Raw genomic sequence first — 115,343 nt, 5'->3', positions numbered from 1 at the left:
TGGTGCTGTCGCTGGCATTCCAGACCACTCCCACGCGGGGGCTGAGCTGGCCCTCGGTGTGGCCAAAGGCCTTGTAGCGATCTCCGCGCAGGCCGTAGTTGACGGTCCAGTCGTCGCCGATCTTCCATTCATCCTGCACGTACAGCGCCAGCGTGCTGGCATGGAAGGCACTGCGGTCAGGTATCAGCAGCGGTGTGGTGCTGGACTGCTGGCCGGCGTCATCGACCGGAAACACCCAGCTGCTGTTGCTGGCCCGCGCATTCTCGTAGTTGCCGTACAGGCCATAGCGCAGCGTGTGGTCGTTGCCCAGTGGGGTGGAGAAATCGGCCTGCAGCGTGTTGGCGCGGTTGCTGCGTTGCACCTGCGAGGCGACGCCACTGAACACCAGGTCGCCGACGACATCCGGATGGAATGCCACATCGCTGTAGCGCTGCCCGGCCGAGAGCTGATATGCGGTGCTGCCCAACGTGCCCTGCAGCACCAGCATGCCGAAGCGGGTGGCCTCGCGCTGGGTTTCATCCAGCTGGCTGGAGTCGAAGGTGGTGGTATCGAGGTAACCGAACTGCGGCGTCTGCCCGGGGTTGACCGGGATCTGGAAGCGATTGTTGGCAAAGCCGGCGAACACGCTCAGGCGGGTGTTCTCGTTGACGAGGTAGGTAAGGTCAGCGAACGCTTTGCCCTGGTGGGTGTCGTCGTGCAGCGGCTTGCGCGAGCGGGTCGGGTTCTCCAGGCCAACCTCGTTCTGGTCGTAGTTGCCAGTCAGGAACCAGCTCCAGCGCCCCTGGTTGCCCCACCACGAGGCGTTGGGATTGATCTTGCCGAACGAGCCTGCGGTCAGCCCGGCGCTGCCGCCGTTGCCGAGCTCGGCGCCGCTGCGGGTGGTGATGTCGACCACTGCAGCGGTGCGCTCGCCGAACTGCGCCGGCAGCGCGCCATCCATCAGGCGGATGCTCTTGATGGTGCGTGCATCCAGCGTCTGGCCGAAGCCCGAGATCGATTCGGGCAGCAGCACGCCGTTGATGCGGTACTGCAGATTGGCGTGGTCGCCGCGCACGTGCACGCCGCCGTAGGAATCCTGGACCACGCCGGGCGCCTGCAGCAGCACCTGGCTGAGCGGCGCGGAGGCGCCCAGCGGCTGCTTCTGGATGTCCTCGGCGGTGATCTGGTACTGGCTGCTGCCGATGTCCGGCGACAGCGTGTTGCGGGCCTGGTCGAGCTGGGCGTGGACGGTGACCGCGTCGAGGTCCTTCACGGGAGCGGCGGCATCGGCGGCCACGGCGAGGGAAGGCAGGCTGGCCAGGGTGAGGGCGAAGGTGATGCCGGTAGCAAGCAGGGAGGGCTTCATGGCGGATAGGCTGTGGAAGGGGCCATTGGGGATTGAGTGTTACTTCGTAACAGTGCGTGGCGAATCATGCGCCTGACCGGCTGGCCGTGGGCATGCCGCTTTTGGCTAATCGCGATGCCCTTTCCCCGGCGTTCAGTCATGTGCAGACGCCGTTCGGCCCTTTGCGACAGCGGTCGGCTCTGCGACCATGAACGTCCCCCACCTCCGGAAGCCTGCAATGAGCCTGTCCGCCGTTTCGCCTGTCCCCGATCCCGTCGCAGCCGCCACCGGCGCTGCCTGGTCGCCGGAGAGCTGGCGTGGCAAGACCGCGCTGCAGATGCCGACCTACCCGGACCCGGTGGCGCTGGACGCTGCCCTGCACGAGCTGAAGCGGCTGCCGCCGCTGGTCACCTCGTGGGAGATCCTGGCCCTGAAGCAGCAGTTGGCGGAGGCCCAGGAGGGCAAGCGCTTCCTGCTGCAGGGCGGCGACTGCGCCGAGAACTTCAGCGACTGCGAATCGGGCACCATCTCCAACCGCCTGAAGGTGCTGCTGCAGATGAGCCTGGTGCTGGTGCATGGGCTGCGCCAGCCGGTGATCCGCGTGGGTCGTTTCGCCGGCCAGTACGCCAAGCCGCGTTCGGCCGATACCGAGACGCGCGACGGTGTGACCCTGCCGAGCTACCGCGGCGATGTCATCAATGCGCCGGCCTTCACTGAAGCAGCGCGCCTGCCGGACCCGAAGCGGATGCTGCAGGCGCACGCGCATTCGGCGATGACGATGAACTTCGTACGGGCGCTGATCGATGGTGGTTTCGCCGACCTGCACCACCCCGAGTACTGGAACCTGGAATGGGTGAGCCATTCGCCGCTGGCCGCCGAGTACCAGAAGATGGTGGCCTCGATCGGCGATGCCGTGCATTTCATGGAGACGTTGGCCGGGGCCCGCGTGCACAACCTCAACCGCATCGACTTCTACACCTCGCATGAAGCGCTGCTGTTGCCGTACGAGCAGGCACTGACCCGCCAGGTGCCCCGCCAGCAGGGCTGGTTGAACCTGAGCACGCATTACCCCTGGATCGGCATGCGCACGGCTGCGCTGGATGGCGCGCACGTGGAATACCTGCGTGGCGTGCGCAATCCGATTGCGATCAAGGTGGGCCCGTCGGTGACGCCGGACCAGCTGCTGCGCCTGATCGATGTGCTCAACCCGCATGACGAGCCGGGCCGCCTGAGCTTCATCCACCGCATGGGTGCCGCGCAGATCGCCGAGAAACTGCCGCCGCTGCTGGACGCGGTCAAGCGTGATGGTCGCCGCGTGCTGTGGGTGTGCGATGCGATGCATGGCAATACCGAAAGCACCGCCAACGGTTTCAAGACACGTCGCTTCGACAACGTGCGTGGCGAGGTGGAGATGTCGTTCGACCTGCATGCGGCCGCCGGTACGCGCCTGGGCGGTGTGCATCTGGAACTGACCGGCGAGGACGTGACCGAGTGCATCGGCGGCGCGCGCGAACTGACCGAGCGCGACCTGGAGCGCGCGTATCGTTCAACGGTGGACCCGCGGTTGAACTACGAGCAGTCGCTGGAGATCGCGATGGCGATCGTACGCAAGCAGGAGCAAGTGCGGTAAGGGTTTTTCGGCAGGGCTTGCAGCCCTGCACCTGCTACGAGCCAGAGCAACGTCAACGTCAACGTCAAAAGCGGGCTATCCGTGGGTTGGCGGGTGTCGGAGTGCGGGGACGCCACAAGTACGTCCTTGAAGGCTTGGCAGCCGCATCCATGCCGCTGACACCCCGCACTCCGACACCGCCCCACCTTCGACAGGTTCAGGTCGCTATTGGTGGGTGCCGACCGTTGGTCGGCACATCTGTCAGATGTCGAATGAATCATCCACGCATGGCGTGGATCTACTGGTAACTGCGGCGATTGGCATGCGCGGCTGTTGGTAGGTGTCGACCGTTGGTCGACACGATTTTTCTTTCAGATAGCAGTATTCAAAATGGGCTCCGACCCCGTGCCGACCAACGGTCGGCACCCACCATCAGCAGCAGGTTCCGACAGATCGCAGAAAACTGTCGAAGGCGGGGTGGGTCCGGTTGCGGGAGTGTCCGCGGCATGGATGCCGCGGACAAGCCTCCATGGATGGGTTCACGGCGTCTCCGCGACCGGACCCATCCCGCCATCCCACAGGAAACCCGCTTCTGCTTCGGCTGTTGCTGTTGCTGTTGCTTCGGCTCGCAGCAGGTGCAGGGCTGCAAGCCCTGCCGATCAACACCCTCCTTACGAACGACTGACGTGACGCTCATGCGCCATGCGCGAGGCTGTCCGTTCACGCTTTCACGTGGAGGTGGCAAGAGTGCCTTGGGAGCACATGCAGGCCTATGCATGGCCATTGGGTTTGGCCGCATTGGTGGGTGGCATCGGCGCGTGGCTGATCCTGTGGATCTATCACCGGCTGAAAGGGCGTGATCGACGGCGCGCACGCATCGGGCGCGTGCTCGGCCTGCCGATGGCCACCGCGTGGCCGTTGCTGCTGTTGATTCCCGCCCTGCAGGCCACGCCGCTGCAGGATCCGTTGCTGGGCCATCTGCAGCATGTGCTGCACATCGCGTTGACTGCCTGCTTCATCTGGTTGCTGGTACGTGCGGTGGCGGCGGGCGAGCGCGCAATCCTGCGCAGCCATCCCATTGATGTCTCCGACAATCTGGAAGCGCGCCGCATCCAGACCCAGACGCGCGTGCTCAGCCGGGTGCTGATGGGCGGCATCATCGTGCTGGGCGCATCGCTGGTGCTGCTGACGTTTCCGATGGTGCAGAAGATCGGTACCGCGCTGCTGGCCTCGGCCGGCCTGATCGGCCTGGTGGCCGGTATCGCGGCCAAGCCGGTGTTCGGCAATCTGATCGCCGGCCTGCAGATCGCGTTGACGCAGCCGATCCGCCTGGATGACGTGGTGATCGTGGAAGGCGAGTGGGGACGCATCGAGGAGATCGGAAGCAGTTACGTGGTGGTGCGTATCTGGGATGAGCGGCGGATGGTGGTGCCGTTGACCTGGTTCATCGAGAACCCGTTCCAGAACTGGACGCGGCGTAGTGCCGACCTGCTCGGCACAGCCTTCCTGTGGCTGGATTATCGTGCCCCGATTGCGGCGATCCGTGCTGAACTGGAGCGCATCTGCCGGGGCGAAGCGTTGTGGGATGGCCGAGTCTGCGTGACCCAGGTGACTGAAACCAGTGAGCGTGCAATCCAGGTCCGCCTGCTGGTCAGTGCGCGCAGCTCCGGCGACGCGTTCGACCTGCGTTGCCTGGTGCGCGAGCGCATGCTCGATTTCCTCGCGCGTGAGCATCCGCAGTCGCTGCCGCAGGTGCGTGCGCGGCTGCAGCATGCAGACGAGCTGGACATGCCGCGTGGTCCTCGTGCACGCACTGCAGATGTGCGTTCGCCGGGGGCTGAAGACGGTGAGGCGGCGATCGTGCCAGCGGAGCCCGACCAGCCGCTGTAGAGCCGAGCCATGCTCGGCTGCTTTCGATTTTCCGTTGAAGCCGAGCGTGGGCTCGGCTCTACAGAAACACGATCACGGCTCGCCAGCGTCGATCAGCGCGTCGGTATCGAAGTGCGGCGGGCGCCGTGCGCGCGTGCGCTGCTCGTAGGCGTAGGCCATCTCGATCAGCTTCGGCTCGCTCCAGGCGGTGCCCATGAACAGCAGGCCGACGGGAAGGCCGTTGATCTGGCCCATCGGCACAGTCAGGCTGGGATAGCCAGCCACAGCGGCAGCGCTGTAGCTCTCGCCGGGGAAATCGTCGCCTTCGCTGCGGATCGGCCACGCCACGCCGGTGGTGGGGGCCACCAGCGCATCAAGCTGGTGGGCGGCGAGGGCAGCGTCAATGCCTTCCGGGCCCGCCAACCGGCGTGCATCGCTGCGCGCGCGGATATAGGCCGGGTCGGCCAGGCCGGCAGTGGCGTCGGCCGCCACCAGCAGTTCCTGGCCGAACAGGCCCAGCTCCTGCTTGCTGTGCGCCTGGTTGAAGGCGATCAGTTCGGCCAGGCTGCGCAGCGGGGCGCGATGGGCGCTGAAGTAGCGCTCCAGCCCGGCCTTGAATTCGTACAGCAGCAGCGTGCGCTCGGCCTCGGCCCAAGCGCCCTGGTTGGGCAGCTCCACCGGCACCACCACGGCGCCGGCGCGACGCAGCTCGGTCGCCGCCTGTTCGATCAGTGGCGGCATGCCCCGGTACTTCAGCAAGGGTGTCTGCAGCAGTCCGATGCGCTTGCCGCGCAGGCCCTGGGGGTCCAGTCGCGCGGTGTAGTCGTAGACCGCGCGGCCGGGCATGGTCGCGGTGGCCGGGTCGGCATCATCGCGGCCGGCGATCGCGGTCAGCACGGCGGCAGCGTCGGCGACACTGCGCGCCATCGGACCGGCGGTGTCCTGGCTGAAGGAAATCGGGATGATGCCGTCGCGGCTGACCAGGCCTACGGTCGGCTTGAGGCCGACGATGCCATTGATCGCCGCCGGGCAGACGATGCTGCCGTCGGTTTCGGTACCGATTGCTGCGCTGGCGAGGTTGGCGGCCACGGCTACCGCGCTGCCGCTGCTGGAACCACAGGGCGAATGGCTCAGCCGATAGGGATTGCGGGTCTGGCCGCCGCGCGCGCTCCAGCCGGAGATCGAATCATTGCCGCGGAAATTGGCCCATTCGCTCAGATTGGTCTTGCCCAGCACGATGGCGCCGGCATCGCGCAGCCGGCGCACCAGGTAGGCATCGTCCGGACGGAAGCTCTGCAGGGCCAGAGAGCCGGCACTGGTGGCCATCGGCGCGGCGTTGATGTTGTCCTTCAACAGCAGCGGGATGCCGTGCAGCGGGCCGCGCAGGTGGCCGCTACGGCGCTCGCGGTCGCGCGCGGCGGCTTCCTTCAGGGCATCGGAGTTGAGCTCGATCACCGCGCGCAGGCGCGGCCCGGCGCGGTCCAGGGCGGCGATGCGCTGCAGGTAGGCCTGGGTCAGGGTGGTGCTGTCCAGTTCACCGGCGGTCATCCGCGCCTGCAGGTCGGCAATATCGGTTTCGGCGTACGGGAACGGCACGTTGCGGCTCGCAGGTTCGGCCGCATGCGCGCTGGGCGTGGCCGGGCTGCAGCCAGCCGAAAGCAGCGCCGGCAGCGCGGCGAGCAGGCAGGTCAGCAGAGGCGGCAAGGACGGGCGCATGGGGCGGCTTGGTCGGCTCCAATCCCCAGTGTAGCGAGTGCTCAGCGGTGGCGCTTGCGCAGGTCGCGGGCGAGTACGTAGACCACGATCAGGTTGATGGCCAGGATCGTCCACGACGGCCAGCCGGGATGGCGGATGATCGCGAAGATGTCGAAGGGCAGGTACAGGGCAGCGGTCAGGCAACCCAGCCAGGAGGCCCAGGCCTTGGCCCGCCACAGGCCCCAGGCTTCGACCAGGTGCAGCAGTCCGTAACCGATCATCCCCGCCGCGGCCAGGTGGACCGCGTCGGGGCTGATCATGTGCAGCAGCGAGGGCAGGGTGCCGTGGTCCGGATCCAGGCTGAAACGCCGGATCAGGGCCATGATGCCGTGCCGCAGCGGCTGCGGTCCGAGCACTTCCAGCCCGGTGGCAGCCAACAGTGCCAGCATCGCCTTGCTCGCTTCGAGCAGGGCGATGACGTGCAGGCCCGGATGCCGGTGTGGATCCGGGTTGTAGCCGCTCTGGCTCACGGGGTGCTGGCTCAGCCGCCGCGCGAAGCCTTCTTGCGGTCGCTCTCGGTCAGGAACTTCTTGCGCAGGCGGATCTCCTTCGGGGTGATCTCGACCAGCTCGTCGTCTTCGATGAAGTCCAGGGCCTGTTCCAGCGAGTACTTGATCGCCGGGGTCAGCTGGATCGCATCATCCTTGCCCGAAGCGCGCATGTTGGTCAGCGGCTTGGTCTTGATCGCGTTGACGGTCAGGTCGTTGTCCTTGGAGTGGATGCCGACCAGCTGGCCTTCATACACGTTGTCACCTTCGGCGGCGAAGAGCTTGCCGCGTTCCTGCAGTGGGCCCAGCGAGTAGGCCGGGGTGACGCCCGGCGCATTGGCGATCATCACGCCGTTGATGCGCTTGGCGATCGCGCCCTGTTCCTTCGGGCCGTAGTGGTCGAACACATGGAACAGCAGGCCCGAACCCTGGGTCAGGGTCTTGAACTCGTTCTGGAAACCAATCAGGCCACGGGCCGGGATCTGGTATTCCAGGCGCACGCGGCCCTTGCCGTCCGATTCCATGTTCTTCAACTGGCCCTTGCGGGTGCCCAGCTTTTCCATCACGCCGCCCTGGTGGACTTCTTCGATGTCCACCACCAGCTGCTCGATCGGCTCCATCAGCTGGCCGTCGATTTCCTTGATGATCACTTCCGGGCGCGACACGGCCAGCTCGTAGCCTTCGCGGCGCATGTTCTCGATCAGCACCGACAGGTGCAGTTCGCCACGGCCGGAGACCAGGAACTTGTCGGCGTCTTCCAGCTGCTCGACCTTCAGGGCCACGTTGTGGACCTTTTCACGGTCCAGGCGGTCCTTGATCTGGCGGCTGGTCAGGAACTTGCCACCGGACAGGTCCTTGTTGCCGGCGAACGGCGAGTTGTTCACCTGGAAGGTCATCGAGATGGTCGGCTCGTCGACGGTCAGCGCCGGCAGGGCTTCCGGGAAGTCCGGTGCGCAGATGGTGTCGGAGATGGTCAGCTCCTGGATGCCGGAGATGGCCACGATGTCGCCGGCCTCGGCCGAATCCTGCTCGATGCGCTCCAGGCCCATGAAGCCCAGCACCTGCAGCACCTTGCCGTTGCGCTTCTTGCCTTCACGGTCGATGACCGCGACCTGCATGTTCTTCTTCAGGGTGCCGCGCTGGATGCGGCCGATGCCGATCACGCCCACGAAGTTGTTGTAGTCCAGCTGGCTGATGCGCATCTGGAACGGGCCTTCCGGGTCCACTTCCGGCTTCGGCGCGTGCTTCATGATCGCTTCGTACAGCGGGGTCATGTCGCCGTCGCGCACGGTGTCTTCCAGGCCGGCGTAGCCGTTCAGGCCCGAGGCGTAGACGATCGGGAAGTCCAGCTGCTCGTTGGTGGCACCGAGCTTGTCGAACAGGTCGAAGACCTGGTCGATCACCCACTCCGGACGGGCGCCCGGACGGTCGACCTTGTTGACCACGACGATCGGCTTGAAGCCCATCGCGAAGGCCTTCTGGGTCACGAAGCGGGTCTGCGGCATCGGGCCGTCCATCGCATCGACCAGGATCAGCACGGTGTCGACCATCGACAGCACGCGCTCGACCTCACCGCCGAAGTCGGCGTGGCCGGGGGTGTCGACGATGTTGATCCGGTTCTTGATGCCGGTCTTCTTGTCTTCCCAGGTGATGGCGGTGTTCTTGGCCAGGATGGTGATGCCGCGTTCCTTTTCCTGGTCGTTGCTGTCCATCACGCGCTCGGCGAGGACGGTACGCTCGGACAGGGTGCCGGACTGCTTCAGCAGCTGGTCGACCAGGGTGGTCTTGCCATGGTCGACGTGGGCGACGATGGCGATGTTGCGAAGATTTTCGATGGACATACGAAAGGGGGCCAGTCGGCGCCGGATTTGGAAAAAGAAGTCCAACATTATACGTCGAACTTGACGATTCGCGAAAAGGTGGATTTCACGCCCGTCACGGGGCCCATTCAGTTGGGCCGCCACACGGCCGAGGCCGCCAGACCGTCGCGCGGGCTGCCCCGCCGGCGGCTGAAGCCCGGGTCTGCGCCCATGGTCGAAGCCGCCGCCGCCGCAAGGCAGGTGTAAACTAGGTGGCTAGACGCGTTCCCCTCTGCATCAAGGATCTTCATGTCCCTCATCGCCACTTTCGACACCACCCAGGGCCCGATCAAGGTCGAGCTGTTCGCCGACAAGGCGCCGCTGACCGTGGCCAACTTCGTGAACCTGGTCAAGCACGGCTTCTATGACGGCCTGATCTTCCATCGCGTGATCGCCGACTTCATGATCCAGGGCGGCTGCCCGCAGGGCCGTGGCACCGGCGGCCCGGGCTACAAGTTCGAAGACGAAAAGAATGGCGTGAAGCACGAGGTCGGCTCGCTGTCGATGGCCAACGCCGGCCCGAACACCAACGGCAGCCAGTTCTTCATCACCCACATCAAGACCGATTGGCTGGACGGCCGCCACACCGTCTTCGGCAAGGTCCTGGAAGGCCAGGCCATCGTCGATTCGGTCAAGCAGGGCGACGTGATCCATTCGATCACCCTGGAAGGCGACGTCGACGCCGTGCTGGCCGCCCAGGCCGACCGCGTCGCCGAGTGGAACAAGCACCTCGCCGCCTGATCCCCCTTCGAAACGGCCACCCACGGGTGGCCGTTTCCCTGTTCCCCGCCGCCCGCCAGGCCTGCGTGGCTCCGCCCGCGGCGTCCCATCAAACGCTTGCAAGCAAGAGGAAACCCCCATGAAAGCACCCGTTCGTGTTGCCGTGACCGGCGCCGCCGGCCAGATCGGTTATGCCCTGCTGTTCCGCATCGCCTCCGGCGAAATGCTGGGCAAGGACCAGCCGGTCATCCTGCAGCTGCTGGAACTGCCGGTCGACAAGGCCCAGGCCGCCCTGAAGGGCGTGATGATGGAGCTGGAAGACTGCGCCTTCCCGCTGCTGGCCGGCATGGTCGGCACCGATGACGCCGAAGTCGCGTTCAAGGACGCCGACATCGCCCTGCTGGTCGGCGCGCGTCCGCGCGGCCCGGGCATGGAGCGCAAGGACCTGCTGCTGGAAAACGCCAAGATCTTCACCGCCCAGGGCGCGGCGCTGAACAAGGTCGCCAGCCGTGACGTGAAGGTGCTGGTGGTCGGCAACCCGGCCAACACCAACGCCTACATCGCCATGAAGTCGGCCCCGGACCTGAAGCCGGAAAACTTCACCGCCATGCTGCGCCTGGACCACAACCGCGCGCTGAGCCAGCTGTCGGCCAAGCTCGGCAAGCCGGTCGGTGGCATGGAGAAGCTGGTGGTGTGGGGCAACCACAGCCCGACCATGTACCCGGACTACCGTTTCGCCACCGCCGATGGTGCGTCGATCGCCGATGCGATCAACGACCAGGAGTGGAACGCCAACACCTTCATCCCGACCGTCGGCAAGCGCGGCGCGGCGATCATCGAAGCCCGCGGCTCGTCCTCGGCTGCTTCGGCCGCCAACGCCGCCATCGACCACGTGCGTGACTGGGTGCTGGGCAGCAACGGCAAGTGGGTCACCATGGGCGTGCCGTCCGACGGTTCCTACGGCATTCCGGAAGGCGTGATCTTCGGCTTTGCCGTGACCACCGAGAACGGCAAGTACACCCTGGTCAAGGATCTGCCGATCGACGACTTCAGCCAGAAGTACATCGACAAGACCCTGGCCGAGCTGGAAGAAGAGCGCGCCGGCGTCGCCCACCTGCTGGGCTGATGCAGGCGGTACCGGCCACGGCCGGTACCTCCACCGCGATGGTGGGTACCGACCGTTGGTCGGTACGCAGAAAACGGGGAGGCTTCGGCTTCCCCGTTTTTGTTTGGAATTCCTGGAACCGCATGATCCACCTGCATTACATCGATGACGCGCTGCTGGTGGCCGAGAAGTCGGCCGGCCTGCTGTCCGTGCCCGGCCGCAGCGCCGAGAACCAGGACTGCGTGGTCGCGCGCCTGCAGGCGGTGTATCCGGATGCGTTGACGGTGCATCGGCTGGATCAGGTGACCTCCGGCCTGCTGCTGCATGCGCGAGGCAAGGAGATGCAGGCCGCATTGTCGATGCAGTTCGAGCAGCGCCAGGTTGGCAAGCGGTATGAAGCGGTGGTGCAGGGGCTGCTCGAACGCGACACCGGCGAAGTGGACCTGCCGCTGATCGTGGATTGGCCGAATCGACCGAAGCAGAGGGTCGATCAGGAACGCGGCAAGCCGGCGCTGACACGCTGGCGCGTAATGGCGCGTGATGTTGAAGCGCAGCGCACCCGCGTGGAACTGGAACCGGTCACCGGCCGCAGCCATCAACTGCGCCTGCACATGGCCAGTCTCGGGTATCCCATTGTCGGTGACGTGCTGTATGGCGCCGCCCCGGCGCAGCGCGTGCACCTGCATGCGTGCAGCCTGCAGTTCACCCACCCGGTGACGGGCGAGGTGCTCGCGTTCGAGTCTGCGGCTCCGTTCTAGGGGTTCGGCAGGGCTTGCAGCCCTGCACCTGCTACGAGTCAGAGCAACGTCAACGTCAACATCAAAGGCGGGTTATCCGTGGGTTGGCGGGACGGTGTCGGAGTGCGGGGGCGCCGCAAGTACTTCCCTGTAGGCTTGGCAGCCGCATCCATGCGGCTGACACCCCGCACTCCGACACCGCCCCACCTTCGACAGGTTCACTCGGCTGTTGGTAACTGCGACATTGTTCCGCACGGCTGTTGGTAGGTGTCGACCTTGGTCGACACGATTTTTCTTTCAGATATCGAATGAGTCATCCACGCATGGCGTGGATCTACCGTGTCGACCAAGGTCGACACCCACCAGAGCAATACGCCGTTCCGACAGATGGCAGGAAACTGTCGAAGGCGGGGTGGGTCCGGTTGCGGGGGCGTGAGCGCCATGGATGGCGCGACCGAGCCTCCATGGGTGAGGGCGCTTCGCTTGCGAAGCATTGCTTCGCAAGCGCCCGAACGCCCAGCCGCCAGCGGCTGGGCCGGACTGGGGATTCACGGCGTCCCCCGCAACCGGAGCCACCCCGCCATCCCCCAGGAAACCAGCTTCTGCTGTTGCTGATGCTGTTGCCGGCCAGCGGCCGGCACTACCACGGGTGCAGGGCTGCAAGCCCTGCATAACAAACCCCACCCCCCTACCAAGGTAGGGCGGCCCGCGCGCCAGCGCCGGACTATCCTCGAACCCATGACTTCGTCTGGGAGGGCTGCGTCATGAACTACGAGGAAACCTACCGTCGCTCGATCGACGAGCCGGAGGCCTTCTGGGGCGAGGAAGCCAAGCGCATCCATTGGCACAAACCGCCGCAGCAGGTGCTCGACTACAGCAATCCGCCGTTCCGGCGCTGGTTCGTCGGCGGCGAAACCAATCTCTGCTACAACGCCGTCGACCGTCACCTGGCCGAGCGCGCCGACCAGCTCGCACTGGTCGCCATCTCCACCGAAACCAACAGCACCCGCGAAATCACCTATCGCCAGCTGTATCGCGAAGTGAACGACTTCGCCGCCGTGCTCAAGCACCTCGGCGTCGGCCATGGTGACCGCGTGGTGATCTACATGCCGAACATGGCCGAAGCCGTGTTCGCGATGCTGGCCTGTGCGCGCATCGGTGCGGTGCACTCGGTGGTGTTTGGTGGCTTCGCCGCGCACAACCTGGCGCTGCGCATCGACGATGCGAAGCCGAAGCTGCTCATCGCCGCCGATGCCGGCATGCGCGGTGGCAAGCTGATTCCGTACAAGCCGATGGTTGACGCGGCCTGCGCCGAAGCGGCTTCGCCGCCACCGCATGTGCTGATCGTGTCGCGCGGGCTGGATGCCGCCGAACCACGCGTGCCGGGCCGTGATGTGGAGTACGCCACGCTGCGTGCACAGATCGGGGAAGCGGATGTGCCGGTGCAGTGGCTGGAGGCGAGTGAGCCGAGCTACCTGCTGTACACCTCCGGCACCACCGGCAAGCCGAAGGGCGTGCAGCGCGATGTGGGTGGCTATGCGGTGGCAATGGCCCAGTCGATGGAGACCGTGTTCGACTGCAAGCCGGGCCAGGTGATGTTCTCCACCTCCGATGTCGGCTGGGCGGTGGGCCATTCCTACAACGTGTACGGCCCGCTGATCGGTGGCTGCACCTCGCTGCTGTACGAAGGGCTGCCGACGAATCCGGATCCGGGCATCTGGTGGGCGCTGTGCGAGCAGTACAACGTGCGCACCATGTTCTCGTCGCCCACCGCCATCCGCGTGCTGAAGAAGCACGATGCGGACTTCATCCATCGCCACGACCTGCGCGCCCTGAAGTACCTGTTCCTGGCCGGCGAGCCGCTGGACGAACCGACCGCGCACTGGATCAGCGAAGCGCTGGGCAAGCCGATCATCGACAACTACTGGCAGACCGAGACCGGCTGGCCGGCTCTGACCCTGCTGCCGGGCCTGGAGATGAAGCCGGTGCGCTTCGGTTCGCCGGGCTTCCCCAATCTTGGCTACCGGATGAAGGTGATCGACGAGAACACCGGCGAGGAAGTCGCACCGGGGCAGAAGGGGGTGCTGGTGGTGTCGCCGCCGTTGCCGCCTGGCTGCATGAGCACGGTGTGGAACGACGACAACCGTTTCCTGCAGAGCTACTTCAGCCATTTCAAGGAACTGCTGTACAGCTCGCTGGACTGGGCGATCCGCGACGACGATGGCTACACCTTCATCCTCGGCCGTACCGATGATGTGATCAACGTAGCCGGGCACCGGCTGGGCACGCGCGAGATCGAAGAGGCCATTTCGAGCCACCCGCGCGTGGCCGAGGCAGCGGTGATCGGCGTCAAGGACGAACTGAAGGGGCAGGTGCCGCTGGTGTTCGTCACCCTCAAGCAGGGCCTGGATGGCGAGGATCCGGCGCCGGTGGTGGCCGAGATGATGGCCACGGTGACCACCTCGCTCGGCGCGGTGGCGCGTCCGGCGCACGTGCACGTGGTCAACGCGCTGCCCAAGACCCGTTCGGGCAAGCTGCTGCGGCGCTCGTTGCAGGCGTTGGCCGAGCAGCGCGACCCGGGCGACCTGTCGACGCTGGACGACCCCGGCGCGCTGGAGGAGATCCGCCGCGCGCTGGGCCGCTGACCTGCTTCTGTAGAGCCGAGCCGATGCTCGGCTCCGCATGCCTTGCCAAAGCAGCCGAGCATGGGCTCGGCTCTACAGGGGAGGCCGTTGCTGCACCGCAGCTTCCTCCCTGCAACCGGTGCGCTAAGCTCGGTTGCAGGGGGGCGTGCCCGCGAGGGCCCGCCGGAGTGGCGCATTGAGGGAGGGGGAGGCAATGGCACTGCTGCACGCCAAGACGGCTGCTGGCCGTCAGGAAATCGAAGACCGTAGCCGGCGCCTGCCGGCGGCACTGCGCTCGATCCTGCTGATGGTCGATGGCCATCGTGACGACACCGAACTGCGCGGCTTGTATGAAGGCCTGCGTGCGCCGCCTGATGCACTGGAGCAGCTGGCCGCGCTGGGCCTGATCGAAGTGATCGGCGGAAGTGCAGAGGCCGTGCCGGCGCGTGGCATCAGCACTGGTCGCGAACAGGACCCGGCGCTGTACCAGCAGCTGTACGACGCGATGAGCGATGCGGTGCGGCGCCATCTGGGTCTGAAGGGCTACTTCATGCAGTTGAAGATCGAACGCTGCACCGATGCGCTGGCGCTGGAACGCCTGTGCCCGGAACTGCTGGCAGCGGTGGGCAAGGCGCGCAGCCCGGCGCTGGCACAGCGCTGGTGGCAGGAAACTCAGGCCGCCGTGGTCAAGGGTGGTGGTGAGGTCGTGCAGGCCTGAGCCACCGCGTAAAGTGATCGGTTCACTTCCCCACAAGGACTCCCGCGTGCAGGACGACCACGACGACACCGATACCCCCGGCTGGGACGCCATCAATGCGGCGCTGGCGCCGCTGTATGCCGGGCAGGAGCCACGTCACTTCGGCACCGCGCTTCCGTACACGCTCGGTGGCCAGGATCCGCTCGATGGCATCAGCGTGTACTGGGCGCATGCGCCGGTACCCCACTGGCACTACGTGACTTACGGCTTCTCCGAGCTGTATGCCAAGGAGAGCAGTGATGCCGCCACCAGCGGCTATGGTTTCGAGCTGACGTTCCGTCTCGCCGCCGAAGCCGCTGAGAACGCCGACAGCACGCCGCCGGTGTGGCCGATGAACCTGCTGCAGAACCTGGCGCGTTATGTGTTCGCCAGCGGCAACGTGTTCGAGGATGGCCACCATCTGAATGCCAACGGCCCGATCGCGCTGGAGACCGACACGCGGCTGTGCCATCTGGCGTTCATTGCCGACCCGCAGTTGCCGGCACGCGACACCGCCAATGGCCACCTGCAGTTCCTGCAGCTGGTCGGGCTGACCGATGAGGAGATGGAAGCGGTCAAGCGCTGGTCCACGCGCGGCGTGCTGCAAGTACTGCAGCCGGCAATGCCACTGTGGATCAGCGACCTGCACCGCGGCAACCTGCTGGAGGACCAGGCGCTTGCCGCGCAGGTGCGGGAAGGCAGCGAGCGCGAGGGCTCCAGCACCGGCATGCTGTTCATCGAGACGTTGGACTGGCGGCAGGAGGCGGGCGTCACCACGCTGGTGCTCGGCGCCGGCCAGGTGGCCAGCGTGTGCGAGCTGCTGCCCTTGCGCCTGCGCCACGGCAGATCGCTGGAACTGGTCAGCCGCGAGCGGCAGTGGGAGTTCGTCGCGAACGGGGGCGGTGAAGCGGCGGACGTATCCGCCGACAGCGCGCGCTGGTCACTGGACGAGGCGGGCCTGCAGGCCCTGGCAGGGGTGCGCGCCGAGCGCGGGGTTTACCCGCTGGCGGGGGCGCTGCGCATCGAAGTGATGCCGACCTACCTGCGCGATGCCAACGGTGAAGTGATCCGCCAGATCGGTTGACCACGCCCTGGCGTATCGGCCCCCGCCTGCGCAGGGCAGAGGGGTCAGGCCCGTCCGCCACGCGAACGGCTCTGACCCCGGGTCATGATCAGGCCAGCCCTTCGGCCTTCAGTGCGGCCTGCACGCCGGCATCGGCGTCCATGCGCGCCTTGTAGGCGGCCAGGTTGTCCAGGCCCGACAGGTCGACCTTGGTACCGGCGGCCCAGCGCAGGGTGATGTAGAAGTACGGGTCGGCGAAGCTGCGGAAGCCGGCCAGCCACGGCTTGTCGGCCAGCTGCCTGTCAGCGGTCTCGAACAGGCCACGCAGGCGCTTGTGCGCGGCGGCGCGGATCGCATCGAACTGGCTCTCGTCGGCGATGAACTTGCCCGGCGCGAACAGCGGCGAGAAGGCCGGATGCACGTCGGAATTGACGAAGGCCAGCCAGCGGGTGGCTTCGGCGCGCTGGCGCGGGCTGCCGTCACCGCCGAGGCCGGCCTGCGGGAAGCGATCGGCGATATAGCCCATGATCGCGGCGTTCTGCAGCAGCACGAAGTCGCCGTCGACCAGCGCGGGCACCGCACCGGCCGGATTGATCTTGAGGAATTCCGGACCCTTCAGGGTGTCCTTGTTCAGCAGTTCAACCTCGAACGGCTGGCCGGTCCACTGCAGGGCGATGTGGTCGGCGGTGGAACAGGCACCGGGCTTGCTGTACAGCTTCATGGGAACTCCAGGTGATGCGGGCGGGAAACGCCCACTATCCCAGAGCCTGCCGGCAGGCGGCAACGCTGCCGCCGGCACGGATCGTTACGACTGCCGCGGCTTGAGGTTCTGCACCTTATAGAAGGTGTGATCGCCGATGGTGGCCACCTGATAGGCATTGCGCCAGTTCGGGCTGGCGATGGACAGCGCGGCGAAGTGGCTGGCACCGGGCACGATCTCGCGGCGCTCGCCGGCCGGCAGCGCCCAGTTGCGCTCGGCGTCGAAAGCGACGTTCATCGCCTCGCTCCACGCCGCGTCATTGCCCAGCTGGGTGCCGGGGGAGACGATGGTCGGTGCGAACTGCTTGCGCGCGGTGACGACCTGGCACATCGAGTCGCCCCACAGGCCGCTGTCAAGGCGACGCAGGGCGACCTCGGCGACGGCCTGCTGGCCGCGCAGGGTCTGGTCGCGGGCTTCCAGGTAAACGGTGGTGCTCAGACACAGTGAATCAGCGGCCGGCTGCGGCAACAACTGCGACAGCCAGAGAATCCAGGCCAGTTTCATATAACTCCTTGCTCCGTATGGGCCGCACCTTCCGGTTCCGGCCGCGGGGGCGACAGGAGGCGGGGTACGACTTGGCGTCATGGGGAGGCGGCCATCGGGGCCGCCCCGTGGGCAGCCCCAAAAAGAATCGATCAGTACTGATCGGTGGGGCCACGCCAGCTCACCGGAAACTGGCTGGTGAGCGGAAAGATGGCGCAAGGTAGGGGGGAATAGCCGAACGCATCGTGAACCGCCCGGCTTGACATTCAGGTTCGACGGAGGTGACGGAAATCACATTCCGTCCCCCATTCAGGCGCTCATCAGAGCGTGGCGGCCACCCGGCTGCCCTGGTCGATTGCCCGCTTCGCGTCCAGTTCGGCGGCCACGTCGGCACCGCCGATCAGCTGCGCGTTGATGCCGGCGGCCTGCAGTTCGGCCTGCAATGCGCGGTTCGGTTCCTGCCCGGCGCAGATCACCACATGGTCTACCGGCAGCAACTGTTCGCTGCCTTCCACGCGGATGCGCAGGCCTTGATCGTCCACGCCCAGGTACTCGACGCCACCGAGCATGCGCACGCCCTTGGCCTTCAGTGTGGCGCGGTGGATCCAACCGGTGGTCTTGCCCAGTCGCGCGCCGGGCTTGCCGGCGCTGCGCTGCAGCAGCCACAGGCGCCGCGGTGACGGCTCGACCTCGGGCCGGCCCAGCGAGCCGCGTGCCTCGAAGCTGGCGTCCACGCCCCATTCGGCCATCCAGCGCTGCGGGTCCAGCGACGGCGACTCGCCAGCGTGGCTGAGGAATTCGCCGACGTCGAAGCCGATGCCGCCGGCGCCGATGATCGCGGCAGTGGCGCCCACTTCGACGCGGCCCAGCAGTACGTCCAGATAACTGACCACCTTGGCGTGGTCGGCGCCGGGGAAGCTGACCTTGCGCGGGGTGATGCCGGTGGCCAGCACCACCTCGTCGAAGCCGGCCAGGCTGGACGCGTCGGCGCGGGTGTTCAGGCGCAGCTGCACGCCGGTTTCGGCCAGCTTGTGGCGGAAATAGCGCAGGGTTTCGTGGAACTCTTCCTTGCCGGGGATGCGCTTGGCCACGTTGAACTGGCCGCCGATCTCATCGTGGGCATCGAACAGGGTGACCTGGTGGCCACGCTGGGCCGCGACAGTGGCACAGGCCAGGCCGGCCGGGCCGGCACCGACCACGGCAACCTTCTTCGGCGCGGGGGTGGGGCGATAGACCAGTTCGGTCTCGTGCGCGGCGCGCGGATTGACCAGGCAGCTGGCCAGCTTGTTCTCGAACACGTGGTCCAGGCAGGCCTGGTTGCAGGCGATGCAGGTATTGATCGCTTCCGCGCGGCCTGCACGGGCCTTGTTGGGCCATTGCGGGTCGGCCAGCAGCGGACGTGCCAGCGACACCATGTCGGCGCCGCCGCCGGCGAGGATGCGTTCGGCGACGTCGGGCATGTTGATGCGGTTGGTCGCCACCAGCGGCAGCGTCACATGCGGTTTCAGTTTGGCGGTGACACCGGCGAAGGCCGCACGCGGCACCGAGGTGGCGATGGTCGGAATGCGCGCCTCGTGCCAACCGATGCCGGAATTGATGATCGTCGCGCCAGCCGCCTCGATGGCCTGCGCCTGCTGCACGATCTCGTCCCAGTTGCTGCCGTCGTCCACCAGGTCGACCAGCGACAGGCGGTAGATGATGATGAAGTCCGGGCCGCAGGCCTCGCGGATGCGGCGCACGATCTCCACTGCAAAGCGCATGCGTTGGTTGGCGTCGCCACCCCAGCGGTCGGAGCGCTTGTTGGTGCGCGGGGCAATGAACTCGTTGATGAGGTAGCCCTCCGAGCCCATCACCTCCACCCCGTCGTAGCCGGCCTCGCGGGCCAGCTTCGCGCTGCGCGCGTAGTCGGCGATATGCCGCTCGACGCCACTGGCCGACAGCGCGCGCGGGGTGAACGGGTTGATCGGCGCCTTCAGCTTCGACGGTGCCACCGACAGCGGGTGATAGGCATAGCGGCCGGCGTGCAGCAGCTGCAGGCAGATCTTCGCGCCGTGCTGGTGCGCGGCGGCGGTGAGCTGCCGGTGCGGGCGTACCTCCCAGGGCCAGGACAACTTGCCGCCAAAGGGCTTCAGCCAGCCCACCACGTTCGGTGCGAAGCCGCCGGTGACGATCAGGCCAACGCCGCCCTCGGCGCGTTCGGCGAAGTAGGCCGCCAACCTTGGGAAGTCGCGGGCGCGATCTTCCAGTCCGGTGTGCATCGAGCCCATCAGGACGCGGTTGCGCAGCTGGGTGAAGCCCAGATCCAGCGGGGCGAACAGATGGGGATAGGCGCTTTCGTTGGCTGGCGACATGGTCGATACGCTTGCGTACGGAAGCGCGAAGCGTGCCGCGAAATGGCGGCCGGGGCAAGGGCCGCTGGATCGCGCCTGCAGCGCTGCCCACGAACTCGGGGGGCGGTAGTGCCGGCCGCTGGCCGGCATTCGGGTCAACTCAGGGCGATTGTGGTTGTCGGCCTGCGGTCGGCACGACCGGGCGGCGGCCGATCCCGAACCAGCCCAGGGTGACGCCGCACAGCGGGCCGATCAGCAGGGCGAAGGCGAGGGTGCCGAGGCCGACGTTGCCGCCCAGCCACCAGCCCAGCAGCAGCACGCTGCCTTCGATGAGGCTGCGCACCTTCCAGATCGCCCAGCCGGTGCGGGCATGCAGGCCGGTCATGAGGCCATCGCGTGGACCCGGGCCGAGGCGGGCGCCGATGTACAGGCCGGTGGCCAATGCCACCAGCAGCATGCCCGCGCAGAACATCGTCAGTTGCCAGCCAAGGCCGACGGCCGGCGGCAGCAGCCACAGCCCGAACTGCGCGGAGGGACCGATCAGCATCACGTTGAGCACGGTGCCGACGCCCGGCTTCTGCCGCAGCGGCCACCACAGCAGCAGCACCAGTGCGCCAATCACATTGGTGGCCAGGCCAAACGAGAGCGGGGTCTGTGCGGCGATGCCCTGTGACAGCACATCCCACGGCGCCACGCCGATGGCGGCACGGATCATCAGCGAAGCACCAAAGCCGTACAGGAACAGGCCGGTGATCAGTTGCAGCAGGCGCAGGGGCAGGGCGGTGGGCAGGGTGGGCTCGGGGGAGAGGAATCTGTTTCCACCGTAATCCCGATTCAGTCACTTCAATAGATACAGATGCCGACCAATCCGCCGCTACAGGCGGAATCTGTAGAGCCGAGCCCATGCTCGGCTGCTTTGCCTGGCACCACCAGCCGAGCATGGGCTCGGCTCTACATGACGCTTCAGTCGTCCCAGCCCACCAGTGCCAGCTTGCCCACCGTGCGTCCGCTGGCCAGGCGCTGATGCGCAATGTCCAGATTTGCCGCATTGATCGTGCCCAGTGACTCACTGAGCGTGCCGCGCAGCTGGCCAGCATCGATCATGCTGGCGGCGCGGCTGAGGATGCGGTGCTGTTCGATGCGGTCGGCGGTGGCAAAGCGCGAGCGCGCGAACATGAATTCCCAGTGGATGCCGATGCACTTGGCCTTGTAGGGATCGCCGATGCGCAGCGGGCCACGTGGCTCGACAATCAGCCCGACATGTCCCTGCGGCGCCAGCAGCTGGCCCAGCTCATCCCAGTACTGGTCGGTGTCGGCCAGGTTGAGTGCGACCTGCACCGCGTCGATGCCGAGCGCATGCAGCTGGGCCTGGAGCGGCTGCCGGTGATCAATCACGTGCCGGGCACCCATCTGCCGGCACCAGTCGGCCGAGGCTTCGCGCGACGCAGTGGCGATCACCTCGAAACCCGCATGGCGGGCCAGCTGGATCGCCATCGAGCCGACGCCGCCCGCACCGCCGATCACCAGCAGGTTCTGGCCGGCGTGGCGGCAATCATCCAGCCGCAGGGGCATGCGCTCGAACAGCAGTTCCCAGGCAGTGAGCGTGGTCAGCGGCAGTGCCGCGGCCTCGGCGAAATCCAGCGTGGTGGGTTTGCGCGCGACCAGACGTTCGTCCACCCATTGGTACTGCGCGTTGCACCCCGGGCGGGTGACATCACCGGCGTAATAGACCTCATCACCGGACGCGAACAGGCTGGCCTCGTCGCCGATCGCCTCCACTACGCCGGCCGCGTCCCAGCCAAGGATGCGAGGTGCCTGGAGCGTGGCTGGATCCGTGCTGGCACGCTGCTTGCCGTCGACCGGGTTGACCGAAATCGCCTCGACCCGCACCAGCAGGTCGCGCCCCCGTGGAGGCAGCGGCGGAGGAAGGCGGATATCGCACAGCGCGGGGGCGGACTCACGACTCAGGGCGACGGCTTTCATCACGGCTCCGGCTGGGTTCGTGGTTTCCATCATAAGGTTCCTCACCTTTTCGCAGAGACGCTGAACTGCTCATCGCAGCGCGCTGCGCAATGTGTCGTTTCCAACGCCTAAACCCCGTCAAACCCTTGCAGCGTGAGGGTCTTGCGGATTTTCATCATCCTGTATAGGGTTTCAACGTCGGACCGATGGACGGTCGGGCGCAACACTTCACATGTTACGGGACTGTTAACATGGCCTTCACCCGCCTGAGCATAATGTTCGCGGCGGTGGCGTGCTGAATCGGCTGTCGTACATCGACGCACTTGTGCTGGCCCATGCCTCTACCGGTTTCATACCCCCGAAATAGGAGCTGTACTCAATGAACAAGAAGATCCTTACTGCCGCGCTGCTGGGCGGCCTGGCTTTCGCCCAGGCAGCTTCGGCGCAGGAGTTCGATGACCGCTGGTACCTGACCGGTTCGGCCGGCTTCAACTTCCAGGACAGCGACCGTCTGACCAATGATGCTCCGTTCGTGACCCTGGGCCTGGGCAAGTTCATCAGCCCGAACTGGTCGCTGGACGGTGAGCTGAACTATCAGAACCCGAACTTCGATTCGAACAAGGACCTGAACTGGTCGCAGTACGGCGTCTCGCTGGACCTGCGTCGCCACTTCATCAAGGAAGGCCGCGGCTGGAACCCGTACATCGTCGGTGGCCTGGGCTACCAGAAGTCGGAAGAAGAGTACCCGGCGCTGAATGCCAACGGTCCGCGCCAGCGTAAGGACGGCAACGTTGCCGCCAAGCTGGGCGTCGGCCTGCAGACCACCTTCGAAAAGCGCGTTGCTGTCCGCGCCGAAGTGGCTTACCGCGCTGACTTCGACGACCAGAGCGTTGCCGCTCCGAACGAAGACTGGTTCGGTGACGTGCTGGCTTCGGTCGGCGTCGTGATCCCGCTGGGCCCGGCTCCGGTCGCGGCTGCTCCGGCTCCGGCTCCGGTTGCCCCGAGCTGCGCCGATCTGGACGACGACGGTGACGGCGTCAACAACTGCGACGACAAGTGCCCGAACTCGCAGCCGGGTCAGACCATCGGTCCGGACGGTTGCCCGGTGCCGGTCTCCATCGACCTGAAGGGCGTCAACTTCGACTTCGACAAGTCGAACCTGCGTCCGGACGCCGTGGCGATCCTGAGCGAAGCCACCGAGATCCTGAAGCGTTACCCGGATCTGCGCGTTGAAGTTGCCGGTCACACCGACTCGAAGGGTACCGACGCTTACAACCAGAAGCTGTCGGAGCGTCGCGCCACCGCCGTGTACAACTACCTGACCAAGAACGGCGTTGACGCCGGTCGCCTGGTCGGCCCGATCGGCTACGGCGAGAGCCGTCCGATTGCTCCGAACACCAACCCGGATGGTTCGGACAACCCGGAAGGTCGCGCCAAGAACCGTCGTACCGAGCTGAACGTCCAGAACTAAGTTCTGACGCTCTGCCAGTAGGACACAGCAGGACCCGGCTTCGGCCGGGTCTTGTTGTTTCTGCGGCACTCAATCCAGGCATCTGGTGGTCTGCAAGTAACCGTTCGTCGGGTTTTTATCCTTAAAACCAATGAGTTGCCGTATTCATTGAAAGTGGCGCTTGAAAGCTGTCGCGGCATTGCTAAACTCGCCGCGTCCCTTCCTTTCCTGGATGCCCCTCATGCTGCGCTCTGCATCGGCCGCCTTCCTGGCGCTGGCCCTGGTTCCCGCCGCCCACGCTGCGGTCGATTGCTCGGTCAACACCAGCGCCTCGCCGCTGCCGTTGCCGGCCACGACCATCGCGCCGGTTGCCGACGAGCTGTACATCCGTGGCAACCAGCTGGGCATGCCGGCCGGTGTGCTGAGCAGCAACTACGATCCGTCGCAGTCGCTGGACCAGGTGCTGCAGCGCCTGCGCATCGACGGCTGCCAGAACATCGCCAAGGCCATCCCTAGCGCACCGGCGGTGAAGCCGAACGATCCGGCGGCCTACAAGCCGCAGACCGAATTCGACAACACGCCCTGGCGCTTCGACATGAGCCAGAACGGCAAGCGCATGACCGCCGAAGAGTTCGACGCCTGGATGAAGGCGCGCGGTGTGCGCGTGGTCAAGGCGCGTCCGGCCCCGGCCGCCACGCCGGCGGCGGCTGAAGCACCGGCTGAGACCAAGCCGGTCGACAAGAAATAAGCACCGCGGGGAGCAGAGGCTTGCGCACGCGCCGCCCACCTGCTGCCCCCGCTGCCCGCTCCCACGCACCGCGTGGGCGTGCGACTTCCGCTGCCGCTTCCGCCGGTGTCCGCCATGGCCTGGCGCGTGTACTGTCCAAGGCCGGCGTGTGCTCGCGCAGCGAGGCCGCGCGCTGGATTGCCGAAGGCCGCGTACGCGTGTCCGGCCGGATCGTGCGCGACCCGGAATTTCCGATTGGCCAGCCGGTGCCGCCGATCGAGGTCGATGGCCAGCCCATGGGCGCGCCACAGCGCCTGTACCTGATGCTCAACAAACCGCGCGGGGTAGTGACCACCGCGCAGGACGAGCGCGGCCGCGACACCGTCTACCGCTGTTTCGATGGCGCGGGGCTGCCGTGGATCGCGCCGGTCGGGCGCCTGGACAAGGCCAGTGAAGGGCTGTTGCTGTTCAGCAACGATCCGCAGTGGGCGGCGCGCCTGACCGACCCGCAGACCGGGCCGGACAAGACCTACCACGTGCAGGTTGATGGCCTGCCCGATGACGCCACGCTGGCGGCACTGCGGGCCGGCGTGGAGGACGAAGGCGAGTTCCTCGCCGCCCGTGCCGTGCGCGTACTGCGCAGTGGCGACAAGACCGCATGGCTGGAGGTGGTCCTCGACGAGGGCCGCAATCGCCATATCCGCCGCCTGTTGGCGGCCTTCGACCTGCAGGTGCTGCGCCTGGTCCGGGTCGCGATCGGCGGGCTGCAGCTCGGCGATCTCGGCAAGGGCCAGTGGCGGGTCCTGCAGGTCAGCGACCAGCAGCGGCTGGGGGCCGCTGCACCGGGCTGATCATCGCCCGTGGCCGGCGTTTGCCGGCCGCCGTTCCAGGCGTAGGGGGCGCCTGGCTGTCGAATATCCCGAACGGAGCCTGCCATGTACCACCTGACCCTCAATCAAACCCTGCGCTGCGCAGGCCTGCTTCTGCCGATGGTGCTGCTGAGCGCCTGTGGTGGCCACAAGAAGGTGGCCAAGGCGGAAACGCCGGCCGAGACCCCGGTGGTGGAAGTGAAGACCCCGGAGCTGGATGGTCGCGGCAGTTACCGCTTCCTGATGAGCAACGGCGACAAGAAGATGACCGCCGATGAGTTCGATGCCTGGATGAAGGCCAACGGTATCCGCGTAGCCAAGGGCAATGGCCAGGATGCCGCCGCCAAGCCGGTGGTGGTGGCCAGCAAGGACGAGCCGAAGGGCAAGAAGAAAAAGAAGTGACGCGCGTCGCGCGTCATTTCGGTAGCGCCGGGCCGTGCCCGGCGAGCGCATGGCGCGGCTTTCGGGAAATCGCCGGGCATGGCCCGGCGCTACCCCAGGGGATCCGACCCCGGTGCGGTCAGCCCTTGACCATGCCCAGTTCGACGCCGATGCGCGTGAATGCATCGATCGCGCGGTCCAGATGCTCGCGGCTGTGCGCGGCGCTGATCTGGGTGCGGATGCGCGCCTGGCCCTTGGGTACCACCGGGAAGAAGAAACCGATCGCGTAGATGCCTTCTTCGAGCAGGCGCTCGGCGAACTTCTGTGCCAGCGGCGCGTCGTACAGCATCACCGGGCTGATCGGATGTACGCCCGGCTTCACGTCGAAACCGGCCGCGGTCATTTTTTCGCGGAAGTAGGCGGTGTTCTCGGCCAGCGTGCTGCGCAGGTCGTCGGCGGCGGCCAGCATTTCGAATGCCTTGATGCCTGCGGCCACCACGTGCGGCGGCAGCGAGTTGGAGAACAGGTACGGGCGCGAGCGCTGGCGCAGCAGTTCGATCACTTCGGCGCTGGCGCAGGTGAAGCCGCCAAGTGCGCCACCCATGGCCTTGCCCAGGGTGCCGGTGATGATGTCGATCTTCTCCAGCACGCCCTTGACCTCGGCCGAACCGCGGCCGGTGGCGCCAAGGAAACCGGTGGCGTGGCATTCGTCGATGTGCACCAGCGCGTTGTACTTCTTCGCCAGCGCAGTGATCTCGTCCAGCGGCGCGATGAAGCCGTCCATCGAGAACACGCCGTCGGTGGTGATCAGCTTGGTCTTGCAGCCGGCGGCATCGGCGGCCTGCAGCTGGGCTTCCAGGTCGGCCATGTCGCAGTTGGCGTAGCGGAAACGCTTGGCCTTGCACAGGCGCACGCCGTCGATGATCGACGCATGGTTCAGTGCGTCGGAAATGATCGCGTCATTCTCGCCAAGCAGTGGCTCGAACAGGCCGCCATTGGCATCGAAGCAGGCCGCGTAAAGGATGGTGTCCTGCTTGCCGAAGAAATCGGCGATCTGCTTCTCCAGCTGCTTGTGCAGGTCCTGGGTGCCGCAGATGAAGCGCACCGACGCCATGCCGAAGCCGTGGCTGTCCAGCGCGTCCTTGGCGGCCTGGATCAGGTCCGGGTGGTCGGCCAGGCCCAGATAGTTGTTGGCACAGAAATTCAGCACCGTGCGGCCGTCGTCGAGGGTGATCTCGGCCGACTGCGGGCTGGTGATGATCCGCTCGGACTTGAACAGGCCCTGGGCGCGGATGGCGTCCAGTTCCTCGGCGTAGTGGCGGGTCAGGGCGGAGGAGGGGTCGGTCATGGCGTGGGCACGGTTCTGAGCGGGGAAACCGCTGATTCTACCGGGCATCGCCGCTTGCCAACCGGCGCAGTTGCGGCGTCACCACAGCGGTCACATGTTGCATCGCAATAGCAAACGGGTTAAAAATTCGTGAACCGGCGCTGTCCCGCTCCGGCCGCCCCGCCTTCCGCGCCACGCCACCGCCCCCACCGGAGACGCTCATGAAGCACGCCCGTGCCTGCCTCGCCATTGCCGCTGCCCTGTCCATGGCCGCCCCGTTCACCGCCAGTGCCCAGGAAGACGAATCGCCGTACAGCTGGGACGTCACCGCCGTTTCCGATTACCTGTTCCGTGGTGTCTCACAGACCGACGAAAAGCCGACCCTGCAGGCGGGGTTCACCTACACCTCGCCGGTCGGCCTGTATGCCGGTGTCTGGGGTTCGGGCGTCGACTTCGGTCCGGGCGACCCGAGCACCGAGGTCGACTACCAGATCGGCTATGGCGTTGACGTCACGCCCCGCGTCAATTTCGACGCCCTGCTGAACCGCTACACCTACCTCGGTGCCAGCGAGCTGAACTACAACGAGCTGATCACCACCACCACGCTGGATGAGACCTACAAGCTGACGGTGGCCTACACCAACGATGTCTGGAACAGCAGCACCGATGGCTGGTACTTCGGCCTGGGCGGCAGCTGGGGCCTGCCGAAAGACTTCACCCTGAATGCCAACGTCGGCCGCAGCACCTTCGAGGACGGCATCGCCAAGGACTATACCGACTGGAACGTCGGCGTCGAACGCCAGTTCGGCCTGTTCAACGTCGGCCTCGGCTACTACGGCACCGACGGCAACGGCCGCGACAACTCCGGCAAGCTGGCCCACAGCCGGGTGATGCTGAGCGTGGCCGTCGGCAAGTAACGCCGCAGGCGTTACGGTAGGTGCCAAGCTTGCCTGGCACGCATTGGAAAAAGGCGCCCATCGGGCGCCTTTTTCATTCCGGTGACGCCGGGCATGGCCCGGCGCTACCGTGGGGCGGATCAGTTCCAGCTCAATACCACTTTGCCGGCCTTGCCTTCTTCCATCAGGTCGAAGCCCTTCTGGAAATCGTCAATCGGCAGCTGGTGGGTCATCACCTTGCCGAGCGGGAAGCCGGACAGCACCAGCTGGGTCATCTTGTACCAGGTCTCGTACATCTTGCGGCCGTAGATGCCCTGCACGGTCAGGCCCTTGAAGATGATCTTGTCCCAGTCGCAGCCGGCGCCCTTGGGCATGATGCCGAGCATGGCGATCTTGCCGCCGTGGTACATGCAGTCGAGCATGTCATTGAAAGCGCGCGGGTTGCCGCTCATTTCCAGGCCCACGTCGAAGCCTTCCATGTGCAGTTCCTTCATCACGTCCTTCAGCGACTGGTTGGCCACGTTGACCACGCGGGTAGCGCCCATGTCGGCGGCCAGCTTCAGGCGGAAGTCGTTGACGTCGGTCACCACTACGTTACGCGCGCCGATGTGCTTGCAGATGCCGGCGGCGATGATGCCGATCGGGCCGGCACCGGTGATCAGCACGTCCTCCCCGATCACATCGAATTCCAGCGCACAGTGCGCGGCGTTGCCGTAAGGATCGAAGAACGCGGCCAGCTCCGACGGAATCTGGTCCGGGATCGGCCACAGGTTGCTGGCCGGCATCACCATGTATTCGGCGAACGCGCCGTTGACGTTGACGCCGATGCCGACGGTGTTCGGACACAGGTGCGGGCGGCCGCCCCGGCAGTTGCGGCAATGACCGCAGACGATGTGGCCTTCGGCCGAGACGCGCTGGCCGATCTCATAGCCGGTCACTGCCGAGCCCAGCGCGGCGACGCGGCCGACGAATTCGTGGCCGATGGTCAGGCCCGGCTTGATGGTGCGCTGGCTCCACTCGTCCCACAGGTAGATGTGCAGGTCGGTACCGCAGATCGCGGTCTTCTCCAGCTTGATCAGGACCTCGTTCGGGCCGGGGGTCGGCACCGGAACTTCTTCCAGCCAGATGCCCTTGGCTGCTTCGCGCTTGACCAGGGCCTTCATCGTTTGCTGCGCCATCGGGGTGGAACTCATCAGGGGGAAAGCGCGGATTATAGGGTGCCGGACGGAATTCCCATGTTGCGCTGCGGGTGCTTTGGCGGAACGAAAGGCATGCGCCGACGGGCGTTTCGAACGTGCTGCAAACAGCAGCGCCGCTTCGCTCGCCGGGCATGGCTCGGCGCTACCGTCCGAGGCCAGGGGACTGTGGGGAGGCGAGAGGCCAGGCCGATGCAGGACCGTGAGCGCCATGGATGGCGCGACCGAGCCCCCATGGGTGAGGGCGCTTTGCTCGCGAAGCACTGCTTCGCAAGCGCCAGAACGCACAGCCGCCAGCGGCTGGGCCGGGCCGCGGAGCGGGGTTTACGGCGTGTCCTGCATCGGCCTGGCCTCTCGCCTCTGACCGATCGCAATGGAAACGCTGAACGGTGGAGGCACCTGATTGCATGACTTCCGGGGTTCGGGCCGGGGCAGGGCGGCGGGCTACAATCGAGGGTTCCACTACCAGGGGCCGCTCCATGCGCTCGAACCTGCTTGCATTTTCCATCGTCGCCAGCCTCGGGCTGGCCCAGGTCGCCCATGCCGCTGAAGGCATGTGGGTGCCGCAGCAGCTGCCGGAAATCGCCGGCCCGCTGCAGAAGGCCGGCCTGAAGCTGTCCCCGCAGCAGCTGTCCAACCTGACCGGCGACCCGATGGGCGCGGTCGTCGCCCTCGGCGGCTGCACCGCCAGCTTCGTCTCGCCGCAGGGTCTGGTGGTCACCAACCACCATTGCGCGTATGGCGCCATCCAGCTGAATTCGACCGCGCAGAAGAACCTGATCAAGGACGGCTTCAACGCGCCGACCCTGAAGGACGAACTGAGCGCCGGCCCGAACGCCCGCGTGTTCGTGCTCGACCAGATCACCGACGTCACCGCCCAGGCCAAGGCCGCCATCGCCGCCGCCGGCAATGACCCGTTGGCCCGCAGCCGCGCGCTGGACGCCTTCGACAAGGCCCAGGTTGCCGCCTGTGAGGCCGATGCCGGTTTCCGCTGCCGCCTGTACAGCTTCTCCGGCGGCAACACCTACCGCCTGTTCCGCAACATGGAAATCAAGGATGTGCGCCTGGTCTACGCGCCCCCGGGCAGCGTCGGCAAGTTCGGCGGCGACGTCGACAACTGGATGTGGCCACGCCACACCGGCGATTTCTCGTTCTACCGCGCCTACGTCGGCAAGGACGGCAAGCCGGCCGCCTTCGCCGCCGACAACGTGCCGTACCAGCCCAAGCACTTCCTGAAGTTCGCCGACCAGCCGCTGGGCGCCGACGACTTCGTGATGGTGGCCGGCTACCCGGGCCGCACCAACCGCTACGCGCTGGCCGGTGAGTTCAACGAAACCGCCAGCTTCACCTACCCGACCATCGCCAAGCACTACAACGCGGTGCTGAAGCTGATCGCCGACGCCGGCAAGGCCGACGCCGACGTCAAGGTGAAGTACGCCGCCACCGCCGCCAGCATGAACAACGTGGCCAAGAACTACCTGGGCCAGCTGGAAGGCTTCAAGCGCATCGACGCCGCTGGCCAGAAGCAGGCTGAAGAAGCCGCCGTGCTGGCGTGGCTGAAGAAGCAGGGCGCTGCCGGCAAGCCGGCCCTGGCCGCACACGCGCAGCTGCTCAAGCATCTGGATACCAGCAAGGCCACCCGCGAACGCGACCTGTTCGTCGGCCAGTTCAACAACACCTCGGCCGTTGGCGCGGCGATCGCCCTGTACCGCCTGTCGATCGAGCGCAGCAAGCCGGATGCCGAACGCGAAGCCGGTTACCAGGAACGCGACCTGACCACCATCGAAGGTGGCCTGAAGCAGATGGATCGTCGCTACGTGGCGAAGATGGACCAGCAGCTGCAGGCCTACTGGCTGGAGCAGTACGTGGCCCTGCCGGCCGCGCAGCGCGACAATGACGTGCTGAACAAGTGGCTGGCCGGCAGCGATGCCGCTGCGGTGAAGTCGGTGGTGGCCAAGCTGTCGGGCACCGAGCTGGGCAGCCTGGATGCACGCCTGAAGTGGTTCAAGGCCGACCGTGCCGCGTTTGAAGCCAGCAGCGATCCGGCCATCCAGTACGCCGTGGCTGTCATGCCGGCACTGCTGAAGCAGGAAGAGCAGAAGAAGATCCGCGAAGGCGAATCGCTGACCGCGCGCCCGCTGTACCTGCAGGCCGTGGCCGACTACAAGAAGAGCCAGGGTGAGTTTGTCTACCCGGACGCCAACCTGTCGCTGCGCATCACCTTCGGCAACGTCATGGGCTATGGCAAGGACGGCGTGACGTACACCCCGTTCACCACCCTGGAAGGCGTGGCGGCGAAGGAGACCGGTGAAGATCCGTTCGATTCGCCGAAGGCGCTGCTCGATGCGGTCAAGGCCAAGCGTTACGGCGGCCTGGAAGACAAGCGCATCGGTTCGGTGCCGGTGAACTTCCTGTCCAACCTGGACATCACCGGCGGCAACTCGGGTTCGCCGGTGCTGGACGCCAACGGCAAGCTGGTCGGCCTGGCCTTCGATGGCAACTGGGAATCGGTCAGCTCCAACTGGGTGTTCGACCCGGTGATGACCCGCATGATCGCCGTCGACAGCCGCTACATGCAGTGGATCATGCAGGAAGTGGCGCCGGCGCCGCAGCTGCTGAAGGAACTGAACCTGGCGAAATAAACCGGTTGCGGTAGTGCCGGCCGCTGGCCGGCAAACACGACCCGATGGCCGGGAATTCCGAAACCCCGCGACCCACGTCGCGGGGTTTTTTCATGCCCGGCCCGGCCCGGTGCGCCGAACAGGTATCATCCCTGTTCCGCGTGCTTCACAGGATGTGAACGAAACGCGGAAACCTCCTCCCCCCAGGACCCCTTGCACGCATGCGCATCCTGCTTGCCCGCCACGGCGAAACGCCGTGGAACGCCGAAGGCCGCTACCAGGGCCAGATCGACATCCCGCTTTCGCCGATCGGCGAAGCCCAGGCCCAGGCCCTGGGTGCCCGCCTGGCCTCGGTGGACATCACCCGTGCCGTCGCCTCGCCGCTGTCGCGCGCGCAGCGGACCGCGCAGCTGGCGCTTGGCGCCGCCCGCGCCGACATGCTGCTGACCGAGCCGGAGCTGCAGGAAATCGCCCACGGTGAATGGGAAGGGTTGCTGGCCAGCGAGATCCACGAGAAGGATCCGTCGCGCCTGCAGGCCTGGCGCGAGGAGCCGGATACGGTGTTGATGCCCGGCGGCGAATCGCTGCGCCTGGTGCTGGAGCGCAGCTGGCGTGGCCTGGCCCGCGCCACCGAAGGCCTCGGCGAGCACGACACCCTGCTGGTGGTTGCGCACGATGCGGTCAACCGCGTGATCCTGTGCAAGGTGCTGGGCCTGCCGCTTTCCCGGCTGTGGACCTTCCGCCAGGCACCGACCACGCTCAACCTGCTCGAAGGCGCCGACCTGGACAGCCTGGAAGTGGTGCGCCTGAACGACTGCGCCCACCACACGCCGTTCTTCGGCGAAGCCAAGCACCGCGCCCTCTGATTCCCGAACCACCTGCTTCTGCTGGAACCCCTGCCGTGACGAACACCCCGACCACCCTGGCCGACTGGCTGGACTACATTGAACGCCAGCACCCGGCGACCATCGACATGGGCCTGGAGCGCGTGCGCGCCGTGGCCACCGCGATGGGCCTGGGGGCGCCGGGCAAGCGCACCATCGTGGTTGGTGGCACCAACGGCAAGGGCTCGACCGTCGCCTTCATCGAAGCCATTGCACGTGCCGCCGGCTGGAAGGTCGGCGCGTACACCTCGCCGCACCTGCTGCGCTACAACGAGCGCGTGCGCATCGACGGCCAGGACGTGGACGATGCGGCGCTGGTTGCTGCGTTCAACGCCGTCGAGGCCGCACGCGGCGAGACCACGCTGACCTATTTCGAGTACGGCACGCTGGCCGCGCTGCAGCTGTTCGCCGACGCCGGGCTGGACCTGGCGGTTCTGGAAGTGGGTCTGGGCGGTCGCCTGGATGCGGTCAACATCGTCGACGCCGATGTGGCCGTGATCACCACTGTGGACATCGACCATGCCGAATGGCTGGGCGAAGACCGCGAAGCAATCGGCACCGAGAAGGCCGGCATCATCCGTGGCTGGAAGCCGGTGATCCTGGGTGAGACCGACCCGCCGTCGAGCGTGCTCGCACGGGCCTACCTGGTGGGTGCCAACGCGATCCGCGGCGGCAGCGACTATTTCTACGAGCCGATCGATGCCCAGCGCTGGCGCTGGCGGGACGTTGGCCTGCGCATGGAACTGCCAACCCCGGCGCTGGCCGGGCCGATCCAGCTGGCCAATGCGGGTGCCGCCATCGCTGCGCTGCGCGCGCTGGACAAGCCGGTGCCGCGCGCGGCGTGGGCCGCTGGTATCGCGGCGGCGCGTATCCCGGGTCGGCTGCAGGCGTTCGAGCGAGATGGCGTGCAGATCCGCGTCGACGTCGGGCACAACCCGCAGGCGGCGGGCCAGCTGGCCCGCGCGCTGAAGGCCGAAGCGTCGGCCGGGCGCACCTTGGCGGTGTATGCCGCATTGCAGGACAAGGACGCGGTGGGTGTGGTGCAGGCATTGCAGGGCGTGGTTGGCGAGTGGACCCTTGCCGGCCTGGACGGTCCGCGCGGCCAGAGTGCCGCCCGGTTGCAGGCGCGCCTGGCCGAGACCGATGCTGGCAGCGCGCAGCTGGCCGCTTCGGTCGAGCAGGCGCTGGCGCAGGTACTGGATCGGGCCGAGCGCGGTGACCGCGTACTGGTGTTTGGCTCCTTCCATACCGCCGCCGCCGCGTTGCAGTGGCTGCAGCGCAACGCCTGAGCCACGTTCAGCCAATCCCGACGCCGTCCGGTCCGGCACCCGTATAATCGACCGCAACCTCCGGACAGTTGCCGCCTCACGTGGATACGCCTCTGAAACAGCGTCTGATTGGTGCCATCGTGCTGGTCGCACTGGCCGTGATTTTCCTGCCGATGCTGGTCAAGGGACCTGCACCGGACAGCGGTGTGGCCTCGGTGCCGATCGCCGCGCCGGACGCGCCGGCCGATGGCCAGTTCGAAACCCGTGAACTACCGCTGGTGGCTCCGGCCGGTGGTGCCACCGGCCTGCAGACCGGGCAGGCCAAGCCGCTGCAGGACGCCGCCACGCCGGCCACTCCGCCGACCGTGGACACCTCGCCGACGGTCGCCGCCGGCAACTATGCGGTTACTTTCGGTGCCTACGGCAGCAAGGCCGACGCCGACGCGGTGATCGCCTACCTGCAGCGCTCGCAGCTGCCGGGCTTCGCCGAAACGGCGACCATCAACGGCCGCCAGGCATGGCGCGTGCGCGTGGGGCCGTATGCCGACCGTGCACAGGCCGAGGCCGCCCGCCTGCAGGCGGTGAAGATCCGTGCCGATGTGAAGGCCGAAGTGATCACCCTGGATGCCGCAGCGGACAGCAGCGCCCCGGTGGCAGCCACCCCGACACCGGCTACGCCGAGCGCCAGTACCCCATCCGCCGCCACCGCGCCGTCGGCCAGCAGCAACCCGGTGCGCAGTGAAAGTCTGCCGCCGAGTACGCCGACTGCAACGACCACTCCGGCGGCCAAGCCCGAGCCGCCGAAGCCGGCGCCGAAGCCCGAAACCCCGAAGCCCGAGCCGAAGCCGGAGGCCACCGCCAGCAAGCCGGCAACGGCCCCGGCCACGCCGGCAGCACCGGCCGCCAGCGGCGTCGGCTTTGCCGTGCAGCTGGGCGCGTTCGGCCAGGCCAACGATGCCAACGCCCTGCGCGACAAGGTCCGTGCCGCCGGTTTCAGCGCCTTCGTCGAGCAGGTGCGTACGGACAAGGGCACCCTGCATCGCGTCCGCGTCGGGCCGGTGGCCAACCGTGGCGATGCCGAGCAGCTGAAGGCGCAGGTCGCCGCCAAGGTCGGCGTCGCCGGCATGGTCCGGCCGCACCCATGACCCACGCGCAGCCGCGTTGCCAGCGCCGCCGAAGGAGCGGGGCGCCATGATCGACGTGGTGCTGCTGATCGTGATCGCCGCCTCCACCCTGCTGGGGATGCTGCGCGGCTTCGTCGGCATCGTCATTGGCACCCTGTCGTGGCTGCTGGCCGCGTGGGCGGCCTTCGCCTTCGGCAATGATGCCGCCCATTGGTGGGCTGCCCCGGCGGCCCCCGGTGGCGAACACTTCGTCGGCGGCTACCTGGGCGTCGGCATCGGCGTGATGATCGTGGTTGCGGTGATCGGCATGGTCATCAAGGCTCTGGTCCACCGCAGCATGCTGACCAGCCTGGACCGCCTGCTGGGCGGGGTGCTGGGCGCCGTGCGGGGCGGCCTGATCGCCGCGATCCTGCTGCTGCTGGGCAGTTTCACCCCGTTGACTGCCGAGCCCTCCTGGCAGCGCTCGGCGGTGCGGCCACTGCTGAACCCCACCGTTGCCTGGATGAACAGCAAGCTGCCGCACTGGGAGGTTCCCGGGGCCGATCTGCTGCCCAAGGCCTTGCCGACCGACGCGCTGTCCCCATCTGCATTGATGGAGTTGGGCAAGAACGCAGGCGCCGGGTTGGGAAAGCCGGGCGCGGCAGGCGATAATGGCATCCTCAACCAGGTAGTGGCAGGCAGCGGATGGCTGCGGCCTGCGAAAGCGGAACAGGGCGATTCCTACGATCCGGCGGAAGTGCGCCCGGATGCTCCTGCACTGCCGGACAGTATCGAGCCGGGCGATCCGGCCAACGTCGACCGCGTGCGCGGCGACCACCGCGGCCAGGTACGGCCACCTTCCTTGTAACTGGGCACAGCCCAGCGGAGACCTCGCATCATGTGTGGCATCGTCGGAATCGTCGGCAACCAGAACGTCGCCGGGCAGTTGTATGACGGCTTGACCGTCCTCCAGCACCGTGGCCAGGATGCGGCGGGCATCGCCACCGCCAGCGGCAGCCGCCTGCGCGTGCAGAAGGCCACCGGCCTGGTCCGCGATGTGTTCGATGCCCGCACCATGTCCACCCTGGAAGGCAGCGTGGGCATTGCCCACGTGCGCTACCCGACCGCCGGTTCGGAAGGCATGGACGAGGCGCAGCCGTTCTACGTCAATTCGCCGTACGGCATCGCGCTGGCCCACAACGGCAACCTGATCAACACCGAGGTGCTGCGCCAGCAGGTGTTCGAACAGGACCGCCGCAACGTCAACACCGATTCGGACAGCGAAGTGCTGCTGAACGTGTTCGCCTACGAACTGGAACAGCAGCGCCAGCTCAGCCCGGAAGCGGCCATCCGCGCGGTGGCCGGCGTGCACCGCCGCTGCAAGGGTGGCTATGCAGTGGTCAGCGTGGTGCTGGGCCTGGGCCTGGTCGCCTTCCGCGACCCGCATGGAATCCGCCCGCTGGTGCTTGGCAAGCGCAGCCATGCCGAGGGTGACGAGTACATCGTGGCGTCCGAGTCGGCCGCGCTGGATGTGCTGGGCTTCCAGCGCGTGCGCGACGTGCAGCCGGGCGAGGCACTGGTCATCACCGCGCGCGGCGAGCTGTTCTCGGAGATCTGCGCCGAGCCGGCCGAGCACACCCCGTGCATCTTCGAATACGTGTACTTCGCGCGCCCGGACTCGATGATCGACAATGTCTCGGTGCACAAGGCGCGCATGCGCATGGGCATCAAGCTGGGCGAGAAGATCCTGCGCCTGCGCCCGGATCATGACATCGACACCATCATCCCGATCCCGGATACCTCGCGCGACGCTGCGCTTGAGATCTCCAACGTGCTCGGCGTGAAGTACCGCGAAGGCTTCATCAAGAACCGCTACATCGGCCGTACCTTCATCATGCCGGGGCAGGGCGAACGCGTGAAGTCGGTGCGTCGCAAGCTCAACCCGATCCACCTTGAGTTCCGCAACCGCGTGGTGCTGCTGGTGGACGATTCGATCGTGCGTGGCACCACCAGCCAGCAGATCGTGCAGATGGCCCGTGACGCGGGCGCGCGCAAGGTCTACTTGGCCAGCGCCGCGCCGCCGGTGCGCTACCCGAACATCTACGGTATCGACATGCCGGCGGCTGAAGAGCTGGTCGCGCACAACCGCACGGTGGAAGAGATCGAGGCCCACCTGGGCTGCGACTGGCTGATCTACCAGGACCTGGAAGACATGGAAGCGGCGGTGAGCGAAGGCAACCCGGCGCTGCGCAGCTTCGATTCGTCCTGCTTCAACGGCCACTACCCGACCGGTATCGAGCCGGGCTACTTCGAGCGCATCCAGCAGTTGCGTTCGGACGATGCCAAGCACAAGCGCCGCGCCTGAGGATCAGGCGTGGTCGATGTACCCGACGTTGGTGGCGACCTGCTGCGCGCAGCGCAGCAGTGCCTGGCCGAAGCCGACCCGCTGCGCAAGGTTGCGCTGACCCAGGCGTATGCGGCCGCGTTCCGTGCCGGTCGCCTGAAGGTGGCGGCCGATGCGCCACCGCCGGAACCGATCCGCATGCCGGGCCGGCCAGCGCAGCTGATGCTGGTGCATCCGCGCGAAGTTCCGCGGCGCGGACTGGGTGGCGTGGAGGGGCGGGCCGCTTTCATCCACGCCATCGCCCATATCGAACTCAACGCGATCGACCTGGCCTGGGACGCGGTGTACCGCTTCCGTGGCCTGCCGTCGGCGTTTCATGCCGACTGGGTCAGCTGTGCCGACGACGAATCGCGGCATTTCATGCTGCTGCGCGAGCGCCTGCAGGTGCATGGCCACGACTACGCCGACTTCCCCGCGCACAACGGCCTGTGGGAAATGTGCGAAAAGACCGCGCACGATGGCCTGGCACGCATGGCGCTGGTGCCGCGCGTGCTGGAAGCGCGCGGCCTGGACGTGACGCCCGGCATGATCGAGAAACTGCGCAATGTCGGTGATGGCGAGACCGCAGATGTGCTGGAAGTGATCCTGCGCGAGGAAGTGGCACATGTGGCTGCCGGTTCGCGCTGGTACCGCTGGTATTGTGACCGTGCCGGCGTCGAACCGCGTGCACGTTTCAAGGAACTGCTGGTGGAGTACGCCGGCGGCTACCTGCACGGACCGTTCAACATGGAAGCGCGCCTGCTGGCCGGGTTCGATGCGGATGAGCTGGCCAACCTGATCGAACAGGCGGGCTGAGCCGCGCCGGTTGGCGGCATCCACGCATGGCGTGGATCTACTTCATCTGGCTGCACCAGTAGATCCACGCCATGCGTGGATGCGCGTCATGCGTTGGGCAGGACCACCCGCTTGCCATCCACGGTCGGCCGGTTGATGTAGAACAACCCCGGCCCGGGCCGGTACGGCAGTTCGCTGACGCCGGCATCGGCGGCGTAGGTCAGTGCGGTGTCGCCCAGCGCATCGAAGTTCCAGTGCGCCGACTGCATCAGGTAGCGCCGACGCAGCAGCGCCTCCTGTGTCGCCGTCAGTGGCTGTCCGGCCACCAGGCGCCGTGCGATAGGCCGCAGGGCGGACGGCAGTTCCCAGCCGGGAACCTCGGCGGCATTTGCAGTCCATCGCACGCCGGCATCGATGGCCTGCTGCTGCATCACCTGCAGTGCGATCAGCTGGTAACGCCAGTCGATGGGCCGGCGCAGTACCACGGCGGCGGTCACATACAGCACCGGTGACAACAGCACGCTGCGGCTGCCGGCGCGTCGCTGCTGCTGCCACTGGTGCCAGACATCCACCCAGATTTCCTTCTCGTCCACGCCCAGCTGCTGTCGCCAGCGTTCGGCATCGGCCTGTGTTTCAGCATAGGCCGTGGTGGCCTGCAGCATCGCCAGTGGAGGAATCTGGTAGTCGGCAACCGCGGGGCGGCGCAGCAACTGCCGGCGCGGGCGACTGAGCAGCTTGGGCCCTTCGTCGAGCTGGTTGTAGCCGCCACCGATGTTGGCGTGCACGCCGGGCAGGGCAATCTCGGTGAACGGCGGCGCCACGCTGGTCAGTGCATAGTGCTGGCGATGTTCATCACGCGCGGTGAGCTGCACGACGTGGCGTGCGATGCCACTGCGCAGCGCCAGTTGCGGCTGTTCCTCGGCGCGGCCGCCATTGACCGCGACCACGGTGTCGAACAGACCGATGAAGCGAAGCACCGGCGTGGCCGGGGCGAAGTCGGTTGCACAGGCAAGGCCCGAGGCCTGCAGCAGCTGCCGCCACCGCGTGCCGTCCCAACCCTGCAGCTGGTTGCCGATGTCACGTGCCGAGGCAGCGCCGCGCGAATAGCCAAACAGATCCACCTGCACACTACGCAGCGGTGGCTGCCAGCGTGCGGACAGCTCGGCCAGTGCCGCCGGCAGCAGCACCTGCAGCGCACGCCGTACTTTGGCGCGCACACCACTGGCGCCGATGCCGAACGCCAGTCCGATCAGGTCGTCGTCGGCATCGTCGCGGGTGCCCACGCCTTCCACGTAGATCGACAGCGAAGGTGTGGCCATCGCATCGCGGCGGCTGTCCGGATACAGCTGCTGCAGGCGTGCGATGTTGGTCAGGCCGTTGTCGTAGCTGCTGGTCAGCCGGCTCTGGTAGGTCGAATCGTCATCCGCACGCAGCTGCGCCGGACGTGGCTGCGGAACCCGGGGGCGACCGCGTGCCAGGTTGTGTGCGTTGTTGCGGGTGCCATCGAAGAACAGGCCTATCCGCAGCAAGCCGACATCTTCGTCCGTGTCCTGCGATGGAGCCATGTGCATGTCCCGTCGTGGCTACGTCACGGTAGCGCGAAAGCGGTGTATTGGCGAAGTGTAGTGACGCTTTTGACCTTAATTAACGTAGATGCGGTGGATCACAGTTCCTGATTTTCATCTCCGTCTTCTATTGAATTCACACGGCCCACGCAGGCCATATGGCCAAACCCGGCAAACCCGGGCGTGCTGCATCAACGCTGTTCACATCATTCAAGGAGCGACGCAATGTTGTCCAGATCGATTGGCAAAGCGGCAGGTGGCCTGGTGTTGGGTTTGTCGGTGGCAGCGGCCGCGCAGGCGGCACCGTTGTTCGAGCCAGTGACGGTCATCAGCCGTGCATCGGCAAACAGTGAGCCCGCGCTGGGCAAGCTGCTGGCCACCCCGTCCACCGCGACGGTACAGGAAGTGCGTGTCGATGCAGCTGCCACCGCGCAGCCGCAGCTCGAGTTCGAACTGCTCGGCCGGCGCGTGCAGGCGGTGCGCAGCAAGGTGGAGGCGCTGCCCGATGGCGGCAGCATCTGGTACGGCCAGTTCCGCTCCCCTTCGGACAAGCTGACCGCTGCCACGTCCAATGGCCAGGACGATCCGGGCAATTCGCTGATCCTGGTGCGCTCGGGCGACACCATCACTGGGTCGATCCGCAAGGACGGCAAGCTCTATCGCCTGCGCCCGCTGGGCAACCGCCACGTGCTGGTGGAAGTGGACGAATCGCGGATGCCGGCCGACCATCCGGCCGACTACAACCAGCTGCCGAAAATCCCGATGGGCGCCAACGATCGCATCGGTACCGCACAGGCGTCGTCCGGCACCCCGGCCACCATCCGCGTGCTGGTGGTGGCGACCAATGCGGCCGTGGCGGCCTATGGCGGCAACATGCAGTCGCTGGTGCAGCTGGCCGTGGCCGAGTCCAACCAGGGGTATGTCAACAGCAACGTGGGCATCACCATGCAGCTGGCCCGCTACGAGACCACCAACTACACCGAATCGGGCAGCTTCGATACTGATCTGGCCCGCTTCCGTGGCACCAGCGACGGCTACATGGACAGCATCCACACCAGCCGGAACACCTACACGGCGGACGTGGGCGTGCTGCTGATCAACAACAGTGCGTACTGTGGCCTGGCCTCGGGCATAGGCTCGACGGCTTCCACCGCCTTCGCGGCGGTGTACTGGGATTGCGCGACAGGCTATTACTCGTTCGCGCACGAGATCGGCCACCTGCAGAGTGCACGGCATGATATCGCCACCGACCCGAGCACCTCGCCGTACGCCTATGGCCATGGTTATCGCTATGAGCCGTCCAGCGGCACCGGCTGGCGCACGATCATGGCCTACAACTGCACCCGCAGCTGCCCGCGCCTGAACTACTGGTCCAACCCGAACATCAGCTACAACGGCATCCCGATGGGCAACGCCAGTACCGCCGACAACCAGCGCGTGCTGGTCAATACCAAGGCCACCATCGCGGGCTTCCGCTGAGGCCAGGCGCCGGCCAGGGGCGGTGTCTGCCCGGGTGCGTGCACCTGCCCGGGTAGATGCCAACCCTGGTTGGCACCCTGCGATCCATCATTCGCGCGCGAGCGTATCCAGCGACCAGCCGCCGGCATCCACGCGCAGCACCGATCCCTGTTCGTACCAGTCGCCCAGTACGATGCGGGTGCAGGTGCGTCCACCGGCCTGCAGCGTGTGCACCGCCGGGCGATGGGTGTGGCCATGGATCATCGTATCCACGCCGTGGCGCACGAAGGTGGCATCGACTTCGGCCGGGGCCACGTCGGTGACGGTCTCGAACTGTGCGCGGTCACCCTGCTTCATTTCCGCCTGGCGTGCCTGGCTGGCATCACGCGCCTTCTGCGCGAAGGCGATGCGCGCGGCCAGCGGCTGCGACAGGAACTGCGCCTGGAATGCCGGGTCGCGCGTCTGCGCGCGGAACTGCTGGTAGGGAATGTCGTCGGTGCACAACAGGTCGCCGTGCTGCAGCAGCACCGGGCGGCCGTACAGTTCGATCACGCAGGGGTCGGGCAGGATGCGCAGGCCGGCGCGGCGGGCATAGTCCTCGCCGAGCAGGAAATCGCGGTTGCCGCGGATGAAGTACACCGGCACGCCGCTGTCGAAGAGTGCCTTCAGTGCGTCGGCCACCGCATCGGCGGCGGGTGAGGGCGTGTCGTCGCCGATCCAGGCCTCGAACAGGTCGCCCAGGATGTACAGCGCATCGGCGCCGGGCGCCTGGTCGCGCAGGAAGCGCAGGAACAGGTCGGTGATCTCCGGACGGCTGGGGTCCAGATGCAGGTCGGAAATGAACAGCGTGGTCATGCCTGCATTCTAGGCCATCAACGATGACGGTAGCGCCGGGCCACGCGCGGCCGGTGCAGCGGCCATCACACCGGCAGCGGCAGCCAGGCCAGGCTGGCCGAGGCCAACAGGATGGCGATGCCGGTGGCGGCCAGTACATCGGACGGGTAGTGCAGGCCCAGTACCACCCGCGACAGCGCGACGCCGAAGGTGAAGGGAACCAGCAGCGGTGCCAGCCACGGGTAGTAGGCCAGCGCGACGATGGTGAACGACACCGCGTGCAGGGTGTGCCCGGAAGGGAAGCTGAACTCGTCCAGCGGCGCCACCCAGGCGCGGATGCGCAGATCGGCCGCATACGGGCGAGGGCGTCGGGTCCAGCGCTTGAGGCCCTTGTAGAGCAGCAGTGCGGCCAGCCCGGTGGCGGCCATGTGCACCGATGCACGCAGTCCGTCGAAGCCGTCCAGCAGCACCAGTGCGCCCATCAGCACGTACCAGAACACGCCATCGCCGAGCCGGCTGATGGCCGAGAACAGCCGGCGCACACGGCGACGCCGGCAGTAGTGATTGGCCCGGCGGCACAGCCGTGCTTCGCGGCCGGCCAGCAGCTCAAGCGGCGTAGTGCGCATGGCCGCTCCTCCGCGACTGGGCCAGCTCGGCCAGCAGCGCATCGAATTCGGCAACCACCTGTTGTGGATGCAGGCGCTTCATCGCACGCGCGGCGCTGCTGCCCAACTCGCGGCGCCGTGCATCATCGGCGGCCAGCTGCACGGCTGCCTCGATGAACTGCTCATCGTTTTCCACGGCCGCGCCGTTCTCGCCGTCACGCAGGTATTCGCGAGCCGCGCCATAGTCGAAAGCGACGGTGGCCAGGCCGCTGGCCATGCTTTCCAGCGTCACGTTGCCAAAGGTCTCGCTGCGGCTGGGGAACAGGAACAGATCGCCGCTGGCGAAATGCCGGGCCAGCGCATCGCCGCGCTGGATGCCGCAGAAGATGAAATCCGGGTTTTCATGTGCCAGTTTTTCGCGGGCTGGGCCATCGCCCACCCATACGAAGCGGGCTTTGGGCCGGATCTGCTGCAGGCGTCGGAAGGCTCTCACCGCCAGGCCAAGGTTCTTTTCCGCGGCGATGCGGCCGACGTAGATCGCGACCAGGCCATTGCCGTCCACGCCCCATTCCTCGCGCAGCGCCGGGTCGCGCCGGCCGGGATCGAACTGCTGGCTGTCGACCGCGCGCGCCAGCAGGCGCACGCGGTCGAAGCCCTGTTCAACAAGGAACTGCTGCAGTTCGCGGGTGGGCACCAGGGTTGCATCGGCCTGATTGTGGAACCGGCGCATCCAGCGCATCGCCGCGGCCTGCAGCCAGGCCACGCCGTAGTCGGGCAGGTACTCGTCGAAGCGGGTGTGGAAACCACTGGCGACCGGAATGCCAAGGCGGCGTGCGGTGCGCAGCGCCGACCAGCCCAGCGGGCCCTCGGTGGCAATGTAGACCGCATCGGGACGCTGCTGCTGCCAGTGGCGGTTGAGCCGGATCGGCGCAGGCAGGCCGAAGCGCAGGCCGGGGTAGCGCGGCAGTGCGGCGCCCGGAACCAGCAGCGCACCTGGCGCCGAGTCCGGTGCTTCGCTGGCCTGGCGTGGCCGGATCAGGTCGATTTCATGGCCGGAATTGCGCAGTCCCTGCTCCAGGCCCTGCACGGTGAGGGCAACGCCGTTCACTTCCGGCGGGTAGGTCTCGGTGACGATGGCATAGCGCATGGCGGGCCTCCGGGTTTCCGGCATGCTCGGGCCTGGCGATGTAGCGGATATGACCGCTTTGCGACCACGGGATGACGGCCGTCCGGTTGCCGTGGAGCCACGGCCCCGAAGGGCCGTGGTCGACAAGCGTCAGCAACGCGGGTGGATCAGAAGCGCTGCTGGTATTTCATGTAGATGAAACGACCGATGTCGTAGCCACCGTAGTAGGAGAAATTGGCGCTCGGCTGGCTGTACATGACCGGACCCTGGCGGCCGAACACATTGTTGGCACCGATCGAGACGGTCGCATCCCATGGCAGGTTGTAGCGTGCCTGCACGTCGTGGAAGGTGACCGATCCGCGACGGTTATAGTCACGGCTGCCGCTGAACCATGGTGCGCGCTGGTCGGGGTGCGAACACTCGTTCGGATACTCATCAACGCCCAGGCAGCGCTCCTTGACCGCAGAGAAGTAGCGCAGGCCCCAGGTCAGGCCGAGGTTGCCGCGTTCCCAGCCCAGCGATGCGTTGGAGCGCACGCGGAAGCCAATGCCACCGTCGGTGGCGATGCCATTGCTGGGAATCGGCGGTACATCCGCCTCGTTGGTGGTCCGTTGCTCCGCAGCGACCACATAGGTGGTCTTCCAGTCGGCGCTCAACGTGCCCCAGGAGGTTTCGATCTTGTGGCCGATCTCCAGGTCATAGCCTTCGGCCTGGCGGAAACCGCTGTTGCGGCTGCCATAGCTGAGCGTGTTGACGATGCCCAGCTCCGGGTCGCGGGTAAAGCTGCCGCAGCGCTCGGCGATGCCCAGTTCGTAGCAGTCGCGGAGGATGTCGTTGGGGTGGTCGGCGACAATGGTGTTGTCGATGCGGATCTTCCACCAGTCCAGCGCGATGTTCAGCCCTTCGGCAAACGTCGGGCTCCACACCAGGCCCAGGGTGCGGCTGGTAGAGGTTTCCGGCTTCAGGTCGGGATTGGAACCGTTGGTGAAGGGCAGCGGTGTCTGCCCGCTGCTGCCGGTGATCGGCTCATTGCCCTGGCCGAGCTGGCGGTAGCTGTCTGCATTGGCGATGTCGGCGGCGCAGCGTGCACGCACCTCCGGGCTGCTGGCGGCCGCGCCATACACCGTATCGCAGGGGTCACGGAAGCCGGTGGTGAAGGTCTGCGAACCCCCACCGTACAGATTCGCGATGGTCGGTGCACGGAAGCCCTGCGCCCAGGTGCCACGGACCAGCAGCTGGTCGATCGGCTTCCACGACACGCCGAACTTGCTGTTGAGGGTTCCGCCGAAGGTGGTGTAGTCCGAGTAGCGCGTTGCCGCGTCGAGGGTCAGCTGGCGTGCACCGGGGAGGTCGTGCAGCAACGGCACGCTCAGCTCCAGGTAGGCCTCGTCGACGCGGTAACCCCCTCCAGTGGGGCCCGCCGCCAGGTTGGTGGTGGCACCGGTCTGGGCCAGCGCGTCGGGAATGAAGCGCCCCTCCTCGCGGCGGCTCTCCACGCCCAGGGCGAAGCCCAGTTCCCCCGCAGGCAGCGTGGCAAGGCCTCCACTGAGGCTGGCGAACAGGTTGCGGGTGGTGTTTCTGCCACGGGTGATTTCCTCGGGGAACAGCCAGTCCTGCAGTTCGCTGTTGCCGGTCAGGCCGTAAGGGTCATCCTGGCCATACGGCACCAGCGGATTCCAGGGCTTGCAGCCGGCAATCGGTGCCTCCGGTGTACCGCATTCCACCTTGCCGGTGGCCGGGTTGTAGAACGAAGGGCCGGTGGAATCGGCGACGCGCTGCTTGTGCAGGTTGCCGGTGGCACGCTGCTCCAGTTCGCTGCGGTTGTACTGGTAGCCGGCTTCCCAATCGAACTCGCGACCGACGAACTGGAAGCTGCCTTCAAACGCGGCCACACCCTGCCAGGTGGTCAGTTCGCTGATGCTGACCCGCGGAATCTCCCAGGTGCGGCGGTTCCAGTGCACGTCGCTTGGGTGTTCATAGCCGTGGTGGCTGCCGAACGGGTTGAACCAGCTGTCGGCGGACATCGGCGTGATGCCGGCCGCAGCGGACTGGAACGGATAGCCGGCAACCTGGCGCGTGGTGGTACGCCGGTTGTAGGCCAGCTGCGTATTGAAGCGGACCTGGTCGTTCATATCCATGCGTGCGTCGACAAAGAGCGAATCGCGCTTGATCGGTGTCTGCACGTGCATCTGCTCGTTGCTGTTGCTGACATCACCGGTGAACGGTGTGTTGTCACTGAGGTGGAAACTGTCCGGCCCGCCCGGCTGGCTGCCGCGGTCGAGGGAATAGCTGCAGCCACGGCTGCTGCTGCAGCCCGGGCCCTTGAAGCCGACGATGCGCCCCCACTGGCCGACCGTGGTCCAGCCATCGTCCGGATGACGATCGGTGTAGCTGTAGGCGCTGAAGCCGCGGTCCTTGGCCCATACGCCCTTCTCTTCGACATGCTCGGCGGCGACGCTGATCGAGGCGCGGTCGTTCGACCAGCCGGCAACCACGTCGTACTGGGTGCGCGCACCGTCACCTTCGCTGAACTGCCCGTGGTAGACGTTGGCCGCCACGCCCTGGACGTTGCGCCGGGTGATGATGTTGACCACGCCGGCCATCGCGTCGGAACCGTAGATGGCCGAAGCGCCGTCCTTCAGCACTTCCATGCGCTCCACGGCAGCGGCGGGAATGCTGGAAATGTCCTGGTAACCCGAAGTGGTCATGCCCAGGCGCTTGCCGTTGACCAGCACCAGCGTGCGCTGCGCCCCCAGCCCGCGCATGTCCACGTAGCTGCCGCCGGAGGCTTCGCCACTGCTGAGCGGGCTGGCGCGGCTGAGCGCGGGGCTGCCGGTCGCGGTCAGGTTCTGCAGGATGTCCGCGACGGAATTGAAGCCCTGCCGCTCGATGTCGGCGCGGCTGATGGTCAGCACCGGCTGTGCGGTTTCCAGGTCGACCTGGCGGATGCGCGAACCGGTGATCTCGACACGGTCCAGCGTGGTGGCTTCCGGCGCGTGCTGGGCAAATGCGGGGGCGGCCAGCGCGGTGGTGGCCGTCACCGCCAGGGCACGACGGATCGCCAACCCGAGCTCGGGAATACGGATGGTCATGGGTCTCTCTCTCAGTCTTCGAAGTCTTCGGAGCACAGCCAAGCGGGGCTGCGTCAATCCCACCGCGGTGGTGGATGTTCGAACCTAGTGAAGATGGGCGCGGAGACGTATGGGCAAGCGACGAAAGTCGTGCAGACAGGTGTGACGCTTCTGCACAAAGCGGAAGCAGATCAATCGATTGCTCCGGCCTGCGGCGTTACGGCGGAGGCGAGGCAGCGGACCGGGTCCCTGATGGAACGCAGCACGGGCAATGTGGAAAGCGACAGTCTGCGCAGAATCAGAAAGAACCACGGCCCCGAAGGGCCGTGGTCGACAAGCGTCAGCAACGCGGGTGGATCAGAAGCGCTGCTGGTACTTCATGTACATGAAACGACCGATGTCGTAGCCACCGTAGTAGGAGAACGACGAGTTCGGCTTGCTGTACATCACCGGCGCTTCCTTGCCGAACACATTGTTGGCGCCCACCGACACGGTTGCCTCCCACGGCAGGTTGTAGCGGAACTGCACGTCGTGGAAGGTCACCGCGCCCCGCTCGTTGTAGGCGGTCGGCGACTTCAGCCACGGGGCCAGGAAGGTCGGATCGGAGCATTCGTCGGCATACCGCGAGGCGTTGAGGCAGCGCTCCTTCACACCGGAGTAGTAGCGTGCGGTCCAGCTGACGCCGAAGTCACCTACATCCCAGCCCAGCACCAGGTTCGAGCGCACGCGGAACGCAAGGCTGGTAGCGGTGCCGATGGTGTTGGCAACGCCGTTGATCGGCGTGATCGCATCGCGGACATCATTGGTGGAGCGGTAGACGTTCTTGCTCACATAGGTACTGGTCCAGCCTGCGCTCAGCTTGCCGTAGCCGGTGTCGACGCGATAGCTGACATCCAGGTCGTAGCCCTCGGTCTCGGCGAAACCGGCATTGCGGTTGCCGAACTTCAGGCCGGTGACGATGCCGTTGGACGGATCGCGGGTGAAGCGGCTGCAGCGCGATTCGATGCCCTGCTCATAGCAATCCTTCAGGATCTGGTTGGGGCTGTCACCGACGATGGTGTTGTCGATGCGGATCTTCCACCAGTCCAGCGCCACGTTGAAGTTGCTGAGGAAGGTCGGGCTCCACACCAGGCCCAGCGTTTTACTGGTCGAGGTCTCCGGAACCAGCAGCGGGTTGGAGCCGGACACGAACGGCGTCGGGGTGGCATCCTGCGCCGTGGTTACCGGCGTGTTGCCCTGCTTCAGCTGGCGGAAGTTGGCTGCATCGGCGATGTCACGTGCGCACCGTGCGCGGACTTCGGCACTGCCTTTGGCCGAGCCGAACACGGTGTCGCACGGGTCGCTGAACTGCGCGAAGGTTTCCGAACCACCACCGTACAGGTCGTTGATGGTCGGGGCGCGGAAGCCTTCTGCCCACGTACCACGGACCAGCAGCTGGTCGATCGGCTTCCACTTGAAGCCGAACTTGCTGTTGAGCGTGTTGCCGAAGGTGTTGTACTTGGAGTAGCGGGTAGCGGCATTGAAGCTCAGCTCGCGTGCGCCGGGCAGGTCGGCCAGCACCGGCACGTTGAGTTCCAGGTAGGCTTCCTTCACGTTGTAGCTGCCACCGGTCGGGCCAGCGGCCAGGTTGGTGGTGGCACCGGTCTGGGCCAGAGCGTCGGGGGTGTAGCGGCCATCTTCCTTGCGGCTTTCCACACCGAAGGCGAAGCCCAGGTCGCCGGCCGGCAGGGTCAGGATGCTGCCGGACAGATTGGCGAACGCGTTCTTGGTGGTGGTCCGGCCGGTGGTGTGCTCCGCCGGGAACAGCCAGGCCATCAGCTCTTCATTGCCGGTCAGTCCGTTCGGATCGTTTCTGCCGTAGGGCACCAGCGGGTTCCACGGCGTGCAGCCGCTGATCACCGCGCCCGGACGGCCACACATCACCTTGCCGGTGGCCGGATCCAGGAACGACGGGCCCACGGCGTCACGCACGCGCTTCTTGTGCAGGTTGCCGGTGGCGGTGGCGGTCAGCTCGTTGCGGTTGTACTGGTAGCCCACGTCCCAGTCGAAGTAGCGCTGGCCGATCTCGAAGCTGCCATCCAGCGACACTACCGCACGGTAGGTCTTCAGTTCGCTGGTGCTCACGCGCGGGATTTCCCAGGTGCGGCGGTTCCAGGCCACGTCGGTTGGCCTGGCATAGCCGTGCTGGGTGCCGAACGGGTTGAAGTAGCTGTCCTTGGACATCAGGCCGGTGGCGGTCGGGTCACCGGAGATGGACACCGAGCTGGACTGCAGCGGGTAGCCTGCAATCTGGCGCTCGGCCGAACGCTTGTTGTAGCCGAATTCGGTGCGCAGGTTGACCTGGTCGGTGATCTTGAAGCGACCGTCGAAGTACACCGAATCACGCTTGAGCGGATACATGACGTGCATCTGTTCGTTGGCGTTGCTGACGTCGCCGGTGAACGGGGTTGCGTCGGTCAGGTGGTAGTTGGCCGGGTTGGTCGGGTCAGCGCCGCGGTTGAGTGAGTAGCCACACCCCTGGGTGGCGTTGGTGCAGCCCGGGCCGCCCTTCAGGCCGGTAACCTGGCCCCACTGGCTCAGCGTGGTCCAGTTGGAGGCGTCGTTCGGGTGGCGGTCGCTCACGCCGTACTTGCTGAACCAGCGGTCCTTTGCCCAGACGCTCTTTTCTTCGGAGTGCTCCAGTGCCAGGGTCAGCGACACGCGATCGTTGCTCCAGCCGCCGACCACATCGAAGCGGTCACGGGCACCGTCGCCTTCGCTGTACTGGCCGTGGTAGACATTGGCGGTCACGCCGTTGACGTTGGAGCGGATGATGATGTTGATCACGCCCGCCATCGCGTCGGAACCGTAGATGGCCGAGGCGCCGTCCTTCAGCACTTCAATGCGCTCCACCGCAGACACCGGCAGCGAGGACACGTCCTGGTAGCCGGAGGTGCTGATGCCCAGACGCTTGCCATTGACCAGCACCAGGGTGCGCTGCGCGCCCAGGTTGCGCATGTCGATATAGGTGCCGCCGGTGTTCTCGCCAGCGCTCAGCGCGTTGGCACGGCTGATCGCCGGGCTGCCCATCGCGGTGACGTTCTGCAGGATGTCGGCCACCGAGCTGAAGCCCTGGCGCTCGATGTCCAGCCGGCTCAGTGCCAGGACCGGCTGAGCGGTCTCCACGTCCACCTGGCGGATGCGCGAGCCAGTGATCTCGATGCGATCCAGGGTGGTCGGCGCGGCGGTGCCGCCACTCTGGGCGAACGCAGGCAGGGCGGCCAGCGCCGCCGTGGTTGCCAGGGCGTAGCGGATGGCCTGCCCCAGGGGGGTAGTACGTGAAGTCATGACGAGCTCTCTCTCTCTAAGGTCGTGCAGGGACGCCAAAAAAGGGCGTCGAAGAAATCGGCCGCCGACAAGCGGACCGATGACCCGATAGTAGTCTCGTTGGTTAAGTCTCTGTAAAGAGGATATGTCGGTTTGTACCAGCTTTCTTCATCAGATTTCACGAAAGCTCAACAAAAGCAGTCGCTTAGCGGTCACGCTGGATGCGCTTGCTCGACATGATCTGCTGCATCGCAGCAGATCTATGCGGGGCACGTGCGCGAACTGTAACGGTGTGTGACCTTTTCCCCTGGTGGGGGCGCGGCGCTCAGGCCACGAACGGCCGGAACTGGATGCCCAGCCCGGCGATGCCATCGGTCTCGCCGATCAGGTCCGCGCGCAGCAGCGGCCGGGCATCGATGAAGGCCTGCGGCACGATCAGCGACAGGCGGTTGTCGTCGGCGGTCAGTTCCAGTGCCGGCAGCGGATCGTCCTCATGGGCACGGTTGAGCAGCACCGCCAGGCGCAGCAGGGCGGCCAGCCGGCGTGCGGTTAGCAGCAGGCGCTCGGGCAGGGCGTCGAAGGCGGTCTTGGTCACGCTGCGGCGGTGGCTGCGCACCAGCGCGGCCAGCATCTGCTGCTCCTGGCGCGAGAAGCCGGCGATATCCGAGTGCTCCAGCACATAGCTGCCGTGCACGTGGTAGCCGCTGTGCGCGATCATCAGGCCCAGCTCGTGCAGGCGCGCGGCCCAGCCGAGCATGCGCGCATCGTCGGCATCGAGCCTCCAGCGATCCTGCACCTGTTCCAGCAGCGACAGCGCGGTCTCCTGCACCCGCTCGGCCTGCACGGTATCGATGCCGTAGCGCTGGCTGAGTGCGGCCACCGATTCATCACGCAGGTCGTTCTCGCCGGCGCGGCCGACGATGTCATACAGGATGCCTTCGCGCATCGCGGCCTTGCTCACCAGCAGCTTTTGCAGGCCCAGCGCCTGGAACGCGGCTTCCAGTACCAGGATCCCGCCGGCGATGATCGGGCGGCGGTCGCTGGACAACCCGGGCAGCTGGATGTCGTCGATCTTCTTCGCCTTCAGCAGTTCATCGCGCAGCTGCGGCAGGGCCTCGGCGGTGATCGCGCCCTTGCTCAGCTTCATCGTCGCGCAGATCTCGCTGATCGCCTTGTGCGTGCCTGAAGAACCCAGGGCTTCCTGCCAGCCCAGCGCGCGGTACTTGCTGGCGAAGGGCTGGAACTCACGGCCGATCTCGGCCAGCGCATCCTTCCAGCGCTTCTTGCTCAGCTTGCCGCCAGGGAAGAAACGCCGTGTGCTGGCGATGCAGCCGGCCTGCAGGCTTTCGCGCTCCAGGGTCTGCATGCCCATGCCGATGATGAATTCCGTGGAGCCGCCGCCGATATCGATCACCAGCCGGCGCTGGCCGGGCTTGGGTGGTTGCGCATGGGCCACGCCCAGGTAGATCAGGCGCGCTTCTTCGCGACCGCTGACCACTTCGATGGCATGCCCGAGCGCGGTTTCGGCGGGAACCAGGAACGACTGCGGCGAGCGCAGCTGGCGCACGGTGTTGGTGGCCAGCGCACGCACCCGGTGCGGCGGCACATTGCGGATGCGCTGGCCGAAGCGGGCCAGGCATTCCAGTGCACGTTGGCGTGCAGCGGAAGAGAGACCACCCTTGCCATCCAGGCCATCGGCCATGCGCACCGTCTCGCGCAGGCGGTCGATCACCCGCAGCTGACCGAGCGTGTAGCGCGCGATGACCATGTGGAAACTGTTGGAGCCAAGGTCGATGGCGGCCAGCAGGTCGCCATCCTGCAATGCGGGCGGAGTCGTGGTGGTATGCGGCATGGACGAATGTTAGCCGAAGGGGCGGTGTGCTCGTCACCGCGCGGCCTTCACATTTTGGAAGGAGGCGTGCAGCACGATGGCAAGGGGTCAGATCCCGCTGTGGGTGGGTGCCGACCGTTCGTCGGCACTGATCGAATCCCGACCAGCGGTCGGGATCCACCGGGGCAAGACTACAGCCCCTGCATCAATGCCATCTGCGCGGAATGCGGCGCTTCGTCGTGCGCCGGCGCGCGCTTGTGGTAGATGCCGTCGGCATCCAGTTCCCAGGCGTTGAGATTGTCGTCCAGGTAGTTCTGCAGCACTTCGCGATAGACCCGCTTGGCCAGCTCCGGGTCGAGGATCGGGAAGCAGGTCTCGACCCGGCGCAGCAGGTTGCGCTCCAGCCAGTCGGCGCTGGCGCAGTACATTTCCGGAGCGCCGTCGTTGCCGAACCAGTAGACGCGGCTGTGTTCCAGGAAGCGGCCGACGATCGAGCGCACGCGGATGTTGTCCGAGATGCCCGGCACACCCGGGCGCAGGGTGCAGGCGCCGCGGATGATCAGGTCGATCTGCACGCCGGCCTGCGAGGCCGCGTACAGGGCGCGCACCACCTGCGGTTCGTTCAACGCGTTCATCTTGGCGATGATCCGCGCCGGGCGGCCGGCGGCGGCGATGCGCGTCTCGCGCTCGATGCGGCCGAGGATGCCGGTATGCAGAGTGAAGGGCGACTGCAGCAGGCGCTTGAGCTTCATCTTCGAGGCGAGGCCGGACAGCTGCTGGAACAGCAGGTGCACGTCGTTGCCGATGTCCGGGTCAGCCGTGATCAGGCTGATGTCGGTGTACGCGCGGGCGGTACCGCTGTGGTAGTTGCCGGTGCCCAGGTGTACATAGCGGCGCAGTTTGCGGCCTTCGCGGCGCACGATCAGCAGCATCTTGGCGTGGGTCTTGTAGCCGACCACGCCGTACACCACCTGCACGCCGGCCTCCTGCAGGCGATCGGCCAGGCCCAGGTTGGCTTCCTCGTCGAAGCGCGCGCGCAGTTCAACCACCACGGTCACGTCCTTGCCGTTGCGCGCGGCCTGGATCAGTGCATCGACGATCAGCGAATCCTTGCCGGTGCGGTACAGGGTCTGCTTGATCGCCAGCACGTTCGGATCGATCGCCGCCTGCCGGATCAGGTCCAGCACCGCGGTGAAGGCATCGAACGGATGGTGCAGCAGCAGGTCCTGGCGTGTCACTGTCTCGAAGATGCCGTCGCTGTCGCGCAGGGTGCGCGGGGTCATCGGCGGGTACTTCAGGTCCGGCTGCGCGATCAGGTCGTACAGCTGGATGATGCGGTTGAGGTTGACCGGGCCATCAATGCGGTAGACCGCGTTCTCGGTCAGGCCGAAATTCTGCAGCAGGGTGCGCACGATCTCACGCGGCATGTCGTGGGCGATCTCCAGGCGCACCGCCGGCCGGTAGCCGCGGTCCACCAGCTCGTCGCGCAGCGCCAGCGCCAGGTTTTCCACTTCCTCCTCATCCACCACCAGCTCGGAGTTGCGGGTAACGCGGAACTGGTAGGCGCCCTGGACTTCCATGCCCGGGAACAGCTCATCGACGAAGGTGGACAGCACCGACGACAGGAACACGAAATTCTGTGATCCGCCCAGCTTTTCCGGCAGCTGGATGATGCGCGGCAGTGAGCGCGGCGCACGCACGATGGCCAGGTGGCCGGCGCGGCCGAACGCGTCGGTGCCTTTGAGCACCACCACGATATTCAGCGACTTGTTGAGGATCTTCGGGAACGGATGCACCGGGTCCAGGCCCAGCGGCGACAGCACCGGCATGATCTCGTTGCGGAAATAGGCGCGCAGCCAGCGCCTCTGTCGATCGGTCCAGGAATGGCGGCCGAGCACGCCGATGCCGGCGTCCATCAGCGCCGGGCGCAGCGTCTCGTTCCAGCAGCGGTACTGCTGGTCCACCAGTTCGGCGGCGCGGTCATGAATGGCGCTGAGGATGGCCTGCGGGCTCATCCCGTCCGGTGCCGGCGGCAGGCCGAATTCCTGCGCGTGGCGCACGGCGGCGGCGCGGATCTCGAAGAACTCGTCGAGGTTGGTGCAGGAGATGCACATGAAGCGCAGGCGCTCCAGCAGCGGCACCTGCGGGTCCATCGCCTGGGCCAGCACGCGGAAGTTGAAATCCAGCTGCGACAGCTCACGGTTGATGTACAGCGCCGGGTCGCGCAACGGATCGTTGTCCGGGCTCACGGGGAGGGGGAGGGATCCGAGGCTGCTCATGGCGTCATTCTTCGATGGAGGTCAGGGGGGCGGACTCGCGCGGGCGCACGTGGTCGGCATCGAAATGGCAGGAGAACACCGAGCCCTTGCCGACTTCGCTTTCGATCTCCAGCCTTGCGTGGTGCAGGCCGAGGATGTGCTTGACGATCGACAGGCCCAGTCCGGTACCGCCACTCTCGCGTGAGCGGCTGCTGGAAACGCGGTAGAAGCGTTCGGTCAGGCGCGGCAGGTGCGTGGCGGGAATGCCGTAGCCGGAATCGCGCACGGCCAGCACGGCGCCGTCGCCCTCGCGGCGGAACTCCACCGCGATGCGGCCACCGGCCGGGGTGTAGCGCACCGCGTTGGTGACCAGGTTGGAGAAGGCGCTGTGCAGCTCCTTGGTCGAGCCCTGCAGGTCGACGCCGGCCAGATCGTCGATGCTGATCTGGTGGCGGCCCTGGCTGTGCGCTTCGGCCTCGCGGCGCAGGGTTGCCAGCATCGGCTGCATGGCCACGGTCTCTTCCTCGCTGTGTTCCTGCGATTCCAGGCGCGACAGCGTCAGCAGGTCTTCCACCAGCTGGGCCATGCGCTGGCTCTGCTTGCGCATTTCTTCCAGCATCGGCCCGGTTCCCGGGAAATCCTCCGGGTCCATCATGTCCAGGTAGCCGTGGACCACGGTAAGCGGCGTGCGCAGTTCGTGTGAAACATTGGCCACGAAGTCGCGGCGCACCTGTTCCAGGCGAAGCAGCTTGCTGACGTCACGCGCGATCAGCAGCCAGTAATCCGACGAATAGGGAATCAGGCGCAGGTTCAGGCGGATCGCCGGGTCGACCGGCGAGGGCACGTCCAGGATCGGCTCGGCGTTGCGGCCACCGGCCAGCCAGTGCGCCAGCGGCATTGGCTGCAGGCGTTCGACCAGGGCCTCGCCAAGGTCGCCGGGATGGTGCAGGCCGAGCAGGGCGGTAGCCGCTTCGTTGAACCACTGCACGCGCTGGCTGTTGCGGTCCAGCACCACCACCGCATCGGGAAGCGCGGCGGCAGCGGCGCGGTAGCTGCGCAGCATGTCCAGCAGGCGGCGCTTGCGTACGCGCATTTCCACCTGGTTGCGGTACAGCAGGCGGTCCAGCTCGTTCCAGACGCCGCTGCCTTCCTCGGCGGTGTCCCAGCGCTGGCGCGCGGTCAGCCGCCGCAGCACGCTGCGCAGCCGCCAGTAGTGCCAGGCCAGGGTGGCCAGCGCGCCCAGTGCGATGCACAGCCACAGATGCCCCGAGAGCCACCCCACCAGTCCGGCGAACAGCAGCACCGCGGCAACGGTGGCCAGGGTCTTCAACCAGGCAGAGCGGATGTGGCGGGGCATTGCGATCTCGTCGTTGAGGTGCGGCGGTTCACTGGGGTGAACCGAGGGTTATAGCAGAGTTGCCGGCGCCGGCACCCGCAGGTGCGTGGCGCCGGCACGACGAGACTCAGGTGGCAGTGGAGAAACGGTAGCCGGCGCCGCGCACGGTCTGCACCATGTTCTCGGCGTTGAACGGTTCCAGCGTCTTACGCAGGCGGCGGATGTGCACGTCGATGGTGCGCTCCTCCACGTACACGCTGCCGCCCCACACATGGTCCAGCAGCTGGGCGCGGGTATAGACGCGCTCCGGGTGGGTCATGAAGAAATGCAGCAGGCGGTATTCGGTCGGGCCGATCGGCACCGGCTGGTCATTGGCGAATACGCGATGCGCCGCGCCATCGATGCGGATCGGGCCGACCGCCACGCTGCCGTCCTCGTCGTCCTCGCGGGCGCGGCGCATCACCGCGCGGATGCGGGCCAGCAGTTCGCGCGCCGAGAACGGCTTGACCACATAGTCGTCGACGCCGGCTTCAAGGCCGCCAACGCGGTCGTTCTCTTCGCCGCGCGCGGTCAGCATGATGATCGGCACTTCGCGGGTCAGCGTTTCCTTGCGCCAACGACGGGCCAGGTCCAGGCCACTCGTACCGGGCAGCATCCAGTCCAGCAGGATCAGGTCGGGGACGCGGTCGGCGATCGCAGTCTGGGCCTCCCGGGCATCGCCGGCGTGGACCGGTTCGTAATCGCCCTTGCGAAGGGCGAAGGCGACCATTTCACGGATCGCGGGCTCGTCATCGACGATCAGGATGCGTTTCTGCACGAGGACACCGTAGGGCTCGGTTACTGGAGTGGTGCCAGTAGACTACGGTTTGATGACATGTTTGTGACTACCCGGCCTGGAACCTGCTGGGACTGCCATCGGCCGGTCATGCAGCGCTCAGCGCCGGTCCAGGTCCGGATCCTGCACACCCTGGCGGCGCAGCTCCAGCACGGTCGGGGTGATCGATTCGATGCGCGCGTCAACCCGCGCACGGCCGATGTAATCCAGTGCCGGGTTGCGCTTGAGCGCCTGCAACTGCAGCAGCGCCTGCTCCGGCCGTCCGCTGAGGAAGGCCGCCTCGGCATAGGCCTCGCTGGCACGCACGCTGTCGCCGGCCAGCTCGCTGGCGCGGGCATATCGCTGCTGGAAGACCGGATCATTACCGCTTTGCGACAGCAGGGGCCGCAGCATGGCCTGCGCGCGCTGGCCGGCCTCACGGGTACCCTGTTCGTTCAGGATCTCGGCATAGGTCAGTGCCACCGGGCGGCTGTTGGGGTGCTGGCGCAGCAACTGCTCGAAGCGGCTGTTGGCCTGGGCGGCCTGGCCGGCCCGTGACTCCGCTTCGCCCAGCGCCAGTGCCAGCCACAGGTTGTCCGGCCGGGCCTGCAGCAGGCCGGCCAGGGTCTGCCGGGCCTGGATGGCGCCGGCGCGACCGCCGCGCATCACCGCCAGCGCCTGGCCATAGCGCTGGGCATCGTTGAGGCCGTCCTCCTGGCGCTTGGCCAGATCGGCGTACTCGCGTTCCAGCTCGGGCGCGGAGTCCGCGCTGAGCACGCGCAGGCGCTCGCGCGCCCAGTCGAAGTCGCCACTGGCGCCGCGGCTGAGCTGGCCCATCGGGATGCGCAGCACGTTGCTGGGCAGCAGCGGGTTGTTTCCGCGCAGCAGGGGCTCGGCCAGGCTGGGGTCGGCCGGGTCCACGCGCTCCCTGCGCTCGCCGCTGGGGGTGGTGGTGGTCAGCAGCACCGTGTCCTTCTTCATCTGCTCGGCGCGGGCCTTGGCCTCGCTGATGCGGGTGATGTTGACCGGGTGGGTGCGCAGGAACTCGGGCACGCTGTAGCCGCCTTCGTTGCCGCGCATCGCCGATGCCATCCGTTCGAAGAAGCCGGCCATGGCATCCACGTCGTAGCCGCTGCGCGACAGCGTGCGGATGCCGAGGCGGTCGGCCTCGGACTCGTTGGAGCGGGTGTAGTTGATCTGCCGCTGCTGCATCAGGCCCATGCCGGAACTGATCGCGGCCATGGTCGCGTTGCCGGAGGACGTGCTGTTGCTGGCCTGCGCGGCCACCACCGCCGCCAGCATGCCCAGCAGGATCGGGATCTGGTCGCGCTGGGCGCGCTCTACCCCGCGCAGCACGTGCTGCTGGGTAACGTGGGCGATTTCGTGGGACAGCACCGCGGCCACCTCGTCCTCGCGCTCGGCGGTCAGGACCAGGCCGGCATTGACGCCGATGTAGCCGCCGAGGGTGGCGAAGGCGTTGATCTGCCGGTCCTTCATCACGAAGAAGGTATAGGGCTGCCGTGGCTGGTCACTGTTGGAGCCGAGCCGGGTACCCATGGTCTGCAGCCAATCGTTCACCAGCGGGTCGTCCAGCAGGTAGCCATAGTTGCGCAGCTCGCGCAGCATCATCGCGCCGTACTCGGCCTGGCGGGCCGGGGTCAGCAGCTCACCGGCCGAGGAGCCGATGTCGGGCAGCTTCTCCTGGGCCTGGGCCAGCGGCACGGCCAGGGCCAGGGTGACGGCGGTAGTCAGCAGCAGGGCTCGCAAGCAGGGGGTCCTCGGGCGGGGCGCGCCAAGCGTGGCAGGGCAGGGGGCAACCATTCGTTAATCCACAGTGTTGCGGCCGTGGCGTGGAAATTCCAGCGCACCGGTACCATATGTAGACCGTCGATCCATCGTGGAGTTTCCCGTGACAGCCCAGACCGCCGGCGGTGCCCCCGCCATCACCATCTATTCCACCGCCGTCTGCCCGTACTGCGTGGCCGCCAAGAACTTCCTGAAGAGCAAGGGCCAGCAGTGGACCGAGGTCCGCATCGACCTGGACCCGGCCGAGCGGGAGAAGATGGTGGCCAAGACCCGCCGTACCAGCGTGCCGCAGATCTTCGTCGGCGACGTCCATGTCGGCGGCTACGACGACATGATGGCCCTGCACCGTGAAGGCAAGCTCGAGCCGCTGCTGGCCGGGCAGGGTCAGGCATGAGCGCGGCCGACGACGGCAGCAAGGACCGCATCGCCGAGTTCACCGACTTCCGCAAGCGCATGAACGAACGCATCCTGGGCGAACCGAACCAGGTGGTGCGGCGCTTCTTCGCGCTGGACACGCAGACCTACCAGGCCGGCGCGCTGGACGTGAAGACCAAGGAACTGCTGGGCCTGGTGGCTTCGATGGTGCTGCGCTGCGACGACTGCATCAGCTACCACGTGGCCCAGTGCAAGGACGCCGGGGTGACCCGCGAAGAGTTCTTCGAGACCTTCTCGGTCGGCCTGGTGGTCGGCGGTTCCATCGTGATCCCGCACCTGCGCCGCGCGGTCGACTTCCTCGACCAGCTCGAAGGCGGCGCCGCCGCGCCAGCCGCGCACGAGCACTGAGGGGCGTGCTGGCCGCGGGCCGGCATCGCCTGAATCCGGCATGGCCGGGGTTGCCGGCCAGCGGCCGGCACTACCGGACCTGCAAGGGGGCCTTCCCCGCAATCCAACAGTCCAGGAGCCCCCTTGTTGTTCAAGGGGGCGCGCCGACAGGCGCAGGGTTAAGGCGGGATGCGCGGGCAATTCTGCCTGAGCCGGGGACTGGGACCATGGTCTATTTGGGACCTCGGCCCCGGCTCAGGCATAATTGCCGGTGAAACTTCCTTTGCGCCGGCGTTTCCGGGCACGTCCGGACGGCGTTTTTCCCCCTGTTCGGAACATCGATCAATGACGCAGAAAATTACGGTCATCCGCGGCGACGGCATTGGCCCGGAAATCATGGACGCCACCCTGTTCGTGCTCGACCAGCTCAAGACTGGCCTGGAGTACGAAGACGCTGACGCCGGCCTGGTGGCCCTGGAAAAGCACGGCGACCTGATGCCGGCGGTGACCCTGGAATCGATCGCGCGCAACAAGGTCGCGCTGAAGAGCCCGCTGACCACCCCGGTCGGTGGTGGCTTCACCTCGATCAACGTCAGCCTGCGCCGCCATTTCGATCTGTACGCCAACGTGCGTCCGGCCCACACCTTCCCGAACACCAAGTCGCGTTTCGACAACGTCGACCTGATCACCGTTCGTGAGAACACCGAAGGTGCCTACCTGGCCGAAGGCCAAGAAGTGTCTGCCGACGGCGAGACCGCGTTCTCCGGCACCCGCATCACCCGCAAGGGCTCCGAGCGCATCGTGCGCTACGCCTTCGAGCTGGCCAAGAGCACCGGCCGCAAGAAGGTCACCGCCGTGCACAAGGCCAACATCATCAAGTCGACCTCGGGCCTGTTCCTGAACGTCGCCCGTGAAGTGGCCGCGCAGTACCCGGACATCGAATTCCAGGAAATGATCGTCGACAACTGCTGCATGCAGCTGGTGATGCGTCCGGAACAGTTCGACGTGATCGTCACCACCAACCTGTTCGGCGACATCATCTCCGACCTGTGCGCCGGCCTCGTCGGCGGCCTGGGCCTGGCCCCGGGTGCCAACATCGGCAAGGATGCGGCGATCTTCGAAGCCGTGCACGGCACCGCGCCGGACATCGCCGGCCAGGGCAAGGCCAATCCGTGTGCGCTGCTGCTGGCAGCCGCGCAGATGTTGGACCACGTCGGCCAGCCGGAAAATGCCGAGCGCCTGCGCAAGGCCATCGTGGCGACCATGGAAGCCAAGGACTCGCTGACCGGCGACCTGGGCGGCACCGGCACCACCATGAGCTTCGCCAAGGCCATCGCCAGCCGCCTGTAAGCGGCCGGTCGGCCTCGGTTGGATCCCAGCGGGGCGCCTTCGGGCGCCCCGTTGCGTTTTCCGGTAGATCCACGCCATGCGTGGATGACGGAATGATCGGTTGTGCGGTTTTCGCACAGGTCATGTGCCCCCGCACGGCTGGTTCGTGCGCCAATCGCTCCGCATCCTGTGCCCCACACCCACCGCACAGGAACCCTCCCATGAACCTCACCGCCTTCGGCCTGGCCAGCCTGATCGGCATGGCCGTCACCACTCCGGTCGTCGCCGCCGAGCCGGCCCATCCCACCATCCGCCATATGGCGGGCGCGCCGGTCGCGGCCTCGCTGGATGCGGCGAAGACTGCGGTGTTGGTGATCGACTTCCAGAACGAGTACTTCGACGCCAGCGCCGCGCCGGGCTTCGCCGGTGGCCGCATGGTCATTCCCGATGGCGTGGCCGCACTGCGCCAGGCCAAGCGGGTGGTCGCGTTCGCCGATGCCCACGGCATCCGCGTGATCCACGTGCAGCATGTGTTGCCGGCCGGCGCACCGCTGTTCGCGCTGGGCAGCGTCAATGCCGACTTCCATCGCGACCTGCAGCCGCGCAAGGGCGAGACCGTGGTGCAGAAGGACAACGTCAGCGTGTTCGCTGGCAGCTCGGCCGCGGTGCTCGACACGGTGCTGAAGCATGCCGGTATCGACACCCTTATCGTCACCGGCCTGCAGACCCATGCCTGCGTCGCCGGTGCTGCGCGCGACGCAGCGGCCGCACCACGTGGCTACCGGGTGATCGTCTCGTCCGACGCCAGCGCCAGCCGCGACCTGGACCTGGCCGGTGGCCAGCGCATCGGCCATCGCGCGCTGCATGACGCCTCGCTGGCGCAGATCGAAGACGCGTTCGGGGATGTCATGAGTACCGACGCGATCCTGGCGTTGCCGGTGCGCAAGGCTGGCGACGGCGCTTGATAAGCTGGCGGGGCCCGCATGCCGTGGGCACCGCAACGTGGAGCCACTAGCCGATGGATCACTTCGCCGCCCTGCGTGCGCTGCGCGCCATCGTTGACGCGGGCAGTTTCACCGCGGCCGCTGAACGCCTGGGAACCACCCACTCGGCGATGTCACGGCAGTTGCGCCAGCTGGAAGAACATCTGCAGGTTCGCTTGCTCGATCGCAACAGCCGCCGGCTGTCATTGACCGAGGCCGGGCGCGACTACTATCGCGAGGCGGCAACGCTGCTGGACCGCCTGCAGGAGGCGGACGATCGTGCCCGCGCCGGGCAGGCGCAACCCCGTGGCAGGGTGCGGATCAGCGTGCCGCAGGTGGTGGCCAGCCAGGAGCTGCCGCATTGGTTGCCGTCCTTCCTGCAGCGCTACCCGCAGGTCGCGCTGGATCTGTCGGCCGATGATCAGCTCGTCGATGTCGTCGGTGGTGGCTTCGACCTGGCGCTGCGTATTGCAGCCTCGCTACCGGACAGCCAGCTGGTCGCGCGCGAGCTGGCCAGCTGCCCGCGCATCCTGGTCGCCGCACCGGCCTACCTGGCGCGTCATGGCCTGCCGCGTCAGCCGTCGGACCTTGCGCAGCACGCGCTGCTGGGGTTCAGTCCTGCAGCGGCGATGTCGCCCTGGCAGCTGCAGGGGCCGCGCGGCGCCAGCGCGAGCATCGAGGCCGGGCAACGCCTGCGGGTGGATGCAACGCCGGCGCTGTATGCCGCCGCGCTGGCGGGCATGGGCATCAGCCTGTTCACCGCACTGACCGTGCAGGAAGACCTGCGCGCCGGTCGTTTGATCCGTGTGCTGCCCGCCTGGCACGCCGGGCAGCGGCGCTACTTCGCGCTGTATCCGCATGCGCGGGCGCTGGCGCCGAAAGTGCGCGCGCTGGTCGAGCACCTTGCGGCGCACTACGCTGCACAGGTGGGCGCGACTGGCTAGCCGGGAAATGCAGCGATGCGTAACAAAGAGAAAAGGGCGCCCAGAAGGCGCCCTTTGTCGTTTATGGCTCTATCCGGTTCAGCGCTGCTGGATCTTCGACAGCAGGCGCAGGAACTCCACATATAGCCAGACCAGGGTCACCATCAGGCCGAATGCGCCATACCACTCCATGTACTTCGGCGCGCGCTGGGCGACACCGGTCTCGATGAAGTCGAAGTCCAGCACCAGATTCAGCGCGGCCACGACCACCACGAACAGGCTGAAGGCGATGCCCAGCCAGCCGGAGTCATGGATCACCGGCACGTTGATGTTGAAGAAGCCCAGCACGAACGAGGCCAGGTAGAGCAGGGCGATGCCGCCAGTGGCCGCGATCACGCCCAGCTTGAAGTTCTCGGTGGCCTTGATCAGGCCGCTGCGGTACGCGAACAGCAGCGCGAACAGGGTGCCGAAGGTCAGCAGCACGGCCTGGTATACGATGCCGGGGAACTTGGCGTTGAACACGGCCGAGATGGCGCCGAGGAACAGGCCTTCCACCAGCGCGTACATCGGCGCGGTGACCGGCGACCATTCCTTCTTGAAGACGGTGATCAGCGCCAGCACGAGGCCGCCGATGGCGCCGCCCATGGCATACAGCTTGGCTCCGGCCATGACCTGGCCGTAGTCATCGATGGTCTGGTTCCAGGCGAAAGCGGCCGTCAGCACGGTCAACAGCAACAGGAAGCCGGTCTTGTTGACGGTGCCGTTGAGGGTCATTGCCTGGTCGGGGCTGGTCACCACCGAGCCGCTGGCGAGGTCGAGGAAGGTCGACTCGGAAAGAGCCGGATTGCCGCTGCGCATGCGTGTTCTCCGTGCGAATGAAAGGTCGGGACGGCCGTCCGGCCGATGTCTGCGAGCATAGCCGATGACCACGCATGGCGCCGTGGCGGTTTCATGGCTGGTCTCGCCTGCGTTGACAGCTCACGATGTGCTTGGCCACAATGAACGACTCCCCGGGCCTGGCCCGAGGGGATTGCAAGACCGGGGTATAGCGCAGTCTGGTAGCGCGCCTGCTTTGGGAGCAGGATGTCGGGGGTTCGAATCCCTCTACCCCGACCAATCCCACGTCACGTCGGATTGGACACCGTTCCGGTTCGGGCGCCCGTAGCTCAACTGGATAGAGCACCGGCCTTCTAAGCCGGCGGTTACAGGTTCGATTCCTGTCGGGCGCGCCATCGGCGAGTAACGGGATCGCATCGGCCGATGTGAAGAAGTGCTTGCAAAAGCGTAAAGACTCCACCAGAATATCGGACTCGCTTCGGCGGACCGGAACTTCGGTGACAGTCTCCAGGCAAAGGTTTCAAGTTCCGTCGCCAGCCGCATCGGCAGGAACAAGCGTTTCAGTGGTGGCTGTAGCTCAGTTGGTTAGAGTACCGGATTGTGATTCCGGTGGTCGGGGGTTCGAATCCCCTCAGCCACCCCACTGTTTCAACCGTGCCGGCGCAGCCGAAACGGTATTGCAATAAGAAGAATGCACGCTACAATGTGCGTCTAAGTTTCACGGGCCGTTAGCTCAGTTGGTAGAGCAGTTGACTCTTAATCAATAGGTCCAAGGTTCGAATCCTTGACGGCCCACCAAGACAGAAGCCACCTGGTACGCCAGGTGGCTTTTTTCTTATAAGTGTGACTCCTTCATTTGGATGGATCACGCGTTGCAGGCCCCGCTCGGCGCGGATCTGCAACGGCAGCGGGATCGCAGTGCTGGTTTCAACGGCGTTGAAAAAAGTGCTTGCACCCACCGAGCGGATCGGGTCATAATTCGCGCCCCGATTTCGGGCTGTTAGCTCAGTTGGTAGAGCAGTTGACTCTTAATCAATAGGTCCAAGGTTCGAATCCTTGACAGCCCACCAGACGAAAGCCACTTGGTTCGCCAAGTGGCTTTTTTCTTGTCTGCGCGCCGGGTTGAGCGTGCGGATGCCTGCACGCCCGGCCGCACGTCATCCATGAATGGCGTGGATCTACTGAAGCGATGCTGAAATCAGGGGCATACGCGTCATCAGTGTTTTCAATGCTGTGCGCTGCTTCTCACCGCGTCGCGTCCTGTATCGCACCCAATGGATCTTCCGCGCCAGTGGCGCATGCACGAAGGAAGATGTTGATGGCTGATATCAATCGATTGCACCGCACGCTGTGGGTTCCCTTCGCGTTGCTGGCACTGGCGGCCTGTACGCCGGCCAACGATCCCGCGCAGACCGTCGAACGCGATGCTGGCACCGAGAGCGCTCCGGCGCGCCCGGTGGGTGAGGCAATGCAGATGCAGCCGGCTCAGCCCGCGGAAGGGGAGGCCCTGCCCGACGCGGTGGACGTGCAGCGCAATGCGGATGGTTCGGTGGACGTGCGCAAGGCCACGCCGGAGTCGGCGGCACTGCGGCGCACCGAAGACGGGGGCGTGGAGATCCGCAAGGTGGATCCTGCGGCCGAGTCTGGGTCCGATACGGCGCCGGCCAAGGCCAGGCCGCAGCAGTGAACCCTGCCACCCCGGATCAGCTTGCGCTCCCCGGGGTGGTCCAACGCGCGCGCCGCGCGATCGCCATGTTCAGTTTTGTGCAGGCCTTCCGATTCCTGCCATCGCCTGCGACAATGAACGCCTGAGCCGGCCACGCGAAAGTGGCGGAATTGGTAGACGCCCTGGATTTAGGTTCCAGTGCCGCAAGGCGTGGGGGTTCGAGTCCCCCCTTTCGCACCAGTGCCGGCCTGTCCCCGCCCTGATCGGGCCATCTGCGCCCCTTGACCGGCACGCGCTGGCAGTGCAGGCCGAATTGGGCGAAACTAAAGGGCTGCGGCAAGCAGGCGCGTCCCAGACGTCGCGTCCTTACAACCGTTTCATCCCAATCATCGAGCCGGGGGCGTGGGCCACCGGTGGCAGGAGTCAACATGCAAGCTTCGATCGAATCCACCGGCAACCTGGAACGCCGCCTGAGCTTCTCGCTGCCGGAAGAGCGTCTGCAGAGCCACATCGCCGGCCGCTTGGGCGAAATCGCCCGTACCACCCGCATCAAGGGGTTCCGTCCGGGCAAGGTGCCGGCCAAGGTGATCGAGCAGCGCTTCGGCGCGCAGGTCCGTGGCGAGGCGCTGGACGGCCTGCTGCGCGAAACCTTCGACGCGGCCGTGCGCGAGCACGACCTGCGCGTCGTCGGCAGCCCGCGCATCGACAAGGGCGACGAGGGTGAATTCTCCTTCGTGGCCACCGTGGAAGTGGTGCCGGACTTCGGCGACATCGACGTCAGCAAGCTGACCGTCGTGCGTCACACCGCCGAGATCACCGAAGCCGACATCGACCAGATGATCGAGAACCTGCAGAACCAGCGTCGTACCTGGGCCCCGGTCAGCCGTGGTGCACAGGAAGGCGACCTGGTCGCGGTGGAAACCTGGTCGCAGGCCGGCGAAGAGCGCCTGCCGGCCGAGGGCACCGAGAAGGGCTCGATCGTTCTCGGCCAGGGCATGATGTTCGACACCATCGAAAAGGGCCTGGTCGGCCTGGCCAAGGGCGAAGAGAAGACCCTGGACGTCGAGTTCCCGGCTGATTGGCGCGTGCCGGTGCTGGCCGGCAAGACCGTGCAGGTCACCGTCAAGGTTGCCGAAGTGTCCGAGCCGGTCGTGCCGGCGGTCGACGAAGCCTTCATCAAGAGCTTCGGCGTGAAGGGTGGCGACGTCGCGCAGTTCCGCAGCGACATCCGCGCCAACCTGGAGCGTGAGCTGAAGGGCGCGCTGATGAACCGCCTGCGCCGTGAAGTCGGCGAGCAGCTGATCGCGGCCTACTCGTCGGTCGAAATGCCGCCGCGCCTGGTCGAGAACGAAGCCCGCGCCATGCTGGCCCAGCAGGTCGAGCAGCTGCGCCGCAACGGCCAGAACGTCGGCGAGATCCCGGCCGATGCCCACGAAGGCTTCAAGGACGCTGCCGCCAAGCGCGTGCTGGTCGGCCTGCTGGTCGGTGAAGTGGCCCGCATCAACGACCTGCGCCTGGAAGCCAAGCGCCTGAACGAAACGATGCGTCTGATCGCTTCGACCTACGAAGAGCCGGAGCAGGTCATTGAGATGTACCGCAACGACCCCCAGCTGATGTCTGGCCTGCAGAACCGTGTGATGGAAGAGCAGGTGATCGACTGGATCGCCGAGCGTGCCCAGCACACCGAAGAGAAGCTCTCGTTCCAGGACGCGATCCGCCAGTAAGCCGGCGGATCACCGGATGCCCCGCGCCTTTGCCGGCGCGGGGTTGTTGCCCCCCAAGATAGGTACCTCACGTAATGGACAACCGAACCAAAGCCCTGAACCTGGTTCCGATGGTGGTCGAGCAGACCAGCCGCGGCGAGCGTGCCTACGACATCTATTCGCGCCTGTTGAAGGAGCGTCTGATCTTCCTCGTGGGCCCGATCGACGATCACATGGCCAACGTGGTGGTGGCGCAGTTGCTGTTCCTGGAATCGGAAAACCCGGAAAAGGACATCAACATCTACATCAACTCGCCGGGTGGCGTGGTCACCGCCGGCATGGCGATCTACGACACCATGCAGTACATCAAGCCGAATGTGAGCACCACCTGCATCGGCCAGGCCGCCTCCATGGGCGCCCTGCTGCTGGCCGCGGGCGAAGCCGGCAAGCGCTACGCGCTGCCGAACTCGCGCGTGATGATCCACCAGCCGCTGGGTGGCTACCAGGGGCAGGCCACCGACATCGACATCCATGCGCGAGAGATCCTGACCCTGCGTTCGCGCCTGAACGAGATCCTGGCCAAGCACACCGGCCAGTCGCTGGAGACGATCGCCCGCGACACCGAGCGCGACAACTTCAAGAGCGCCTTCGAGGCGCAGGCCTACGGTCTGGTCGACCAGGTCCTGGAGCGTCGTCCGGATGAGTCGATCCAGGCCGGTTGACCGGCCTTCACGGGGCCATGGAGGCCCCGTTCCTGCAGGGTCGGGCGGGACTGGTGTCCCCTCGGCCCTGTGCTATTCTCGAATCGAACCCCCGTTCAGCGGGTGGGGTAACTGGGTAAGCGAAGCATGAGCGAAGACCGCCAAGGTCGTTCCACGGACACCGGCAAGATCCTCTACTGCTCTTTCTGCGGCAAGAGCCAGCATGAAGTGCGCAAGCTGATTGCGGGTCCGAGCGTATTCATCTGCGATGAGTGCGTGGAGCTGTGCAACGACATCATCCGTGAGGAGCTTGAGGAGAAGGCGCAGTCGGCACGCAGTTCGCTGCCCAAGCCGCGCGAGATCCTCGAGGTCCTCGACCAGTACGTGATCGGCCAGAACCGCGCCAAGCGCACCCTGGCCGTGGCCGTCTACAACCACTACAAGCGCATCGAGAGCCGGCAGAAGAACGACGACGTCGAACTGGCGAAGTCGAACATCCTGCTGGTCGGCCCGACCGGTTCGGGCAAGACGCTGCTGGCCGAAACCCTGGCCCGCCTGCTCAACGTGCCGTTCACCATGGCCGACGCCACCACGCTGACCGAAGCCGGTTACGTGGGCGAGGATGTGGAGAACATCATCCAGAAGCTGCTGCAGAAGTGCGACTACGATGTCGAGAAGGCGCAGCAGGGCATCGTCTACATCGATGAAATCGACAAGATCTCGCGCAAGAGCGAGAACCCGTCGATCACCCGCGATGTATCCGGCGAAGGCGTGCAGCAGGCCCTGCTGAAGCTGATCGAAGGCACCGTGGCCAGCGTCCCGCCGCAGGGCGGCCGCAAGCATCCGCAGCAGGAATTCCTGCAGGTGGACACCAAGAACATCCTGTTCATCTGCGGCGGCGCGTTCGCCGGGCTGGACAAGGTCATCCAGGCCCGTTCCACCGACATCGGCAGCATCGGCTTCGGTGCCAAGGTGAAGAGCAGCGAGCGCAAGCAGGAAGTGGGCAAGGTGCTGGCTGAGGTCGAGCCGGAAGACCTGATCAAGTTCGGCCTGATTCCCGAGTTCGTCGGCCGCCTGCCGGTGGTCGCGACCCTCGAGGAGCTGGATGAGCCGGCCCTGATCAAGATCCTCACCGAGCCGAAGAACGCCATCACCAAGCAGTTCAAGAAGCTGTTCGAGATGGAAAACGTGGAGCTGGAGTTCCGTCCGGACGCACTGTCGGCCATCGCCAAGAAGGCGCTCAAGCGCAAGACCGGCGCCCGCGGCCTGCGCACGATCGTCGAATCGGTCCTGCTGGACACCATGTATGACCTGCCGTCGCAGGAGAACGTCAGCAAGGTGGTCGTGGACGAATCGGTGATCGAGCACAAGTCCGAGCCGTACCTGATCTACCAGACCCCGGCGGCCCCTGAACAGAAGGCCGCAGGCGCCGAGTGATCCTTCCAGGTTGTTGATTGGAAAGGATTTTCAAGGAATGCCTTGCATCTGAAAGCCGATGGCCCCATAACGGGGCCATCGGCTTTTTTTGTCTCCGGAAGATGCCCTCCCGGAGGCGGTTTTCCCCCTTCCCTGGAGCCCCCATGGCCCGTTCCCCAAGTGAAACCCTCGACCTGCCGGTCCTGCCGCTGCGCGACGTAGTGGTGTTCCCGCACATGGTCATCCCGCTGTTCGTCGGCCGTGACAAGTCCATGCACGCGCTCGAACAGGCAATGGAGGCAGACAAGCGCATCCTGCTGCTGGCGCAGAAGTCGGCCGAGACCGACGACCCGCATGCGGCCGACCTCTACCAGGTCGGCACGCTGGCGCAGGTGCTGCAGCTGCTGAAGCTGCCCGACGGCACCATCAAGGTGCTGGTCGAAGGCCTGTCGCGCGTGCAGGTCACCCACGTCGACGAGCGCAACGGCTCGCTGCACGGCCAGGCGGTGGAGATCGAGGCCACTGACGAGCGCGAAGCGCGCGAGGTCGAGGCCATCGCCCGCTCGCTGATGTCGCTGTTCGAGCAGTACGTGAAGACCAACCGCAAGCTGCCGCCGGAGCTGCTGCAGACGCTGTCGGGCATCGATGAGCCGGCGCGCCTGGCCGACACCATCGCTGCGCACATCAGCGTGCGCCTGGCCGACAAGCAGCGCCTGCTGGAAACGCTGGCCGTCGGTGACCGCCTGGAGATGCTGGTCGGCCTGGTCGACGGCGAGATCGACGTGCAGCAGATGGAGAAGCGCATCCGCGGCCGCGTGAAGTCGCAGATGGAGAAGAGCCAGCGCGAGTACTACCTCAACGAACAGATGAAGGCCATCCAGAAGGAACTGGGTGACCTGGACGACGCGCCGGGCGAGCTGGAAGAACTGGCCCGCAAGATTGCTGAGGCCGGCATGCCGAAGGCGGTTGAAGTCAAGGCGCGCAATGAACTGAACAAGCTCAAGCAGATGTCGCCGATGTCGGCTGAAGCCGCCGTCGTGCGCAACTACCTGGAGTGGCTGCTGGGCGTGCCGTGGAAGAAGCGCAGCAAGGTGCGCAAGGACCTGAAGGTGGCGCAGGACACCCTCGATGCCGATCACTACGGCCTGGAGAAGGTCAAGGAGCGCATCCTTGAATACCTGGCGGTGCAGTCGCGCGTGAAGCAGATGAAGGGCCCCATCCTGTGCCTGGTCGGGCCGCCGGGCGTGGGCAAGACCTCGCTGGGCCAGTCCATCGCCAAGGCCACCAACCGCAAGTTCGTGCGCATGTCGCTGGGCGGCGTGCGTGACGAGGCCGAGATCCGTGGCCACCGCCGTACCTACGTCGGTTCGATGCCGGGCCGCATCGTGCAGAACCTCAACAAGGTTGGCAGCAAGAACCCGCTGTTCGTGCTGGACGAGATCGACAAGATGTCGATGGACTTCCGTGGCGATCCGTCGTCGGCGCTGCTGGAGGTGCTCGACCCGGAGCAGAACAACGCGTTCAACGATCACTACCTGGAAGTGGACCTGGACCTGTCCGAAGTGATGTTCGTGGCCACCTCGAACTCGCTCAACATTCCCGGCCCGCTGCTGGACCGCATGGAAGTGATCCGCATCCCCGGCTACACCGAGGACGAGAAGCTCAACATCGCCACCCGTTACCTGGTGCCCAAGCAGGTCAAGGCCAACGGCCTGCAGCCGGAAGAACTGGAGATCGGCAGTGACGCCATCCAGGACATCGTGCGCTACTACACGCGCGAATCGGGCGTGCGCAACCTGGAACGCGAGATCGCCAAGATCTGCCGCAAGGTGGTGAAGGAGATCGCGCTGGCCGGCCCGCAGCCGGTGAAGGCGAAGAAGGGCGCGAAGAAGCCCAAGGCGCTGGTCAATGTGTCCAGCAAGAACCTGGACAAGTACCTGGGCGTGCGTCGCTTCGACTTCGGCCGTGCCGAGGAAGAGAACGAGATCGGCCTGGTCACCGGCCTGGCCTGGACCGAGGTCGGTGGCGACCTGCTGCAGATCGAATCGACGCTGGTGCCGGGCAAGGGCCAGCTGATCCTGACCGGCCAGCTCGGCAACGTAATGAAGGAATCGGCGTCGGCCGCGCTGTCGGTGGTGCGTTCGCGCGCCGTGGGCTTCGGCATCGACAGCGACTTCCTGCAGAAGCACGACGTGCACCTGCACGTGCCCGATGGCGCTACGCCGAAGGACGGCCCGAGTGCCGGCGCGGCGATGGTCACCTCGCTGGTATCGATGCTGACCAAGGTGCCGGTGCGTGCCGACGTGGCGATGACCGGTGAGATCACCCTGCGTGGCCGTGTCACCGCCATCGGCGGCTTGAAGGAAAAGCTGCTGGCCGCATTGCGGGGCGGCATCCGCACGGTCATCATTCCGGAAGAGAACCGCAAGGACCTTGCAGACATTCCGGCAAACGTTACCCGCGATCTGCAGATCGTGCCGGTGAAGTACATCGAGGAAGTGCTGGACCTGGCGTTGGAGCGCCCGTTGGCACCGAAGAAGGCACGCAAGAGTGCGCAGCGTGTCACGGTGCGCAGCAAGGCCAAACCGAGTGGAAGTGCGCGCGTCAAGCATTGACGCGCACCGTCCAATGGCCCGAAACCCGCGTCGTTGCTGGCTTTCCAGCTTGCGTGGGGGTAGGGCCACTGGTATAAAAGCAGCACTCGCGAATGAGTGATCGCTGTCAGCGATGACTGAATCGGCGAACCGTTTCCACATGGCGGCCGCATGCAGAAGGCGTGCGGTTGCTTCCCTGTCGAATAAGCGGAACCCACCGCCAAAGGAGTTGTAGAGAATGAACAAGACCGAATTGATCGATGCCGTTGCTGAAGCTGCGGACCTGACCAAGGCCGAGTCCAGCCGCGCTGTCGATGCCGTCGTTGCTGCCATCACCAAGGCGCTGAAGGACGGCGATGCGGTCACCCTGGTTGGCTTCGGTACCTTCCAGGTCCGCGACCGTGCTGCCCGCACCGGCCGCAACCCGAAGACCGGCGACACCATCAAGATCGCTGCTTCGAAGAATCCGTCGTTCAAGGCTGGCAAGGCTCTGAAGGATGCTGTAAACTAAGCGGCTCGCTGGGGTGCTTAGCTCAGCGGTAGAGCGTCTCCTTTACACGGAGAGGGTCGGGGGTTCGAAACCCTCAGCACCCACCACAGCACCGCGGTAACGTTTGAGTGTGGAGCGGTAGTTCAGCTGGTTAGAATGCTGGCCTGTCACGCCGGAGGTCGCGGGTTCGAGTCCCGTCCGCTCCGCCATTCAACGAGGCCTCCGGCCAAAAGCTGGAGGCTTTGTTTTCTCCCAGGTCCAGGCCGATGGGAAAACAAAAAAGCAACAATGCGGAGCGGTAGTTCAGCTGGTTAGAATGCTGGCCTGTCACGCCGGAGGTCGCGGGTTCGAGTCCCGTCCGCTCCGCCACTACATCAAGGCCCCCGGCCTAAAGCTGGGGGCCTTGTCTTCTCCCCGGAAGGTTCGGGAAGAAGGCGAATAGGTTCTTGCAAGAACGGAGCGGTAGTTCAGCTGGTTAGAATGCTGGCCTGTCACGCCGGAGGTCGCGGGTTCGAGTCCCGTCCGCTCCGCCATTGCAGAGTCTTAAATCCCTGTGAAAAAACTTTGAAAAAAGTGTTCATCGGGCTGGGTTTCCAGGGAGTCTTCGGATATACTGGGCGCCTGCAAAGTTTCAGCGCGGAGCGGTAGTTCAGCTGGTTAGAATGCTGGCCTGTCACGCCGGAGGTCGCGGGTTCGAGTCCCGTCCGCTCCGCCAACTCTAAAAGCCCTCGGCGCAAGCCGGGGGCTTTTTCTTTAGCCCGTCGCAAAGTGATGCGCAGGCCGCGCCGCCGCTGCTTTTGGTCCCTGCGGCGAAGCGGGTTACACTGCCGGGCTCGCCAATCAGGCCTTGTGATTCCTCACCATGCTGCAGAAACTCCGCGACAAGACCTCAGGCTGGATCGTCACCGTGATCCTGGGGCTGCTGATGATTCCGTTCCTGTTCGTGATCGACAACAGCTACCTCGGCGGCGTTGGCGCTCAGAACGTGGCCAAGGTTTCCGCCCCGCCGACCTGGTGGCGTTCGGCACCGTCGTGGTGGCCGGTGCGCATGCTGTGGCAGCACCATGAGATCAGCGCGCAGGATTTCCGCACCCGTTTCGAGCAGGAGCGCATGCGTGAGCGCCAGCAGCAGGGCGAGAACTTCGACCCGCGCGCTTTCGAGAGCACCGAAAACAAGCTGGCCGTGCTCGACCAGCTGATCGATGAGCAGGTCGTGCGCCTGGTCGGTGAACAAGCCGGCGTTGTCATTGGCGATGGTGCGGTGCGCGAGTACATCGCCACCATCCCGGCCTTCCTCGATTCGAACGGCAAGTTCAACGAAAACAACTATCGCCTGGCCCTGGCCGGTGGCAATCCGCCGCGTACCCCGACCCAGTTCCAGGAACTGGTGCGCGAGAGCCTGCAGCAGTCGGTGATCCCGTCGGGCCTGCAGAATTCGGGCTTTGTCACCCAGGCCGAAACCGAGCGCCTGCTGAAGCTGCTGGGTGAAACCCGCGACGTCGAACTGGCCGCGTTGCCGGAAGTACCGGCTGACACCGCGCCGGTGACTGACGCGCAGATCAAGCAGTGGTACGACAGCCACGGCAAGGATTTCCGCCAGGCCGAGAGCGTCTCGCTGGAATACGTCGAGATCAACGGTGCGAACCTGCCGGCACCGACTCCGGCCGATGAAGCGACCCTGCGCAAGCGCTATGAAGAAGAAAAGGCGAAGTTCACCTCGCCGGAGCAGCGCCAGGCCTCGCACATCCTGATTACCGGTGACGGCGCCGAAGCCAAGGCGAACAAGATCGCTGCCGAAGCCAAGGCGGCCGGTGCCGACTTCGCTGCGCTGGCCAAGGCCAATTCGGAAGATCCGGGCTCCAAGGACCAGGGCGGTGACCTGGGCTGGGTCGAGCGCGGTGCGATGGTCAAGCCGTTCGAAGACGCACTGTTCGCTGCCAAGGCCGGTGACGTGATCGGCCCGGTCAAGACCGACTTCGGCTACCACATCATCAAGGTCGCCGCGGTGCGTGGCGGCGAAGGCAAGTCGTTCGAGGAAGTACGTGACACGCTGGCCGCCGAGCAGCTGAAGGCCGACGGCGAACGCGGCTTCAACGAGCTGGCCGGTCGTCTGGTGGATGCCATCAACAAGAGCCCGAGCGATCTGGCCGCTGCGGCCAAGGAAGTCAACCTGCCGCTGCAGACCCTGGGGCCGATCACCCGCGCAACCGCCAGTGGCATCGCCGCTGACCCGGCCGTGCTGCGTGCCGCCTTCTCTGAAGTGCTGGTGCAGGACGGCACTGCCAGCGACCCGATTGCGCTCGGCGGCGCGACCAACCACAGTGTGGTCATCCGTGTGGTCGCCCATACCCCGGAACAGGCCCTGCCGCTGGACAAGGCCCGCGAGCAGGTGATCGCCGCGATCCGCGCTGACCGCCAGCGCCAGGCCAGCGACAAGGCCGCCGACGCCGTGCTGGCCAAGCTGAAGGCGGGCGCCACCCTGCAGTCGCTGGCCGCAAGCGAGAAGCTGCAGCTGAGCCCGATGCCGGGCCTGCCGCGCAGCCAGCCGGTGCCGACCCCGGAAATCAACCGCGCCATCTTCAGCGCGCCTGTGCCGGCCGAAGGCAAGCCGAGCTACGGCAAGGTCGACGTCAACGGTCACGCGCTGCTGTTTGCAGTGAACAAGGTCAACCCGGGCGACATCAAGGAAGTGACCGCCGAGCAGCAGAAGCAGCTCAAGGAGCAGCTGAGCCAGATCGATGGCATGGCCGCAGCCAAGGCCTACGTGGATGCGATGCGCAAGAAGTTCATGATCCAGACCACCGAAGCGAACCTGTAAGCCTCGCGGCGAGCAGATCGAAGAAGGCCCGGCATTGCCGGGCCTTTTTTGTCTTGGCGTCGTTTGTGTCGCGCTTGCGCTTTGGCAGTGGTCGAGCTTGCTCGACCGCCTTTTGTAGAGTCGAGCCGTGCTCGACTGCATCTGCTGCGCGCAGGCATGAAAAAGCCGAGCATGGGCTCGGCTCTACAGGAGGGCCTGGCTGGCGCGTCAGTCCTCGACGCGCAGCACCGCGCCGGGCTTCAGCACGCTGCTGCCACTCAGGCCGTTCAGTGACAGCAGCGCCTTCACCGGCATGCCATAGCGACGGGCGATGGTCCAGGCCGACTCGCCATCGCGCACGGTGTGGCGGCGGCTGCGCGGGCGATCGGCAATCGCGGCGACGGTCTTGGCCGCCTGCGGCGTCGGTGTGGTCGTGGCAGCCGGTGCGGTGCTGGCCACCAGCGTGGTCGCGGTTTCCGTCACCGTCGCATTGGCGGCCGAGACCGGGGCCAGCACCCGGGTGGTTCCCGAGGCACGGTTGCCCGCGGCCAGGGCCGGGTTGAGGCGGGCGATCCTGGCAGGGTCCAGGGCGCGTTGTGCGGCCCACTGCTGGATGCTGGTGCCGGCCGGCAGGGTGTGGTCCTTCAGCACCGGCACGGTGCGGTCCAGCGAGGCCATCACGCCGGGCTGGTCTTCCACGTCCTCCAGCACGCAGGCCAGGGCATGCAGCTTCTCGACATAGGCATGGGTGACCGGTGACAGGCCGGGCAGCGCCGATGGCTTGGCGTTCTGCGCGTTCATGCCGGCCTTGCGCATGGACTGCAGGACCCGGTACTCGCCGGCGTTGTAGGCCATGGTGGCCAGGCGCCAGTCGCCGCCGAACATGCCGTGCAGGGTCTTCAGGTAACGTACCGCGGCCTGGGTGGAATCGACCGCCGACAGGCGGCCGTCGTAGCCGTTGGACATGGGCACCCGATGGTTGCGCGCGGTGGTGGCGATGAACTGCCACAGGCCCGTCGGACCGCTGCCATTGCGGGCATTGGGCCGATAGCCACTTTCCACGAACGGAATCAGTGCGAATTCGGTGGGCAGGTTGGCCTTGCGCAGTTCTTCGACCACGTAGCCGAACAGCACCAGCGCATCGTCATCCTGGTTGGCCAGGCGTGAGGGAGCATGGGCGAACTGCTTCTGCCAGCGCGGGCTGGTGGCCTCGGCATCGCAGCTGGGCTCGGCCAGGCCGTCGCGGAAGCTTGTGAAGATCTCCTGGCCGTTGCGTACCGAAGCGGCCGGCAGCGCCGATGGATCCAGCGGCAGCGCAGCGGCAGCGGTCAGGTTCTGGCTGATGCCTGCGCCCAGCGACTGTGCGCCCGCGGTTCCTGCCAGCCCCAGCGCAAGGCCCAGGGCCAGCGGCAGACTTCGGCGCATCATGCGCGGAAGCCGTCTTTCCAGTGCCGGAGACCGGCCATCACGTCGACGTCGTCCACGACGTCACGGCCCAGATGCGCCGCCACCGACGCACGGATCGTCGCCGCGTGCACACGCAGGAAGGGATTGCAGTCGAATTCGCTGGCCAGGGTTACCGGCAGGGTGGAACGGTCATCGCGGCGCATGGCCAAAGCCTCCTCTTGGCGCTGCCACAGGGCAGCGTTGGCGGGGTCGACATGCCGCGCGAAGACGGCATTTGACACGGTGTACTCATGAGCGCAACAAAGCAGCAGTTGCGCGGGCAGGGCACCCAGCTTGCGCATCGACGCCAGCAGCTGGGACGGCGTACCTTCGAACAGGCGTCCACAGCCCAGGCTGAACAACGAATCTCCGCTGAAAAGATGTTCAGCAGTGTGAAACGCGATGTGGCTGCGGGTATGCCCGGGCACGGATAGTACGTGGAACGTCCGGCCCAGTGCCTGAACGCGTTCACCTTCACCGACGCGGTGGGTCGCAATGGGAATGCGCTCCTCGACCGGCGCGATCACCCGGACGCCGGGAAAACGCGCCTGCAGCGCGGGCACGCCACCGATGTGGTCATCGTGATGATGGGTGAGCAGGATCGTGTCCACGCGCAGGCCCTGATCGGCCACCGCAAGCACCGGCGCGGCATCGCCGGGATCGATGACCACGGCGGCGCCATCGTCGTCGATCAACGTCCAGATGTAGTTGTCCGCAAATGCGGGCAGGGCAGTCAGTCGCATAGAATTGGACCATGCCCGCGCTGCAGAGCACCCGTCAAGCGAGCCAGACCCCGTGGTTCGACAGTGAACCGGCGGAATCCCTGCGCGTGCTGGAGCGGCAATTACTGCTGCCGCAGCTGTCAGTGCTGCCGGCACAACCCTGGTTGTGGATCGCGCCAAGCGCGTGCTGGCTTGATGATGCGCAGCTCGGCGGGCGTGGCCTGCGCCTGTTCCGGCAAGGGCAGGGCTATGCCGGCGATACCCGCTGCGCACTGCCGCTGCCGCTGGCCAACGAGAGTGTCAACGCGATCGTGCTGCAGCATGTGACCACCGGCGATGCCGACCAGCTGCTGGATGAGTGCGAGCGCGTGCTGATGCCGGGCGGCCACCTGTGGCTGAGCAGCCTCAACCCGTTCAGCCCCTACCGTACACATTGGCGCCAGCACGGACTGGTGGTGCGCACGCCGCAGCGGATTCGCCTGCTGCTCGGCCGCCACGGGCTGGAGTGCGACGATATGCGTTACATCGGCCCCCTCTGGCGCGGTGCCGGCAGCCGTCGCCCGGGCGGGTGGGCGCCACTGCGCGCGGCCTGCCTGTTCCATGCTGAAAAGCGCACGCTGGCCCTGCCCGGGCCGACACCGCTGCCGGTGCGCTGGCACGGCACCGTAGCCACCTGATTCTGGAGTTGTATTGAAAACCATCGAAATCCACACCGACGGTTCCTGCCTTGGCAATCCCGGCCCCGGCGGCTGGGCTGCACTGCTGCGCTACAAGGGCCATGAGCGTGAACTGAGCGGCGGCGAAGCGCACACCACCAACAACCGGATGGAGCTGATGGCCGCCATTTCCGGGTTGGAGACGCTGACCGAGCCGTGCAACATCGTGCTCTACACCGATTCGCAGTACGTGCGGCAGGGGCTGACCCAGTGGATGCCGGGCTGGATCCGCAAGAACTGGAAGACCGCCGGCGGTGAGCCGGTGAAGAACCGCGAGCTGTGGGAGCGCCTGCATGCGGCCACGCTGCGGCACCAGATCGACTGGCGCTGGGTGAAGGGCCACTCCGGCGATCCGGACAATGAGCGGGTGGATACCCTGGCCCGCAACGCGGCCATCCAGATCCGCGACGCCAGCCCGGTAAACTGAGCCCATGCGTCAGATCATCCTCGATACCGAAACCACCGGCCTGGAGTGGAAGAAGGGCAACCGCATCGTCGAAATCGGCTGCGTGGAGCTGTTCAAGCGCCGCCCGACCGGCAACAACTACCACCAGTACATCAAGCCGGACTGCGAGTTCGAACAGGGCGCGCAGGAAGTCACCGGCCTGACCCTGGAGTTTCTGGCTGACAAGCCGGACTTCGCGCAGATCGCCGATGAATTCCTTGCCTTCATCGATGGCGCCGAGCTGATCATCCACAACGCGGCGTTCGACCTGGGCTTCCTCGACAACGAACTGTCGTTGCTGGGCCCGCAGTACGGGAAGATCACCGATCGCTGCACGGTGATCGATACCCTGGTGATGGCGCGCGAGCGCTTCCCGGGCCAGCGCAATTCGCTGGATGCGCTGTGCAAGCGGCTGGGCGTGGACAATTCGCACCGTGCGCTGCATGGCGGCCTGCTCGATGCGCAGATCCTGGGTGACGTCTACATCGCGCTGACCTCGGGGCAGGAAGAGATCGGATTCGGCCTGGGGGATGACGATGGCGGTGGCGCCGGTGCGGCGCTGCAGGCCTTCGATACCAGCAAGCTGCTGCCGCGCCCGCGCGTAGTGGCCACGCCGTCGGAGCTGGAAGCGCATGCCGCGCGGCTGGAGCGGTTGCGCAAGAAGGCCGGCCACGCGCTGTGGGATGGCCCGAAGGTGGAAGAACCCGTCAGCGCGTAATACATCGAGGTAGTGCCGGCCGCTGGCCGGCATCTACGTGATACGGGGTTTCCCGGTGAGCCGGCCAGCGGCCGGCATTACCGCATCCACGCGTGGCGTGGATCTACCGGTCAATGGCAGCGCACCAGGATCACGCTGATGTTGTCGCGGCCACCGCCGTCGAGTGCGGCTGCGACCAGCGTGTCCACGCATTCCTGCGCGCTGGCATCTTCGTAGGCGAGGGTGCGGGCGATACTGCGGTCGTCCACCTCCTCGGTCAGGCCGTCACTGCACAGCAGCAGCTGCATTCCCGGGCGCAGTTCACCGCTGGTGGTGGCCACGTTCAGGTGTGCCGGATCGGTCACGCCCAGCGCCTGGGTAACCACGTTGCGATGCGGATGCGCACGCGCCTGTTCGGCGGTCAGGTTTCCCTGCGCGACCAGTTCCTGCACCACGCTGTGGTCCTGGCTGAGCTGTGCCAGCTGTCCATCGCGCCACAGGTAGGCGCGGCTGTCGCCGACCCAGGCCACTTCATAGCGGTTGCCCTGCACGCGCGCGGCGACCACGGTGGTGCCCATCGGCAGGCTGTCATTGCGACGGCGTGAGGTGCGGATGATCTCTTCGTCGGCGGTGCGGATGGCCTGGGCCAATGGCGCGCCACGGCGTATCTCGCGCACGATGGTTTCGCGTGCCAGCGCGCTGGCCACTTCACCGCAGGCATGCCCGCCCATGCCATCGGCCACCAGCCACAGGGCCAGCTCGCTGTCACCGTAGTAGGTGTCCTCGTTGAGCTCGCGGCGCATGCCGGGGTGGGTGAGGTGTCCGAATTCGATCATGGGGGCTGGGGCAGGGTGTTGCTGGGGAGACAGGCATCATCGGGTGGCCGCACGCATCCGGCAAGGCATGCGCCCAGGAAATTTCCACTTCATGGGCCGGAATGACTTGTCGTCGGCCTCACTTCCTCGTATGATGCGCGTCCCCGGTCCGCCGGGGACCATCCGGAGAGGTGGCAGAGTGGTTGAATGTACCTGACTCGAAATCAGGCAGGCGTTTATAGCGCCTCGGGGGTTCGAATCCCCCCCTCTCCGCCAGATAAAGAAAAAGGGCTGCCGAAAGGCGGCCCTTTTTCTTTATCTGGCGCGGGACGCGACGCGCTCTGCGCGTCGCCCCACACGTTGCTGCGCAACGCGTGGGCCCCTCCCTTTGCCGGCCTCCCCCGCCCCTGTCGGGGCAGCCCCTCAACAGAGGGGCTTGTTCCTCCAGATGGATCACGGGAGATCCGCGCGGTGCCTGGAAGCTGTTCCTGCTGGCAGGCTCATCCACGCATGGCGTGGATCTACCCGGGATATCCGTGCGGACGCTGCGGGTTAACATGTACGCATCACCTGCTGGAGCTTTTCCCGATGACCGCTGAAATCCTCGTCCCCGTTTCCTTCGGCGAGCTGCTGGACAAGATCTCGATCCTGCAGATCAAGTCCGAGCGCATCAGCGACGAGGGCAAGCTGGCCAATGTGCGCAAGGAGCTGTCGGCGCTGGAGCAGACCTGGATGGCACACCCGGCCGCGGTGAAGGACATCGCCAAGCTGCGTGCCGAGCTGAAGGCGGTCAACGAGCAGCTGTGGGACATCGAGGACGACATCCGCCTGAAGGAGAAGGTGCAGGCGTTCGACCAGGGCTTCATCGACCTGGCGCGCAGTGTCTACCTGCGCAACGACGAGCGCGCGCGCATCAAGAAGGCGATCAACCTGGCGCTGGGCTCGGCGTACGTGGAAGAGAAGTCCTACCAGGATTACGCGCAGCGCACGTAAACCCGGGCAGGCTGCCGATCACCCCAGGTGGTCGGCGACGTAGCGTTCGAACGCAGCGATACCGTCTTCCACGGTGATCAGTTCCATCACATCGTCGAATTCGATCTTGGTGCCCCACTTCAGGTCCGCCGCCTGCTTGGCCAGGTACTTGCGCGCGGCATCATCGTAGCGGTCCACGCAGTAGCGGCGGTCCGAGTACGGGCCACTGCGGTCCGGATTGCTGGCTGCATGCAGGCCCAGCACTTTGGCGCCCATCGCGTTGGCGATGTGCATCGGGCCCGAGTCCGGGGTCATCACCAGATTGGCGCGGGCCAGCAGGGCAGGCAGCTGCTTCAACGTGTCCTTGCCGACCAGGTCCAGTGCCGGCGTCTGCAGCTGCGCCTGGATCGCATCGGCCATGTGGCGCTCCAGTTCGCTGCGGCCACCGCACAGCACCACCCGCCAACCGCGCTGTGCGGCGTGGTTGGCCACCGCTGCATAGCGGTCCGCATACCAGTTGCGCCGCACGTGGCTGGAGCAGGGCGAGATCATCAGCACCGGGCGGCCATCTTCCTGCCACTGAGCGGCGGCCCACTCGAAGGCGGAGGGCGGCACGGCCAGATCCCAGCTGACTTCGGTCTGGCGCAGGCCCAGCGGTTCGCAGAAGCTGCCGATGGCATCCAGTACATGGATGCCGGGGCGGTCAGGAATGCGCTCGTTGATGAAGAGCCCGTGCAGGTCCTTGGAGCGGCTGCGGTCGTAGCCGATGCGGCGCTCGGCCGGAATGAAGGCTGACAGCAGGTTGGCGCGGAATGCGACCTGCATCTGCAGAAGCGCCTCGAAGCGCCCCGGTGGCAGTTGCCTGCGCAGTTCCTTGACCCCAGCCATGCCGCTCTTCTTGTCGTAGGCATGGAAGGTGACACCGGGCAGGCCGTCAAGCAGCTTGTGGCCAACCTTGTCGATGATCCAGTGGATCGGCGTGTCCGGGCGCGCAGCCTGCAGGGTGCGCACCAGGGGCACCACGTGGGTGACGTCGCCGAGTGCGGACAGGCGCAGGAGGCACAAGGAGGAGGACGCTGATGCCATGTGTTGTTAGACTCAATGAAATGGTCGCATTCGACGCCAATGAAGCGCTGACGCCATGCCGCGAGGGTCGCGGCATCGGGGCCATTCTGTTCGACCGCGAGCGGCTGCGGCAAGCCGACATCGGCCTGTTCTCGCCCCAGCACTGGGGCAGCAGGGCCCGGCCGGTGGGCGAGGGCGGCCGCGGCAGCGCCTGGTTCGTCGATGCGCCGTTCGGTGCCAGCGTGCTGCGGCACTACCTGCGGGGCGGCCTGGCCGCGAAGCTCAGCCACGACCAGTACCTGTGGCGCGGTTCGGAGCGGACCCGCAGCTTCGCCGAATTCCGGCTGATGCGCGCGCTGCGCGAGAAGAAGCTGCCGGTGCCACGGCCGATCGCCGCGTTCTACATGCGCGAGGGCCTGCGCTACCGGGCCGCGATCCTGATGGAGCGGATCGAGGGCGTGCGCTCGCTGGCCGACCGCGCCCTGGTCGCCGGCCGGGGCGCGCCCTGGGAGGAGACGGGGCGGCTGATCGCCCGCTTCCATCGTGCCGGCCTGGACCATGCCGACCTCAATGCGCACAACATCCTGTTCGATGGCAACGGCCATGGCTGGCTGATCGACTTCGACCGTGGCGTGATCCGCATCCCGGCCACTGCCTGGCGCGAACGCAATCTCAAGCGCCTGCTGCGCTCGCTGATCAAGTTGCGCGGCGAGCGCAGCGTGGAAGATGTGCAGAAGGACTACGCGCGGCTGCGCCGTGCCTATGACATGGCCTGGAACCGGGGCACCTGATGGATTGGTCGTTGCGTTTCCTCGGCGTCGGCAATGCGTCGGCGGTCGAGCTGGGGTCGCCGATGTCGGTGATCGAGCGGGATGGGCGTCCGTGGCTGACCATTGATTGTGGTGGTGAAGGGCTGACCGCGTTCAAGGCGCACTACGGCCACATGCCGCAGGCGTTGTTCGTGACCCATGTGCACCTTGACCACGTGGCCGGCTTCGAACGGCTGTTCGTGGACACCTTCTTCAATGCGCAGCGGCGCGGCAAGGTGCGCCTGTATGTGCCGGCCACGGTGGTGCCGCTGCTGCACCAGCGCATCGGTGACTATCCGAACGTGCTGGCCGAGGGCGGCGCGAACTTCTGGGATGCCTTCCAGCTGATCGTGGTGGGCGATGCGTTCTGGCACGAGGGAGTGCGCCTGGAGGTGTTCCCAGTGCGCCACCACTGGCCGGAGACGGCCTATGGCCTGCGCCTGCAGGGCGCGCTGACCTGGAGCGGCGATACCCGGCCGATTCCGGAGATGCTGGCCCGCTTCGCCAATGACAACGAGCTGATCGCCCACGACTGCGGCCTGCACGGCAATCCGTCGCACACCGGCGTGGACGATCTGGAGCGTGAGTACAGCGCCGAGCTGCGGGCGCGGATGATGCTCTACCACTATGCCAGCGTGGCCGATGGCCAGGCGCTGGCAACGCGGGGGCACCGTGTTGCGCAGCCGGGGCAGTGCGTGCCCCTGGCCAGCCCGACCGCGCCGCACGTACTGGCGCAGGATCCGGCGTGATCGACGTGGGCCAGCCTGCGGACGCAGCGTTGGCCGCCGAACTGGAGGCGCTGGAACGCGCGCTGCATGCGCCGCAGGTGCGGGGTGACCGCCAGGCCCTTTCGGCCCTGCTGGACGAGGATTTCAGCGAGATCGGCAGTTCCGGACAATGCTACGGTCGTGATGCCGCGTTGCTGGAGATCCCGTTGGAACGCGCGCAGGTGCTGATTGAATCGGAACAGTACGCCGTGTGGTTGCTGGCCCGGGACCTGGCCCAGGTGCGCTACCGCAGCCGCCATCACGTCGATGGCCAGGCGCAACGCTGGGTGCTGCGCAGTTCGCTGTGGCGTCGGCATGCGCAGGGGTGGCGCGTGGTGTTCCATCAGGGAACGCCGCAGGCCCGGTAGCGGTGGGCCATCCCCGGCGAGGGGCGCCAATCAAGATTGGCGGCTACCAGGGCCGTGGGGCGCCCGAAAAGGCGATGGCCCCGCCGGCTGACCTCGGCGCCCGCGTCGATCGATACCGTTGCTGCCTTCCGGCCCTGGCGGGATTTTCGACCTAGCGTCGCGAGGGGCCGACGGGGCCACCATAGAGACGTTGGCCGCCCGAGGGGCGGCCGGTGTTCACCGATCAGGGGAAGCAGCGCGCGACGCGCCGGAGACCACAGCCGGACTGCACATCGGCTGACCGATGGCAGACGGCAACTATAGCGCAGGCAGGTACATCGACGCCAGCTTCGTGCACTGAATCGGCTGTAACCCGCGTCTGCTGGCAAGGGCCCGGCGCGACCGGCGTTGCTAGAATGCCGGCCAGGAGGAACGGCCTCCCCCACATCGGGAACCACTGACCAGGACGGCCTGGCCCTACCAAGAGGAGGGCTGTCATGGCCTGGATCTATCTGTTGTTCGCCGGCCTGCTGGAAATCGTCTGGGCCGTGTCCATGAAGCAGTCCGAAGGCTTCACCAGGCTCACCCCCACCGTGGTCACGATCATCGGCATGATCGCCAGCTTCTGGCTGCTTGCAGTAGCCATGCGCAGCCTGCCGCTGGGCACTGCCTACACAATCTGGACCGGCATCGGCGCGGTCGGTGCATTCGTGGTCGGCATCGTGTTCCTGGGCGAGCAGGTCAGCCCGATGCGGATCGGTGCAGCGGTGCTGATCGTTTCCGGCCTGGTGCTGATGAAACTCTCGAGCAGCTGAATGATTTACTTAAGGCGGGGAAAGGAATCTCCGCTTTCGGAAGGTATATGCATTTTCGGCAAGACCATTTTGTCCGCCCGTTTTATTTGACGTACGTCATGAAAATAACGAGCGTGATTCACATGCCGCTGGCACCGACGGTCGCACAGTGCCGCCATTCGTCGGGCGAAACCGGGGAGTTTTCGCCTTGAGGGACACGCTGTCGTACCTGTCACCGGGTGCGACCGCGTGAAGATGTGAAGATTCTCAGGAGTTAATGCCCTCGAACCTTGTTCCCGCATCGGGAGCCGGGGTGGGCCGCATTGTCTCCAAAAAACCTGCCAGCTGTGCCATCCGGTCTTTTCATGGAGATTTACCGATGAACCGCATTTACCGTCTGGTTTTCAATCGTGCCCTTGGGGTAATGCAGGTTGCTTCGGAGATCGCCCGCAATCCCGGCGGAAGCGCGGTCAGCGCAGGGCGGGTGCCGCGATTGCGGGCGCACCAGCTGGCGGCGGCTTTGGCCGCCACACTGGCCAGCGGACCGGCATTCGCAGCGTGCACGGGCACCACAACCGTAAACTGCGACAGCACCACCAACATCAACAACTACTCCAACGCGACCAACGGCCTCACGCTGAACATCGACGCGGGTGCATTGCTGCGTACGCCGCCGATCGTAGGTGGCGGCAACGCAGCAACGCTGACCGGCGACAACGTGACGGTCAACAACAATGGCACGATCGATCCGAGCTCGATCATCCTCGCCTCGCCCGGCCTGGTCATCGGCAATGCTTCTGCCAACAACAGCGCGATCGTCGTCAACAACAATGCCAGCGGACAGATCAAGGGTGTCGTCAACATCGCAACGCTGCTGGGCTTCGGTGGACAGGCGCTGGTGGCACAGAATGTCAACGGCACCACCACCATCAACAACGCCGGCCTGATCAGCACGTCGTTGATCGGCGCAGGCAGCGTTTCCGACGCGACTACCGTGGTGACGTACGGTGGTGCGGCAGCCAATGTGACCAACACCGGCACCATCGACGGGCGTGTCGGTCTGGGCGCTTCTGGCGGTAATACGTTCCTCAATGCGGGGGCGGTCAGTGGCAGCGTTCACCTGGGTGATTCAACCGGCGGCAACACCTTCACCGCAGTGTCGGGTTCCAGCGTTGTGAGCGGCGGCGGCAGCGCTCTTGCAGGCGTGATTACCGGTGTCACCGGGGTGAAGGTTGCGGCTGCGGGATCGGTCGACGCCGGCACCGGCAGTGGTGCGGCCAACAACACGCTGGTGTTGCAGAACGTCGTCAGCGGTCCGGGGGCCGGCACCGGCGGAGCGGTGACCACGCTGGGCTGGAACCAGTACCGCAATTTCCAGAAGCTCACCGTCAACAGCGGCACCTGGAACCTGCAGGGTGCGTGGGCGGGTGCAGGTGCGACCACGCTCAATGATGGCTTGGTCAATTTCAACAATGCCGGTTCCTTCGGCACAGGGCTGTTCACCGCCAACGGCGGTGCCATCGCATCCTCCACGGCCGGTCTGAATCTGGCCAACGCTTTCAGCCTCGGCGGCAATCTATCCCTGGCCGGGACCAATGCGTTCGGCTTGAATGGCGTGCTTTCAGGTGCTGGCGGACTGACGGTCAACAACACCGGCATCGTTACTCTCGGCGGCGCAAACCTGTTCTCCGGTGGCGTCAACCTCAATGCCGGCGGCCTGCTGCTGGGCAATGCCGGTGCACTCGGCAGCGGCAATCTGACCGTCGGTGGCAGCGCCTCGCTGGACACGACGGCGGGCTTCAACCTGGGCAACAACCTGGTGGTCAATGGCGGGGGCTCGCTGAACCTGCTGGGCAGCAATGCGCTGACATTGAGTGGCTCGATTTCCGGTGCCGGCAACGTGACCAAGAACGGTGCGGGCACGCTGACCCTGAACGGTGCCAATTCGCTGAGCGGCAGCTTCAACCTGGCCGGGGGCGCGTTGGCCTTGGGCGCGGGCGGTAGCCTGTCGCCCACCGGCGCGATCACGCTGGGCGTCGGCACCAGCCTGGATCTTTCGGCGGCCGCCAACCAGACCATTGGTTCGCTGGCGGGCCTCGGCGGTTCGGTCAACCTAGGCAGCCACACGCTCACCCTCGCGGGGCTGGGCGATACCAGCTACAGCGGCACGTTCGCCGCAGGCACGGGTGGCCTGGTCAAGCTGGGCACCGGCGTGCAGACCTTGTCGGGCGTGAACAACCTCAGTGGCGGCGTGGCACTCAACGGCGGCGGCCTGCTGCTGGGCAATGCTGCTGCGCTGGGCAGCGGTGCGCTCAGTGTCGGCGGCGACGTGACGCTCGATGGAACCACGGGGGCGCTTGCACTGGGCAACGCGGTCAACCTCGGTTCGGGTGCCAGCCTCAATCTGCTCGGCAACCAGGCGTTGACGTTCAACGGCGTGATCGGTGGCACCGGCAGCCTGGTCAAGAGTGGTGCGACCACGCTGACGCTCAACGGTGCAAATACCTTTGGTGGTGGGCTGGCGCTCAATGCCGGTGGCTTGGTCCTGGGCAATGCCGGCGCGCTCGGAACCGGCGCGCTGAATGTCGGCGGTCCGACAACGCTCGATGCCAGCGCGGCGCTGAGCGTGGGCAACGGCATCAACCTCGGCGCAGGTGGCCTGCTGAATGTACTGGGCAGCAATGCATTGACGCTGGGCGGCGCCATCGGTGGCACCGGCAGCCTGGTCAAGAACGGTGCGGCCACGCTTACGCTGGGTGGCGCAAATACCTTCATCGGCGGCCTGGCGATCAATGCCGGCAAGGTTGCGGTGGGCAGCGGCGGAAGCCTGGCCGCCGGCGGTGCGGTCAGCCTGACCGGCGTTGGCGCGGACCTGGACATCTCGCTCGGCGGCAACCAGACCATCGGCGCGCTGTCCGGTATTGCCGGCAGCACGGTGACGCTGGGCAGCAGCACGCTCACCTTCGGTGATGCCACCAACCAGACCTTCGCCGGCGTGATCGGCGGCACCGGTGGGCTGATCAAGCAGGGTACCGGCGTGCAGACGCTGACCGGTGCCAATACCTTCAGCGGTGGGGTGAATCTTGCGGCCGGTGGGCTGGTGCTGGGCAACGCCGGTGCGCTGGGAAGCGGCGCGCTGACGGTCAGTGGCAACGGGTCGCTGGATGCCACGGCAGCGTTGAACCTGGGCAGTGCGATCAACCTCGGCGCGGCCCTGACCCTGCCGGGTAGCCAGAACCTGGCCCTGGTCGGCAACATCACGGGCACCGGCAGCCTGGTCAAGAACGGCGCCTCGACACTGACCTTGAACGGAACCAACACCTTCAGCGGTGGACTGAACGCAAACGCGGGCAGCCTGCTGCTGGGCAACAGCGGCGCGCTCGGTACGGGGACACTGGGCATCGGTGGCAACGTCTCGCTCGACGGCAGTGCGCCGCTGAACCTGAGCAACAACGTGGCACTGGGTGCAGGCGCCGCGTTGTCGCTGCCGGGTTCGCAGGCGATCACGCTGGGTGGGGTGGTGTCCGGTGCGGGCAGGCTGGTGAAGAACGGTGCCACCACCTTGACCCTCAATGGCGCCAACAGCTTCGGTGGGGGGCTGACCGTCAACGGCGGCGGCCTGCTGCTGGGCAATGCCGGCGCGCTGGGCACCGGTGCATTGTCGGTGGGGACCGATACCACGCTGGACAGTTCGGTGGCCCTGAATCTCGCCAACGACGTCAACCTCGGTGCAGGCGCGGTGCTGGATCTGCTGGGCAGCCAGGACGTGTCGCTGGGCGGTGTCATCAGCGGCACTGGCGGCCTGGTCAAGAACGGTGCGGCGACACTGGCGTTGAACGGAGCCAACACCTTCAGCGGGGGTGTTGGCCTCAACGCGGGCCTGCTGCAGCTGGGCAATGCGCAGGCATTGGGTACCGGCCAGCTGGACGTGGTCGGCAACGCTTCGCTGGATGCAGCATCGGCGCTCACCGTGACCAACAACATAGGCCTCGCCGCCGGCGCCAACCTCACGGTGCTGGGCAGCAATGACCTGACGCTCGCCGGCCCGGTATTCGGTGTTGGCGGGCTGATCAAGGACGGTACGGCGCGGCTGACGTTGTCTGGCGCCAATACCTACAACGGTGGCACGACCATCAACGCAGGCACGCTGGCGCTGGGAGCGGGCGGCAGTCTTGCCGCAACCGGTGCAGTGGATCTTGCGGGCGCCGGTGCGGCACTGGACATCTCCGCAGCGGGTGCAGCGCAGACCATCGGCGCGCTGAACGGCGTGGCAGGCAGCCAGCTGCTGCTTGGCGCGCAGTCACTCACCTTCGGCGGTGCCGCCGATGGCAGTTTTGCCGGCGTGATCGACGGTACCGGTGGCCTGATCAAGACCGGTACGGGCGTGCAGACGCTGTCCGGCGCCAACACGTTCAGCGGTGGCCTTGCGCTCAACGCGGGCGGCCTGATTCTCGGCGACGCCAGTGCGCTCGGCACGGGTCCGCTGGGCATCGGTGGCACCACCACGCTGGACAGTACCGTGGCGCTGAACCTGGCCAACGCGGTGAACTTTGGTGCCGGTACGCAACTGACGCTGGGCGGCACCAATGATGTCACCCTCGGCGGCGTGGTGGCTGGCAACGGCAGCCTGGTCAAGAACGGTACGGGTCTGCTGACGCTCAACAACACCAACACGTTCGATGGCGGCCTGACCTTGAACGGCGGCAGCCTGGTGGTGGGCGCCAACGGGGCGCTGGGTTCCGGCACGCTGGCGGTGAACAACAGTGCTTCGCTGGATGCCGGCACCGCGGTGACGCTGGGCAACGCGGTGAACCTTGGCTCGGGCGTGGCGCTGACCGTAGCGGGCAGCAATGCGCTGACCCTGGGCGGCATCGTGTCCGGCAATGGCAGCCTGATCAAGAACGGCACCGCCACGCTGACACTGGACGGCGCCAACACTTACAGCGGTGGCACCACCATCAACGCCGGCACGCTGGCGCTGGGCGTGGGGGGCAGTCTGGCTGCCGCTGGCGACCTCACGCTCGGTAATGCCGGCGCGGGCTTCGATATCTCCGGCGCGACCGGCAACCAGACCATCGGTGCGCTCAACGGCGTGCTCGGAACCACACTGGCGCTGGGGGGCAATTCGCTGACATTCGGCACCGCGACCAACGGGGCCTTCGATGGCGTGATCAGTGGTGGTGGCGGGCTGGTGAAGGTCGGCGCCGGGGTGCAGACCCTGTCCGGTGCCAATACCTTCGGCGGCGGCGTCTCGCTCGATGCCGGCGGCCTGGTGCTCGGCAATGATGCCGCGCTGGGTACCGGCGTGCTCACCGTCGGTGGGGCGACCACGCTGGATACCACCGCGCTGGCGACGCTGGCCAACAACGTGGTGCTCAACGCCGGGCTGACGGTGCTGGGCACCAGCGCGCTTACCCTCAACGGTGTGCTCTCCGGTGCCGGCAGCCTGACCAAGAACGGCACTGCGATGCTGACCTTGAACGGCGCCAACACCTACACCGGCGGTACCAACGTCAACGCCGGCACGCTGGCACTCGGCGCCGGGGCCAGCCTGGCCGCAAGCGGCACCGTCAATCTCGCCACCGGCGCCACGCTGGACCTGTCGGCCGGCAACGGCACGCAGGTGTTCGGCACGCTGGTTGGCAACGGCACGGTCAACCTGGGCGCCAACAACATCGAAGTGGGCAGCGCCGCCAACGGCACCTTCAGCGGTTCGATCGCCGGCACCGGTAGCCTGACCAAGGTCGGTAGCGGTATCGAGACACTGACCGGCACCAATACCTACACCGGCGGCACCACCATCAACGGCGGCACGCTGGCGATCGGTCTCGGCGGCAGTCTGTCCTCGTCCGGAGCGGTGAACGTCGCCGCCGCCGGCGCGGGCTTCGACATTTCGGGTTCCGGTGCCAACCAGACGATTGGTTCACTGTCTGGCGTGACCGGCTCCCTGGTCAGCCTCGGCGCCAACTCGCTGATCCTCGGCGGCGCCGACAGCAGCACCTTCGACGGTTCGATTTCCGGCACCGGTGCGCTGGTCAAGAACGGCGTGGGTATCCTCACCCTGGGCGGCGCCAACCTGTTCAGTGGTGGTCTGGCCTTGAACGGTGGCGGCCTGGTGGTCGGCAACAACAGCGCGCTGGGTACGGGGGCGCTGGACGTGGGGGCCGACGCGACGCTGGACAGCAGCCTGGCAGTCACCCTCGGCAACGCCATCAACCTCTCTGCCGGCAACAACCTCACCCTGCTCGGCAGCAATGGGCTGACCCTGGACGGCATCATCAGCGGTGCCGGTGGTCTGGTGAAGGACGGCGCAGCCACGGTGACCCTGACCGGTGCCAACACCTATTCCGGCGGCACCACCATCAACAACGGCACGCTGGCCATCGGTGCCGGAGGCAGCCTGGCGTCCACCGGCGCGGTGAATCTGGCCGGTGCCGGCACGCTGGACATCTCCGGCGGTGGCAGCCAGAGCATTGGTTCGCTGGCCGGCGTGGCCGGCAGCACAGTGGCGCTGGGCGGCAACGCGCTGACCCTCGGCGGCGTCGCCGACAGCACCTACAACGGCGTGATCAGCGGCAGTGGCGGCCTGATCAAGAACGGCGCCGGCGTGCAGACGCTGAATGGTGCCAATGCCTTCAGCGGTGGCGTCACGCTCAACGCCGGTGGCCTGGTGGTCGGCAACAATTCCGCGCTTGGCACGGGTACGGTGACCGTGGGTGGCAATGCCTCGCTCGATTCCAACAGCGCGATCACGCTGGGCAACAACTTCGTTCTCAATGCCGGCCTGACCGTGCTGGGCAGCAACGATCTGACACTCAACGGCAATCTCAGCGGCACCGGGTTCCTCACCAAGGAGGGCCTGGCCACACTGACCTTGAACGGCACCAACACCTATTCCGGTGGCACCAACATCAACGCCGGTACGCTGGCGCTGGGCGCGGGCGCGAGCCTGCTTGCCAGTGGCACCGTCAACCTGGCCACCGGCGCGACCTTCGATCTGTCGGCCGGTGCGGGTACGCAGGTGTTCGGCACGCTGATCGGCAACGGTACGGTGAATCTGGGCGCGAACACGCTGACCATCGGTGATGCCAGCAACGGCACGTTCGGTGGTTCGATTGCCGGCACCGGCGGCCTGATCAAGGAAGGCACCGGCACCGAAACCCTGACCGGTACCAACACCTTCACCGGCGGCACCACCATCAGTGCCGGCACGCTGGCGATCGGTGCCGGCGGCAGCTTGGCGGCGACCGGTGCGGTCACCCTCGCCAATGCGGGTACCGCGTTCGATATCTCCGCAGGCGGCAACCAGAGCATCGGCTCGCTGGCGGGCGTGGCGGGTTCGAGTGTGGCGCTGGGTGGCAACACGCTGACTCTCGGCGGCGTCGGCAACACCACGTTCGACGGCACCATCGGCGGCACGGGAGCGCTGATCAAGGACGGCGCTGGCGTGCAGACGCTGGGCGGTGCGAACACCTTCAGCGGCGGCGTCACCCTCAATGCCGGCGGGCTGGTGGTCGGCAACAATGCCGCGCTCGGTACGGGTGCGTTGAACGTGGCCGGGAACGGTTCGCTGGATGCCAACGCGGCGGTGACCCTGGCCAACAACGTTGCACTCGGCGCCGGTGCCACGCTTGATGTGCTGGGCAACAACGACCTGACGCTGGCCGGTGCGGTCTCCGGTGCAGGCGGCCTGACCAAGGACGGTGCGGCCACGCTGACCCTGGCCGGCGCCAGCAGCTACACCGGCACCACCACCATCAACAGCGGCACGCTGGCGGTGGGCGCGGGCGGCAGCCTGTCCGACGCCAGCACGGTGAACCTGGCCGGCACCGGTACGCTGGACATCAGTGCCGGTGGCAACCAGAGCATCGGTGGCCTGGCTGGTGTTACCGGCAGTACGGTGGCGCTGGGCGGTGCAACGCTGACCACCGGCGGCAACAACGCCAGCACCACGTTCGCCGGCGTGATCGGCGGCACCGGTGGCCTGGTGCAGAGTGGTACCGGCACGCTGACCCTGAGCGGTGACAACACCTACACCGGTGGCACCACCATCAACGGTGGCAGCACGCTGCAGATCGGCAACGGTGGCAGCACCGGCTCGGTGCTGGGCGACATCACCAACGACGGCAGCCTGGTCTACAACCTCGGCACCACGGCAACCGTGGGCGGTGTGGTCAGCGGCAGTGGCAGCCTGACCCAGGCCGGCAGCGGTACGCTGGTGCTGACCGGCAACAACACCTACACAGGCGGTACCACCATCAATGCCGGTGGCACATTGCAGGTGGGCAACGGCGGTGCAACCGGCGCGATCGTGGGTGACATCACCAACAACGGTGCGCTGGTATCCAACGTGGCCGGCAACACCACGCTGGGCGGCACCATCAGCGGCGCCGGTGGCCTGACCCAGGCCGGCAGCGGCACGCTGACCCTGACCGGCAACAACACCTATACCGGCGGCACCACCATCAATGCCGGTGGCACGCTGCAGGTGGGCAATGGCGGTGCGACCGGCGCGATCACCGGCAACGTTGCCAACAACGGCAGCCTGGTGTTCAACGTCGGTGGCAACACCACAGTCGATGGCGCGATCAGTGGCAGTGGCACGCTGATCCAGGCCGGCGCTGGCGTGTTGACCCTGGTTGGCAACAACACCTACACCGGCGGCACCACCATCAATGCCGGTGGCACGCTGCAGGTCGGCAACGGCGGGGCAACCGGCTCCATCGCTGGCGACATCACCAACGATGGCGCGTTGATCTCCAACGTGGGCGGCAACACCGCGCTGGGCGGCACCATCAGCGGCAGCGGCGGCCTGACCCAGGCCGGCAGCGGGACGTTGCTGCTGACCGGTACCAACACCTATACCGGCGGTACCACCATCAACGCCGGCGGTACGCTGCAGCTGGGCAACGGCGGTGCGACGGGCTCGATCGTCGGCGACGTCACCAACAATGGCACGCTGCTCTCCAATGTGGCGGGCAATACCACGCTGAATGGCACCATCAGTGGCAGTGGCGGCCTGACCCAGGCCGGCAGCGGCACGCTGACCCTGAACGGCAACAACACCTATACCGGCCAGACCACCATCAATGCCGGTGGCACCCTGCAGGTCGGCAATGGCGGGGCGACCGGTGCCATCGGCGGCAGCGTCGTCAACAACGGCAGCCTGGTGTTCAACGTGGGTGGCAACACCACCGTCGGCGGTGCCATCAGCGGCAGCGGCGGCCTGACCCAGGCCGGCACCGGCACCGTGGTCCTGACCGGTAACAACACCTATACCGGCGGCACCACCATCAACACCGGCGGCACGCTGCAGGTCGGCAACGGTGGCGCGAGCGGTGCGATCACCGGCAACGTTGCCAACAACGGCAGCCTGGTGTTCAACGTCGGCGGCAACACCACGGTGGGCGGCACCATCAGCGGCAACGGTGGCCTGACCCAGGCCGGCACCGGAACGGTCACCCTGACCGGCAACAACACCTACACCGGCGGCACCACCATCAATGCCGGCGGCACCGTGCAGGTCGGCAATGGCGGCGCCAGCGGCTCGATCACCGGCAATATCACCAACAATGGTGGCCTGGTCATCAACACCGGCGGCACCACCACGCTGGGCGGCACCATCAGCGGTGGTGGCAGCATCGTGCAGGCAGGCCCGGGCGGCCTGAACCTGGGCGGCAACAGCGGCGGCTTCAGCGGCACCGGCCAGGTCACCGGCGGTGGCCTGAATGTCACCGGCAATATCGGTGGCCAGTGGACGATCGGCAGCGGCACCACGCTGTCCGGAACCGGCACCATCGGGGGGGCCGGCGGTGGCGTGACGGTGTCCAGCGGCGGCGTGCTCTCGCCGGGCAATGGTCCAGGCAACAGCGGCGGTGCGGGCAATGGCGCCGGCACCATTACGGTGGGCGGCAATCTGACCCTGTCGCCGGGCAGCACGCTGGGCATCGACCTGGGTGCCACCGGCAGCGACACGGTGCAGGTGGGCGGTAGTGCAAACGTGGGTGGCAGCACGGTGCGGGTGAACACCATTTCGCCGAGCACCAGCTACCAGCAGGGCCAGCAGTACACGGTGGTCAATGCAGGTGGTGGCGTGAGCGGGCAGTTCGCTTCGGCAACCTCGCCGTCGGCCTTCCTGACGATCACGCCGGTCTATACCGCCAACACCGCCAACCTGCAGATAGACGTGGCGCAGACCGCAGCATTCACCACCGCAGCGACGACGCGCAACCAGTACAACACTGCCGCAGCGCTGGACAGCCTGCCGCAGAGCGGCCCGGCGCTGGGCCTGTACAACACCCTGCTGATGTATGACGCGGGCACTGCGCGCGCGGCGTTCGACCAGCTTTCGGGTGAAGTGCATGCGGCCAGCCGCGCGGTGCTGCTGTACGACAACTACCTGGAGGAGGGTATCCGCCAGCGCCTGGGCAGTGAGCTGCCGACCGTGCGTGGTGAGCGAGCCTCGGCCTGGCTGGCCGGGAGTGGCAAGGTGTTCCGCCAGGACGGTGACGGCAACGGCGATGACATCCGCTCCAACCGCAATGCGCTGATGGCGGGCGTGGACTGGCAGCTGGGCGAGCACGTGGTGCTGGGTGCGGCCGCAGGCAACGAGCGGCTGGATACGCGCCTGTACGATCGCAGTTCGCGGGCCCGCCTGCGTGGCCACACGTTCGGCCTGTATGCACAGGGCCAGTGGAACAACGGTTTCGCGGTCGGTGGCAGCGTATCGCGCGGCGACTACCGCACGCGCACCACGCGTGAGGTGCCGCTGCTGGGCCAGACCCTGTACAGCCGCCAGGACTCGGATGTGACCATCGCGCAGGTGGAGGGCAGCTGGACCTGGTCCCATGGCAGGACCCAGCTGCAGCCGTACGTGCAGTTCACCAAGCACTGGGTCGACAGCGATCGCGCAGTGGAGCAGGGCGGCACTGCTGCGCTGGCGCTGGAAGGCGGCAAGGACACGCTCAATGTCAGCACCGTGGGCGTGCGTGGGCGCTGGGACGTGGGCAGCGGCGAGCGCTTCCCGGCACAGCTGACGGTCGGCCTCGGCTGGCAGCACGCCTCGGGTGACACCGATGTGGCCAGCCGCAATCGCTTCGCGGTGGGCGGCAATGCCTTCGATGTCTACAGTGCGGTGATGGCGCGCAATGCGCTGGTCAGCCAGCTGGGCGTGGCGGTCGGCCTCGGCCGCAACAGCCAGCTGTCGATGTTCGTGCAGGGCCAGCACGGCGATGGCCGCCGTGATGTTGGCGGGCAGATCAACCTGCGCGTAGGCTTCTGAGGGGAGCGGGCCAGCGGTAGATCCACGCACTGCGTGGATGGGGCCGGGGCGGGAGCGCTAGAGCTCCCGCTCCATTTCCACGGCGTCGATCCCGGCGCCGTGGCCATCGGGCACGATCCGCGTCACCTGGAAGCCCAGCCCGGCATAGAAGCCCTGGGTGTGCTGGCTGGTACTGAGCGCGATGCGCTTGATCGAGGGATCCGCTTCAGCCTGGCGCAGGCGTGCCAGTGCCAGTTCGCGGCCCAGTCCATGCCGGTGCAGCGCGCGCTGGACCATCCCCCAGCAGAAACCGGCACTGCCGTCGCCGCGTCGCGACAGGCCGCCACAGGCCACGATGCTGCCATCGCGCTCGATGACCTGGAATGCACAGTCCGTGGCCTGTTCGCGCAGGAAGCGTTCAAAGTCACTGCGCTCTTCGGGCGCGAAGTAGGTGGGTACGTTGCTGTCGAAAATCGACAGGCAGGCGCTGGCATCGGTGGGGCGGTAGAGCAACGGTCGCCATTACGAACCACCGATCACCCTCAGTGGCCTGTCGCGCACCACGCGCTCCAATCCGTTCCTGCACAGTGGCCTGATCTTCAAGCGCAACATGCTAGTGCGCACCTTCATGCCGCATCGCTTGCTGGACCGCACCGCGTTCTCGCAGCTGGCCTTGGATTACCTGGTGTTCGGCATGGCCTACCTGGGGCGGCAACTCTCGCACTCCGGGCGGCTGTTGCAGCTGCACCCGCTGATGGAGCAGTACATACGCCGTGGCGTGGATCCAATTGTGTTCTTCCAGGTGCGAGCTGGGCGGGCCGAGCATGAACTTGCACCTGGCTCGGTGCACCAGCTGCGCGAGGCCGATACCGATCAGGAAATCTACGGGTTGCCGGAGTGGTTGGCAGTCGTGCAGTCGGCGCTGCTCAATGAATCGGCCACGTTGTTCCGCCGTAGGTACTACACCAACGGCTCGCACGCCGGGTTCATCCTCTACATGACCGACCCGCAGCCGGAGGGCATGGATGTGGACGCCCTGCGGCAGGCGCTGCGAGACTCGCGTGGGCCGGGCAATTTCCGCAACTTGTTCGTGCATTCGCCCAACGGCAAGAAGGACGGGTTGCAGCTGATCCCGATCAGCGAAGTGGCGGCCAAGGATGAGTTCACCGGCATCAAGCGTGTGACCCGTGATGACATCCTGGCCGCGCTGCGCATCCCACCGCAGCTGCTGGGTATCGTCCCGCAGAATGCGGGCGGATTCGGCTCGATTCGGGATGCGGCCACCGTGTGGGCGTCGATGGAACTGGCTCCCCTGCAATCGCGCATGGCCATGGTCAACGAATGGATCGGTGAGGAGGTCATCACTTTTGCCCCCTTCGAAATAGAACGTTCAACGAACTAAATGCCTACCCCTGCAGGGGCGAGGTCAAGCTACTGCTTCATTCGAAACAGGGGCGACAGGGAGAAGGTCAATACCTGTCGCCCTTGGGGGGTGATCCCAGTGCGAGTAGCGGCGGCTGCATCGAACTTAGTTCCAGATCACGATAGTTCCATCTGGACTATTCAACTGCATCGCCTCTGGGCCAGAGTAGCCATCTTCACTTAAGTCGACTGTGAGTGTGACCCCTCTAGAAAACTGCGCAACCATTGTCTCGTGATCGAACCGGCAATCCTCCAGCACCAAGCTCAGCGTTGAGCGCGGAGGATTCTCCGCAATGCCATCGCTAAGGAGGCTGAAAGAGTTGTAGATATGCAGCTCCCAGCCATCGTGCGTACCTATCGTGGCCATGCCATCTTCAATCCCCAGTGTCACATTTTTTCCGATCAATGGCCGGAGAGCTTCCGCCTGGTGCTCGATCATGTTCAGGCCTATCTGACTGGGAAGTGAGACTTCGAATTAGGTAGCGTTTTCCCGGAGAGCGGATCTACGCCTTGCTTTCCAGCATTCTCGTACTTGATATAGCCAGCTGGATATCCAGGACTGTTTCCCCTGGGAGGGGTTGGGTCCATCATCCGCATGGTGGCGACTTGCCCATTACTGCCTCCGGCACCCCCAGTAAATGCGACACCGGTCTGTTTTCCTGCGGGGTTGATGACCGGAGTTGGTCCGCTCGCCCCTGTGGGTACCGGAAATGCTGTTCCGTTCGACGAGACGACATAGCTCGGGCCACAAGGTGTCGCCGGGGCAGCGGCAGGAGTTGGCGCAGTGGGCGCTGCAGGTGCTGGTGATGGCAGGGCCAGTGGTTGCGCCGAATTAATGGAGCCAGACATTGCCGATGCAGCAGCAGGCCCAACAACTGGCGTCGCGCGCACAATCGCTGTTGTTACCGCAAGTGCTGCGGGGCCGAACGTATCATATGCAGAGGGTGAGCTCGCTACCGAGTCGGCATGTCTCTCCGCCGCCCGTTCCTGGCGGCCATCAGGATCGACGAATCTGTAGGGATTGCCCGCAGCGTATCGATAGCGGTTGAAGGCGGAGCCCGGTTTGTCGTTTGGTGAGACGGGATCTACAGAGAGAAAGAGCCCTAGTTGGGGATCGTAGTAGCGCTGCTGCATGTAGCTCAGCCCCGTGGCAGCATCGCTCACGTGCCCCGTGTAGCCAGGCCCATCCGTAACCGGTCCGTCCACGACACCCCCGTAGGGCTCATAGTCGTACCGTTTGATCACGTTGCCGCTTTCATCGGTTTCGGCAACGACCGAGCCAAGGGCGTCGGTGTGGATGTAAGTGACCGTCTGAGCAGTTGCGATTAGCGGCAGTGCCAAGCCAACCAACATCAGCCAGCAGAGCCAGGCGCCGACGACGCTCAGCTTGCCGAAATACGTTCTCATGCCCTTTCGGCGGGCCGACGCGCGGCACGCAATTCTCTCAAGCCATTCCATCCTTCCAATCCCTGAAAGAGCCTTCCAGCAAGGCATTGCCCTCATATCACAGTCCCCGTCGGCGTGACGACCGAAGTCGGCGCCAGGGGCGGGCGGGCAAGTCTTCGAGCTGGCGTCGCGGTGGGTAGGCTGTAACACCGGTAACACCTGTGTTACACCGTGGCCGCGTTCGGTGCGAATAGCGTAACCATTTGATTATAGTTGCATATTTGACTGCCGTAACACCTGCCACACTTGTAACACCGAAAAACATCAATGTTGGAAACTGTTGCTGGATTGGGGGTGTCAATCAGAAGGCAGAGGTGGCTGGAAAGCGCTGTGCCACAAGGAACTCCAAGGAACCTGTTGGCAAAACTGGCAGTGCGATGCTCGCCACACGTTTTCTGTTTCAGACCCTCAATTCATAGCCTTCCTGAAACACTGTCAGTAGTGGGAGTTTTCTTCTTGGACACTGTTGGACGCCTTGTTTTCGCTTCTTCCTGGTGTCTGCGAATTTGGCTCCCACTTGGTGGCTGATGCCCCTGCCAGATACCCCCTTTAGTGCAGGGTTTCGCAGGTAGTTGGATGCCCCTCAACGTCATCCATAGCCTTGCTGGGCCTGCTCCTGGCCTTTGTGCAGGTGGTGCAGAAAAAGCACCCTATGAAGTGCGCAGGCGTGGCGGGGAGACGAGTGCGCACGCCGGGGTACGCACGGCGCTGGACCGCCTGCGCCCTCCCATCCGCTCAACTGCCTCTCAACCGCTTCTACGGGCCGCTGACGCGCAGCGCGCAGCAGCTCTTGGTGTTGGTCGCTTGCCTGGGCGCTCATGCTGCTACGCGCGCTCAGGACCTTGCGCATGCGGCACCTCATTTCGTTACGGCTGTCAGAGGCGGTGGCGAGGGAGCGGCGTGCTTCGCGATGCACGCAGGTCGGTCATCTGAAACTGCTTGCGTGCACTCTCGCTTCTCCAAGTGCAGCGCTCTTGCTGACTATCTGGATTGCCGTCCCAACGCGCAGGGCGCGCTGCTGATAGGCCAGGAATCAACGGATTGACGAAGTATGGGTCGGGGTATGGGGCCACATACGAACCCAAGAAAAAAGCCCCTGAAATCAGGGGCTTAGTTCGTAACTTGGCGGAGAGAGGGGGATTCGAACCCCCGAAGCGCGGTTTAGACGCTTACACACTTTCCAGGCGTGCTCCTTCAACCACTCGGACACCTCTCCGGATCCCTGCCATCGGCAAACGCCTCAGCAGGGGCGCAGATTCTAGCGGGCTGCGCGGCACTTCACAAGCACCCCAGCCAGGAATCTGCGAAGGACGTGCCGGAGGCGAGGGGGCTGGACAGGCATGGCACAATGGAACATCCGATGGAAAACGGTGGCCTGATGTCCTACCTCGTCCTTGCCCGCAAGTGGCGTCCGAAGCGTTTTGCCGAGCTGGTGGGCCAGGAACACGTGGTCCGTGCGCTCAGCAACGCGCTGGACAGCGGCCGGGTCCACCACGCGTTCCTGTTCACCGGTACCCGCGGCGTGGGCAAGACCACCATCGCGCGCATCTTCGCCAAGTCGCTGAACTGCGAGCAGGGCACCAGCGCCGACCCGTGCGGCCAGTGCGCGGCCTGCCTGGACATCGACGCCGGCCGCTACATCGACCTGCTGGAAATCGACGCCGCGTCCAACACCGGTGTGGATGACGTGCGTGAAGTGATCGAGAACGCGCAGTACATGCCCTCGCGTGGCAAGTACAAGGTCTACCTGATCGACGAAGTGCACATGCTGTCCAAGGCGGCGTTCAACGCGCTGCTGAAGACGCTGGAAGAACCGCCGGAGCACGTGAAGTTCCTGCTGGCCACCACCGACCCGCAGAAGCTGCCGGTCACCGTGCTGAGCCGCTGCCTGCAATTCAACCTCAAGCGCCTGGACGAGGATCAGATCCAGGGCCAGATGACGCGCATCCTGGCGGCAGAAGAGATCGAGGCCGACGGCAGTGCCATCGTACAGCTGGCCAAGGCCGCTGACGGTAGCCTGCGCGACGGCCTGTCGCTGCTTGATCAGGCGATCGCCTATGCCGGCGGCGCGCTGCGCGAGGACGTGGTGCGCACCATGCTGGGCACGGTCGACCGCACCCAGGTGGCGGCGATGCTCGATGCGCTGGCCGAGGGCGATGGTCCGCGCCTGCTGCAGGTGGTGGCTGCGCTGGCCGAATTCTCGCCGGACTGGAGTGGCGTGCTGGAAGCATTGGCCGAAGGCCTGCACCGCATCCAGGTGCAGCAGCTGGTACCGGGTGCGGCCGCTGCCGAAGGCCTGGACGCCGTCGCATTCGCCGAGCGCCTGCGCCCGGAAGTGGTGCAGCTCTGGTACCAGATGGCTCTGAATGGCCGGCGCGACCTGCCGTTGGCGCCGAGCCCGCGCGCAGGTTTCGAAATGACCGTGCTGCGGATGCTGGCATTCCGCCCGGCCGTAGCAGTCCCGCCGGTACCGAAGTCGGTGGATGGTGCAGGCAATGCGCCGGGTGGCAATGCGGCCGGTGGTGGCACCGGTGCGGGTACCCACGAAGCGATGCCGGCGACTGCCGCCGCTTCGGCAAGCCCGGCCGTGGTGGCGCAGGTGGCCGCTCCGGTGCAGGCCGCGCCGCGCGAACCTGAACCCGAACCCGAGCCGGCCCCGCAACCCGAACCGGACCCGACGCCGGAGCCCGAGCCGGTTCCGGTGGAAGAGCCTGTGCAGCCGCCGCCGATGAAGGCCGAGGCCGCTCCACTGGCTGCTGAAGCGGAAGCGGGCGACGACCTGCCGCCGTGGGCCACCGACGAAACCGAGGCGCGTGACGAGGCGCTGGCGGCCGAGATGGCGGGGCCAGACGCCGCCATGGTCGCGCCCTGGCATGAGCCGCCGGCTCCCGTCGTGGCTCCCAGCGAGCCTGCACCGCCCGAGCGCCCGTTCCGCACTGAAGGCATTGCCATCGCGCCGGCCGAGCCCGCGCCAGTGCAGGGGACCGCGCCGCTGGAAGGTGTCAGCGACCTGGCCACGGCCGAGGACTGGCTGGATCTGGTGGCCAACAGCGGCCTCAGCGGCCCGTCGCGGCAGCTGGCGGCCAACGCTGCCTTCATCAGTTGCCAGCACGGGACCTTGAAACTGGGCCTTTCGCCCGGATTTGAGTACCTGCGCTCTGAGCGTGCGCTGGCCGCCCTGGGCGAGATGCTGGAGAAAGCCCTTGGCCAGGCCCCGAAGATCGTGGTCGAGACCGTGGAGATCGAGCACGTTCCGGCCGAGACCCTGCATCAGCGTGCCGACCGCCAGCGTAGTGAGCGGCAGCAGGTGGCAGAGGCTGTTTTCATGGACGATCCGGAGGTGCAGGTGCTGATCCAACAGCACGGTGCCCGGGTTGTTTCCGATTCCATCCGTTCTTTTGACGAGTAAGAGACTATGCGCGGCAACATCGCCCAACTGATGCAGCAGGCCCAGAAGATGCAGGAGAACCTGCAGAAGGCCCAGGAAGAAATCGCAAGGATCGAAGTGACCGGCAGTGCCGGTGGCGGCATGGTCAGCGTGACCCTGACCGGCGCCAAGGAATGCCGCAAGGTGCGCATCGACCCGTCGCTGACCAGCGACCCGGAGATGCTGGAAGACCTGATCGCCGCCGCCTTCAACGATGCTTCGAACAAGATCGATGCCGAGTCGAAGTCGAAGATGGGTTCGGCCACCGCTGGCATGCAGTTGCCGCCGGGCATGAAGCTGCCGTTCTGATTCTTGGCGGGGCGCCTGCTGCTGCAGGCGCCCGCTGCAACCCTCAGTCGAGCATGGCTCGACTACACGTAGCTGTCGAGCTTGCTCGACGCCATCAAAGCACACCGCCGTGTCCGCACCCCTGCTTGAACAATTGATCGACGCGCTGCGGGTGCTGCCTGGCGTGGGCCAGAAGACGGCGCAGCGCATGGCCTACCACCTGCTAGAGCGCGAGCGCGAAGGTGGCCAGCGCCTGGCCCAGATACTGGCGCTGGCGGTGGAGCGCATCGGCCACTGTGCGCAGTGCCGCGATTTCAGCGAAACCGAGCTGTGCCCGACCTGTGCCAACGGCAGCCGCGAGCGCAGCCAGCTGTGCGTAGTCGAATCGCCGGCCGACCGCCTGGCCATCGAAAACGCCACCGGCTTCCGCGGTGTCTACTTCGTGCTGCAGGGGCGACTGTCGCCGCTCGATGGCGTCGGCCCGCGCGAACTGGGCCTGGAGCAGCTGGAGCGACGGCTGGCCGAAGGCGAGGTGCAGGAGCTGATCATCGCCACCAGCGCCACTGTCGAGGGCGAGGCCACCGCGCATTACCTGGCGCAGCTGGCGCGCGCACGCAAGGTACAGCCCAGCCGCCTGGCGCAGGGCCTGCCGCTGGGCGGCGAGCTCGAATACGTTGATCGTGGCACGCTGTCGCACGCGTTCGGTACGCGCAGCGAATTCCGCGATTGAGCAACGGCCGGACGTGGCCGGGCGTGGGCGGCCTACAATGCGGGAGACATCCCCGCCGAGGCCGACCATGAGCAACGAAACCCTCTTCAGCAAGATCATCCGTCGCGAGATCCCGGCCACCATCGTCTACGAGGATGACGAGGTGCTGGGCTTCAAGGACATCGCACCGCAGGCGCCGGTGCACGTGCTGTTCATTCCGAAGAACGAGATCATTCCGACCCTGGATGACCTGCAGCCGTCGCAGGCGCACCTGATCGGCAAACTGGCCCTGGCCGCTGCCGAGTACGCGCGCCGCGAGGGCTTCGCGCAGGACGGCTACCGCATCGTGATGAACTGCCGTGAGCATGCCGGGCAGACCGTGTTCCATATCCATATGCACCTGCTGGCGGGGGCACCGCTGGGGCATTTCGGTGCGCCTGGGCGTTGAAGCCCCTGTCCACGCCATGCGTGGATGAAAAAGGCCGCCCGAGGGCGGCCTTTCCGTCATGCCTGTGCGGTGGCGGTCACCACCAGCCCCAGCGGCCATAGCCGCCCCAGTAAGGGCCCCACGGACCCGGACCCCACGGGCCATAGGGGTAGGGCACCACATCGACCTGGCGCTGTTCCGGCCACAGGTAGATGACATCGGCCGCCAGCTTCGGCAGGCGATAGTCGTACTCGCCGATGCGGGTGTTCTGGTAGCCGTCGATCTTGCCGATGAAGGTGACGTCACGACCGGCCTCGAACACCGCCGGGTCGTAGAAGCCGGCACGGCAGGCGATGAAGCGGCCGTCGCTGGCATCGGACGAGGTGGTGTTCGGGCGGCCACTGCCATTGAGCGGGCGCGAGATGATCTGGAAGCAGGTCTCGCCCTGGCCAGGCTTGGTTTCGATGATGCGACCGCCCCAACGGACCGGCGTGCCGACCTGCTGGGTAGCGACCGAGTCGCGAGGAGAGACCAGGCTGAACTGTCCCTGCAGCGGCTTCGGGGCCGTGGCGCAGGCCGACAGGGCCAGCGTGGCCACAGCGGTGAGGAGGAACTTGGTGTTCATGGGGAGGCTCCGGAAGTCGGGCGATGCCTGCGCAGGTCCCGCAATAATGAGGCGAGGTCGTTGCAAGTTCCAGCGTAGCGCGCGTCGGCGAAACGCTGGCTGAGCGCGAGCAGGGTCGGGTCGGGTCGCTGCCGGTGAACCCGCTGTGCCCAGTGCTGTGCGGTTTCGTGCGGTTCTCGGGCCAGGCCGAGGCGGGCGTAGCGTCGCCCGAGGCGATGCCAGGCGCGCAGCAGCGGGTCGCGTTCGCCCTCGCCGCGGGCCAGCAGCCAGGCCATCCACGCCAGTGCCAGCAGGGCGGCCACGACGAAGCCGGCGACCAGCTGCCCGGGACCCAGATCGTCCAGCCCGAAAGGCTTGAGCAGTTGCTGCTGGCGGCGCGCATCGAAGGACAGCACCAGATCGTTCCAGCCGCGGCGCAGCCAATCCCCCATCTGGCCCAGCTGCAGCCACCGCTGTCGCAGTGGTGTGTCCGTGCCGGCCTGCAGGCGGTCGTCCAGCGTGTCCAGGATGCGTTCCGGTGCCACGGCCGCCGTCGGGTCTACCCGTACCCAGCCGCGCTGCGGCAGCCACACCTCGGCCCAGGCGTGGGCATCCATCCGCCGCACCACCCAGTAGTCGCCGATGCGGTTGCGGGTGCCGCCGGCGAAACCGGTCACCACCCGCGCGGGTACACCCGCGTTGCGCATCAGCACCACGAAAGCCGAGCTGAAGTGTTCACAGAAGCCGGCCTTGTAGCCGAACAGGAACTCGTCGATCGGGTCGCGCCCCGCCGCCGGGGTATCCAGCGTGTACGAGAAATCCGTGGTGATCCACTGCAGCGCGCGGCGCACGATGGCCTCGTCATCACCGCTGGCGTCCTGTCGCCATTGCTGGGCCAGGGTGGCGGTGCGCGGGTTGAAGCCGGCCGGCAGCTGCAGCGTCGCGCGGCGCAGAAGGGGCGACAGCGTGCTGTCGAACTGCCGTGGAGGGGCCGAATGCAATCGCCAGCGGCTGAGCGAGGCCAGCGGGCGTTCGCTGCGCAGGCTCATGTCCGCATCCAGCATGCTGCCCGCAGGCGCACCGCTGGGCAGGTCCAGCGCCACAAGCTGGCGGCGGTCAGTCGGCTCGTAGTCGATCTGGTAATCCCAGCCCTGTGTACCGGCTTCAACCACCGCAGCAGGTCGCCGCGCGCTCGCAGGCTCGCGTGTCCAGCGCCGTCCATCGAAGGCGGTCAGTACAGGGCCGCGCCAGTAGCGCTGCGCCGGCTCGGGTGGGGCACCGAAGAACTGCACGCGCAACGCCGGGGTGTCGTCGGCCATCAGGTCCAGCCACTGGCCGGGTTCCATGCTGTCGGACAGCCCCGGTGTACCCACGGCGCGCTCGGGAACGCCCCACAGTGGCGTGGCAAGGCGCGGGAACAGCCAGAAGCAGGCCAATGCCAGCGGCAGGCCGATCGCCAGCAGGCGGCCGACACCACGCAGCTGCCCGTGCAACGGCAGGCGGCCAGCATGGCCTTCATCCTGGGCCAGGCGTTGCAGGGCGAGCAGTGCGCTGACCCCGGCCAGCGCGGCCAGTGCTGTTGTCAGCGGCCCCTGGTCGAGCAGGAATGCTGCAAAGGGCGAGAACAGCGCAAAGCCGAGCAGACTGCGGGCATCACGCAGGCTGCGCAGCTCGCTGGACTTGATCGCCAGCATCGCGGCCAGCAGCGCGCAACCGGTGTCGCGTCCTGGGCGCACCATGCCCATCTGCCAGACGATGGCGCCGAGCATGGCCAGCACCAGCAGCAGGCGCACCGGCATCGGCAGCACTGTCCGCCGCGACAGGGCGGCGGTGAAAATCGCCGCCAGCGCGATCACGCCCGCCAGCAGTGGCGGCAGCTGCAGCAGCAGCGGCAACAGAGCCAGCGCCGCGCTGGCCAGGGTCCAGTTGCGGGCGTTGCGGTCGAGCAGCTCCGGGGTCTCAGTCATGCGGCATCAGCGCCAGCGCGCGCAGGCACAGGTGGTGGTGGCTGGCGCCCTGTCCGGGCCCGAACGGCGGGTGTGCAGGCAGCAACAGGGTGTAGCGGCGGCCCTCGCGCTCGGCTACATCCACCCAGCGCGCCAATCGAGCGATGCGTGCTTCTTGGCCCAGCGGCGCCAATGCGCGCCAGTCGAGGACTACTTCGATGCCGACCGGTTTTTCGTACTCGCGCACCAGCAGGCTGTCGCGGCGTGCCGAGTGCTTCCACGAAATGCTGCGTGGCGCATCGCCCGCACGATAGGGCCGCAGCTGATGCAGTTCCTCACCGCTGGCGTGGGCACGGGTATGCAGCGGATCGCTGCCGCTCTCCGGCAGTGCAGGCGCCAGGGCTTCGGCCAGTGGGTAGACCAGCAGCGGTTGTTCCGGCCACACCCACGACCACGCCCGCACCAGGCCCAGGGGCTGGGTCGTGGACAGACGGATACGTGGAAGCTCCAGCCAGCCCCGGCGTTCGCTGGGAACCTCCAGTTCCACTTCACCACGGCCGTGTGCAGGCAGCGAGGTCCAGGCCTGGCTGTCGCCCAGCTGGAGATGAAGGCCGTGCCGCGCACGCGGATCCCGCAGAGAGAGGTCCACGCGCAGGCGCAAGGGTTGCCCGGCCGGTACCGGCTCGGCGGAGATCGCGTCGATCTGTACGCCGGACAACTGGAGATGCGCGGCAATGGCACTGGCGATTGCCGCTGCCGCCAGCAGCAGGGCCAGCAGCAGGGCGGGATTGTTGTTGTAGTTCAGCGCGCCCAGCAGCATGGCTGCCAGCAGGATTGCAACGAACAGGCCGAAGCGGGTGGGCAGCACATAGATGCGATGGCGATCCAGTCGTTTCGGCAAGGCTTCGGGCCTGCGCGGCCGAGCCAGCAGCTGCATGCGTGCCCAGCGTGTGGCCACGTTCAATCCACCGCGACGGTCTGCAGGATCGCGCGTGCCAATGCCGGCCCCGAACTGGATTCGGCTTCCGCCACCAACCGGTGGCCGGCCACGGCGACGAACAGCGTCTGCACGTCCTCCGGCACCACATGCGCGCGACCCAGCAGCAGTGCATGTGCTCTGGCTGCACGCAGCAGCGCCAGGCCGGCACGCGGCGACAGGCCGACGCGCACGCCTGCGTGCTGGCGGCTGCGGGTCAGCAGGGCCTGCACATAGTCGATCAGCGCGTCGCTGGCATGCACCTGGTTCACCGCGTCGCGCAACGTGCGCACCTGGGTGTCATCCAGCTTCGGCACGGCCCGCGCGATCAGGTCGCGGCGGTCGCTGCCACGCAGCAGCTCGCGCTCGGCCTGGGCGCTGGGATAGCCCATCGCCAGCCGCAGCAGGAAGCGATCCAGCTGTGAATCCGGCAGCGGGAAGGTGCCTGACAGGTCCACCGGGTTCTGTGTGGCGATGACGAAGAAGGGGTCCGGCAGCGGGTGCGTCTGCCCGTCCAGGGTGACCTGCTGCTCGGCCATGGCTTCCAGCAACGCGCTCTGCGTGCGCGGGGGGGCGCGATTGATCTCGTCGGCCAGCAGTACGTGGGTGAATACCGGGCCTGGGTGGAACTGGAACTGGCGGCTGCCGGCTTCATACACCGACACGCCCAGCACATCGGCGGGCAACAGGTCTGAGGTGAACTGCACGCGCTGGAAACTGAGGCCCAGGCTGCTGGCCAGCGCATGCGCCAGCGTGGTCTTGCCCAGGCCGGGCAGGTCTTCGATCAGCAGGTGGCCGCCGGACAGCAATGCGACGAAGGCCAGCCTGACTTCCGGCACCTTGCCCAGCACCAGTGCGTTGACCTGATCCTGTGCCTCCCGCAGGGCCTGACGCAATTGATCGGTTAGCATGCTGGGATTGGGGGACGAGGCTGGCATGATCGTCTCAGATCTGGAATCCACTCGATTATCCATAGAGCAATGCAAGGCGAACAGCGCGCACGGACGATATTTCTCTGGTTATGGACGCTGGTCACAGCGGCCAAGCTGATCGTTGCCGCGCGCCTGCCGCTGTTCGTCGACGAAGCGTTCTATTGGCAGGAAGGCCAGCATCTGGCCGCAGCCTATTCGGACCTGCCCGGGCTGACCGCGTGGCTGGCCCGGCTGGGCGTTGAGATCGGTGGCCATCACGTGCTCGCGTTGCGCCTGCCATTCCTGGCCATCGGTGCGCTGCTGCCGCTGCTGGTGGTGCGCACGGCCACGCGCTGGTTCGGCAACGTGGCCGGTTGGCAGGCGGGCAGCCTCACGCTGTTGATGCCGTTGTCGGCGACGCTGGGCCTGCTGGCGGTGCCGGACGTGCCGATGGCACTGGCGGCGGTGATCTGCCTGCATGCCGGCGCGCGCCTGCTGCACAACGTGGATGCCTCCTCGGCGATGAAGCTGGCGCTGGGCCTGTTGATCGGTGCGCTCAGCCATTACCGCTTCATCGGTGTCATCGGCGTGGGTTTCATTGCGCTGCTGGCATTGCCGCAGGGGCGGCGCATGCTGGCCGATCCGCGCGTATGGGTCGCGTTGGCGGTGGGCGTGCTGGCGTGGCTGCCACTGCTGGCGTGGAATGCGGACAACCACGATGCCGGGCTGAAATTCCAGGTGGTCGAGCGTCATCCCTGGGCCTTCGAATGGGGCGGGCTGTGGTTCCTGGTGATCCAGCCGATGCTGGTGACGCCGATCCTGTGCATGGCGATGTGGAAGGTGGCGCTGGCAGGAACCCGGAGCGGTGGCGGCGCGCGCGTGCAGTGGCGCTATTTCGGCCTGGTGGGCGGCGTATCCACGCTGGGCATTTTCGTGCTCGGCTTCTTTACTGACGTCGAGCGGATCAGTTTCCACTGGCCGCTGCCGGGTTACCTCGCACTGCTGGTGGCGGTGCCGGTGGTGCTCAACGGCTGGCCGCGCTGGCTGCGCCGCACCGGCTGGTGGTTGGCCGGTGCGGGCATGGTGCTGGCCTTCGGCTACTACCTGATGGCCTCCACGCCGGCACTGCGCGAGCAGATGGCCGGCAGCAAGTACTACCCGCGCAATTTCGCCGGCTGGCAACCCCTGGCGGTAGCGGTGCGCGAGGAGTTGCGGCAGATGCCGCAAGGGACACGCGTGCTGGCCGGCAACTTCAAGGTCGGCGCTGAACTGGGTTTCCAGCTGGGCAATGGCAACATCGAGGTGCTGCCGCATCCGCTCAATGACAAGCATGGCCGCACCGCACAGCTGGCACAGTGGGGCCTGCTGCATGAGGGCGAGCGCACGGCGCCGATGCTGCTGGTGCTGTCACCCAGCGACCAGCGCTATCGCGAACTGCTGGCGCGCTATCACGCCATCTGCGATCAGGTGGGGCCGCTGCCTGCGCCACGCGTGGTCAGCAGTGATCACGGATTCCAGCGCTTCCTGTTGTTCCGCCTGCCGGTGCAGCGCGCGCAAGGGCCGTGCGTGACGCCGGCGATGGCGTGGCTGGATGCGCCGTCCAACGGCGAGAAGGTGTCCGGCACGCTCGCGATCAAGGGCTGGGCGTTCAAGGATGGCGTCGGCCTGGCGCGGGTTGAAGTGCTGGTCGATGGCCGCTCCATCGGTGATGCCCGCTACGGGCGTGTGTTCGACGTGCGCCACACCTGGCCGGACAGTACCGATCCGCAGCATCCGGCGGTGGGCTTTGATGCCTCGCTGGATACCGCCACGCTCGCGCCGGGCAGGCATTGGCTGGGCCTGCGCCTGCACGGGCGCGACGGCAGCGTGGAGCAATGGCAGGAGCAAGCGTTCGAGGTCCGTTGAGGTCCGCTGGTCCTGTAGAGCCGAGCCGATGCTCCGCTGCTTCTGCTTCAGATGGCAGGCAGCCTCAAAAAAAACAGCCGGGCATGGGCTCGGCTCTACCGTTCACGGCACCGCGAAACCTGCCCTGCGCAGCAATCCGCATAGCGTGATCAGCGGCAGGCCGATCAGCGCGGTCGGGTCGCGGTTGTCGATGGCGTCGAACAGGCTGATGCCCAGGCCCTCGCATTTGAAGCTGCCGGCGCAGTCCAGCGGCTGTTCGGTGGCCACGTAGCGGGCGATCTCGTCCGGTTCCAGTGCGCGGAAGCGGACCTCGGTCAGATCGGTGGCCGTGAATGATGCTCCATCACGGCTGAGGCAGACGGCGGTATGGAAGTGCACGGTCTGCCCGGACATCGCCGCCAGCTGTGCGCAGGCGGCCTCGACCGTACCCGGTTTGCCCAGTGGCTGGCCGTTCAGGTCCGCGACCTGGTCCGAGCCGATCACCCACGCGCCGGGATGCCGGCACGCCACCTCGACCGCCTTGGTGGCGGCCAGGCGGGTGGCCAGGGCCAATGGCGCTTCGTTGTTCAACGGGGTTTCATCCACCTCAGGGCGCGCGCAGTCGAAGGGCAGGCCCAGCCGCTGCAGCAGTTCACGGCGGTAGCGGGACGTGGAGGCCAGGACCAGTGACATGCGACAATACCGGGGCAGGGCGAAGCAGTCTGGCCCGTCTGCAGCGCCAGCGGCAAGTCCTGTATGGCGGGCATTTGACAGCCGCCGCTCCGATCCTTAGTATTCAGCGGCTTATGTCCGCGAACGTGCCCGAAACGCTGGATGCCTGGCGGATGGTTGTAGCGCGAAGGCGCTTCGACGGTCAGGTCTCCCTGGCTGAATTGACCCGCCTGCAGGGGTTGGTCGCAGATACCGACGGCGAGTGCGTCTACTCGCTTGAATTCGGTCGCGACGACGTCTTGCGGGTATCCTATGTGGAACTGACCATCGACACCGCGTTGCCGCTGACCTGTCAGCGCAGCATGCAGCGATTCCTGTTGCCGGTGAAGGTGACCCAGAGGCTTGGCCTGATCCGCGACGAGGACGAGGAATCGTCCCTGCCGGAGGAATACGAGGCGTTGCTGGTGCCGGAAGATGGCCAGCTGAAGCCGCTGGATCTGGTCGAGGACGAGCTGGTGCTGGCGGTGCCGGTGGTACCGCTGTCGCCCGACGGTGAAGCAGTCGACAAGGACTGGGCGCCGAGCGAAGAAGAAACAAAGAAGGCCAACCCGTTTGCGGCGTTGGCGGCATTGAAGAAACAATAGCAGCCGGTTGTCGTCGGCGGCTGCGGCGAAAGCGAAAAGTGTGCTGGGCGCTGGCGTCCTGTGCGACGAAACGACGAAGCAAAACGAACCGAGTTTGGAGCAATCCCATGGCTGTCCAGAAATCCCGTGTTACCCCGTCCCGCCGCGGCCAGCGCCGTTCGCATGACGCCCTGAGCGCCAAGCAGCTGTCGACCGACCCGACCACCGGCGAAGTGCATCTGCGTCACCACATCACTGCCGATGGTTTCTACCGCGGCAAGAAGGTCATCCAGACCAAGACCTCGGCCGTCGAAGAAGATTGATGTGCCGGGAAGGCCGCTGCCTCCGGGCAGCGGCCTTTGCCTTCTTTCCCGGGCGTGCCGGTGATCGGCGGCCCGCGCAACAGGAAACATGATGAGCAAGCGGATCTACTCGAGGATCGCGGGCACCGGCAGCTATTTGCCGGAAAAAGTCCTGACCAACGCCGACCTGGAAAAAATGGTCGAAACCTCGGACGAGTGGATCCAGTCGCGCACCGGCATTCGTGAACGGCACATCGCGGCCGAAGGCGAAACCACCAGCGACCTTGGCTACAACGCCGCCCTGCGCGCGCTGGAAGCCGCAGGCATCGACGCTTCGCAGCTCGACATGATCGTGGTCGGTACGACCACGCCTGACCTTATTTTCCCGTCCACCGCGTGCCTGATCCAGGCCAAGCTCGGTGTGGCCGGGTGCCCCGCCTTCGACGTCAACGCAGCCTGCTCGGGCTTCGTGTTCGCGCTGGGCGTGGCCGATAAATTCATCCGTTCCGGTGACTGCAAGCACGTGCTGGTGATCGGCACCGAAACGCTGACCCGCATGGTCGACTGGAACGATCGCACCACCTGCGTACTGTTCGGCGATGGCGCTGGCGCCGTCGTGCTCAAGGCCGACGAAGAGACCGGCATCCTCAGCACCCACCTGCATGCAGACGGCAGCAAGAAGGAACTGCTGTGGAACCCGGTCGGCGTCTCGAGCGGTTTCAAGGACGGCGCCAACGGTGGCGGCACCATCAACATGAAGGGCAACGACGTGTTCAAGTACGCCGTCAAGGCGCTGGACTCGGTCGTGGACGAGACCCTGGCCGCCAACGGCCTGGACAAGTCCGACCTGGATTGGCTGATTCCGCACCAGGCCAACCTGCGCATCATCGAAGCCACCGCCAAGCGCCTGGAGATGTCGATGGACCAGGTGGTGGTGACTGTCGACAAGCATGGCAATACCTCGTCCGGCTCGGTGCCGCTGGCGCTCGACGCCGCCGTGCGTTCGGGCAAGGTCGAGCGCGGCCAGCTGCTGCTGCTGGAGGCCTTCGGTGGTGGCTTCACGTGGGGTTCGGCTCTGTTGCGCTATTGATAGTGCAAGTTACGACAATGTGAAGCTTTGTCGTTGCGGCCCTCCGGGGCCGTAACGCGTTTAAGGAGGACCTGTCATGGTTGAGCCCATCGTCATCGAAGGGCAACGTGCCTGGCTGAAGCAGTACGGCAAGGGAAGCCGGGCGCTGGCCCTTGGCCTGCTCAATTTTGTTGCCCGTCGTTTCCACCTCGATGCCCTTCGTCCTCCTCCGCACCGTGGCGGCGACGCCGCACGCGAAACCGAGGCCCGCCGCCTTGCAGAACTGCAGGCGCAAGGTGTGAACGTGCCTGACGTGCTGGGCACCGGCCATGCCGCGCTCGTAATCGGCGACAACGGCAGCTCGTTCAATACCTGCCTGCGCCAGGCCGACGAGGCCGGTCGTGATCGGCTGGTCATGGCGGCGATGCAGGCCATTGCCGAAGCGCATGCGCGCGGCGCCTATTTCGGCCAGCCGTTGCCGCGCAACCTCACCTGGGATGGCGACAAGGTCGGTTTCATCGACTTCGAGGAAGATCCACTGGAAGTGATGGACCTGTCCGAAGCCCAGGCCCGCGACTGGCTGATGTTCGGCTATGGCGTGGCCAAGTACTATGCCGACCGCCCCGAGCACCTGCAGGCGATGATGGCCGAGGCGATGGGCGGTGCCCAGGCACCGGTGCGCGAGCACGTGCATGCGGTCAGTGGCCGCCTGCGCAGCCTGGCCCGGGTCTGCATGAAGCTGGGCCGTTCAGCGCGCGCGCTGGCCCATTCCATTTTCATCACCCATGGCGCCAGTACTGCGGGCGTGCTGATGCTGGTGGGGCTGTGCGTGGATTTCCTCGCCGACGGCGATCTGGACGTCCTGCAGCTGTTCTGCTGATCGTCGGCCGGGGTCAGATCCCATTTCCGGTGGAAAAGGGATCTGACCCTGTCATTGCTCCATACGCCTGCATACGCGCACGTACAGACGACACAGCGGATTCCCCCTTATCATGGCCCGCTTCGATTGCAACAAGCGGATGACCGCGTGACCGTATCCACCCTCGCTTTTGTCTTCCCCGGCCAGGGCTCGCAGTCTGTGGGCATGCTGGCCGAGCTGGCCGAACTGCACCCGCAGGTGCGTGAAGCCTTCACCGAGGCATCCGATGGTGCCGGTGTCGACCTGTGGGCGTTGTCCCAGGGCGGCCCGGAGGAAATGCTCAACCGTACCGAATACACCCAGCCGGCCCTGCTGGCCGCCAGCATCGGCGTGTGGCGCGCCTGGAACGCCGTGGGCGGTCCGCGCCCGTCGGTGCTGTCCGGCCACAGTCTGGGCGAGTACACCGCCCTGGTCGCCGCCGGCGCGCTGAGCCTGCATGACGGTGCGCACCTGGTGCGCCTGCGTGGCCAGCTGATGCAGGAAGCGGCACCGGCCGGTGTCGGGGCCATGGCCGCCGTGCTCGGTGCCGAAGACCAGCTGGTGCTGGACGTCTGCGCCGAAGCCGCAGGCAGCCAGGTGGTGGTGCCGGCCAACTTCAATTCGCCGGGCCAGATCGTGATCGGTGGCGACGCCGATGCGGTCGACCGTGCACTGGCGCTGCTGGCCGAGAAGGGCGTGCGCAAGGCGGTCAAGCTGGCTGTCAGCGTGCCCTCGCACACCCCGCTCATGCGCGAAGCCGCCAACCGCCTGGCCGAAGTGATGGCCGGCCTGTCCTGGCAGGCGCCGCAGCTGCCGGTGGTGCAGAACGTCGATGCCCAGGTGCACGACGGCGTGGACGCCATCCGCACCGCGCTGGTCCAGCAGCTGTACCAGCCGGTGCAGTGGACCGGTTGCGTGCAGGCGCTGGCCGCCCGCGGCATCACCCAGATCGCCGAGTGCGGCCCAGGCAAGGTGCTGACCGGCCTGGTCAAGCGCATCGACAAGGCCATCGACGGCCGTCCGCTGGCCACGCCGGGCGACTTCGAAGCCGCCCGCGAGGCATGGTCGGCCTGACCTTCCCTGTTCCTGCCGGCCGTACCGGTGGCCGCTGCAAGCGGCACGGTGCGGCGGCCGCTCCCGTCTGAGGAAAACATCATGAGCAAGCCCCTACAGGGTGAAATCGCACTGGTCACCGGTGCCAGCCGTGGCATTGGCGCCGCCATCGCCGATCTGCTGGCCGCCCAGGGCGCCACCGTCATCGGCACCGCCACCACCGAATCCGGCGCTGCCGCGATCGGCGACCGCCTGGCTGCCCACGGCGGTCACGGCCGCGCGCTGAACGTCACCGATGCCGCCGCGCTGGACAGCGTGCTCGATGGCATCGCCAAGGAATTCGGCCCGATCTCGATCCTGGTCAACAATGCCGGCATCACCCGCGACAACCTGCTGATGCGCATGAAGGACGAGGACTGGGCGTCGATCATCGACACCAACCTGACCAGCGTGTTCCGCACCAGCAAGGCGGTGATGCGCGGCATGATGAAGGCACGCAAGGGCCGCATCATCAACATCGCATCGGTGGTGGGCGTGACCGGCAACGCCGGCCAGGCCAACTACGCCGCGGCCAAGGCGGGCATCATCGGCTTCAGCAAGTCGCTGGCCAAGGAAATCGGTTCGCGCGGCGTCACCGTCAATGTTGTCGCACCTGGCTTCATCGACACCGACATGACCAAGGCGTTGCCGGAAGAAGCGCGCACCGCGCTGATCAACGACATCGCCCTCGAACGCCTGGGATCGCCGGAAGACATCGCCCATGCGGTGGCTTTCCTGGCCAGCCCGGCTGCCGGTTACATCACCGGCGAAACCCTCCATGTGAACGGCGGCATGTACATGCCGTAAGCAAGGGGCGCAGGGATTGCGCCGCAAGTGGTTGATCTGCGGGGGTTTTTGCTGCAATGCAAGGCCGCGCCGGTTTCCACTACACTATCCCACGGCCATCGCCCTTGATGGCGACCACTTTTGAACCACAACTCCATCTGGAGCGAGATCCCATGAGCACCATCGAAGAACGCGTCAAGAAAATCGTCGTCGAACAGCTTGGCGTCAAGGAAGAAGAAGTCACCAACAGCGCATCGTTCGTCGATGACCTGGGCGCTGACTCGCTGGACACCGTCGAGCTGGTGATGGCCCTGGAAGAAGAATTCGAGTGCGAGATCCCGGACGAAGAAGCCGAGAAGATCAGCACCGTGCAGGCCGCCATCGACTACATCAAGGCCCACGTCAAGGCCTGATGTCAGACGGCAGTGCGCGCGCGGGCTCACGCTCGCCGCGCACCGCACCCCATGGGGCCGCAGTTGCGGCCCCGTGTGTTTGGGCATCACACCGAAGCAAACCGTGTTACCCGATTGAACCTTCGGGTCAGGAGAATCAGCAATGAAGCGTCGCGTCGTCGTAACCGGCCTGGGTATCGTCTCGCCGTTGGGCAATGATCTGGCCAGCAGCTGGGAAGGCATCACCCACGGTCGTTCGGGCATCGGTCCGCTGACCAACATTTCTGATGCCTACCTGGATCGGTTCACCACCAAGATTGCAGGTGAGGTCAAGGGCTTTGACATCACCGCCGACAACGAACTGTTCGGCAAATTCCGGGTCAGCGGCAAGGATGCCAAGAAGATGGACCCGTTCATCCATTACGGCCTCGGTGCCTCGTTCATGGCCCTGCACGACTCGGGCCTGGAGATCACCGACGCCAATGCCGAGCGCATCGGCGCCATCGTCGGCGCCGGCATCGGCGGCCTGCTCGGCATCGAAGAGCAGACCATCGAGTTCCACGAGGGCAAGAAGATCTCGCCCTTCTACGTGCCCAAGACCATCATCAACATGCTGCCGGGCCAGCTGAGCATCATCACCGGCCTGAAGGGCCCGTCGTTCTCGGCAGTTTCGGCGTGCGCGACCTCGAACCATTCGATCGGTACCGCGATGCGCATGATCCAGTACGGCGACGCCGACGTGATGGTGGTCGGCGGTGCCGAACGTGGCTCCTCGCCGACCGCACTGGGTGGCTTCTGCGCAATGAAGGCCATGAGCACCCGCAATGACGCCCCGGAACAGGCTTCGCGCCCGTGGGACAAGGACCGTGACGGCTTCGTGCTGGGCGACGGCGCCGGCATCCTGATCCTGGAAGAGTACGAGCACGCCAAGGCGCGTGGCGCAAAGATCTACTGTGAACTGGCCGGCTTCGGCGCCAGCTCCGACGCGTACCACATGACCGCACCGAGCGAGAACGGCGAAGGCGCCGCGCGCTGCATGGTCATGGCCATGAAGGACGCGGGCGTGACCCCGGAACAGG

General features: G+C 66.3%; 90 protein-coding genes, 13 tRNA genes, 1 other RNA gene and 1 pseudogene (2 of these 105 running past the window's edge). 68 read left to right on the top strand and 37 right to left on the bottom strand.

The window, feature by feature from the left end; all coding sequences use genetic code 11:
- Positions 1-1,345: the 5' portion of a TonB-dependent receptor gene (locus tag G370_RS0104705; RefSeq protein ID WP_019659573.1), read on the bottom strand. The gene continues 779 nt to the left of window position 1, outside the view; only the first 1,345 of its 2,124 coding nucleotides appear in the window; its start codon is at positions 1,343-1,345; its stop codon lies off the left edge, out of view.
- Between the two features lie 217 nt (positions 1,346-1,562).
- Between G370_RS0104705 and G370_RS0104700 the strand changes: the two genes are divergently transcribed.
- Together G370_RS0104700 and G370_RS0104695 are read left to right on the top strand one after the other, a co-directional pair.
- Complete coding sequence (locus G370_RS0104700) at positions 1,563-2,954, top strand: class II 3-deoxy-7-phosphoheptulonate synthase (RefSeq protein WP_019659572.1); 1,392 nt, start codon at positions 1,563-1,565, stop codon at positions 2,952-2,954.
- Positions 2,955-3,635: 681 nt separating this feature from the next.
- Positions 3,636-4,823: a mechanosensitive ion channel family protein gene (locus tag G370_RS0104695; protein ID WP_195670299.1), complete on the top strand. Its 1,188-nt coding sequence runs from the start codon at positions 3,636-3,638 to the stop codon at positions 4,821-4,823.
- Positions 4,824-4,895: 72 nt separating this feature from the next.
- Here G370_RS0104695 and G370_RS0104690 read toward each other — a convergent pair whose 3' ends face one another.
- From G370_RS0104690 to typA, 3 genes are read right to left on the bottom strand one after another with little or no spacing between them, the layout of a single operon-like run.
- The gene (locus G370_RS0104690) at positions 4,896-6,518 is read right to left on the bottom strand and encodes an amidase (protein ID WP_019659570.1); all 1,623 of its coding nucleotides are present in this window, start codon (positions 6,516-6,518) and stop codon (positions 4,896-4,898) included.
- Positions 6,519-6,559: 41 nt separating this feature from the next.
- Positions 6,560-7,027, bottom strand: coding sequence for a DUF2127 domain-containing protein (locus G370_RS0104685; protein ID WP_019659569.1), 468 nt, complete (start codon positions 7,025-7,027; stop codon positions 6,560-6,562).
- Positions 7,028-7,038: 11 nt separating this feature from the next.
- Positions 7,039-8,886, bottom strand: a complete 1,848-nt coding sequence (gene typA / locus G370_RS0104680; protein WP_026346967.1) for a translational GTPase TypA — start codon at positions 8,884-8,886, stop codon at positions 7,039-7,041.
- Between the two features lie 267 nt (positions 8,887-9,153).
- On the opposite strand from typA, the gene G370_RS0104675 reads away from it, so the two are divergent.
- The 6 genes from G370_RS0104675 to G370_RS0104650 all read left to right on the top strand — a co-directional run bounded on the left by G370_RS0104675 (position 9,154) and on the right by G370_RS0104650 (position 15,910).
- Entirely contained in the window at positions 9,154-9,645 is a 492-nt protein-coding gene (locus G370_RS0104675; RefSeq protein WP_005408225.1) for a peptidylprolyl isomerase, read from the top strand.
- A gap of 118 nt (positions 9,646-9,763) precedes the next feature.
- Positions 9,764-10,750, top strand: coding sequence for a malate dehydrogenase (locus G370_RS0104670; RefSeq protein ID WP_005415428.1), 987 nt, complete (start codon positions 9,764-9,766; stop codon positions 10,748-10,750).
- 122 nt (positions 10,751-10,872) lie between these two features.
- Positions 10,873-11,487, top strand: a complete 615-nt coding sequence (locus G370_RS0104665; protein ID WP_019659567.1) for an RluA family pseudouridine synthase — start codon at positions 10,873-10,875, stop codon at positions 11,485-11,487.
- A 743-nt stretch (positions 11,488-12,230) separates the two neighbouring features.
- Complete coding sequence (prpE, locus tag G370_RS0104660) at positions 12,231-14,111, top strand: propionate--CoA ligase (protein WP_019659566.1); 1,881 nt, start codon at positions 12,231-12,233, stop codon at positions 14,109-14,111.
- A gap of 193 nt (positions 14,112-14,304) precedes the next feature.
- Entirely contained in the window at positions 14,305-14,808 is a 504-nt protein-coding gene (locus tag G370_RS0104655) for a hypothetical protein (RefSeq protein WP_019659565.1), read from the top strand.
- A 46-nt stretch (positions 14,809-14,854) separates the two neighbouring features.
- Positions 14,855-15,910, top strand: a complete 1,056-nt coding sequence (locus tag G370_RS0104650; RefSeq protein ID WP_019659564.1) for a suppressor of fused domain protein — start codon at positions 14,855-14,857, stop codon at positions 15,908-15,910.
- A gap of 88 nt (positions 15,911-15,998) precedes the next feature.
- Here the strand turns inward: G370_RS0104650 and G370_RS0104645 are convergent, their stop codons facing one another.
- From G370_RS0104645 to G370_RS0104625, 5 genes are all read right to left on the bottom strand, one after another.
- A complete protein-coding gene (locus tag G370_RS0104645) occupies positions 15,999-16,610 on the bottom strand; it encodes a glutathione S-transferase N-terminal domain-containing protein (protein ID WP_019659563.1) in 612 nt (203 codons plus the stop codon).
- Positions 16,611-16,694: 84 nt separating this feature from the next.
- Positions 16,695-17,153: a cell wall hydrolase gene (locus G370_RS0104640; RefSeq protein ID WP_004154513.1), complete on the bottom strand. Its 459-nt coding sequence runs from the start codon at positions 17,151-17,153 to the stop codon at positions 16,695-16,697.
- A 299-nt stretch (positions 17,154-17,452) separates the two neighbouring features.
- A complete protein-coding gene (locus G370_RS0104635) occupies positions 17,453-19,483 on the bottom strand; it encodes an NADPH-dependent 2,4-dienoyl-CoA reductase (protein ID WP_019659562.1) in 2,031 nt (676 codons plus the stop codon).
- 139 nt (positions 19,484-19,622) lie between these two features.
- Positions 19,623-20,252 (bottom strand): membrane protein YczE, encoded by a 630-nt coding sequence (gene yczE, locus G370_RS0104630; RefSeq protein ID WP_021202254.1) that lies wholly within the window; start codon positions 20,250-20,252, stop codon positions 19,623-19,625.
- Between the two features lie 173 nt (positions 20,253-20,425).
- Positions 20,426-21,445: a zinc-binding alcohol dehydrogenase family protein gene (locus G370_RS0104625; RefSeq protein ID WP_019659560.1), complete on the bottom strand. Its 1,020-nt coding sequence runs from the start codon at positions 21,443-21,445 to the stop codon at positions 20,426-20,428.
- 358 nt (positions 21,446-21,803) lie between these two features.
- Here G370_RS0104625 and G370_RS0104615 point away from each other — a divergent pair, with 358 nt between their 5' ends.
- From G370_RS0104615 to G370_RS0104600, 4 genes are all read left to right on the top strand, one after another.
- Positions 21,804-22,895 (top strand): OmpA family protein, encoded by a 1,092-nt coding sequence (locus G370_RS0104615; protein ID WP_019659558.1) that lies wholly within the window; start codon positions 21,804-21,806, stop codon positions 22,893-22,895.
- 220 nt (positions 22,896-23,115) lie between these two features.
- Entirely contained in the window at positions 23,116-23,622 is a 507-nt protein-coding gene (locus G370_RS0104610) for a hypothetical protein (RefSeq protein WP_014646073.1), read from the top strand.
- A gap of 20 nt (positions 23,623-23,642) precedes the next feature.
- Positions 23,643-24,452: a pseudouridine synthase gene (locus tag G370_RS0104605; RefSeq protein ID WP_019659557.1), complete on the top strand. Its 810-nt coding sequence runs from the start codon at positions 23,643-23,645 to the stop codon at positions 24,450-24,452.
- Positions 24,453-24,536: 84 nt separating this feature from the next.
- Positions 24,537-24,872, top strand: coding sequence for a hypothetical protein (locus tag G370_RS0104600; RefSeq protein ID WP_019659556.1), 336 nt, complete (start codon positions 24,537-24,539; stop codon positions 24,870-24,872).
- Positions 24,873-24,990: 118 nt separating this feature from the next.
- On the opposite strand, the gene kbl is transcribed toward G370_RS0104600, so the two are convergent.
- Positions 24,991-26,199, bottom strand: coding sequence for a glycine C-acetyltransferase (gene kbl, locus G370_RS0104595; RefSeq protein ID WP_019659555.1), 1,209 nt, complete (start codon positions 26,197-26,199; stop codon positions 24,991-24,993).
- Between the two features lie 200 nt (positions 26,200-26,399).
- Here kbl and G370_RS0104590 point away from each other — a divergent pair, with 200 nt between their 5' ends.
- A complete protein-coding gene (locus G370_RS0104590; protein ID WP_019659554.1) occupies positions 26,400-27,095 on the top strand; it encodes a TorF family putative porin in 696 nt (231 codons plus the stop codon).
- Between the two features lie 119 nt (positions 27,096-27,214).
- Here the strand turns inward: G370_RS0104590 and tdh are convergent, their stop codons facing one another.
- A complete protein-coding gene (gene tdh, locus G370_RS0104585) occupies positions 27,215-28,237 on the bottom strand; it encodes an L-threonine 3-dehydrogenase (RefSeq protein WP_026346966.1) in 1,023 nt (340 codons plus the stop codon).
- 512 nt (positions 28,238-28,749) lie between these two features.
- On the opposite strand from tdh, the gene G370_RS0104580 reads away from it, so the two are divergent.
- From G370_RS0104580 to G370_RS0104550, 7 genes are all read left to right on the top strand, one after another.
- A complete protein-coding gene (locus G370_RS0104580) occupies positions 28,750-30,912 on the top strand; it encodes a S46 family peptidase (RefSeq protein WP_019659552.1) in 2,163 nt (720 codons plus the stop codon).
- Between the two features lie 200 nt (positions 30,913-31,112).
- Positions 31,113-31,757, top strand: coding sequence for a histidine phosphatase family protein (locus G370_RS0104575; protein ID WP_005408242.1), 645 nt, complete (start codon positions 31,113-31,115; stop codon positions 31,755-31,757).
- 35 nt (positions 31,758-31,792) lie between these two features.
- Positions 31,793-33,064, top strand: a complete 1,272-nt coding sequence (gene folC, locus G370_RS0104570) for a bifunctional tetrahydrofolate synthase/dihydrofolate synthase (RefSeq protein ID WP_019659551.1) — start codon at positions 31,793-31,795, stop codon at positions 33,062-33,064.
- 80 nt (positions 33,065-33,144) lie between these two features.
- A complete protein-coding gene (locus G370_RS0104565) occupies positions 33,145-34,188 on the top strand; it encodes an SPOR domain-containing protein (RefSeq protein ID WP_019659550.1) in 1,044 nt (347 codons plus the stop codon).
- Positions 34,189-34,234: 46 nt separating this feature from the next.
- Positions 34,235-35,014, top strand: a complete 780-nt coding sequence (locus tag G370_RS0104560; protein WP_019659549.1) for a CvpA family protein — start codon at positions 34,235-34,237, stop codon at positions 35,012-35,014.
- A 30-nt stretch (positions 35,015-35,044) separates the two neighbouring features.
- Entirely contained in the window at positions 35,045-36,511 is a 1,467-nt protein-coding gene (gene purF, locus G370_RS0104555; protein WP_019659548.1) for an amidophosphoribosyltransferase, read from the top strand.
- Between the two features lie 9 nt (positions 36,512-36,520).
- Positions 36,521-37,345: a ferritin-like domain-containing protein gene (locus tag G370_RS0104550; RefSeq protein WP_019659547.1), complete on the top strand. Its 825-nt coding sequence runs from the start codon at positions 36,521-36,523 to the stop codon at positions 37,343-37,345.
- Between the two features lie 86 nt (positions 37,346-37,431).
- On the opposite strand, the gene G370_RS0104545 is transcribed toward G370_RS0104550, so the two are convergent.
- Positions 37,432-38,889, bottom strand: coding sequence for a phospholipase effector Tle1 domain-containing protein (locus G370_RS0104545; RefSeq protein WP_019659546.1), 1,458 nt, complete (start codon positions 38,887-38,889; stop codon positions 37,432-37,434).
- Between the two features lie 225 nt (positions 38,890-39,114).
- On the opposite strand from G370_RS0104545, the gene G370_RS0104540 reads away from it, so the two are divergent.
- Positions 39,115-40,368, top strand: a complete 1,254-nt coding sequence (locus G370_RS0104540; RefSeq protein WP_019659545.1) for a M12 family metallo-peptidase — start codon at positions 39,115-39,117, stop codon at positions 40,366-40,368.
- A gap of 87 nt (positions 40,369-40,455) precedes the next feature.
- On the opposite strand, the gene lpxH is transcribed toward G370_RS0104540, so the two are convergent.
- The 10 genes from lpxH to G370_RS0104490 all read right to left on the bottom strand — a co-directional run bounded on the left by lpxH (position 40,456) and on the right by G370_RS0104490 (position 57,295).
- Complete coding sequence (gene lpxH / locus G370_RS0104535; protein WP_019659544.1) at positions 40,456-41,202, bottom strand: UDP-2,3-diacylglucosamine diphosphatase; 747 nt, start codon at positions 41,200-41,202, stop codon at positions 40,456-40,458.
- 65 nt (positions 41,203-41,267) lie between these two features.
- Positions 41,268-41,807: a phosphatase PAP2 family protein gene (locus tag G370_RS0104530; protein ID WP_019659543.1), complete on the bottom strand. Its 540-nt coding sequence runs from the start codon at positions 41,805-41,807 to the stop codon at positions 41,268-41,270.
- Complete coding sequence (locus tag G370_RS0104525; RefSeq protein ID WP_019659542.1) at positions 41,788-42,933, bottom strand: glycosyltransferase family 4 protein; 1,146 nt, start codon at positions 42,931-42,933, stop codon at positions 41,788-41,790. Before G370_RS0104525 ends, G370_RS0104530 begins: the two co-directional genes overlap by 20 nt.
- Positions 42,934-43,079: 146 nt before the next feature.
- The gene (locus G370_RS0104520) at positions 43,080-46,004 is read right to left on the bottom strand and encodes a TonB-dependent receptor domain-containing protein (protein ID WP_019659541.1); all 2,925 of its coding nucleotides are present in this window, start codon (positions 46,002-46,004) and stop codon (positions 43,080-43,082) included.
- Positions 46,005-46,340: 336 nt separating this feature from the next.
- Positions 46,341-49,310 carry a TonB-dependent receptor domain-containing protein gene (locus G370_RS0104515; RefSeq protein ID WP_019659540.1) on the bottom strand — a complete coding sequence of 990 codons (2,970 nt, stop codon included), beginning with the start codon at positions 49,308-49,310 and terminating at the stop codon, positions 46,341-46,343.
- Between the two features lie 304 nt (positions 49,311-49,614).
- The gene (gene ppx / locus G370_RS0104510; RefSeq protein ID WP_019659539.1) at positions 49,615-51,141 is read right to left on the bottom strand and encodes an exopolyphosphatase; all 1,527 of its coding nucleotides are present in this window, start codon (positions 51,139-51,141) and stop codon (positions 49,615-49,617) included.
- Positions 51,142-51,311: 170 nt separating this feature from the next.
- Positions 51,312-53,399: a polyphosphate kinase 1 gene (gene ppk1, locus G370_RS0104505; RefSeq protein ID WP_019659538.1), complete on the bottom strand. Its 2,088-nt coding sequence runs from the start codon at positions 53,397-53,399 to the stop codon at positions 51,312-51,314.
- A 4-nt stretch (positions 53,400-53,403) separates the two neighbouring features.
- On the bottom strand, positions 53,404-54,735 hold the full coding sequence (gene phoR, locus G370_RS0104500; RefSeq protein WP_019659537.1) for a phosphate regulon sensor histidine kinase PhoR: 1,332 nt from the start codon (positions 54,733-54,735) through the stop codon (positions 53,404-53,406).
- Between the two features lie 106 nt (positions 54,736-54,841).
- Positions 54,842-55,531 carry a phosphate regulon transcriptional regulator PhoB gene (phoB, locus tag G370_RS0104495; protein ID WP_005408258.1) on the bottom strand — a complete coding sequence of 230 codons (690 nt, stop codon included), beginning with the start codon at positions 55,529-55,531 and terminating at the stop codon, positions 54,842-54,844.
- Positions 55,532-55,648: 117 nt separating this feature from the next.
- On the bottom strand, positions 55,649-57,295 hold the full coding sequence (locus G370_RS0104490; protein ID WP_019659536.1) for a tetratricopeptide repeat protein: 1,647 nt from the start codon (positions 57,293-57,295) through the stop codon (positions 55,649-55,651).
- Positions 57,296-57,437: 142 nt separating this feature from the next.
- Here G370_RS0104490 and grxC point away from each other — a divergent pair, with 142 nt between their 5' ends.
- The 5 genes from grxC (at position 57,438) to G370_RS0104465 (ending at position 61,352) form a co-directional block, all read left to right on the top strand.
- Positions 57,438-57,728: a glutaredoxin 3 gene (gene grxC, locus G370_RS0104485; RefSeq protein WP_019659535.1), complete on the top strand. Its 291-nt coding sequence runs from the start codon at positions 57,438-57,440 to the stop codon at positions 57,726-57,728.
- Entirely contained in the window at positions 57,725-58,117 is a 393-nt protein-coding gene (locus G370_RS0104480) for a carboxymuconolactone decarboxylase family protein (RefSeq protein ID WP_005408260.1), read from the top strand. The genes grxC and G370_RS0104480 overlap by 4 nt, the downstream gene beginning before the upstream one ends.
- Positions 58,118-58,441: 324 nt before the next feature.
- A complete protein-coding gene (locus tag G370_RS0104475; protein WP_019659534.1) occupies positions 58,442-59,446 on the top strand; it encodes an isocitrate dehydrogenase in 1,005 nt (334 codons plus the stop codon).
- 200 nt (positions 59,447-59,646) lie between these two features.
- Positions 59,647-60,390, top strand: a complete 744-nt coding sequence (locus G370_RS0104470; RefSeq protein ID WP_019659533.1) for a cysteine hydrolase family protein — start codon at positions 59,647-59,649, stop codon at positions 60,388-60,390.
- A 53-nt stretch (positions 60,391-60,443) separates the two neighbouring features.
- The gene (locus G370_RS0104465; RefSeq protein ID WP_019659532.1) at positions 60,444-61,352 is read left to right on the top strand and encodes a LysR family transcriptional regulator; all 909 of its coding nucleotides are present in this window, start codon (positions 60,444-60,446) and stop codon (positions 61,350-61,352) included.
- A gap of 78 nt (positions 61,353-61,430) precedes the next feature.
- On the opposite strand, the gene G370_RS0104460 is transcribed toward G370_RS0104465, so the two are convergent.
- Entirely contained in the window at positions 61,431-62,189 is a 759-nt protein-coding gene (locus G370_RS0104460) for a Bax inhibitor-1/YccA family protein (RefSeq protein WP_019659531.1), read from the bottom strand.
- A 181-nt stretch (positions 62,190-62,370) separates the two neighbouring features.
- Here G370_RS0104460 and G370_RS0104455 point away from each other — a divergent pair.
- The 18 genes from G370_RS0104455 to G370_RS0104370 all read left to right on the top strand — a co-directional run bounded on the left by G370_RS0104455 (position 62,371) and on the right by G370_RS0104370 (position 73,556).
- Positions 62,371-62,447: transfer RNA gene (locus tag G370_RS0104455), tRNA-Pro, on the top strand.
- Positions 62,448-62,486: 39 nt separating this feature from the next.
- Positions 62,487-62,563: transfer RNA gene (locus tag G370_RS0104450), tRNA-Arg, on the top strand.
- Positions 62,564-62,734: 171 nt separating this feature from the next.
- Positions 62,735-62,811, top strand: a tRNA-His gene (locus G370_RS0104445).
- A gap of 79 nt (positions 62,812-62,890) precedes the next feature.
- A tRNA-Lys gene (locus tag G370_RS0104440) sits at positions 62,891-62,966 on the top strand.
- Between the two features lie 196 nt (positions 62,967-63,162).
- Positions 63,163-63,238: transfer RNA gene (locus G370_RS0104435), tRNA-Lys, on the top strand.
- 248 nt (positions 63,239-63,486) lie between these two features.
- A complete protein-coding gene (locus G370_RS0104430) occupies positions 63,487-63,855 on the top strand; it encodes a hypothetical protein (RefSeq protein ID WP_019659530.1) in 369 nt (122 codons plus the stop codon).
- Between the two features lie 134 nt (positions 63,856-63,989).
- Positions 63,990-64,074 (top strand) — tRNA-Leu (locus G370_RS0104425).
- Between the two features lie 188 nt (positions 64,075-64,262).
- Complete coding sequence (gene tig, locus G370_RS0104420) at positions 64,263-65,558, top strand: trigger factor (RefSeq protein ID WP_019659529.1); 1,296 nt, start codon at positions 64,263-64,265, stop codon at positions 65,556-65,558.
- Between the two features lie 74 nt (positions 65,559-65,632).
- Complete coding sequence (gene clpP / locus G370_RS0104415; protein ID WP_019659528.1) at positions 65,633-66,259, top strand: ATP-dependent Clp endopeptidase proteolytic subunit ClpP; 627 nt, start codon at positions 65,633-65,635, stop codon at positions 66,257-66,259.
- Positions 66,260-66,385: 126 nt separating this feature from the next.
- On the top strand, positions 66,386-67,675 hold the full coding sequence (gene clpX, locus G370_RS0104410; RefSeq protein ID WP_019659527.1) for an ATP-dependent Clp protease ATP-binding subunit ClpX: 1,290 nt from the start codon (positions 66,386-66,388) through the stop codon (positions 67,673-67,675).
- Between the two features lie 143 nt (positions 67,676-67,818).
- Positions 67,819-70,269 carry an endopeptidase La gene (lon, locus tag G370_RS0104405; RefSeq protein ID WP_019659526.1) on the top strand — a complete coding sequence of 817 codons (2,451 nt, stop codon included), beginning with the start codon at positions 67,819-67,821 and terminating at the stop codon, positions 70,267-70,269.
- Between the two features lie 217 nt (positions 70,270-70,486).
- On the top strand, positions 70,487-70,759 hold the full coding sequence (locus G370_RS0104400) for an HU family DNA-binding protein (RefSeq protein WP_005408270.1): 273 nt from the start codon (positions 70,487-70,489) through the stop codon (positions 70,757-70,759).
- A gap of 11 nt (positions 70,760-70,770) precedes the next feature.
- Positions 70,771-70,845 (top strand) — tRNA-Val (locus G370_RS0104395).
- Between the two features lie 25 nt (positions 70,846-70,870).
- Positions 70,871-70,947, top strand: a tRNA-Asp gene (locus G370_RS0104390).
- Positions 70,948-71,030: 83 nt separating this feature from the next.
- Positions 71,031-71,107 (top strand) — tRNA-Asp (locus G370_RS0104385).
- 87 nt (positions 71,108-71,194) lie between these two features.
- Positions 71,195-71,271, top strand: a tRNA-Asp gene (locus G370_RS0104380).
- A gap of 105 nt (positions 71,272-71,376) precedes the next feature.
- Positions 71,377-71,453 (top strand) — tRNA-Asp (locus G370_RS0104375).
- Positions 71,454-71,600: 147 nt separating this feature from the next.
- Positions 71,601-73,556: a peptidyl-prolyl cis-trans isomerase gene (locus G370_RS0104370; protein ID WP_019659525.1), complete on the top strand. Its 1,956-nt coding sequence runs from the start codon at positions 71,601-71,603 to the stop codon at positions 73,554-73,556.
- Positions 73,557-73,763: 207 nt separating this feature from the next.
- Here G370_RS0104370 and G370_RS0104365 read toward each other — a convergent pair whose 3' ends face one another.
- Entirely contained in the window at positions 73,764-74,963 is a 1,200-nt protein-coding gene (locus G370_RS0104365) for a lytic transglycosylase domain-containing protein (RefSeq protein ID WP_019659524.1), read from the bottom strand.
- Positions 74,960-75,724 carry a hydroxyacylglutathione hydrolase gene (gene gloB / locus G370_RS0104360; protein WP_019659523.1) on the bottom strand — a complete coding sequence of 255 codons (765 nt, stop codon included), beginning with the start codon at positions 75,722-75,724 and terminating at the stop codon, positions 74,960-74,962. Before gloB ends, G370_RS0104365 begins: the two co-directional genes overlap by 4 nt.
- 11 nt (positions 75,725-75,735) lie before the next feature.
- Between gloB and G370_RS0104355 the strand changes: the two genes are divergently transcribed.
- The 3 genes from G370_RS0104355 to dnaQ are packed head-to-tail and all read left to right on the top strand — an operon-like array spanning position 75,736 to position 77,582.
- The gene (locus G370_RS0104355; RefSeq protein ID WP_019659522.1) at positions 75,736-76,380 is read left to right on the top strand and encodes a class I SAM-dependent methyltransferase; all 645 of its coding nucleotides are present in this window, start codon (positions 75,736-75,738) and stop codon (positions 76,378-76,380) included.
- A gap of 13 nt (positions 76,381-76,393) precedes the next feature.
- Entirely contained in the window at positions 76,394-76,846 is a 453-nt protein-coding gene (gene rnhA, locus G370_RS0104350) for a ribonuclease HI (RefSeq protein ID WP_019659521.1), read from the top strand.
- 4 nt (positions 76,847-76,850) lie between these two features.
- The gene (gene dnaQ, locus G370_RS0104345) at positions 76,851-77,582 is read left to right on the top strand and encodes a DNA polymerase III subunit epsilon (protein WP_019659520.1); all 732 of its coding nucleotides are present in this window, start codon (positions 76,851-76,853) and stop codon (positions 77,580-77,582) included.
- Between the two features lie 110 nt (positions 77,583-77,692).
- On the opposite strand, the gene G370_RS0104340 is transcribed toward dnaQ, so the two are convergent.
- Entirely contained in the window at positions 77,693-78,397 is a 705-nt protein-coding gene (locus G370_RS0104340) for a PP2C family protein-serine/threonine phosphatase (protein WP_019659519.1), read from the bottom strand.
- Between the two features lie 164 nt (positions 78,398-78,561).
- On the opposite strand from G370_RS0104340, the gene G370_RS0104335 reads away from it, so the two are divergent.
- Together G370_RS0104335 and G370_RS0104330 are read left to right on the top strand one after the other, a co-directional pair.
- Positions 78,562-78,652: transfer RNA gene (locus G370_RS0104335), tRNA-Ser, on the top strand.
- Positions 78,653-78,964: 312 nt separating this feature from the next.
- Entirely contained in the window at positions 78,965-79,369 is a 405-nt protein-coding gene (locus tag G370_RS0104330; protein ID WP_019659518.1) for a DUF6165 family protein, read from the top strand.
- An 18-nt stretch (positions 79,370-79,387) separates the two neighbouring features.
- On the opposite strand, the gene G370_RS0104325 is transcribed toward G370_RS0104330, so the two are convergent.
- Entirely contained in the window at positions 79,388-80,434 is a 1,047-nt protein-coding gene (locus G370_RS0104325) for a glycosyltransferase family 9 protein (RefSeq protein WP_019659517.1), read from the bottom strand.
- A gap of 20 nt (positions 80,435-80,454) precedes the next feature.
- Between G370_RS0104325 and G370_RS0104320 the strand changes: the two genes are divergently transcribed.
- The 3 genes from G370_RS0104320 to G370_RS0104310 are packed head-to-tail and all read left to right on the top strand — an operon-like array spanning position 80,455 to position 82,357.
- Positions 80,455-81,204 (top strand): 3-deoxy-D-manno-octulosonic acid kinase, encoded by a 750-nt coding sequence (locus G370_RS0104320; protein WP_019659516.1) that lies wholly within the window; start codon positions 80,455-80,457, stop codon positions 81,202-81,204.
- Entirely contained in the window at positions 81,204-81,971 is a 768-nt protein-coding gene (locus G370_RS0104315) for an MBL fold metallo-hydrolase (protein ID WP_019659515.1), read from the top strand. Before G370_RS0104320 ends, G370_RS0104315 begins: the two co-directional genes overlap by 1 nt.
- On the top strand, positions 81,968-82,357 hold the full coding sequence (locus G370_RS0104310; protein WP_019659514.1) for a nuclear transport factor 2 family protein: 390 nt from the start codon (positions 81,968-81,970) through the stop codon (positions 82,355-82,357). Before G370_RS0104315 ends, G370_RS0104310 begins: the two co-directional genes overlap by 4 nt.
- Positions 82,358-82,434: 77 nt before the next feature.
- Here the strand turns inward: G370_RS0104310 and ffs are convergent.
- Positions 82,435-82,531, bottom strand: an RNA gene (gene ffs, locus G370_RS1000000121195) — signal recognition particle sRNA small type.
- Positions 82,532-82,833: 302 nt separating this feature from the next.
- Here ffs and G370_RS0104305 point away from each other — a divergent pair.
- Both G370_RS0104305 and G370_RS0104300 read left to right on the top strand, forming a co-directional pair.
- Positions 82,834-83,151 carry a DMT family transporter gene (locus tag G370_RS0104305; RefSeq protein WP_005415486.1) on the top strand — a complete coding sequence of 106 codons (318 nt, stop codon included), beginning with the start codon at positions 82,834-82,836 and terminating at the stop codon, positions 83,149-83,151.
- A 358-nt stretch (positions 83,152-83,509) separates the two neighbouring features.
- Complete coding sequence (locus tag G370_RS0104300) at positions 83,510-94,411, top strand: autotransporter-associated beta strand repeat-containing protein (RefSeq protein ID WP_019659513.1); 10,902 nt, start codon at positions 83,510-83,512, stop codon at positions 94,409-94,411.
- A gap of 57 nt (positions 94,412-94,468) precedes the next feature.
- Here G370_RS0104300 and G370_RS0104295 read toward each other — a convergent pair whose 3' ends face one another.
- Positions 94,469-94,903, bottom strand: coding sequence for a GNAT family N-acetyltransferase (locus G370_RS0104295; protein ID WP_010483855.1), 435 nt, complete (start codon positions 94,901-94,903; stop codon positions 94,469-94,471).
- On the opposite strand from G370_RS0104295, the pseudogene G370_RS01000000120720 reads away from it, so the two are divergent.
- Positions 94,902-95,792: pseudogene (locus G370_RS01000000120720) on the top strand (phage portal protein); the annotation flags it as partial. The gene G370_RS0104295 and the pseudogene G370_RS01000000120720 sit on opposite strands and share 2 nt — an antisense overlap.
- Positions 95,793-95,918: 126 nt before the next feature.
- Here the strand turns inward: G370_RS01000000120720 and G370_RS01000000120715 are convergent.
- The 3 genes from G370_RS01000000120715 to G370_RS0104280 form a co-directional block, all read right to left on the bottom strand.
- The gene (locus tag G370_RS01000000120715) at positions 95,919-96,251 is read right to left on the bottom strand and encodes a hypothetical protein (RefSeq protein WP_019659511.1); all 333 of its coding nucleotides are present in this window, start codon (positions 96,249-96,251) and stop codon (positions 95,919-95,921) included.
- 8 nt (positions 96,252-96,259) lie between these two features.
- A complete protein-coding gene (locus G370_RS1000000121810) occupies positions 96,260-97,270 on the bottom strand; it encodes an RHS repeat-associated core domain-containing protein (RefSeq protein ID WP_220095890.1) in 1,011 nt (336 codons plus the stop codon).
- Between the two features lie 1,111 nt (positions 97,271-98,381).
- A tRNA-Ser gene (locus tag G370_RS0104280) sits at positions 98,382-98,474 on the bottom strand.
- A 144-nt stretch (positions 98,475-98,618) separates the two neighbouring features.
- Between G370_RS0104280 and dnaX the strand changes: the two genes are divergently transcribed.
- The 4 genes from dnaX (at position 98,619) to G370_RS0104260 (ending at position 102,130) form a co-directional block, all read left to right on the top strand.
- Positions 98,619-100,667: a DNA polymerase III subunit gamma/tau gene (dnaX, locus tag G370_RS0104275; RefSeq protein WP_026346965.1), complete on the top strand. Its 2,049-nt coding sequence runs from the start codon at positions 98,619-98,621 to the stop codon at positions 100,665-100,667.
- A gap of 6 nt (positions 100,668-100,673) precedes the next feature.
- Positions 100,674-100,994 carry a YbaB/EbfC family nucleoid-associated protein gene (locus G370_RS0104270; RefSeq protein WP_019659509.1) on the top strand — a complete coding sequence of 107 codons (321 nt, stop codon included), beginning with the start codon at positions 100,674-100,676 and terminating at the stop codon, positions 100,992-100,994.
- A gap of 109 nt (positions 100,995-101,103) precedes the next feature.
- On the top strand, positions 101,104-101,703 hold the full coding sequence (recR, locus tag G370_RS0104265; RefSeq protein ID WP_019659508.1) for a recombination mediator RecR: 600 nt from the start codon (positions 101,104-101,106) through the stop codon (positions 101,701-101,703).
- Between the two features lie 67 nt (positions 101,704-101,770).
- Positions 101,771-102,130 (top strand): histidine triad nucleotide-binding protein, encoded by a 360-nt coding sequence (locus tag G370_RS0104260; RefSeq protein ID WP_005408300.1) that lies wholly within the window; start codon positions 101,771-101,773, stop codon positions 102,128-102,130.
- 76 nt (positions 102,131-102,206) lie between these two features.
- Here the strand turns inward: G370_RS0104260 and G370_RS0104255 are convergent, their stop codons facing one another.
- Genes G370_RS0104255 through G370_RS0104240 form a run of 4 tightly spaced genes read right to left on the bottom strand, consistent with a single transcriptional unit; the run spans position 102,207 to position 106,573 of the window.
- Entirely contained in the window at positions 102,207-102,734 is a 528-nt protein-coding gene (locus tag G370_RS0104255; protein WP_019659507.1) for a Slp family lipoprotein, read from the bottom strand.
- Positions 102,731-104,680, bottom strand: coding sequence for a transglutaminase TgpA family protein (locus tag G370_RS0104250; RefSeq protein WP_019659506.1), 1,950 nt, complete (start codon positions 104,678-104,680; stop codon positions 102,731-102,733). The genes G370_RS0104255 and G370_RS0104250 overlap by 4 nt, the downstream gene beginning before the upstream one ends.
- Positions 104,673-105,596, bottom strand: coding sequence for a DUF58 domain-containing protein (locus G370_RS0104245; protein WP_032955142.1), 924 nt, complete (start codon positions 105,594-105,596; stop codon positions 104,673-104,675). The genes G370_RS0104250 and G370_RS0104245 overlap by 8 nt, the downstream gene beginning before the upstream one ends.
- Before the next feature lie 23 nt (positions 105,597-105,619).
- Positions 105,620-106,573, bottom strand: coding sequence for an AAA family ATPase (locus G370_RS0104240; RefSeq protein ID WP_019659504.1), 954 nt, complete (start codon positions 106,571-106,573; stop codon positions 105,620-105,622).
- A gap of 42 nt (positions 106,574-106,615) precedes the next feature.
- On the opposite strand from G370_RS0104240, the gene G370_RS0104235 reads away from it, so the two are divergent.
- Positions 106,616-108,451, top strand: a complete 1,836-nt coding sequence (locus G370_RS0104235) for a glycosyltransferase family 39 protein (RefSeq protein WP_019659503.1) — start codon at positions 106,616-106,618, stop codon at positions 108,449-108,451.
- Positions 108,452-108,553: 102 nt separating this feature from the next.
- On the opposite strand, the gene G370_RS0104230 is transcribed toward G370_RS0104235, so the two are convergent.
- Positions 108,554-109,123, bottom strand: coding sequence for a Maf family protein (locus G370_RS0104230; RefSeq protein ID WP_019659502.1), 570 nt, complete (start codon positions 109,121-109,123; stop codon positions 108,554-108,556).
- 113 nt (positions 109,124-109,236) lie between these two features.
- Here G370_RS0104230 and G370_RS0104225 point away from each other — a divergent pair, with 113 nt between their 5' ends.
- From G370_RS0104225 to fabF, 8 genes are all read left to right on the top strand, one after another.
- Complete coding sequence (locus G370_RS0104225) at positions 109,237-109,746, top strand: YceD family protein (protein ID WP_019659501.1); 510 nt, start codon at positions 109,237-109,239, stop codon at positions 109,744-109,746.
- Positions 109,747-109,853: 107 nt separating this feature from the next.
- Positions 109,854-110,048 (top strand): 50S ribosomal protein L32, encoded by a 195-nt coding sequence (rpmF, locus tag G370_RS0104220; RefSeq protein WP_005408308.1) that lies wholly within the window; start codon positions 109,854-109,856, stop codon positions 110,046-110,048.
- A gap of 91 nt (positions 110,049-110,139) precedes the next feature.
- Positions 110,140-111,117, top strand: coding sequence for a beta-ketoacyl-ACP synthase III (locus tag G370_RS0104215; RefSeq protein ID WP_019659500.1), 978 nt, complete (start codon positions 110,140-110,142; stop codon positions 111,115-111,117).
- Positions 111,118-111,193: 76 nt separating this feature from the next.
- Entirely contained in the window at positions 111,194-111,976 is a 783-nt protein-coding gene (locus tag G370_RS0104210; RefSeq protein WP_019659499.1) for a BUD32 family EKC/KEOPS complex subunit, read from the top strand.
- Between the two features lie 147 nt (positions 111,977-112,123).
- Positions 112,124-113,068 (top strand): ACP S-malonyltransferase, encoded by a 945-nt coding sequence (gene fabD, locus G370_RS0104205; protein ID WP_019659498.1) that lies wholly within the window; start codon positions 112,124-112,126, stop codon positions 113,066-113,068.
- A gap of 81 nt (positions 113,069-113,149) precedes the next feature.
- Entirely contained in the window at positions 113,150-113,893 is a 744-nt protein-coding gene (fabG, locus tag G370_RS0104200; protein ID WP_019659497.1) for a 3-oxoacyl-ACP reductase FabG, read from the top strand.
- A gap of 152 nt (positions 113,894-114,045) precedes the next feature.
- Positions 114,046-114,285, top strand: coding sequence for an acyl carrier protein (gene acpP / locus G370_RS0104195; RefSeq protein ID WP_005415509.1), 240 nt, complete (start codon positions 114,046-114,048; stop codon positions 114,283-114,285).
- Between the two features lie 142 nt (positions 114,286-114,427).
- Positions 114,428-115,343, top strand: the 5' portion of a protein-coding gene (fabF, locus tag G370_RS0104190; protein ID WP_019659496.1) for a beta-ketoacyl-ACP synthase II. It continues 347 nt past the right edge of the window; only the first 916 of its 1,263 coding nucleotides appear in the window; it begins with the start codon at positions 114,428-114,430; its stop codon lies beyond the right edge, outside the window.

The sequence above is a fragment of the Stenotrophomonas hibiscicola ATCC 19867 genome (genome assembly GCF_000382065.1).
GTDB classification, from domain to species: domain Bacteria; phylum Pseudomonadota; class Gammaproteobacteria; order Xanthomonadales; family Xanthomonadaceae; genus Stenotrophomonas; species Stenotrophomonas hibiscicola.
Note: the sequence above shows the minus strand (reverse complement) of the source record. Positions and strands in the feature narration are given on the sequence as shown.

Coding starts and splice junctions, on each gene's coding strand:
- G370_RS0104700 (WP_019659572.1), top strand. CDS start 1,563: ATGAGCCTGTCCGCCGTTTCGCCTGTCCCCGATCCCGTCGCAGCCGCC.
- G370_RS0104695 (WP_195670299.1), top strand. CDS start 3,636: ATGCGCGAGGCTGTCCGTTCACGCTTTCACGTGGAGGTGGCAAGAGTG.
- G370_RS0104690 (WP_019659570.1), bottom strand. CDS start 6,518: ATGCGCCCGTCCTTGCCGCCTCTGCTGACCTGCCTGCTCGCCGCGCTG.
- typA (WP_026346967.1), bottom strand. CDS start 8,886: ATGTCCATCGAAAATCTTCGCAACATCGCCATCGTCGCCCACGTCGAC.
- G370_RS0104675 (WP_005408225.1), top strand. CDS start 9,154: ATGTCCCTCATCGCCACTTTCGACACCACCCAGGGCCCGATCAAGGTC.
- G370_RS0104670 (WP_005415428.1), top strand. CDS start 9,764: ATGAAAGCACCCGTTCGTGTTGCCGTGACCGGCGCCGCCGGCCAGATC.
- G370_RS0104665 (WP_019659567.1), top strand. CDS start 10,873: ATGATCCACCTGCATTACATCGATGACGCGCTGCTGGTGGCCGAGAAG.
- prpE (WP_019659566.1), top strand. CDS start 12,231: ATGAACTACGAGGAAACCTACCGTCGCTCGATCGACGAGCCGGAGGCC.
- G370_RS0104655 (WP_019659565.1), top strand. CDS start 14,305: ATGGCACTGCTGCACGCCAAGACGGCTGCTGGCCGTCAGGAAATCGAA.
- G370_RS0104645 (WP_019659563.1), bottom strand. CDS start 16,610: ATGAAGCTGTACAGCAAGCCCGGTGCCTGTTCCACCGCCGACCACATC.
- G370_RS0104640 (WP_004154513.1), bottom strand. CDS start 17,153: ATGAAACTGGCCTGGATTCTCTGGCTGTCGCAGTTGTTGCCGCAGCCG.
- G370_RS0104635 (WP_019659562.1), bottom strand. CDS start 19,483: ATGTCGCCAGCCAACGAAAGCGCCTATCCCCATCTGTTCGCCCCGCTG.
- G370_RS0104625 (WP_019659560.1), bottom strand. CDS start 21,445: ATGAAAGCCGTCGCCCTGAGTCGTGAGTCCGCCCCCGCGCTGTGCGAT.
- G370_RS0104615 (WP_019659558.1), top strand. CDS start 21,804: ATGAACAAGAAGATCCTTACTGCCGCGCTGCTGGGCGGCCTGGCTTTC.
- G370_RS0104610 (WP_014646073.1), top strand. CDS start 23,116: ATGCTGCGCTCTGCATCGGCCGCCTTCCTGGCGCTGGCCCTGGTTCCC.
- G370_RS0104600 (WP_019659556.1), top strand. CDS start 24,537: ATGTACCACCTGACCCTCAATCAAACCCTGCGCTGCGCAGGCCTGCTT.
- kbl (WP_019659555.1), bottom strand. CDS start 26,199: ATGACCGACCCCTCCTCCGCCCTGACCCGCCACTACGCCGAGGAACTG.
- G370_RS0104590 (WP_019659554.1), top strand. CDS start 26,400: ATGAAGCACGCCCGTGCCTGCCTCGCCATTGCCGCTGCCCTGTCCATG.
- tdh (WP_026346966.1), bottom strand. CDS start 28,237: ATGAAGGCCCTGGTCAAGCGCGAAGCAGCCAAGGGCATCTGGCTGGAA.
- G370_RS0104580 (WP_019659552.1), top strand. CDS start 28,750: ATGCGCTCGAACCTGCTTGCATTTTCCATCGTCGCCAGCCTCGGGCTG.
- G370_RS0104575 (WP_005408242.1), top strand. CDS start 31,113: ATGCGCATCCTGCTTGCCCGCCACGGCGAAACGCCGTGGAACGCCGAA.
- G370_RS0104560 (WP_019659549.1), top strand. CDS start 34,235: ATGATCGACGTGGTGCTGCTGATCGTGATCGCCGCCTCCACCCTGCTG.
- purF (WP_019659548.1), top strand. CDS start 35,045: ATGTGTGGCATCGTCGGAATCGTCGGCAACCAGAACGTCGCCGGGCAG.
- G370_RS0104545 (WP_019659546.1), bottom strand. CDS start 38,889: ATGGCTCCATCGCAGGACACGGACGAAGATGTCGGCTTGCTGCGGATA.
- G370_RS0104540 (WP_019659545.1), top strand. CDS start 39,115: ATGTTGTCCAGATCGATTGGCAAAGCGGCAGGTGGCCTGGTGTTGGGT.
- lpxH (WP_019659544.1), bottom strand. CDS start 41,202: ATGACCACGCTGTTCATTTCCGACCTGCATCTGGACCCCAGCCGTCCG.
- G370_RS0104530 (WP_019659543.1), bottom strand. CDS start 41,807: ATGCGCACTACGCCGCTTGAGCTGCTGGCCGGCCGCGAAGCACGGCTG.
- G370_RS0104525 (WP_019659542.1), bottom strand. CDS start 42,933: ATGCGCTATGCCATCGTCACCGAGACCTACCCGCCGGAAGTGAACGGC.
- G370_RS0104520 (WP_019659541.1), bottom strand. CDS start 46,004: ATGACCATCCGTATTCCCGAGCTCGGGTTGGCGATCCGTCGTGCCCTG.
- G370_RS0104515 (WP_019659540.1), bottom strand. CDS start 49,310: ATGACTTCACGTACTACCCCCCTGGGGCAGGCCATCCGCTACGCCCTG.
- ppx (WP_019659539.1), bottom strand. CDS start 51,141: ATGCCGCATACCACCACGACTCCGCCCGCATTGCAGGATGGCGACCTG.
- ppk1 (WP_019659538.1), bottom strand. CDS start 53,399: ATGAGCAGCCTCGGATCCCTCCCCCTCCCCGTGAGCCCGGACAACGAT.
- phoR (WP_019659537.1), bottom strand. CDS start 54,735: ATGCCCCGCCACATCCGCTCTGCCTGGTTGAAGACCCTGGCCACCGTT.
- G370_RS0104480 (WP_005408260.1), top strand. CDS start 57,725: ATGAGCGCGGCCGACGACGGCAGCAAGGACCGCATCGCCGAGTTCACC.
- G370_RS0104475 (WP_019659534.1), top strand. CDS start 58,442: ATGACGCAGAAAATTACGGTCATCCGCGGCGACGGCATTGGCCCGGAA.
- G370_RS0104470 (WP_019659533.1), top strand. CDS start 59,647: ATGAACCTCACCGCCTTCGGCCTGGCCAGCCTGATCGGCATGGCCGTC.
- G370_RS0104465 (WP_019659532.1), top strand. CDS start 60,444: ATGGATCACTTCGCCGCCCTGCGTGCGCTGCGCGCCATCGTTGACGCG.
- G370_RS0104460 (WP_019659531.1), bottom strand. CDS start 62,189: ATGCGCAGCGGCAATCCGGCTCTTTCCGAGTCGACCTTCCTCGACCTC.
- G370_RS0104430 (WP_019659530.1), top strand. CDS start 63,487: ATGGCTGATATCAATCGATTGCACCGCACGCTGTGGGTTCCCTTCGCG.
- tig (WP_019659529.1), top strand. CDS start 64,263: ATGCAAGCTTCGATCGAATCCACCGGCAACCTGGAACGCCGCCTGAGC.
- clpP (WP_019659528.1), top strand. CDS start 65,633: ATGGACAACCGAACCAAAGCCCTGAACCTGGTTCCGATGGTGGTCGAG.
- clpX (WP_019659527.1), top strand. CDS start 66,386: ATGAGCGAAGACCGCCAAGGTCGTTCCACGGACACCGGCAAGATCCTC.
- lon (WP_019659526.1), top strand. CDS start 67,819: ATGGCCCGTTCCCCAAGTGAAACCCTCGACCTGCCGGTCCTGCCGCTG.
- G370_RS0104400 (WP_005408270.1), top strand. CDS start 70,487: ATGAACAAGACCGAATTGATCGATGCCGTTGCTGAAGCTGCGGACCTG.
- G370_RS0104370 (WP_019659525.1), top strand. CDS start 71,601: ATGCTGCAGAAACTCCGCGACAAGACCTCAGGCTGGATCGTCACCGTG.
- G370_RS0104365 (WP_019659524.1), bottom strand. CDS start 74,963: ATGATGCGCCGAAGTCTGCCGCTGGCCCTGGGCCTTGCGCTGGGGCTG.
- gloB (WP_019659523.1), bottom strand. CDS start 75,724: ATGCGACTGACTGCCCTGCCCGCATTTGCGGACAACTACATCTGGACG.
- G370_RS0104355 (WP_019659522.1), top strand. CDS start 75,736: ATGCCCGCGCTGCAGAGCACCCGTCAAGCGAGCCAGACCCCGTGGTTC.
- dnaQ (WP_019659520.1), top strand. CDS start 76,851: ATGCGTCAGATCATCCTCGATACCGAAACCACCGGCCTGGAGTGGAAG.
- G370_RS0104340 (WP_019659519.1), bottom strand. CDS start 78,397: ATGATCGAATTCGGACACCTCACCCACCCCGGCATGCGCCGCGAGCTC.
- G370_RS0104330 (WP_019659518.1), top strand. CDS start 78,965: ATGACCGCTGAAATCCTCGTCCCCGTTTCCTTCGGCGAGCTGCTGGAC.
- G370_RS0104325 (WP_019659517.1), bottom strand. CDS start 80,434: ATGGCATCAGCGTCCTCCTCCTTGTGCCTCCTGCGCCTGTCCGCACTC.
- G370_RS0104320 (WP_019659516.1), top strand. CDS start 80,455: ATGGTCGCATTCGACGCCAATGAAGCGCTGACGCCATGCCGCGAGGGT.
- G370_RS0104315 (WP_019659515.1), top strand. CDS start 81,204: ATGGATTGGTCGTTGCGTTTCCTCGGCGTCGGCAATGCGTCGGCGGTC.
- G370_RS0104305 (WP_005415486.1), top strand. CDS start 82,834: ATGGCCTGGATCTATCTGTTGTTCGCCGGCCTGCTGGAAATCGTCTGG.
- G370_RS0104300 (WP_019659513.1), top strand. CDS start 83,510: ATGAACCGCATTTACCGTCTGGTTTTCAATCGTGCCCTTGGGGTAATG.
- G370_RS01000000120715 (WP_019659511.1), bottom strand. CDS start 96,251: ATGATCGAGCACCAGGCGGAAGCTCTCCGGCCATTGATCGGAAAAAAT.
- G370_RS1000000121810 (WP_220095890.1), bottom strand. CDS start 97,270: ATGGAATGGCTTGAGAGAATTGCGTGCCGCGCGTCGGCCCGCCGAAAG.
- dnaX (WP_026346965.1), top strand. CDS start 98,619: ATGGAAAACGGTGGCCTGATGTCCTACCTCGTCCTTGCCCGCAAGTGG.
- G370_RS0104270 (WP_019659509.1), top strand. CDS start 100,674: ATGCGCGGCAACATCGCCCAACTGATGCAGCAGGCCCAGAAGATGCAG.
- G370_RS0104260 (WP_005408300.1), top strand. CDS start 101,771: ATGAGCAACGAAACCCTCTTCAGCAAGATCATCCGTCGCGAGATCCCG.
- G370_RS0104255 (WP_019659507.1), bottom strand. CDS start 102,734: ATGAACACCAAGTTCCTCCTCACCGCTGTGGCCACGCTGGCCCTGTCG.
- G370_RS0104250 (WP_019659506.1), bottom strand. CDS start 104,680: ATGACTGAGACCCCGGAGCTGCTCGACCGCAACGCCCGCAACTGGACC.
- G370_RS0104245 (WP_032955142.1), bottom strand. CDS start 105,596: ATGCAGCTGCTGGCTCGGCCGCGCAGGCCCGAAGCCTTGCCGAAACGA.
- G370_RS0104240 (WP_019659504.1), bottom strand. CDS start 106,573: ATGCCAGCCTCGTCCCCCAATCCCAGCATGCTAACCGATCAATTGCGT.
- G370_RS0104235 (WP_019659503.1), top strand. CDS start 106,616: ATGCAAGGCGAACAGCGCGCACGGACGATATTTCTCTGGTTATGGACG.
- G370_RS0104230 (WP_019659502.1), bottom strand. CDS start 109,123: ATGTCACTGGTCCTGGCCTCCACGTCCCGCTACCGCCGTGAACTGCTG.
- G370_RS0104225 (WP_019659501.1), top strand. CDS start 109,237: ATGTCCGCGAACGTGCCCGAAACGCTGGATGCCTGGCGGATGGTTGTA.
- rpmF (WP_005408308.1), top strand. CDS start 109,854: ATGGCTGTCCAGAAATCCCGTGTTACCCCGTCCCGCCGCGGCCAGCGC.
- G370_RS0104215 (WP_019659500.1), top strand. CDS start 110,140: ATGAGCAAGCGGATCTACTCGAGGATCGCGGGCACCGGCAGCTATTTG.
- G370_RS0104210 (WP_019659499.1), top strand. CDS start 111,194: ATGGTTGAGCCCATCGTCATCGAAGGGCAACGTGCCTGGCTGAAGCAG.
- fabG (WP_019659497.1), top strand. CDS start 113,150: ATGAGCAAGCCCCTACAGGGTGAAATCGCACTGGTCACCGGTGCCAGC.
- acpP (WP_005415509.1), top strand. CDS start 114,046: ATGAGCACCATCGAAGAACGCGTCAAGAAAATCGTCGTCGAACAGCTT.